This window comes from Blastococcus sp. SYSU D00820, from assembly GCF_054050695.1.
This window is the reverse complement of sequence record NZ_JBJGZW010000001.1, coordinates 341,981-454,135: the sequence shown is the minus strand read 5'-3', so window position 1 is coordinate 454,135 and position 112,155 is coordinate 341,981. Positions and strand designations below refer to the sequence as shown.

Genomic DNA, 112,155 nt, shown 5'->3' with positions numbered 1-112,155 from the left:
GGCGCAGCACACGCTGGCCGGCCAGGCCATGCTCGCCGCCCGCGCCCGGGGACTGGCCGTGCTCGCGGTGACCAACAACCCGCGGTACGCCCACCTCATCGGCGACCGGTTCCTGCTGCTGGCCCACGGCCAGGTGGCCGGGGACCTGACGCGTGAGGACGTCGACGCCGACGTCCTCACGCGCCTGATGGCCGGCGGCGAGGAGCTGACCGCCCTCACCGAGACCCTGCGTCAACTGCACCCGGAGCTCGAGGACCGCTGAGCCCCGGGCCCGGTCAGGTGAAGACGCTCACCCCGCCGGGGCCGACGAGCAGGCCGACGACGATCAGCACGATGCCCCACAGGAGCTGGCGGCGGACGATCGCGACGATCCCGGCGATCACGAGGACGACGGCGAGGATCCAGAGCAGTGTTGCCATGACCCACCTCCGATCTGGGCGCCCGTTCCGGGCGCTGGTATACGGAGTGTGAGCGCGGACCAGGGAGTCCGCACGTCGACGTCACAGGCAGTGACCGACGGTGGGGGCACCGTCGGCCGCCGGTGACCAGTCGGCCACGGTGTCGGTGGACCGGTGCCGGCCGGTGGGCCGACCGATCAGGCAGCCAGGCTGGGGTCGCAGTCCCGCAGCAGCTGGGTGCACCGCTCGTGCTCCCCGGTCTCGCCGATCGTCTCCGCGGCGCGGGCCAGGAGGGTCAGGCAGCGCAGGAAACCGCGGTTGGGCTCGTGCGACCACGGCACCGGGCCGTAGCCCTTCCAGCCGTTGCGGCGCAGCGCGTCCAGCCCGCGGTGGTAGCCCACGCGGGCGTAGGCGTAGCCGGCCACGGTCGCGGCGAGGTCGCCCTCGGCCCCCTCCAGCGCCCGCTCGGCCAGCGCGGCCCAGGCGGCGCTGACCGTCGGGTGGTCGGCGGCCACCTGCACCGGGTCGGTGCCGGCGGCCAGCGCCGCGTCGGCCTCGGGGGCCGCCGGCAGCAGCGTGGCCGGCGGCTCCCCCAGCAGGTTGTGCGAGTGCGTCATCACGCGGCCTGGGACTGGCCGGCGGACAGCAGGTCCTCGCACGCGGTGACCACGCGGGCGGCCATGTTGGTCTCCGCGAGCTTCATGTACGGCCGCGGGTCGTAGGCCTTCTTGTTGCCCACCTCGCCGTCGACCTTCAGGACGCCGTCGTAGTTGGTGAACATGTGCCCGGCGATCGGCCGGGTGAAGGCGTACTGGGTGTCGGTGTCGACGTTCATCTTCACGACGCCGTAGGACAGCGCCTCGCGGATCTCCTCCTGCGCCGAGCCCGAGCCGCCGTGGAAGACGAAGTTGAACGGCTTGGCGCCCTCGCCGAGGCCGAGCTCGCGGGCCACGACCTCCTGGCCCTCCTTGAGGATCTCCGGCCGCAGCTTCACGTTGCCCGGCTTGTAGACGCCGTGCACGTTGCCGAAGGTGGCGGCGAGCAGGTAGATGCCCTTCTCCCCCAGGCCGAGCGCCTTGGCGGTGGCGATGAAGTCACCGGGGGCGGTGTAGAGCTTGTCGTTGATGTCGTGGCTGACGCCGTCCTCCTCGCCGCCGACGACGCCGATCTCCAGCTCCAGCACGATCTTGGCCGCGGCGCACTTCTCGATGAGCTCCTCGGCGATCTGCAGGTTCTCGTCGAGGTCGATGGCCGAGCCGTCCCACATGTGCGACTGGAACAGCGGCTCCTGGCCGGCGTCGACGCGGTCCTTCGACAGGGCGATCAGCGGGCGCACGTAGGCGTCCAGCTTGTCCTTGGGGCAGTGGTCGGTGTGCAGCGCGACGTTGACCGGGTACTTCTCGGCCACGACGTGCGCGAACTCGGCCAGCGCGACCGCGCCGGTGACCATGTCCTTCACCCGCGTGCCCGAGCCGAACTCCGCGCCACCGGTGGAGAACTGGATGATCCCGTCGCTGCCGGCGTCGGCGAAGCCGCGCAGGGCCGCGTTGATCGTCTCGGACGACGTGCAGTTGATCGCCGGGTAGGCGAAGCCGCCCTCCTTCGCCCGGCTGATCATGTCGGCGTAGACCTCGGGGGTCGCGATGGGCACGGGGCACTCCTGTCGTCGGCGACTTGTGCGCAAGCTCCGGGTCAGTATCGCGCCTGGCCCCGGTGCGGCTGCAGCCCGTTCCCCCCTCCGGGACCGCTCAGCCCTGCTCGACCCGGCTGACCACCCGCGCGGCGACGAGCACCGGGTCGTAGGTGGGCGAGAACGGCGGTGCGTAGGAGAGGTCGGAACCGGCCAGCTCCTCGGCGGTCATCCCGGCCCAGATCGCGGTGGCCAGGACGTCGATCCGCTTGCCGCTGCCCGGCCCGCCGACGATCTGCGCGCCCAGCAGCAGCCCCGAGCCGCGCTCGCTGAGCAGCTTGACCGTCATCTGCTCCGCCCCCGGGTAGTAGCCGGCCCGCGTGGTGCCCTCGATCGTCTCGCTGCGGTAGTCGTAGCCGGCCCGCTCGGCCTGGGTGGTGCACAGCCCGGTGCGGGCGACCTCGGTGTCGCCCACCTTGGTCAGCGCCGTCCCGAGGACGCCGGCGAACCGGGCCGGGCGCCCGCCGATGACCGACCCGGCGACCCGGCCCTGCTTGTTGGCGTGCGTGCCGAGGGCGACGTGCATCGGCTCGCCGGTGATGCGGGAGAAGGTCTGCGAGCAGTCGCCGGCGGCGTAGACCTCCGGGTGCGACCGGCTGCGCTGGGTGCGGTCCACCTCGATGGCGCCGGTCTCGCCCAGCCGCAGCCCGGCCGCCCGGGCCAGCGCGACCTCCGGCCCCATGCCGAGCCCGAGCACGACCAGATCGCACTCGTAGCTCCCGGCGTCGGTGCGGACGGCGCGCGCGACGCCGTCCGCGTCGGTCTCCACCTCGCGCACGAACTGGCCGGTCTGCACCTCGATGCCCATGTCGCCCATCGCCTTGCAGACCCGCTCGCCCATGTCGGCGTCGAGCTGGCTCATGACCACCGGATCGGCGAGGACGACGGTCACCGAAAGCCCGCGGGCGTGCAGCACCTCGGCCATCTCCAGGCCGATGTAGCCGCCGCCGAGCACCACCGCGCGGCGGGCGCCGGCCGCCACCTCGGCGCGGATGTCGGCGCCGTCGGCGAGCCGGTGGACGCCGTGCACGCCCTGGGCGTCCAGCCCCGGCACCGGCGGGCGCAGCGGCCGGCCGCCGGTGGCGACCACCAGCCGGTCGTAGCCCAGCGAGCCGCCGTCGGAGGTGCGCACGGTGCCGGCGTCGAGGTCGATCTCCTCGGCGCGGGTGCCGGTGCGCACGTCGATCTGCTGGGCGGCGAACTCGGGCGGGGTGCGGGCGATCAGCCGGTCGCGGTCGGGGACGACGTCACCGACCCAGTAGGGGATGCCGCAGGCGGAGTAGGAGACGTCGGGCCCCTGCTCCAGGACGGTGATCTCCAGGTCGTCGGCCGGTCGCAGCCGGCGGGCCTGGGCGGCGGCGGACATGCCGGCGGCGTCCCCGCCGATGACGAGCAACCGGTCTCGGCTCATGGGTTCAGCGTGTCAGGCGGCGCAGCACCTTGCCCGGGTTGAGCAGGCCCTGCGGATCCAGCGCGTCCTTGATCCGGCGGTGCACGTCCAGCGAGACCGGTCCGATCTCCCGTTCCAGCCACTCCACCTTGAGCGCCCCGACGCCGTGCTCGCCGGTGATCGTGCCGCCGAGGGACAGGCCCAGTTCCAGGATGTCGTCGAACGCGGCGAACGCCCGGTCGCGCTGGTCGCCGTCCGCGGGGTCGAAGCAGATCGTGGGGTGCATGTTGCCGTCGCCGGCGTGCCCGACGACGCCGATGGTCAGCGCCCGCTGCGCGGCGATCGCGTCGCACCCGTCGAGGAACGCGGCGATCGAGGAGCGCGGCACCCCGACGTCGTCGATGAGGGTGGTGCCCAGCTGCTCCAGCGCCGGCAGCGCCATCCGGCGGGCGGCGAGCAGCAGGTCGCCCTCGGCCGGGTCGTCGGTGGTGTGCACCAGCTGCGCGCCGGCCTCCCGGCACAGCTGGGCCAGCGCCTCAATCTCGCGCACCGCGGCCTCCCCGCCGGTGTCGGACTGGGCCACCAGCAGGGCGTGCGCGGTGCGGTCCAGGTCGGCGCGCAGCAGGTCGTCGACGGCGCGGATGCAGGTGTTGTCCATGACCTCCAGCAGGCTGGGCACCAGCCCGGTGGTGACCACCCGCTCGACCACCTGTCCGGTCTGCGCGGTGGTGGCGAAGGTGGCGGCCAGCGTGACCGGCCGCTGCGGCGCGGGCCGCAGCGCCAGCGTGGCCTCGGTGATGACGCCGAGCGTGCCCTCCGAGCCGACGAACAGCCGGGCCAGGTCGTAGCCCGCGACGCCCTTGACGGTGCGCCGGCCGGTGCGCAGCACCCGCCCGTCGGCGAGGACGACCTCCAGGCCGAGCACGTAGTCGGTGGTGACGCCGTACTTGACGCAGCACAGGCCGCCGGAGTTCGTGGAGAGGTTGCCGCCGATCGTGCACCAGTCGTAGCTGGAGGGGTCCGGTGGGTAGAACAGCCCCGCACCGGCCACGGCGTCGCGCAGCTGCTTGTTGACCACGCCGGGCTGCACGACGGCCAGCCGGTCGGCCGGGGACACCTCGAGGACGGCGTCCATGCGGGTCATGACCAGCGTGATCGCGCCGTCGACGGCGTTGCTCGCCCCGGCCAGGCCGGAACCCGCGCCACGCGGCACCACGGGGACGCCGTGCCGGGAGGCCACCTGCATCACCGCGACGACGTCGGCGGTGGTGCGCGGCAGCACGACGGCCGCGGGCGTGCCGGCCTCGGCCAGCATCGCCTGGTCGCGGGCGTAGGAGGCGGTGACGTCGGGATCGGTGAGGACGCTGTCACTGCCCAGCGCGGCGGTGAGGTCGTCGAGCCAGGCGGTGGTCAGTGTGGTCACGCTCACACGGTAGTGCCCGCGCGCACATGATCAGGGTCCCTGATCGTGCAGCGTCCTCCCCGGGCGTGCACCGTCGGGGAGGACCCCAGATGACCAGGGACCCTGATCATCTGGGCAGGCCGCTCACTCCAGGCCGAGGTCGGCCAGCGTGTACGCGGCGCGGTACTCCAGCCCCGCGGCCTCGACCGCGGCGCGGCCGCCCCGGTCGACGATGACGGCGACGGCGATCACCTCGGCCCCGGCTTCCTGCAGCGCCTCGACCGCGGTGAGCGGGCTGCCGCCGGTGGTGGACACGTCCTCGACGACCAGCACCGTCCGGCCGGCGACGTCGGGGCCCTCGATCCGCCGCTGGAGCCCGTGCGCCTTGCCGGCCTTGCGCACCACGCAGGCGTCGAGGAAGCCCTCGCCGGCCGCGGCGGCGTGCAGCATCGCCGTCGCCACGGGGTCGGCGCCGAGCGTCAGCCCGCCGACGACGTCGTAGCGCAGGTCGCCGGTCAGCTGGCGCATGACCCGGCCGACCAGCGGTGCGCCCTCGTGGTGCAGCGTCAGGCGGCGCATGTCGATGTACCAGTCGGCCTCGCGGCCGGAGGAGAGCGTCACCTTCCCGTGCACCACGGCGAGCTCGACGATGAGCTCGAGCAGCCGGTCACGGTCGGGGATGGCAGCGGGCGACGTCACGGGGCGACCCTACGCAGCGGACCGGCCCGGCTCCCGAGGGGAGCCGGGCCGAGACCCTGCGCTCAGCCCTGGGCCGGCGCCAGGACCTGGTCGATGATGTAGACCGTCGCGTTGGCCGTCTGCACGTTGCCGCAGATGACCGAGGCCTCGGTGGTGCCGAGGACGGTCTGATCGGCCGAGAGGGTGAAGTCCTCACCCGAGCCCTCGATGGTCACCTGGTCGCCGAGCAGCGTGTCGTGCGTGCCCGCCAGCTCGTCGGGCGCCAGGCGGCCGTCGATGACGTGGTGGGTGAGCACCGCGGTCAGCTGCGCGGTGTCGGCGACCAGCGCGTTCAGCGCGTCGGCCGGCACCGCCTGGAAGGCCGGGTCGGCCGGGGCGAGGACGGTGATGTCCTGGGCGTTGTTCAGCGTGTCGCCGAGGTTGGCGGCACCGACCGCGCCCACGAGCATCGACAGGGCCGGGTTGTTGCTGGCGGCGGTGGCGACCGGGTCGTCGCTCATGCCGGTGAAGCTGCCCTCGCCGTCGGCCGGGACCGCGGAGCAGCCCTCGCCGAACGGCTCGTCCGAGGCCATCTCGGTGCTCGGGCTGCTGCTCTCCATGCCCTCGTCCGACGACGAGCTGCTCGAGGAGCCGCTGTCGCTCGCGCCGGTGTCGGCGGAGGAGTCGTCGGAGCCGCAGGCGCTCAGCGAGATCGCGAGGGTGGAGGCGGCGGCCAGCAGGACGCCGCGGGTCAGGGTGTTCTTCACGGTGGTTCTCCCTCTGTCGGTCCGGACGGCGCCGGGGTCACGGGCGCCGCGGGGCTGGTGCTGGTCTCCCCGGCCCGTTCCCGGGCATGGGGAGTACGCCTGCGGCCGAGGGCCGAGACGGGACTGTGGGGGATGTGCGGGGTGCCCCGGGGACGGGGCGCAGGTCAGCCCGCTATCACCCGGATCGAGTGCCACCCGGTGGCACCGGACGGGAACGGGGCGGCCCGCTCGTCGGTCTGGACCTCGCCGTCGGCCGCGGTGGCCCGGACGGTGAGCTGGTAGGAGCCGGCCTCGAAGTCGTAGGGCAGCATCCACTGCCGCCAGACGTCGGCGTCGACCTCCGGGGCGAGCTGGGCGGGCATCCACTCGCCGTCGTCCACGCGGACCTCCACCGCCGAGATGCCGCGGGTCTGCGCCCAGGCGACGCCGGCGATCGCCCGCCGCCCGGGCCGGAAGGAGCGCAGCGGCGCCGGGGTGTCGATGCGCGAGGCCACCTTGATCGGGCCCTGCGCCGCCCATCCGCGCTCCACCCAGTAGGCGTCGTAGGCGTCGAAGGTGGTCGCCTCGATGCCGGTGAGCCACTTGCAGGCCGAGACGTAGCCGTAGAGGCCCGGGATGATCATGCGGACCGGGAAGCCGTGCTCGATCGGCAGCGGCTCGCCGTTCATCGCGAAGGCGAGCATCGCGTCCTCGACCTGCAGGGCCGAGCGGGTGGGCGCGCCGATGGTCATGCCGTCGCTGGACCGGCAGACCAGCTGGTCGGAGTCCGGCGAGACGCCGTTCTCGCGCAGGAAGGCACCGAGCGGGACGCCGATCCACCGCGCCGTCCCCGCGAGGCCGCCACCGACCTCGTTGGAGACGCAGGTCAGGGTGATGTCGCGCTCGATGAGGTCGTCGCGGCCGAACAGGTCGGCCAGCGAGTAGGTGCGTGGCGAGTCGAACATGCCGGTCAGCTCGAGCCGGTAGCCGTCGGGCCGGATCTGCGGCACGGAGATCGCGGTGTCGACCCGGTAGAAGTCGCGGGCCGGGGTGATCAGCGGCGTGACGCCGTCGACGGTCTCGGCGAGGTCGGCGCCGGCGGGCAGCGCCGGGGCGGGCGAGGCCGGCGCCGGGATCATGAGGTCCTCACGGGCGCCGCTGACGTCGAAGCGCCGCTGGAGGAGCAGCCCGCCCCCGCCGGTGAGCGCCGCGGCGCCGACGGCGACGCCGCTGGTCAGAAAGAACCGGCGGCGGTCCATGGCGGTGCGGTCGCCGGAGCCCAGCGCCGTCCGGACGCGGTCCACCAGGCGCTCGTCGGCGTGCCGGGCGATCGCACCGGTGGCGTCCGCCGGCGGCCGCTCGGGCACGACGTCGCGGCCGTCGGCCGGGAGAGTGAGCGGGCGCAGCAGCGCCCGCAGGGCGACGACGCCCGCGACCGCGCCCACCACGGACGGCAGGAAGGCCAGCTGCCCGGCCGCCGGGCGGGTGGCCGCGGCCCAGGCGCCGAGGACGCCGAACAGGGCGACCCCGGCCACGCCGATCCAGCGCCGGCGCAGCGCGACCGCCCCGAGCAGGGCGGCGTAGAGGGCGACGACGGCCAGGACGCCGACGACGAGCGCGATCTTGTCGTTCTCGCCGAAGGTCCGGATCGCGAACTCCTTGACCGGCTCCGGGACCATCGTGATGACGGCGTCGCCGACGGCCACGACCGGCGAGGAGGACCGGCCGGTCAGCGCGGCGACCAGCTCGCCGACGCCGAGCGCGACCGCCGCGGCGATCAGCCCGGCGAGGGCACCGAGCGCGCGGCGCCCCCGCCGGCCGGGCGCCGGGGTGGGGGCGCCGGGGCCGGCGGCGGGAGCCGGGGCCTGCTCGGTGGTGGTCACGTCTGGTCTTCGCCCCGAGGGTGCCGATCGGTTCATAACAGTTGGATCACGGCGGGTCCGGGGCCCCTGGACGGCGCCCCGGACCCGGCGTCACCGCTGGCCGGTCGCCCGGCGCCAGCCCATGTAGCGGTACCACTCCGAGGCCGGCTTGAGGGCCAGGAAGACGATGCCCGCGATCGTGAGCAGCAGCTGGAAGACGTTCAGCACGCTGAGGAAGCCCAGCGTGGGCGCGGCCAGGCCGGCCAGGCCGCTGACGACGCCCAGCCCGCCGAGGACCCAGAGCACGATCCGTGCCCAGTTGCGCCCGTTCCAGGCGAACCAGATGAACAGGAAGTACAGCGCCGTGAAGAGCAGCGCGAAGACCGCGCCGACGGTGATCGCGGTGGTGCTGATGACCTCCTCGGCGTCCCCGTACAGCGCGGGGTCGTAGCCGGCGTCGATCAGCGCCTGGTCGACGATCTCGTCGAAGTTGAGGAACGTGACCACGCCGGCGACCAGGCTGAGGATCGTCGTGGCCAGCCACGCGCCGATGCCGATCCGCACCGCCGCCGGCCGCTCCATGTGCGCCGGCGCCCCGAACCCGCTGGGCGCCGCGGGTGCCGGGGCGTAGCCGTAGGGGGAGCCGGGCGGCTGCTGGCCGTACCCGGGCTGCTGCCCGTAGCCCGGCTGCTGCCCGTAGCCCGGCTGCTGGCCGTACCCGGGCTGCTGACCGGGGCCGGGCTGCTGGCCGTAGCCGGGCTGCTGCCCCTGGCCCGGCTGCTGACCGGAGCCGGGCTGCCCGTACGCCGGCGGCTGCTGACCGGACCCGGGCTGCCACCCCGGCTGCTCGGGCCCACTCGGTCCTGCCGTCATGACCACTCCCCTGCTGTGCGGATGTCCCGCCGATCATGGTCGACGGGACCGCCGGAGGGCAGGCTGACGCGCGCGCCGGCTCCGGGACACGACGAGCCCGCCGGGTCGCGGGGACCCGGCGGGCTCGTGCGTCGGTGCGGCTCACTCGGCCCGGCGGACCACCAGACCGGAGGTGTCCTCGGCGTCGAGCGCGGCCGGCCAGTCGACGACCACCTGGTCGCCGTCGCGGATGTCGCCGGCCAGCAGGGCCCGGGCGAGCTGGTCGCCGATGGCCGACTGCACCAGCCGGCGCAGCGGCCGGGCGCCGTAGACGGGGTCGAAGCCGTTGAGCGCCAGCCACTCGCGGGCCGCGTCGGTGACCGTGAGGGTCAGCCGGCGGGCGGCCAGCCGGCGGGCCAGCACCCCGACCTGGATGTCGACGATCCCGGTCAGCTCCTCGCTGCCCAGCGCGCGGAACACCACGACGTCGTCCAGCCGGTTGAGGAACTCGGGCTTGAAGTGCCCGCGCACCACCTCCAGCACGGCCGCACGGCGCCGCTCCTCGGGCACCGACTGGTCGGCGATCAGCTGGGAGCCCAGGTTCGAGGTGAGGATCAGCAGCGTGTTGCGGAAGTCCACCGTGCGCCCCTGGCCGTCGGTGAGCCGGCCGTCGTCGAGCACCTGGAGCAGGACGTCGAAGACGTCGGGGTGCGCCTTCTCGACCTCGTCGAGCAGCACGACGGTGTAGGGCCGCCGCCGCACCGCCTCGGTCAGCTGACCGCCGGCCTCGTAGCCCACGTAGCCGGGCGGGGCACCGACCAGGCGGGCCACCGAGTGCTTCTCGGAGTACTCGCTCATGTCGATGCGGACCATCGCCCGCTCGTCGTCGAACAGGAACTCCGCCAGCGCCTTGGCCAGCTCGGTCTTGCCCACGCCGGTCGGGCCGAGGAACAGGAACGAGCCGGTGGGCCGGTCGGGGTCGGCCACGCCGGAGCGCGCCCGGCGGACGGCGTCGGAGACCGCGCGCACCGCGTCGGGCTGGCCGACGACCCGCGCGGCGAGCTCGTCCTCCATCCGCAGCAGCTTCTGCGTCTCCCCCTCGAGCAGCCGGCCGGCGGGGATGCCGGTCCAGGCCTGGACGACCTCGGCGATGTCGTCGGGGCCGACCTCCTCCTTGAGCATCGAGTCGCTGCTGCCGACCGACTCCTCCGCCTCGCGCAGCGCCTTCTCCAGCTGCGGGATGCGGCCGTAGCGGAGCTCGGCGACGTGCGCGAGGTCGCCGTCGCGCTCGCCGCGCTCGGCCTCCTGGCGCACCCGCTCCAGCTCCTCCTTGATCTGCTGGATGCGGACGATCGCGCTCTTGTCCTGCTGCCAGCGGGCGGTCAGCTCGTCCAGCTGCTGGCGCCGGTCGGCCAGGTCCGCCCGCAGCGCGGCCAGCCGCTCCACCGAGGAGGGGTCGTCCTCCTTGGCCAGCGCCATCTCCTCGATCTCCAGCCGGCGGACGGCCCGCTCGACCTCGTCGACCTCGACCGGCCGGCTGTCGATCTCCATGCGCAGCCGGGAGGCCGCCTCGTCGACCAGGTCGATCGCCTTGTCGGGCAGGAAGCGGGCGGTCACGTACCGGTCGGACAGCGTCGCGGCGGCCACGATCGCGGTGTCGGTGATCCGCACACCGTGGTGCACCTCGTAGCGCTCCTTGAGCCCGCGGAGGATGCCGATGGTGTCCTCGACCGAGGGCTCGCCCACCAGCACCTGCTGGAAGCGGCGCTCCAGCGCCGGGTCCTTCTCGATGTGCTCGCGGTACTCGTCGAGCGTGGTGGCGCCGACCATCCGCAGCTCACCGCGGGCGAGCATCGGCTTGATCATGTTGCCGGCGTCCATGGCGGACTCGCCGGTGGCCCCCGCGCCGACGATGGTGTGCAACTCGTCGATGAAGGTGATGACCTGGCCCTCGGCCTCGGTGATCTCCTGCAGGACGGCCTTGAGCCGCTCCTCGAACTCGCCGCGGTACTTCGCCCCGGCGACCATCGAGCCGAGGTCCAGCGCCATCAGCCGCTTGCCCTTGAGGCTCTCCGGCACGTCGCCGGCGACGATCCGCTGGGCCAGGCCCTCCACGATCGCCGTCTTGCCGACGCCGGGCTCGCCGATGAGGACGGGGTTGTTCTTCGTGCGCCGGGAGAGCACCTGGACGACCCGGCGGATCTCGGTGTCCCGGCCGATGACCGGGTCGATCTTGCCCTCGCGGGCCCGCTCGGTGAGGTCGACGGCGAACTTCTCCAGCGCCTGGAAGGTGCCCTCGGGGTCGGGGGTGGTCACCTTGCGGTTGCCCCGGACCGTGCGGAACGCGGCCAGCAGCGACTCGCGGGTGGCACCGGCGCTGGCCAGCACCGTGCCGGCCTCACCGTCGACCCCGGCCAGGCCCACGAGCAGGTGCTCGGTGGAGATGAACTCGTCCCCCAGGGCGCTGGCCTGCTCCCCGGCGGCGTTGAGCACGCGGAGGAGCTCGCGCGAGGGCGAGGGGGCCGGCACGGTGGCGCCGCTGACGCTGGGCATGCGGCGGACGGCCGCCTCGGCCTTGGCACGCACGTCGGCCACGTCGGCGCCGACGGCCTTGAGCAGCGGGCCGGCGATGCCGTCGGTCTGCTCCAGGAGGGCGACGAGCAGGTGCAGGGGCTCCAGCGCGGCCTGGCCACGGTCGACCGCCAGCCGCTGGGCGGCTGCGATCGCCTCCTGCGAACGGGTGGTGAGCTTGCTCTGCATGGTGGGGGAGGTCGTTCCTCTCGCGCGGGGCCGGGCGGCCCGGCCGGGTCTGTCGGGAGTTGCAACGAACTCAGGGTTGAGTCTGTTCCACTCAACCTCACTGCGTCCAGTGTCCGCAGGTTCCCGGCCGGAACCGGTCGTGCACCGCCGATGGTGACGTACGCCTCATCGGCCTCGCCCCCGGGTGACCCCCCGGCAACGGGGTGTTGCGGCGCGGCGGTCCTAGACTCGGGCCATGACGCGCCTGCCGGCCCCGAGCGTCCTCCTCGAGGACCAGCTGTGCTTCGCGCTGTACGCCGCATCCCGCGCCCTGACCGCGCGCTACCGGCCGCAGCTCGACGAGATCGGGCTCACCTATCCCCAGTACCTCGTGATGATGCTGCTCTGGGAAGAGGACAACCAGACCGTGGGCCAGCTGGGCTCGCGGCTCAACCTCGACAGCGGCACCCTCTCCCCGCTGCTCAAGCGGCTGACGGCCGCCGGCCTGGTCACCCGGCACCGCCGGGTGGAGGACGAGCGCTCGGTCTCCATCGCCCTCACCGAGGCCGGCCGGAGCCTGCGCGACCGCGGTCTGAAGATCTCCGAGGACATGATCTGCGCCCTGCAGCTCGACGTCGCCGACTTCGCGACGCTGAAGAGCCAGCTGGAGACGCTCATCGCCCGGGTCGGCGCAGCCGGCCGGACCGACGCCTGAGAATGGACCCCCTGCACCCCGCCACTCGCAGGCTCGTGGCGGGACCCTGCAGGGAGCCGTAACCCGTCGACCCCGCGGAGGAGATCCATGCCCACCCGTACCGCACGCACCGCCTGGAACGGCACCCTGCAGGACGGTTCCGGCCAGGTCGAGCTCTCCAGCTCGAAGGTCGGCACCTACGAGGTCAGCTTCCCCAAGCGCGCCGCCGACGAGGCCGGGGGCACCACCAGCCCCGAGGAGCTCATCGCCGCGGCGCACTCCTCGTGCTTCGCCATGGCGCTGTCCAGCGAGATCGGCAAGGCCGGCGGAACGCCGCAGTCGCTGGAGGTCACCGCCGAGGTGACCCTCGGCCAGAAGGACGGCGCCCCGACCATCACGGCGATCGCGCTCACCGTGCGCGGCGAGGTCGACGGTCTCGACGCCGCCGGCTTCGAGCAGGCCGCGCAGGCGGCCAAGGCCGGCTGCCCGGTGAGCAAGGCCCTCGCCGGCGTCGACCAGATCACCCTGGACGCCGCGCTGGAGTAGACCTCCCGGACGACGACGGCGGCCCGCACTCCCGGTCAGGGGGTGCGGGCCGCCGTCGTCGGGGCCGGTGCTCAGCGCCGGGCGGGGGCCTCCACGACGGGGGCGACCGCCGCGGCGACGCCGCCGGCCGGGGTGGCGTCGGGCGCCGGGACGCCGTCGCCCGCCTCGCCGCGCAGCCGCTCCTCGCCGCTCTCCGTGCGCAGCGCGATCTCGCGGATGGCGAGGATCGCCAGGAGGGCGACCACCGCCACCACGGCCGAGACCAGGAAGATGCGGCCGGTCGCGTCGCCGTAGGAGACCTCGATCAGCTCCCGCACCGGCGCCGGGGCGTCGGCCAGGTCGGCGAGGCCCACGCTGCCCGAGCCGGAGGAGGCCGCGCCCGCCGGCAACCCCGCGGTGATCAGCGTGGACACCCGGGCGGTCAGCACCGCGCCGAGCACCGAGACGCCGATCGTGCCGCCCAGGCTGCGGAAGAAGGCGACCGCGGAACTGGCCGCACCGAGGTCCCGCGCGGCCACGGTGTTCTGCACGGCGAGGACCAGGTTCTGCATGGTCATGCCGATGCCGGTGCCGAGGACGAAGAGGAAGACGCCGAGCAGCACCATCGACGTCTCGTGGTCGATGGTCCCCAGGAGCCCGAAGCCGAGGACGACGAGCAGCGACCCGCCCACGAGGAACCGCTTCCAGCGGCCGGTCCGGGTGATCAGGATGCCGGAGACCGTCGAGGAGACCAGCATCCCGCCGACCATCGGGATGGTCAGCAGCCCGGCCGCCGTCGGCGAGTAGCCGCGGGAGATCTGCAGGTACTGACCGAGGAAGACCGTCGAGCCGAACATCGCCACACCGATGGCCACGCTGGCGAGCACGGCGAGGGTCGTGGTGCGGTCGCGGAACAGCCGCAGCGGGACGATCGGCTCCCGGGCCCGGAGCTCGGTGACGATGAAGGCGGCGACCGCGAGCACCCCGCCGCCGACGAACAGCGCCGTCTCGACCGACGCCCAGGCGAAGCTGTCACCGGCCAGGGTGACCCAGATGAGCAGCGCGGAGACGCCGGCGGTCAGGAAGGCCGCGCCCAGGTAGTCGATGTGCACGTCGCGCTTGGTCACCGGCAGGTGCAGCGTGCGCTGCAGCAGGACCAGGGCGACCGCGGCGAAGGGGACGCCGACGTAGAAGCACCAGCGCCAGCCCAGCCAGCTGGTGTCGACCAGCAGGCCGCCGAGCAGCGGGCCGCCGACGGTGGCGACGGCCATCACGCTGCCGAGCAGGCCGGAGTACCGGCCACGCTCGCGCGGGCTGATCATCGCCGCCATCGCGATCTGCACGAGCGCCTGCAGGCCGCCCAGGCCCAGGCCCTGCAGCACCCGCCAGGCGATCAGCGTCTCGACCGACTGGGCCAGGCCGGCCAGCATCGAGCCGACGATGAAGATCACGATCGACAGCTGGATCAGCAGCTTCTTGCTGAACAGGTCGGCGAGCTTGCCCCAGATCGGGGTGGAGGCGGTCGAGGACAGCAGGGTCGCCGTCACGACCCAGGTGTACTGGCCCTGGGTGCCGCGCAGCTCGGTGATGATCGTGGGCAGGGCGTTGGAGACGACGGTCGAGGACAGGAACGCCACGAACATCGCCAGCAACATGCCGGAGAGGGCCTCGAGGATCTGCCGGTGCGTCATCCGGCCCTGTTGCTCCACCGGGGCGGTGGAGGCGACGGAGGTGGTCACGGTGCTCCTGGGATCGGTGCGGCGGACGGCGGTCACGACGCCATCCGGGGGGACGAGGTGGGCAGCAGGCGGTCCATGTCGTCGGCGAGCCGCTCGACGAGGGCGCTGAGCGTCAGGGCGTCCTGCTCCGACCAGTCGGCGAGCGCGCCGGCGGCCCAGTCGGAGCGCACCGCGCGGGTGCCGGCCATGGCCGTCCGACCCGCCTCGGTGAGGGCGAGGAGGCTGGCCCGGCCGTCCCGCGGATCGGGCCGGCGGGACACGTACCCGGCCCGCTCGAGGACGGCGACCTGGCGGCTGGCCACCGAGACGTCGATGCCGGCCCGGGTGGCGAGGGCGCTGCAGCGCTGCTCCCCCTCCTGCTCGAGCGGCAGCAGCAGCGCCCACCCGAACGACGGGAGGTCGCCGTAGACGGAGTCGGCGGCCCGGACCGACAGGTGCCGCCCGCTGCGCAGCAGCCGGGCGACACCGGCGGTGAGCCGGTCCCGCGTCTGGCTGGTGATGGCCATCGTGCCCCTTGCTCGTACCACTTGCTTGTAGACCACAACCATACATCTGGATGGTTGTGGTTTACAACTGACTGTGGGCACGAACACGCCGCGCCCGGTCCCTCGTGGAGGGCCGGGCGCGGCGGGGGGCGGTCTCAGGTGGTCAGGGCGCGGACGCAGCGGCGGGCTCGCCGGCGTCCTCGGCGAAGCGCGCCTCACCGAGCCGGTTGAAGGCGCTGAGCAGCTCCCCGAGACGGACGACGTCCTCGGTCGGCCAGTGCGCCATGTCCGACTCCCAGCGGGCGCGCCGGGCCTCGCGGATCCGGGCCAGCCGGGCCGCGCCCTCGGGCGAGGGCCGCAGCACCTGGGCGCGGCCGTCGGTCGGATCGGCCTCGCGGGTGACCAGGCCGAGGTCGACCAGCGAGGACACCTGCCGGCTCACCGTGCTCTTGTCCAGACCCAGGCGGGCCACCAGGTCGCTGTTGCGCAGCGGACCGAGGTCCTGGAGCAGGGCGAGCAGGCCGTAGGCGGCGCCGTCGAGATCGGGGTGCAGCTCCCTCGCCAGCCGGGCGGAGATGGCCCGCGACCGGCGCAGCAGCAGCCCGACCTCGCGCTCGACGCGGATGAACGCCTCGTGCGCGAGCGGGTCGGGCGCCGCGGGGTCGGTCACCGCTGCTCCCTCGGCCGCCAGACGACGAGCGCCGACGTCGCCGGGCGCAGGGGCACCAGGTCACCGCCGTAGCCCGCGCGGGCGGCCGTCTCCGCGGCGATCCGCCGGTTCTCCGACACCTGCAGCTCCTCGATCAGCTCGGTGACGCGCTGCTGCAGCGCCTCCACCTGGGACTCCAGGTCGATGATGCGCTTGATGCCGGCGAGGTTGACGCCGTCCTCCTGCGAGAGGCGCTGGACCTCCCGCAGCAGGGCGACGTCGCGCGGGCTGTACCGCCGCCCGCCGCCGGCGGTGCGGCCCGGCCGCACCAGGCCCAGCCGGTCGTACTGGCGCAGGGTCTGCGCGTGCATCCCGGCCAGCTCGGCGGCCACCGAGATGACGAAGACCGGGGCGTCGTCGGCCAGCGAGCGGCCGGCGTCTCGCCGCTCGCGCGAGCCGTCGGTGGGTGCGGTCACCGCGACCCCCCGTCGGCCACCGCCGCGGTGATCCGCGGCCGCGGGTCACCGAGCTCGGCCTCGAGGTCCTTGAGCGCCTGCTCGCCCGCCGGCGACAGCCGCTTGGGGACGGCGACCTCCACGGTGACCAGCAGGTCACCGGACCGGCCCTTGCCCGGGACGCCGCGGCCGCGGACCCGCAGGGTCTGGCCGCTGGCCGTCCCGGCCGGCACCCGCAGCGACACGTTGCCGTTGAGGGTCGGCACGGTGAGCGTCGTCCCGAGGGTGGCCTCGCCGAACGTGATCGGCACGGTGAGCGTGAGGTCGTCGCCCTTGCGGCCGAACAGCTCGTGCTCGTTGACGTGCACGACCACGAACAGGTCGCCGGCCGGGCCGCCGCGGCGGCCGGGGGCGCCCTTGCCGGCCAGCCGGATCCGCTGGCCGTCCCGGACGCCGGCCGGGATCCGCACGGTGATGGTGCGCGTCTGCGTGGTCACGCCGCTGCCGGTGCAGGTCGGGCAGGGGTCGTCGACCACCTGGCCGCTGCCGCGGCAGTTGCGGCACGGCTCGCTGAACGCGAACGCGCCCTGGCTCCGGCTGGTGACGCCGGCGCCCTGGCACACCGGGCAGGTGTGCGGCGAGGTGCCGGGCCGGGCCCCGCTGCCGGCGCAGGTCGGGCAGGTGCCCGGGCTCTGCATGCGCAGCGGAACGGTCACGCCGAGCACCGCCTCCTCGAAGGAGAGGGTGGCCTCGGTCTCGACGTCCTGGCCGCGGGCCGGGCCGGACGCCGCCTGGCTGCGCGCGCGGGCCGAGCCGGGGCCGGCCCCGCCGCCGAACAGGCCGCCGAGGATGTCGCCCAGACCGCCGCCGGCCGTGCGGCTGCCGGCCCCGCCGGCCGCGCCGAACAGGTCCCCGAGGTCGAACGGCTGCCCGCCCCCGGCTCCGCCGGGGAAGCCCCCGGGGAAGCCGGCGCGGGCGCCGGCGCCACCGGCGCCGAACAGCCGCCGGGCCTCGTCGTACTCCGCCCGACGCTTGGGATCGGAGAGCACGTCGTAGGCCTCGGAGACCTCCTTGAACTTGGCCTCCGCGTCCGTGTTGCCCGGGTTCTTGTCCGGATGCAGGTCACGGGCGAGCTTGCGGTAGGCCTTCTTGATCGCCGCCGCGTCGGCGTCCTGGGCGACGCCCAGCGCGGCGTAGTAGTCCTTCTCGATGAAGTCCCGGGTGCTCATCGGACGCCCCCTCTCGAGCTCAGTCGGACGCCGGTGAGCCCGCTGCCGGGGCCTCGCCGGTCGGCTCCGCCGCGGCCGCGCCGTCGCCGGCGGGAGCCGGCTGCTCCGGGTCGGTCACGGCGACCATGGCGGTGCGCAGCACGCGGTCACCGCGGCGGAAGCCCTGCCGCAGCACCGTCGTGGCGGTCGGCACCTGCACGTCGGCGGAGGTGTCGTGCATGACCGCCTCGTGCAGCGACGGGTCGAACGGGTCACCGCTCTTGCCGAACGCCTCGACGCCCAGGCCGTCGAGCAGCCCCAGGACGCGGTCGGCGACCACCTTGAAGGCACCGGTCAGGTCGCCGTGGTCGCGCGCCCGCTCGATGTCGTCGACGATCGGGAACAGCTGGGCGGCGAACCGCTCGGCGGCCTGGTCGACCACCAGCGTGCGGTCGCGGTCGACCCGGCGGCGGTAGTTGGCGAACTCGGCCGTGACCCGCTGGAGGTCCTCGGTCCGCTCGGCCAGCTGCCGTGACAGCTCGTCGTCGCCGGCCGGACCGGCGGGCGGCTGCTGCTCGGCCGCCGTCTCGTTCTCGCTCATCTGCTCCCCTGGCGCTGCACTGGCTGCGGTCGATGGGCCCGGCGGGGCGCCGGCCGGCTGCTCGCCGGCCGGCGCCCGCACCTCGCCACTGGTCGGGTCGATGCGCCGCTTGTCACGGATCACGACCCGCGGCTGATCGTCCCCGGAACTCATCGGCGGTCGTCGTCCTCGTCGACGATCTCGGCGTCGACGACGTCGTCGTCACCGGTCGCCGCGCCCGACTGCGCGCCGGCACCGGCGCCGGGCGCCTCGCCGCCGGCCGCCGCGCTCGCCTCGGCCTGCTGGGCGTACAGCGCCCCGCCGACCTCCTGCGAGACCCGCGCGACCTTCTCCTGCGCGGCCTTGATCGCGGCGATGTCCGAGCCGCCGAGGGCGGAGCGCAGCTCGGTCAGGGCCTCGCCGAGCTCCTCCTTCTTGTCGGCCGGGATCTTGTCGCCGTTCTCGGCCAGGAACTTCTCGGTCTGGTACTGCAGCGACTCCGCCAGGTTGCGGGTCTCGGCCTCCTCGCGGCGGCGCTTGTCCTCCTCGGCGTGGGCCTCGGCGTCGCGCATCATCCGCTCGATGTCCTCCTTGGGGAGGGCCGAGCCGCCGGTGATGGTCATCGACTGCTCCTTGCCCGTGCCGAGGTCCTTGGCGGACACGTGCACGATGCCGTTGGCGTCGATGTCGAAGGCGACCTCGATCTGCGGGACGCCGCGGGGCGCCGGCGGCAGACCGGTCAGCTCGAACATGCCGAGCTTCTTGTTGTACATCGCCATCTCGCGCTCGCCCTGGAAGACCTGGATCTGCACCGAGGGCTGGTTGTCGTCGGCCGTCGTGAAGATCTCCGAGCGCTTCGTCGGGATCGTGGTGTTGCGCTCGATGAGCTTGGTCATGATGCCGCCCTTGGTCTCGATGCCCAGGGACAGCGGGGTGACGTCGAGCAGCAGGACGTCCTTGACCTCGCCCTTGAGCACGCCGGCCTGCAGCGCGGCGCCGATGGCGACGACCTCGTCGGGGTTGACGCCCTTGTTGGGCTCCTTGCCCCCGGTCAGCTCGCGGACCAGGTCGGTGACCGCCGGCATGCGGGTCGAGCCACCGACGAGGACGACGTGGTCGATCTCGCCGACGGAGATGCCGGCGTCCCGGACCGCCTGGTTGAACGGCGCGCGGGCGCGGTCGAGGAGGTCCTGGGTGAGCCGCTGGAACTCCGCCCGGGTGATCGTGACGTCGAGGTGCAGCGGGCCCTCGGCCCCGGCGGTGATGTAGGGCAGGTTGACGTTGGTCGACTGGGCGCCCGACAGCTCGATCTTGGCCTTCTCGGCGGCCTCGCGGAGCCGCTGCATGGCCAGCTTGTCCTTGGACAGGTCGATGCCGTTGGAGGCGTTGAAGGTCTGCACCAGGTGCTTGACGACCCGCTCGTCCCAGTCGTCACCACCGAGGTGGTTGTCACCGGCGGTGGCCTTCACCTCGATGACGCCCTCGCCGATCTCCAGCAGGGAGACGTCGAAGGTGCCGCCGCCGAGGTCGAAGACGAGGATGGTCTGCTCGGTCTCGCCCTTGTCCAGGCCGTAGGCCAGCGCGGCCGCGGTCGGCTCGTTGACGATCCGCAGGACGTTGAGGCCCGCGATCTCACCGGCCTCCTTGGTGGCCTGGCGCTGGGCGTCCTCGAAGTAGGCAGGGACGGTGATGACGGCGTCGGTGACCGGCTCGCCCAGGTAGGTCTCGGCGTCCCGCTTGAGCTTCTGCAGGATGCGCGCGCTGATCTCCTGCGGCGTGTACCGCTTGCCGTCGATCTCCTCGGTCTTCCAGTCGGTGCCCATGTGCCGCTTCACCGAGCGGATGGTGCGGTCGACGTTGGTGACCGCCTGGTTCTTGGCCGACTGGCCGACGAGGACCTCGCCGTTCTTGGCGAAGGCCACCACGGAGGGGGTGGTGCGCGAACCCTCGGAGTTCGCGATGACCGTCGGCTCGCCGCCCTCCAGGACGGTGACGACGGAGTTGGTGGTGCCGAGGTCGATACCGACCGCTCGAGCCATGGAGATGGCCTCTCTTCCGTGTGTACGAGGGTGGTGCTGGTCTGCTCAGGAGCCGAGGGACGCCGGCTGCTCCTGGCTCCGCAGGGCCTTGCGTCGGGTCCGCTCAACTTTCCTGCCCAGCCTAACGGCACGGTGCACGCTCGTGTTCCCGGGTCCGGGGTGGGCGCGAAGATGATCAGGGTCCCTGATCCCGTGGCGACCTCCCGGACGGTGGGACGCCGGGGAGGACGCCGGGCGGTGCGGGAGGACGACGTCAGGCGACGACGTCGGCCGCGCCCGCACCCCACTCGACGGTCGGCACGATGACGAAGTCCCGCGGCCTCGCGTAGGGGACGGCGAGCAGCTCCCGCAGGCGGCGCACGAGGGTGGCGTGACCGCCGACGACGTCCTCGAACGCGACGCGGAGGAAGCGGATCCCCAGCGCGCGGACGGCGTCCTCCCGCCGCTTCTCGTCCCAGAGCGCGTCGTCGTCGGTGTACTTGACCCGGCCGTCGAACTCGACGGCGACCGCCGCCTCCTCGTACCAGCCGTCGAGGCGGGCCAGCCGCCGCCCGCCCACGTACACCTCGGGCTGCACCTCCGGCAGGGGCAGCCCGGCCGCCAGGATCGCCAGCCGCCCGCGCGTCTCCAGCGGCGACTCCGCCCTGCCGTCGGCCAGCGAGAGGGCCCGCGCGGCCCCGCCGATGGCCGGCCAGTGGGTCTGCCGGAGCACCGCGGCCCGGACCTCCGCGCGGGTGACCAACCGGTTCTGCACCGCGGAGTCGAGGGCGATGACCGAGTCCGTCAGGGACCACTCGCGTCCGCAGTCGACGAGGGTCCGCGCGACCGAGGTGACGCGGAGCGGGCCGTACCGGGCGACCTCCCCGGCCTCGAGCGCCGCCTCGGCCACCCGGTAGCCCCGGCCGCGGCGCCATCCGGCGGCCTCGGTCAGTCGCACGTCCGCATCGAGTCCGCGCGGCAGCTCGAGGCGGTGGAAGCGCGCGGCCGAGCCGTGGCTCAGCGCCGGCCGGCCACCGAGCACGGCGAGCACCGCGACGGACCTGACGAGGTGCTCGCTCCGGGGATCGGCGACGGCGCGCTCCCACTTTGCCGTCTCGATGTAGACGCCGCGGCGCAGCCGGTGCCAGACGCGGGTCCGCAGCGCCGTCCTGATCTCGTCGTCGTCGTAGCCGGCGCGGTGGAGGTCCGTCGCGGTGAAGACACCGAGGCGACGGCGGGCAGCAGCGGCGAGCAGCGGGTGCACCGCGCCAGTCTCGGCAGCTGCGCCCGGTCCCGGCCGGGACGTCGCGGATCTGTGGACAACGGGCGTCCACCCCCACCCGACGGGGTCCTCTCCGGCCGCGCACCGCCGGGGAGGACCCCACACGATCAGGGACCCTGATCATGTCCACCGCCCACCCGCGCACGGGCGGGAGCCTCGAGCTCCCGGTCATCGGGACGACGGCGCCACAGTGACCAGCGCCACGCCGGACGCCGGCCCGGGACGCGTTCCCGCGGCTCCGGCGAGGCCGGCCCGCCGGCGCCCGGCACCGACGCGGCGCACCGCCTCCCGGGGACGCCCGGCGACCGGGGTTACTGGCGAGTAGCCTGAGCGGGCGCCAGCTATCGTGCGAGCGTTCGGGCAGTGGTGCCCGCAGCGGTCCGCCGCGGCCCGGGGGCCGGTCCGGCGGCGAGGACCTCTCCCCGCCGCCCGGCAGACACAGAGCTACCGGCGCCTACGGCGTCGTGGGAGGAACTCGATGGGCCCGTTGCAGGTCGTCCTCGGGACGATCAGCGTCATCTTCCTGGTCGTCGCGGTCGTCTTCGCCTACCGGGCGGTGCGGGCGATGATCCGGATCATCAGGACCGGTCAGCCGGACGACTCCCGCTTCGGGCCGGTCGGCCCGCGGCTGAAGACCCTCGTGGTCGAGTCGCTCGGCCACACCCGGATGCTCAAGTGGTCGGCCATCGGCGCGGCCCACTGGTTCGTCTTCCTCGGCTTCTACGGCCTGTTCCTCACGCTGGTCGAGGCCTTCGGGGAGGTCTGGAACCCCGCCTTCCACCTGCCGCTGATCGGCGAGTGGTCGCTGTGGAACCTGTTCGCCGACGTCATCGGCACCGGCACGATCCTCGGGATCCTCTACCTGATCTACCGGCGCCAGAAGGACCACCCGCGCCGGCAGGGCCGCAAGAGCCGCTTCGCCGGGTCGAACGAGGGCCGCGGCTACTTCGTGGAGGCCGTCGTCCTCACCGTCGGCGTCTGCATCCTGCTGATCCGCGCGCTGAAGATCTCCTCGGACCTCACCGAGGCGCCGGCCTGGTCGCACCCGGTCTCCGGCCTGCTGGCCACCGTGCTGCCCGACAGCCCCGACCTGCTGTCGGTGGTCGCCTTCGTCAAGATCGTGGTGTCGCTGACCTGGCTCGTGGTCATCAGCCGGATCCTGAACATGGGCGTGGCCTGGCACCGGTTCAGCGCCTTCTTCAACATCTACTTCAAGCGGAACGACGACGGCTCCGTCGCCCTCGGCCCGCTGCTGCCGATGACCTCGAACGGCAAGCCCATCGACTTCGAGGACCCCGACGAGGACGACGTCTTCGGCCGCGGCAAGATCGAGGACTTCACCTGGAAGGGGATGCTGGACTTCACCACCTGCACCGAGTGCGGGCGGTGCCAGAGCCAGTGCCCGGCCTGGAACACCGGCAAGCCCCTGTCGCCCAAGATGGTGATCATGGACCTGCGGGACCACCTGTACGCCAAGGCCCCGTACCTGCTCGGTGAGAAGACGGCGAGCGAGACCGCGCCGGACTACGACATCCTCAAGCCCAGCGACGAGCAGGTCTGGGCCTCGGGCTACGCCCGCATCGAGGGCACCAACGACGCCCAGGCGCACCGCCCGCTGGTGGGCACCCTCGAGGAGGGCGGGGTCATCGACCCCGACGTCCTGTGGAGCTGCACCAACTGCGGCGCCTGCGTCGAGCAGTGCCCGGTCGACATCGAGCACGTCGACCACATCAACGACATGCGCCGCTACCAGGTGCTGATCGAGTCCAGCTTCCCGTCCGAGGCCGGCGTCATGCTGCGCAACCTCGAGAACCGCGGCAACCCGTGGGGTGTCAGCCCCAACACCCGCGAGGACTGGATGAAGGAGCTCGACTTCGAGGTCCGGCAGGCCGACGGCCCGCTCCCCTACGAGGTCGAGTACCTGTTCTGGGTCGGCTGCGCCGGCGCGATCGACGACCGCGCCAAGCGGGTCACCAAGGCCGTGGCCGAGCTGCTGCACACCGCCGGCGTGGAGTTCGCCGTCCTCGGCTCGGGCGAGACCTGCTCGGGCGACCCGGCCCGCCGCATGGGCAACGAGTTCGTCTTCCAGATGCTGGCCGCGGAGAACGTCGAGACCCTCAACGGCGTCTTCGAGGGCCGCGTCCCCGGCATGCGGAAGATCGTCACGACCTGCCCGCACTGCTTCAACTCGCTGGGCCGGGAGTACCCGCAGCTCGGCGGCGAGTACGAGGTCGTCCACCACACCCAGCTGCTCAGCCAGCTGGTGGAGGAGGGCCGGCTCACCCCGGTGACGCCGGTCGACCGCAAGGTCACCTACCACGACCCGTGCTTCCTCGGCCGGCACAACAAGGTCTACACGCCGCCGCGGGAGATCCTCGACAGCGTGCAGGGCCTCTCCACCCAGGAGATGCACCGCTGCAAGGACCGCGGCTTCTGCTGCGGCGCCGGCGGCGCGCGCATGTGGATGGAGGAGAAGATCGGCAAGCGGATCAACGTGGAGCGCACCGAGGAGGCCCTCGGCCTCGACCCGGACGTCATCTCCACCGCGTGCCCGTTCTGCATCACGATGCTCTCCGACGCCCTCAACACCAAGAAGCAGAACGGCGAGGCCGCCGAGCACGTCGAGGTGCTCGACGTCAGCCAGATCCTGCTGCGCTCGATGGCCCCGGTCGGCGCCCCCGGCACCGAGTCCGGTGCCGAGGTCGGCGACAAGGGCGACGACGTCGCCGGGCTCGGCTCGGCGGCGACGGAGCACGGGCCGCAGGCCTGACCCCAGCGCACCCGCGACGGCGCGTGCCCACCCCGGTGGGCACGCGCCGTCGGCGTTCCCGGCCCGGTGCCCCGCGGAGGCGGCGCGGACCGGAGAGCACCATGGCGCGGTGACCCGCACCGCCGCCGCGCTCCCGACGTCCTCCCGCCGCGCGCCGGTGCTCATCGGGATCGCGATCGTCCTCACCGGCCTGAACCTCCGGACGGCGGTGACCAGCGTCGGCCCGGTGCTCGAGGAGCTGGAGCGGGGGCTGGGCATCTCCAGCGGGCTGGCCGGCCTGGTCACCTCGATGCCGGTGCTGTGCTTCGCGCTCATCGGCTTCACCGGCCCGTGGCTGTCGGCGCGCTTCCGCGACTCGCACGTGCTCAGCGCGGCGCTGGTCGCGATGGCGGCCGGGCTGGTCGTCCGCGCCACCGCTCCCGCGTTCTGGCTGTTCCTGATCGGCACCGTGCTCGCGATGGTCGGCGGCGCGCTGGGCAACGTGCTGCTGCCGAGCCTGGTCAAGCGGCACTTCCCCGGGCGGACCGGGCTGCTGGTGAGCGCCTACAGCACCGCCATGGCGGTCGGCGCCACCGTGGCGGCGGTGTCCACCGCGCCGATCGCCGCCGCGGCCGGCGCCGAGGGCTGGCGCTGGGCGGTCGGCGTCTGGGCCGTCGCCGCGCTGGTCGCCGCCGTGCCCTGGCTGCTGGTGCCGGCCCGCAGGGGAGCCGGCCCGGGCACCCACCGCAGCGTGCGGCTGCGCGACCTGCGGCACAGCCGGATGGCGCTGGCGCTGCTGGTCTTCTTCGCCGTCCAGAGCCTGGAGGCCTACGTCCTCGTCGGCTGGGTGCCCCAGTACCTGCGCGACGCCGGCCTGTCGGCGGCGACCGCCGGGCTGCTGCTCGGGCTCAACCAGGTGATCGGCATCCCGCTGAGCGCCGTGGTGCCCGCGCTGGTCGTGCGCCGGCGGGTGCAGCGTCCCCTGCTGGTCGGGCTCATGGCCTGCTACGCCGCCGGCTGGGCCGGGCTGTGGTTCGCGCCGCGCACCCTCACCTGGCTGTCGATGACCGCGGTGGCGATCGGGCTGGCGAGCTTCCCGATGGTGCTCACGCTGATCGGCCTGCGTGCCCGCACCCCGGAGACCACCGCCGCGCTCTCCACGCACGTCCAGAGCTGGGGATACGTCCTGGCCGGTGCCGGCCCGCTGCTGGTGGGCGTCCTCCGCGGGGCGACGGGGAGCTACGCCCCCATGTTCGTCCTGCTGCTGGCCGGGGTCGTCGTCCTGCTCTGGTCCGGCTGGCTGATGACGCGCGACCGGTTCGTCGACGACGAGGTCGACCGCGTGCGGCCGGGCTGGTCGTCGGCGGAGCGGTGCACCGACGTCCTGGAGGTGGCCGGGGTCGAGCCGCCGGCCACCGCGCACGTCAGTCGGCCCGGCGGGTCTCCGCGCGGGTGAAGTTGCGGTAGGAGCGGGACGGCGTGGGCCCCCGCTGGTCCTGGTACCGGGAGCCGTAGACCGCCGAGCCGTACGGGTGCTCCGAGGGGCTGGTCAGCCGGAACAGGCACAGCTGACCGATCTTCATCCCCGGCCACAGGGTGATCGGCAGGTTCGCCACGTTGGACAGCTCCAGCGTGATGTGCCCGGAGAAGCCGGGGTCGACGAACCCGGCCGTCGAGTGGGTGAGCAGGCCCAGCCGCCCGAGCGAGGACTTCCCCTCCAGCCGCGCGGCCAGGTCGTCGGGGATGGTCACCACCTCGAGGGTGGAGCCGAGCACGAACTCCCCGGGGTGCAGCACGAACGGCTCGTCGCCGTCGGGCTCCACCAGCGTGGTGAGGTCGTCCTGCTGCTGCGCCGGGTCGATGTGGGTGTACCGGGCGTTGTTGAACACCCGGAAGAACCGGTCGAGCCGGACGTCGATGCTCGACGGTTGCACCAGCCCCGGGTCGTGGGGCTCGATGCCCAGGCGTCCCTCGGCGATCGCGGCCGTGATGTCGCGGTCGGACAGCAGCATGGCGCGGAGTCTAGGGACGCCGTCCGCGGCCTCCTCCCGGATGCCGGGCCTCCCCCGTCCGGGTCGACTTCCCGCGGCCGCCCTCAAGCCGCCGCACCCGCGCGCCGATCTCGTCCCGCCGGCTCCTCAGGAGTGCCGGTGCATCGTCCGGGGACCGACTCCGGGCCGGGAGGAGTGGTGGCGTGCCGAGCATGACCAAGCGCGCGCAGGTGGTGGTCCTCGCGGCCGCGGCCGTCGCGGGCTACGCCGGTGCCGCGGCGGTGACCGCGCTGGCGGATCCGGCGGTGGAGATCGCCACCGACTACGGCCCCGGCGACGGCCTCACGCGGTACGTGGTGACCGCGGCCGGCGGCGACGCCGCGCCGCTGCTGACCGGGCTGGCCGCCGTCCCCGGCGTGGTGAACGCGCAGGCGCTCAGCGACGGCAGCGCCCTGGTGGCCACCGACGGGCTGACCCCGGGCGTGCTGCGCGCGGTGCCGGGCGTGGCCGAGGTGGCCCCCTCGCCGACGGTGCCGGTCATGGGCACCGTCACCGACCCGTACTGGAGCGGCTACGGCTGGAACCTGGAGAACACCGGGTCCAACGCCTACCAGCAGAACGCCACCGCCGACGCCGACGTGGACGCCTCGGCCGGCTGGGACACCGGGGACGGCGGCGGCGTGCTCGTCGCGGTCGTCGACACCGGCTACGACTCCGACCACGAGGACCTCGCCGGCGCGCTGTGGACCAACCCGGCCGAGCCCTGCGGCTCGGTCGACACCGACGGCAACGGCAAGGCCGGCGACTGCCACGGCTGGAACTTCACGACCAACTCGCCCGACGTGGACAACGGGGCCCACGGCACGCACGGCGCCAACGTCGCCGGTGCGGTCGGCGCCCGGGCCGGCAACGGCCGCGGCTCCGCCGGGATCGCCCCCGGCGTCACGATCATGCCGCTGGTCATCGGCAGCGGCAGCGGCGTGGACGTGATGCTCGGCGCCGAGGCGATCCGCTACGCCGCCGACCACGGCGCCGACGTGGTCAACGCCTCCTGGGGCGGCACGGTCTCCGGCGCGGCCCTGACGGCGCTGCGCTCGGCGGTCACCTACGCGGCGGGGAAGGGGACGATCGTCGTCGTGGCCGCCGGCAACGACAGCGGCAACCGCGACACCGCGCCCCTCTACCCGGCGAGCCTGACCGAGGACAACGTCATCACGGTCGGCGCGACCACGGCCGCGGACACCATCAGCGACTTCTCCGCCTACGGCGCCACCTCGGTCGACGTCTTCGCACCCGGGACCCTGGTGTTCGGCGTCTGGAACGACGGCGGCTACCGGCTGGTCAGCGGCACCTCGATCGCCGCGCCGCAGGTGGCCGGCGCGGTCGCCCTGTACCGGGCGGCCATGCCGTCGGCGACCTACCAGCAGGTGCGCCAGGCCGTGCTCGACGACGCCGACCGGCTGCCCGCGCTGGCCGGCCGCTCCGTGACCGGCGCCCGGCTCTCGCTCGCCGGCCTGGCCGACGCGGGCCTCGGTGCCGTCCGCTACACCTTCTCCGCCATGACGGCCCCCGCCGCGGGCGTCGTCACCCCGTCGGTCGCCGTGGAGGGCACCGCGCCGGCCGGCTCGTTCTCGGTCGACGTCGGCCTGGGCATGGCGCACGACGGGCAGGTGTGGGCGGTCGCCGACGAGCCGATCGAGCTGGCCGGCGCCACCGTGCGCACCGACGACACCGGCACGGCCCGGTTCACCCTCGGCAGCCGGACCTCGCTCAGCGGGCTGACCCTGGCGCCGTCGCTGGACCTCGGCGTCGGCCGCTACGTGCTGACCGTCCGGCTGCACCGGGACGGCGCGGCCCTGGGCCGCACCAGCGCGGCGCCGCTGCTGGTGGGCACCGCGCCCCTCCCCCTCCCGGACGGGGACGGCGCCCCAGGCGGCTCCGGTGGCGGTCCGACGCCGGGCAGCGACCCGGGCACCGGTCCCGGCACCGGCTCGGGCAGCACGCCGGGCGGCTCCGGCACCACCCCGGGCGGCCCGGGCGGCCCGGCCCCGACGCCGGGGACCGACCCCGGCACCGGCGGTGGAACCGACCCCGGCACCGGTGGCGGCAGCGACCCCGGCACGGATCCCGGCACCGACCCCGGCACGGACCCGGTCAGCGACCCCGGCGCCGGAGGCGGCGACCCGGGCACCGGCGGCGGCAGCGACCCGGGCACGGACCCGGGCACGGACCCGGGCGGCGACCCCGGCACCGGCGGGGGCAGCACCCCCGGCGGGTCCGGTCCCGATCCCGGCACCGGCTCCGGGAGCACCCCCGGCGGCTCGGGCCCGACCCCGGGCACCGACCCGGGCAGCACGCCCGGCGGCTCCGGCGGCGGGGACGGCGGCATGACCACCTACCCGGGCACCGGCACCTTCGGCATCACCTCGATCAGCCCCGTGCGGGTCGGCGTCGCCGGCGGGACGACCGTCACCGTCACCGGCCGGGCGCTGCCCGGCAGTCCGCGGGTGCTCGTCGGCACCTCGGCCCCGGCGACCGTGCTGAGCTCCTCGCCCACCCAGCTGGTGTTCCGGACGCCGGCCCGGGTGGCGGGCAGCTACGACGTCACGGTGTTCGCCCTCGACGGCACCTCCGAGGTGCTGACCGCGGCCCTGGAGTACGTGGAGGGGACGCCGACGGCCCCGACCACGCCCACCACCCCGACGACCCCCACGACGCCGGCCACGCCGGCGCCCGGCGGATCGGGCGGGTCCGGCGGCTCGGGCAGCACGCCCGGCGGCGGGTCCGGGGGCTCCGGCGACTCGGGCGACTCGGGCGGCTCCGGCGGCTCCGGGGGCCCCGCCGAGGCGACCGGCCCCGGCGGCGAGCGCCTGGTGGCGACGACCCGGTTCGCGACGCTGCCGGCGTCGTTCTGGTCGACCGACTGCTCGACGTCCTGCGCGGGCGTCTGGCTCTGACCCCCGCGTGACGACGGCGTTCCCGGTCCCATCCGACCGGGCGACTGCCGATGACCTCCGGTGCACCGTCCCCGAGCAGTGGAGGCCCCGTGACCACCGTCGCGCGCCCGCGACCACCCCGCGTGCCGCGGTCACCCGTCGTCCCGACCGGGCAGGAACGCACCTTCGGCGCCGACGAGCTGATCGTCTCCAAGACCGACCGCCGGGGCGTGATCACCTACGCCAACGACGTGTTCCTCCGGGTGAGCGGCTACTCCCTGGACGAGGTGGTCGGCCAGCCGCACAACCTCATCCGGCACCCCGACATGCCGCGCGCGGTGTTCGCCCTGCTGTGGGAGACCCTGGCGGCCGGTCAGGAGCTGTTCGCCTACATCGACAACCTCGCCGCCGACGGCGCGCACTACTGGGTGCTCGCGCACGTGACGCCGTCATACGGCCCCGGGGGGACGGTCCTCGGCTACCACTCCAACCGCCGGCGTCCCTCGCCGCGGGCGGTCGAGCGGATCCGGCCGCTGTACGCCCAGCTGCTGGCCGAGGAGCGGCGCCACCCCACCGCGCGGACCGCCGTCCAGGCCTCCTCCCAGCTGCTGACCGAGCTGCTCGCCCGCTCCGGCCAGACCTACGAGGACCACGTCTGGTCGATCATCACCAGCGAGGAGAACTGACCGTGGGACGCCGGTCCGACGCCCGCCTCCGGGCCGCCGACGAGCTGGCGGTGTACCGCGCGACGGTGGCGCAGGTGGTGCAGACGTGCGAGGCCGCAGCCCGCGGCGACCTCGAGGCCCGGGCGATGCCGGTGGCCGGATCCGCGGAGATCCCCGAGCTGGTCGCCCTGCAGCACGCGGTGAACCGCTCCCTCGACGTCGGCGACGCGTTCGTGCGGGAGTCACGCGCCGCGCTCGCCTCGGCCGCCGAGGGCCGCTTCCACCGGCGGCTGCTGGGCACCGGCCTGTCCGGCGCCTACCGCCAGGCCGCCGACGACATCAACGCCGCCCGCGACGCCATGCGCGACACCTCCGGGCGGGTCACCGAGGCCCGCGCCGCGCGGCTGCGGCTGGCCGACGAGTTCGAGTCCGTCGTCCTCGCGATGTCGGAGCAGGTCGCCGCCGCGGCCACCGAGCTGTCGGCCACCGCGGCCGGGCTCACCTCCGCCGGGACCGCCACGACGGCGGAGGTGGAGGGCGCCCAGCGCACCATCGGCTCCCTGACCCGCTCGTCCCAGGAGATCCGCGAGATCATCGCGCTGATCGACGCGATCGCCGCCCAGACCCGCCTGCTGGCGCTCAACGCCACCATCGAGGCCGCGCGCGCCGGTGAGGCCGGCAAGGGCTTCGCCGTCGTGGCCTCCGAGGTCAAGGACCTCGCCGACCAGACCGGGCGGGCCACCGAGCGGGTGACCGCGCAGGTCGAGCAGATCGGCAGCGCCTGCGAGGACGTCGCGGCCGGGATGAGCAGCGTCGGCGGGACGGTGTCGGAGATGAACGGCCTGGTCGACGGCATCGCCGCCGCCGTCGACGGCACGTCGGCGGCCGAGCTGGGCGGTGGGTCGGCGGGCCTGTCGCAGATGGCCGAGCGGCTGCGCTCGGAGGCGATCGGCTTCCTCGGGGAGATGCGCAGCTGACCGGCGGGGCGGACCGGCCCCCCGGAGGGAGGAGGCGCCGGTTCGGCCCCGCGCACCCGCCCAGGCGGCAGAGGTACCGTGCACAGGACACGGAGCGGCCTCCGGGCTGACGCCGGCCGGTGCACGACGTACCGCACCGCCGGAGCGTGACGTCCGGGTGGTGCAGCGGGAGGTGTGCGTGGACTCTGCGGGTCCTGGCACACCTGTGCCTGCCGACGACCACGCGCCCGCGGGCGCCGAGCTGTTCGCCGACGGCGGCGAGAACGGCCGGCTCATGGCCGCCTTCGACTGGTCGGCCACGCCGATCGGGCCGGTGTCCGGCTGGCCGGCCAGCCTGCGCTTCGCCGTCCGCACCGTCCTGGCCTCGCGCTTCCCCATGATCCTGACGTGGGGGCCGCAGTACACCCAGATCTACAACGACGCCTACGCCGAGCTGATCGGGGCCAAGCACCCGGGCGCCATCGGCGACGACCTGCGGGAGACCCTCGCCGAGGGGTGGGCGGCCCTGCAGGGCCCGGTCGAGCACGCCATGGCCACCCGCGAGCCGAGCTGGATCCCGCAGCTGCTGCTCCTGCTCGAGCGGGCCGGCTACCGCGAGGAGACGTACTTCACCGTCTCGCACGCCCCCGCCTTCGGGGACGACGGCGAGGTCGCGGGCATGCACGCGGTCTGCACCGAGGTGACCCGGCAGGTGCTCGCCGAGCGGCGCCAGGAGCTGCTGCACGAGGTGGCCAGCACCGGCGGGGTGCTCGGCGACGAGCTGTCGGTGGTGGGCGCGGCCTGCCAGGCGCTGGCCACCGACCCCCTCGACGTCCCGTTCGCCGCCGTCTACCTCTGCCCCCCGGAGGGCGGCCCGCTCGCCCGCGCCGGCGCGGTCGGCTGCCCGGCCGACCGGCTGCCGGAGCACGTCGCCGGGACGGCGGAGCTCGAGCAGCTGCCGCTGGCCGCGCTCGGGATCGCCGGCGGCCCGTTCGGCGACGCGGTGACCGACGCCGTCGTGCTGCCCCTGGCCAGCGCCTCGGGTACCGAGCCGGTGGGCGCACTGGTGCTCGGGGTGAACCCCAACCGGGCGCTGGACGCCGAGTACCGCACCTTCCACGAGCTGCTCGCCCGGCAGGTGACCGGAGCCGTGGTCAACTCCCGCGCCTACGCCGCCCAGCGGGCCCGCGCCGAGGAGCTCGCGGCCCTGGACAAGGCCAAGACGGCGTTCTTCTCCGACGTCAGCCACGAGCTGCGCACGCCGCTCACGCTGCTGCTGGCCCCCATCGGCGACGTCCTCGCCGACGCCGGGGCCGCGCTGCCCGACGACGTCCGCGCGTCCCTCGCGCTCGCGCAGCGCAACGGGCAGCGGCTGCAGCGACTGGTCAACGACCTGCTCGACTTCGCCCGGATCGAGGCCGGCCGGGCCGCGCCGGTGCGGGTCCGGGTCGATCTCCCGGCCTTCACCGCCGAGCTGGCCGGCGTGCTCCGCGCCGCCGCCGAGCGCGCCGGGCTGGAGTACACCGTGGACTGCCCGCCGCTGCCCCGGGCGGCGGCCGTCGATCCGCGGATGTGGGAGAAGGTCGTCCTCAACCTGGTCACCAACGCGGTGAAGTACACCTTCGTCGGCGGCATCTCGGTGGCCCTCACCGGCGACGACGAGCAGGTGGTGCTGCGGGTCGCCGACACCGGTGTCGGCATCCCCGAGGCCGACCTGCCGCACCTGTTCGAGCGCTTCCACCGCGGATCCGACAGCCGGGCGCGCAGCCGCGAGGGCACCGGCCTGGGCCTGGCGCTGGTGCGCGAGCTGGTCGGCCTGCACGGCGGGGAGGTGACGGCCGAGAGCTCCCCCGGCTCGGGCAGCACGTTCACCGTGTCGCTCCCCTACGGCGAGCCCGACGCCGATCCCGCCGGCCCGGCGGTGCCGTCGGAGACCGCGCGCGGCGCCGCCGTCACCCCCTGGGACGACGACCTCGACCTCCCGGCCGCACCCGCCGCGCCGGCCGCCGGCCCGCGCCGGTCGGTGCTGGTGGTCGACGACAACGCCGACATGCGCGCCTACCTCACCCGGCTGCTGTCGCCGCACCACACCGTCCGGACGGCGACCGACGGCGAGGACGCGCTGGCCCGGATCGCCGAGGACCGCCCCGACCTGGTGCTGACCGACGTGATGATGCCGCGGCTGGACGGCTTCGAGCTGCTGCACGCGCTGCGGGCCGACCCGGCCACCCGGACAATCCCGGTGCTGATGCTCACCGCGCGGGCCGGGCAGGAGGCGGCGGTCGAGGGGTTCGACGCCGGGGTCGACGACTACCTGGCCAAGCCCTTCCAGTCCGCGGAACTCGTCGCCCGCGTGCGCGCGGTGCTGGAGCGGGCGGCCGGGGCGCCGTCCGGGCCGTCGCCGCGACCGCTGGCCCCGGCCGGCGGGGCCGCCGCGGCACCGGTGAGCCCGCCGCGCCCCCGCCGGCCGGTGGGCTCGGAGCCTTCCGAGCCGGAGCCGGAGCCGGAGCCGGCGCCGCAGCCCGACCAGGCCGTGCACTCCGGGCACTGGCGGTTCCCGTCGGCCGCGTCGGCGATCCCGCCGCTACGGCGCCGGCTGCGCGCGCTGTTCACCGAGGCCGGCCTCGACGAGGACCTCGCCTACGACCTCACCCTGGCCACCTGCGAGGCGGCGACCAACGCCGTCGAGCACGCCCAGGACCCCTCCGAGCCGGTGGTCGAGGTCGGTGTCGAGATCACCGCCGAGGAGATCGTGGTGACCGTCCGCGACCACGGCCGCTGGCGGGAGCGGGTGCCGAGCATGGACCGCGGCCGCGGCTCCATGCTCATGAGCGCCTTCGCCGACGTCACGGCGACGCCCAGCGCCGAGGGCACCACCGTCGTCATCCGCGCCCGCCGCTGACCGGTCACCGCCGCCCGGCGTTGAGCCGCGCGGCCTGCCGGGTCAGGTGGTCGCGCTCGGCCAGGTCGGTCGCCGACCGCGCCGCCTCGGCGTAGAGCCGCGCGGCGGTGCCCGGGTCGCCGGCCCGCTCGGTGAGGTACGCCGCGGCGGCGGTGTGGCGGGGCAGCGCGGGGTCCAGTTCCGCGAGCGCCGCCAGGCCGGCGCGGGGCCCGTCGGCCTCCCCGACCGCGACCGCCCGGTTGAGCCGGGCCACCGGGCTGCCGGTGAGCCGCACGAGCTCGTCGTACCACTCGACGATCTGCACCCAGTCGGTCTCCTCCGCGGTGCGGGCGTCGGCGTGCAGGGCGGCCACGGCCGCCTGGGCCTGGTACTCGCCCAGCCGGTCGCGGGCCAGGGCGGCCTGCAGCACGGCGACGCCCTCGGCGATCAGGCCGGTGTCCCACCGGCTGCGGTCCTGCTCGGCGAGGGGCACGAGGCTGCCGTCGGCGCGGGTGCGCGCCGGGCGACGCGCGTGGTGCAGCAGCATGAGGGCGAGCAGGCCAGCGACCTCCTCGTCGTCGGTGCCGGCCGCCAGCCGGCGGGTGAGCCGGATGGCCTCGGCGGCGAGGTCGACGTCGCCGGAGTAGCCCTCGTTGAACACCAGGTACAGCACGCGCAGCACCGTGCCGAGGTCGCCGGGCCGGTCCAGCCGCACGCCGGACACCGTCCGCTTGGCCCGGCTGATCCGCTGCGCCATGGTCGTCTCCGGCACCAGGTAGGCCCGCGCGATCTGCCGCGTGGTCAGGCCGCCGACGGCCCGCAGGGTGAGCGCCACGGCCGAGGCCGGCGACAGCGCGGGATGGGCGCACAGGAAGTACAGCTGCAGGCTGTCGTCGACCTCGCCGCCCGGCGGGGGCGCCGGCTCCTCCTCCACGACCAGCTCCCGCCGCCGCCGCGCGGTGTCGGCGCGGACGGCGTCGAGGTACCGGCGCCAGGCGACGGTGACCAGCCAGGCCTGCGGATCCCGCGGCGGATCGTCCGGCCAGACGCGCAGCGCCTCGACCAGGGCGTCCTGGACGGCGTCCTCGGCCGCCGCGAAGTCGGCTCCGCGACGGCCGAGGACCCCGATCACGCGGGGGACGAGCGCCCGCAGCAGGGCCTCCTCCACCGCGTCACTCCCGGATGGTGGGCGGCGCGCCCAGGAACGGGCGCAGCTCGAGCCACTCGTGGATCGGCCGGCCGCCCGCGCCCGGTGCCGCGGACAGCTCCCCGGCCAGCTCGACCGCCCGCTCCTGGCTGTCGACGTCGATGATCATCCAGCCGGCGATCAGGTCCTTGGTCTCGGCGAACGGACCGTCGGTGACCGGCGGCCGCCCCTCGCCGTCCGACCGCACCCACAGGCCGTCGGGGGCCAGCGCCTGCCCGTCGACGAACTCGCCGGTGGCCTCGAGGCGGGCCGCGAAGTCCTGCATGTACTGCACGTGCGCGGTCACCTCCTCCGGCGTCCACCGGTCCATCGGCACGTCGTTGACCGCCGCCGGCGCGCCGCGGTAGTGCTTGAGCAGCAGGTACTTGGCCATCGTTGTCTCCTCGCTCGACGTCCGGCCCCCATGGCCGGGTCTACAGCAGGGACGCAGCCGGCGGCGGGTTCTCGACATCGCGTCGCGAGGAGGTGCGGACGGCGGTCCGGCGACGGGGCCGCGCGCCGTGCGGCCGGGCCCACCGTGTACTCTTCCCGGGACCGCTCGATCGGCCTCCAGGCCGGGGTCTGTGAGGGAAAACCGCAGGTCAGAGCGTTCGCGGGTGTAGTTCAATGGTAGAACATCAGCTTCCCAAGCTGACAGTGCGGGTTCGATTCCCGTCACCCGCTCTCCTCCACCCCCCGCCGGGAGGCCGTGCTGAGCCCCGGTGAGCTCGTCGCCACCCTCCGCGCCGCCGGCTGCGTGTTCGCCGAGGAGGAGGCCGACGCGCTGCTGGCCAGCGCGACCGGACCGGCGGAGCTCGCCGTGATGGTCGCCCGCCGCACCGCCGGCGAGCCCCTGGAGCAGGTCGTGGGCTGGACGGAGTTCTGCGGGCTGCGGATCCCCGTGGAGCCCGGGGTGTTCGTCCCCCGCCGGCGCACCGAGCTGGTCGTCGAGGCTGCGCTCGCCGCCGCCCCCGCCGGCCGACGGGTCACCGTGGTCGACCTGTGCTGCGGCTCGGGCGCCGTGGGCGCCGCCGTGGCCGCCGGCCTGCCCGACGTCGACCTGCACGCCGCCGACGTCGACCCCGCCGCCGTCCGCTGCGCCCGGCGGACCGTGGGGCCCGTCGGCGGCCGGGTGCACGAGGGCGACCTCTACGCGCCGCTGCCCGCGGACCTGCGCGGCCGGGTGGACCTGCTGCTGGCCAACGCCCCCTACGTGCCGACCGGTGCGATCGCCCTCATGCCACCCGAGGCCCGGCTGCACGAGCCGCGCACCGCGCTGGACGGCGGTCCGGACGGCACCGCGCTGCAACGGCGCGTCGCCGCCGGCGCACCCGGCTGGCTGGCCCCGGACGGCGTGCTGGTCGTGGAGACCAGCGAGGCGCAGGCGCCCCTCACGGCGGCCGCGGTCACGGCCGCCGGGCTCCGGGCGAGGGTGCAGCGGGACGAGGATCGGGACGCCACCGTGGTCGTCGGCTGCCGGACCGGTCCGTAACGGAATCGACACACTGGGTGGCGGCATGCACACCCCGGTCAAACGAAACGCTCCTGGCACGTTTCGAGGCCGCCCGGCGGGCCCTTGTGCCCTGCCGCGCCTGTGATCGCGCGGACACGATCGCCGTATGAGTGACGCCCCCGCTCCCGTGCCCGGGGCCGAGGACCGCCCACCACCCACACCCGTTCCGACGGACGCCGGCACCGACCGCGCCGTCGAGCCCCTCCGACTGGCCCCCCTGCTCCCCCGCCGCGCCCCGTGGCTGCTCGTGGAGGTCGACGGCTCTCCCGAGTCCCAGCGCTCCCTCGTGTGGGCCCTGCGCGAGGCCGCCCGCCGCGAGGCGACCGTCGTCGCCGTCACCGTCCTCGACGAGGACCGGCCGGTCGCCCCCGACCTCGTCGACGCCCAGGTGCTGCGCGCCATCGCCGAGACCGGCGTGCACGGCCGCATCCGGACGGCGGTGCTGGACCGCGCCGTCCACGAGGCGCTGACCGGCGCGGCCCGCGGCGCCGACCTCGTCGTCGTCGGCCCGTCGTCGAAGGCCCTGCTCCGCCCCGCCGTCCCCCGCACCCCGGTCCGGCGCCTCGCCCGGCCCGCGTGACGGGAGGCCGCCCCCTGTCCGTGCCCTCCTCCTCCGCCGAGTCCCCCGCCTCCCGGGCCCTGACCCCGCCCGGCCGGGGTGAGCCCCCACCCGGCCCGCCGGACCTGGCCGCCGCCCTCCGCGCGGTCGGCACCGGCGGGCCGCTCGAGGGCACCCTGCACGACATCGTCCGCGCCGCCGTCGAGCACGTCGACGCCCGCTACGGCGCCCTCGGGGTGCTGTGCCCGGACGGCCGGACCCTGGACCGCTTCGTCGTCGTCGGGATGGACGACACCGACGCCGGGCGGATCGGCCGGCTCCCCGCGGGCCTCGGGGTCCTCGGGTTGCTGGTCGACCACCCCGAGCCGCTGCGCCTGGACGACCTGGGCCGGCACCCGGCCTCGGTCGGCTTCCCGCCCGGCCATCCGGACATGCGCTCGTTCCTCGGCGTGCCCGTCCGCGCCGGGGACGCGGTGTTCGGCATCCTCTACCTCACCGAGAAGCGCGGCGGCGGCCCGTTCACCGCAGCCGACGAGGAGGCGGTGCTCGCCCTGGCCGCGGCGGCCGGGCTGGCGATCGAGAACGCCCGCCTGCTGGAGCGCGCCGACCGGCGCCGCGCCTGGAGCCAGGCCGCGACCGAGCTCGCCACCTCCCTGCTGCGCGGCACGCCGCCCGACGAGGTGCTCGAGGCGATCGCCGCACGGATCACCGACCTCACCTCCGCCGACACCGCCGGCGTGCTGGTGCCGCTGGACGGCGACGACGAGGTGCTCACGGTCGTGACCGCGATCGGCGGCGGCAACGCCGACGCCGGCGGGGTGCGCGTGCCCCTGGCCGGCACCCGGCTGGGGGAGGCGCACCGCTCCGGGGTCCCGCACGTCATCGATGACGCCACGGCCGTCGCGGAGAGCACCGACTACCCGGACGTCGTCGAGGACCTCGTCGGGGGGCGGTACGGCCCGTGCCTCGTGCTGCCCCTCGGCGGCCGGCCGCCGGTGGGCACGGTCGTGGCGCTGCGCCGGCACGGCCGCCCGCCCTTCCCGGACGACGTCCTGGAGCTCGCCGCCGCGTTCGCCTCCCAGCTCACCGTCGCGCTGGAGCTGGCCCGCAGCCAGCGCCGGGAGCGCCAGCTGCAGGTGCAGGCCGACCGGGAGCGGATCGCCCGCGACCTGCACGACCACGTGGTGCAGCGGATCTACGCGACGGGGCTGGCGCTGGACCGGATCAGCCGCTCGCTGGAGGGGTCCGCGCCCGAGGCGGCGGCCCGGATCGCCGAGCGGGTCGACGAGCTCGACGGCACCATCGAGCGCATCAGGACGGCGATCTTCGAGCTCAACCAGCCGCAGGACGCCTCGCCCGCCGCGGTCCGCCGCCGGCTGGCCGACGTGGTGCGCTCGATCACCGACGGGCACGGGCTGCGCACCGACCTCCGGCTGCGGCCGGGGCTGGACGACCTGCCCGCGCAGCTGGTGCCCGACGTGGTGGCCGTGGTCCGGGAGCTGGTGACCAACGTGGTCCGGCACGCCGCCGCCAGCCGGGTCACCGTCACCGTGGCGAGCGGCGAGGAGGTCTGCGTCGTCGTCACCGACGACGGCCGCGGGCTGCCCCCGGTGATCGCCCGCAACGGCCTGGCCAACCTCGCCGACCGGGCCGAGCGGCACGGCGGCCGGATGACCGCCTCGGCGGGCCCACCCGGCACCGAAGTGCGCTGGGTGGTGCCCCGGCCCGGCTGCCCGTGAGGGCGGTCAGCTCCCGTTCCGGTCGCGCAGCTCGGTGGCCAGGATCGCCGCCTGCGTGCGCCGCTCCAGGCCCAGCTTGGCCAGCAGGTGGCTGGTGTAGTTCTTCACCGTCTTCTCCGCCAGCCCCATCCGGACGCCGATCTGCCGGTTGGTCAGACCCTCGCCGATCAGCCGCAGCACCGTGCGCTCCTGCTCGGTGAGCGCGGCCAGCCGGCGCTCGCGGTCGGGGTCCCGGCGGCGCTCGGCGGGGGGCGGGCCGCCGACCGAGGTGGGGAACAGCCGCCCGCCGCCGGCCACCGTGCGCACGGCGTTGACCAGCGCGGCGCCCCGCACCTGCTTGAGCACGTAGCCCGAGGCCCCGGCGGCGGCCGCGGCGGCCACCGCGGACTCGTCGGCGTAGCTGGTCAGCACCAGGCAGCGCAGGCCCGGGTCGCGCTCGCGCAGCCGGCGGCACACCTCGGCGCCGTCGCCGTCCGGGAGCCGCATGTCGACGACCGTGAGGTCGGGCCGGACCGCGGGCACCCGCGCCATCGCCTCGGCGACCGAGCCGGCCTCGCCGACGACGACGATCCCGGGATCGTCCTCCAGCACCTCGGCCACCCCGCGCCGCACGACCTCGTGGTCATCGACCAGGAACACCCGGATCGGCGCACTGGGATTCGCCATGAGGCACCACTCCCTGCGGACAGTGACCAATGTCACACAGGGTAGTGGTCGCAGGTCGCCGCGCCAGTCGATCGTGCGCGACGGTCCTCAGGCGGGCAGCAGCAGCGCCGCGTAGAGCGTGAGCCCCGGCCCGAACGCCATGGCGACGACGGGCCCGTCGACGTCGGCCAGCTCGTCGAGCACGAGCAGGACGGTCGCCGACGAGCAGTTGCCGTGCTCGCGCAGCACCCGCCGCGAGGCGGCCATCTGCTCCTCGGTCAGCCCCAGCTCGTCCCGGACGACGTCGAGGATCCGCGGGCCACCGGGGTGCACCGCCCAGCCGGCGACGTCCTCGGTGCGCAGCCCCGCGCCGGCCAGCAGCTCGTCGACCACCCCGCCGACGTGCCGGGAGAGCACGTCGGGCACCCGGGGCGACAGCCCCATGCGGAAGCCGAGGTCGGTGACGTCCCAGGTCATGTGGTCGGCGGTGGAGGCGTCCGTGCGCGCGACCACGCCGGCCAGCCGCCGGCCGCGCCGCGCGCCGGGCTCGACGACGACGGCCGTCGCGGCGTCGGAGAACAGCGCGTGCGCCACCACCTGGTCGAGGTCCCGCTGCGCGGGCTGCACGTGCAGGCTGGTCAGCTCGCAGCACAGCAGCACCGCCGGACGGGAGCGGGCCGTCACGAAGTCGCCCACCGCGGCCAGCCCCGGCAGCGCCGCGTAGCAGCCCATGTGGCCGACGAGCAGCCGCTGCAGGTCCGTCGGCATGCCCAGGTCGCTGGCCAGCCGGATGTCCAGCCCCGGGGTGGCGTACCCGGTGCAGGTGGCGACGGCGAAGAGGCCGACGTCCCCGGGAGCGAGGCCGGCGGCGTCGAGCGCGCCGGCGACCGCCTGCTTGCCCAGGGGCAGCGCCTCCTGGACGTAGCGCGCCATCCGCGCGCCGGTGCCCCAGCCGCTGAGGTCCTCGTCGACGGGGTTGGCCACCGCGTGCCGGGTGCGCACGCCGGCGCCGGTGAAGATCCGGTGGGCGGCCCGCACGTCGGCGTAGTGCCGGGCGAAGAAGCCGTCCCAGGCGGCGTCCTGGTCGAGGGCGGCCGGCAGCGCGGCCCCCGAGCCGGTGAGCACGGGGGTGCTCACGGCCGCTCCGCGCGGGGGAACGGGCTGGTGACGCGGGCGCTCATGCCTCGACGGTAAGCGCGTCGGAGGAAAGGCGCCGCCTCACCGGATCGTGCCCGTCCGACCGGGGTCCGTCGTGCCGCCGCACGCCGTAGCCGGCGAAGACGACCGCGGTCGAGCGGATCGGCTTCATCCGCACCGTCTGCCGACGGCCGAGCGCCCAGCCGACCGCCTCCCGCATCGACGGCCGGAGCCCGACCAGGCGCAGGTGCAGCCCCAGCCGGTCGGCGGCGGCCAGCAGCCGCCGGCGGTCGACGAACAGCGCGGGGTCGTGGATGCCCGGCGGCGGTCCGCCCGGGAGCCGCTCGGCCACCCGCACCATGAGGAACGCCGACAGCCGGGTGTCGGCCAGCGCGTCGACGACCAGCGTGCCGCCCGGCCGCAGCAGCCGGGCGCACTCGGCCAGCACGGCGACGTCGTCCTCGACGTGCTCGAGCACCTCCCCGGCGACGACGACGTCGGCGCAGCCGTCGGCCAGGGGGACGGCGAGCACCGAGCCGCGCACCGGGAGGACGCCGTGGGCGCGGGCGATCTGCAGCCCCCGCAGGCCCAGGTCGACCCCGACGTGCCGGTAGCCCAGCCGGGCGGCGTGCGGCGCCATGAGCCCGCCGCCGCAGGCGAGGTCGACCAGCAGCGCGTCGGGCGTGCGCGCCCGCGGCACGTGCTCGGCGCGGGAGGCGGCCAGCCAGTGCAGCGCGGCGAACCCGCCCGAGGGCTGCCACCACTGGTCGGCCAGCTCGTCGTACTGGGCGGGGTCGTTGCGCCGCACCGGCGGCCTACCCCTCGTCCTTCAGCGGGTCGTGGCCCCAGTTCATCAAGGAGTACCGCCAGCGCGAGGTCTCGACGTCCTCGCCGGTCGGGCGCTGGGCCAGGTGTCGCTGCACGTAGCCGTGCACCTTGCGCATGTGCGCGAGGTCGTCGTCGGTGAGGTCGGCCTTCTTGGTGCGCAGCAGCTCGACGATCCGCCGTCCGGACGCGTGCCCGGTGGACTCCGCCGAGTCGTCGCTCTTCTGCCCGACCGACCGCGATTCCTCGGTGTCCAGCCACTTCTCCAGCTCGCCGGCGGTCATGTTCACCGCCTCGCCGAAGTCGCGGCGGACCGCGTCGTCGTCCTCACCGGCCATGTGCCCTCCCGGGTTCGCCTCCGGGTCCGGCACTACCGCGCGGACGCCGGTCGGAAACCGTGCGGGCCGGGTAGGGCCCCGGCGTGACGGAGAGGATGCGGGGCCGGTTCGACGCGACGGCGGCCGAGCGCAGCGCCCGGGCGCGCGGCGAGACCCTCGACCAGCTGCTGGACCGCAACCTCGCCGAGCTGCTCCAGGAGCTGCGGGTGGCGATCACCGGCGTGCAGATCCTGTTCGCGTTCCTGCTCGGGCTGGCCTTCACCGCCCGCTTCCGCGAGCTCGACGGCGTCCAGCTCACCGTCTACACCTGCGCCCTGCTCGGCACCGCGCTGGCCACGGTGCTGCTCATCGCGCCGGTGTCGTTCCACCGCCTGGTGTTCCGGCGGCGGCAGAAGGGCGAGCTGATCGTCGTGGGCGACCGGCTGCTGCAGCTGGGCCTGGCAGTGCTCGTCCTGGCGATCAGCGCCGCCGTGCTGCTGATCCTCGACGTCGTCCTCGGGCGGACGGCGGGGGTGCTCGGCGGCGGCGCGGTCCTGCTGGTGGGTGCGCTCACCTGGTACGTCCTGCCGATCTGGTTCCGGCAGGCCGGCGTGCCGCCCGAGGACGAGGGGGAGCCGGACGGCGGCCGTTTCCGCCGCCCGCCTGCGGATACACGCCCGGTGACCACCCGGACCGAGGAGGAGCCATGAGCGAGCCGCAGCCCCGCGCCAGCGACGTCGACCAGCCCGACGGCGGCGCACCGTCCCGTGGCGAGGAGGGCACCGGCCGCACGCCGCATCCCGACCAGCCCGCCGAGGGCGCGCCGGAGGCGGGCGACGAGGGCGCCGACACGCCCTCCTGACGCCGGTCTCGCACTCCGACGGCGGCGGGCGCCTGGACCGGCGCCGCCGCCGTCTGCTGTGCTCGGCGGGCCCCGTCCCCCTCCCCCGGAGGTGCCCCGCGTGCCCGTGACCGTCGTCGGCAGCCTCAACGAGGACGTCCTCGTCCCGGTCGAGCGGCTGCCCGGCCGCGGCGAGACCGTCGTCGGCGGGGACGCCACGACCGCGCCGGGCGGGAAGGGCGCCAACCAGGCCGCTGCGGCCGGCCGGCTCGGCAGCGGGGTCGCCATGGTCGGGCGGGTCGGCGACGACCCCGCCGGCCGGCGGATGCGGGCGGCGCTGGCCGACGCCGGCGTCGACGTCGGCTCCGTGCTCGCGACCGCCGGCGTGCCCACCGGCAGCGCGACCATCCCGGTCGAGGAGGGCACCGGCGAGAACCTGATCGTCGTCGTCCCGGGGGCGAACGCGGCGCTCGCGCCCGGGGACGTCGACGTCGAGGCGGTGCGCGCGGCCGGCGTGCTCCTGCTCCAGCTCGAGGTCCCCTTGGCCACCGTCGCCGCCGCCGCCGCCGGCACGCGGGGCACCGTGGTGCTCAACCCCGCGCCGCCGCAGCCGCTGCCCCCGGAGCTGCTCGACCGGGTCGACGTCCTGGTGCCCAACGAGCACGAGCTGGCGGCCCTGGCCGGCGCGCCGGACACCCACCGCGACCCGGCCGAGGTGGCCGCACTGGCCCGCCGGCTGGCCCGGCCCGGCACCGCCGTCGTGGTGACCCTGGGCGCGCGCGGCGCCGTCGTCGTCCCGGCCGGCGGGGCGCCGGCCCTGCACCAGGCCGCGCCGGCGGTGACCCCGGTCGACACCACCGGCGCCGGCGACTGCTTCTGCGGAGCGCTGTGCCAGGCGCTGGCCCGTGGCGAGGAGCTGCCGGCCGCGGTGCGGTACGCGGTCACCGCCGCGGCGCTGTCGACCACCGGGCCCGGTGCGCGCGGGGCGCTGCCCGACGACGCGGCGGTGCGGGCGGCGCTGCCCGGCGTCCCGGAGGCGGTGGCGATCTCCCCGGCATAGGAGGCTATGCGCACGTATCCGGTCCCGGAACGTGCGCATAGCCTCCTATGCCTCACGGTCGCAGCGGAACGGGCGGTGGCCTCCCGACCCGCGGTCGGGCAGGCTCGCGCACCGTGCTGCTCGACGCGATGCTGCCCTCCGCCGGCTTCGACGGGCTCGAGGCGACCGCGCGCGACCTCGAGGCCCGCGGCTTCACCGGAGCGTGGTCGGCCGAGGTCGACGCCGATCCGTTCCTGCCGCTGCTGGTCGCCGGCCGGGCCACCACCCGCCTGCAGGTCGGGACGTCGATCGCGGTGGCCTTCGCCCGCTCGCCCATGACCGTGGCCAGCACCGCGTGGGACCTCCAGCGCGCCACCGGCGGCCGGTTCGTCCTCGGCCTCGGCACCCAGGTGCGGGCACACGTCGAGCGCCGCTTCTCCATGCCGTGGACCCCGCCGGTGCCGCGGATGCGCGAGTACGTCGCCGCCCTGCGCGCGATCTGGACCGCCTGGGCCGGCGGCGATCCGCTGCGGTTCACCGGCGAGCACTACCGGCACACCCTCATGACGCCGACGTTCACCCCGCCGCCGCACCGGTGGGGCGCGCCGCCGGTGTACCTGGCCGCGGTGGGGCCGGCGATGACCCGGCTCGCCGGCGAGGTGGCCGACGGCCTGCTCGCGCACGCCTTCACCACCGCGCGCTACCTGCGCGAGCGGACCCTGCCGGCGCTGGAGGAGGGGCTGGCCGCCGCCGGGCGGGACCGCTCGCAGGTGGCGGTGAGCCTGCCCGGGTTCGTGGTCACCGGCCGCACCCCGGAGGAGCGCGCGCAGTCGGCCACGCGCACCCGCGAGCGGATCGCCTTCTACGGCAGCACCCCCGCCTACCGGCCGGTCCTGGAGCTGCACGGCTGGGGAGCGCTCGCCGACGAGCTGCACGCGCTGTCGGTGAGCCGCCGCGACGACCGGTGGACGGCGATGCGCGACCTGGTGGACGACGCGGTGCTGGACGCGTTCGCCGTGGTGGGCGAGCCGGAGGACGTGGGACCCGCGCTGCTGGAGCGCTTCGGCGGCCTGGTCGACCGGTTCAGCGTGCCGGCCGGCGGCGGCGACCTGTGGGACCCGGTGCTGGCGGCGGTCGGGCGCGGCTGACCCCGGCCGGAGGCGATCCAGCTTGCTCCGTCATACTGCAACTGGGAATCATTCTCGACCCGGAGGTCCCGTGTCCCGCTCCACCGCGGTCGTCCTGGCCGCCGTCACCACCGTGGTGCTCGGCGCCTGCTCCAGCGGCGACGGCGCGTCCGGCCCCTCGACGTCGGAGGCGGATCCGGCCAACTGCCCCGGCGACGTCGTGGACGTCGTCGTCTCGGTGGGTCAGTGGAGCGGCATCATCACCGAGCTCGGCGGCGCCTGCACATCGGTGACCACGGTGCTCGCCTCCTCGGCCGCCGATCCGCACGACCACGAGGCCACCGCCGGCGACATCGCCGCGTTCCGGGACGCCGACCTCGTCGTCTACAACGGGCTGGGCTACGACGCCTGGGCCGCCGACGCGATCGAGGGCCTCGACCGCGCGCCGGCCGTCGTCGTCGCCGCGGAGGTCGCCGGCGCCCGGGACGGCGACGACCCGCACCTCTGGTACGAGCCCGACCTCGTCCCGCGGGTCGCCGAGCAGATCACCGCCGAGCTCGCCGAGCTCTCCCCCGACGCCGCGCCCTACCTCCAGCAGCAGTACCAGCTGTGGACCACCGGCCTGCAGCCCTACGTGGACGCGCTCGCCACGGTGCGCCAGCTCGCACCCGGCCGCGCCTACGCGGCGACCGAGCCGGTCTTCGACCGCACCGCCCGCGCCGTGGGCCTGGCCGACGGCACCCCGGAGGGCTACCGCCGGGCGGTGGGCAACGAGGGCGAGCCCTCCCCCGGCGACATCGCCGACTTCGAGCGCGCGCTCGCTGACGGCAGCATCGACGTCCTCGTCTACAACACCCAGACCGAGGGCAGCGTGCCCGAGCAGCTGCGCGCGGCCGCCGAGGACGCCGGGGTGCCCGTGGTCGAGGTGACGGAATCGGCGCCGGACGACGACGGTTCCTTCGTCATGTGGCAGGTCGAGCAGCTCCAGGCACTCTCCGACGCGCTGGCGGAGACGGCGTGACCCGGCCGGCCGGCCTGCCGATCGCCGCCCACACCCCGCCGGTGCCGGCCCCGGCGCTCCGCCTCCAGGACGTCAGCGTCGTCCGCGGGGGGCGCACCGTCTGGTCCGAGGGCACCCTGGCGGTGCCCTCGGGCGCCGTCGTGGGGGTCATCGGCCCCAACGGCGCCGGCAAGACGACGCTGTTCCAGGTCGCCCTGGGGCTGCTCCCCATCGCCTCGGGCCGGGTGGAGGTGCTCGGGGCGCCGCCCCGCCGCGGCGACCGCCGGATCGGCTACGTGCCGCAGAACTACACCGCCGCCCTGGGCGAGGCGATTCGCTGCCGCGACCTGGTCACCCTCGGGCTCACCGGTCACCGGTTCGGGCTGCGGCGCACCTCGGCGGCCGACCGCGCGAAGGTCGACGAGGCGCTGCGGCGAGTCGGGGCGCTGGAGTACGCCGACCGGCGCATGTCCGAGCTCTCCGGCGGCCAGCAGCAGCGGGTGGCCATCGCCCAGGCCATCGTGGACGACGCCGCGCTGCTCCTGCTCGACGAGCCGCTGGCCAACCTCGACCTGCGCAACCAGCAGGAGATCGTCCAGCTGCTCGGCGACCTGCGCCGCACGCGGGACGTCACGATCATGGTGGTCGCGCACGACCTGAACCCGCTGCTGCCGGTGCTCACCGACGCCGTCTACCTGCTCGACGGCCATCCGCACCACGACCCGATCGGCGACGTGGTGCAGGAGGACCTGCTTACCCACCTCTACGGCACCACCGTGCGGGTGGTCCGCACCGCCCAGGGCGACCTGTTCACCCGGGCCACCGCCGCCGGGGGCCCCCGGTGAGCGGCGTGCTGGCCGACGTCGGCTTCCGCGCCGACTGGTTCGACGTCCTGCAGACCGACTTCATGCGCAACGCGCTGATCGGCGGCTCCCTGGTCGCGCTGGCCGCCGGGCTGCTCGGGTACTTCGTGATCACCCGGAGCAACGCCTTCGCCGCGCACGCCCTGGCCCACATCGGCTTCCCCGGTGCCACCGGGGCCCTGCTGGTCGGGGCACCCGTCACCCTGGGGCTCGCGGTCTTCTGCGTCGGCGGCGGCCTGCTGATCGGCCTGCTCGGCCGGCGGGTCGCCGAACGGGAGATCGCCACCGGCACGGTGCTCGCCGCCGCGACCGGCCTCGGCGTCCTCTTCGGCTCGCTGGCCAGCGCCAACGCCAGCACCACGACGTCGGTGCTGTTCGGCAACCTGCTGGCCATCTCCGACGACGAGCTGGTGGTCTTCGCCGCCTTCACCCTGTTCGTCGTCGTCGTCCTCGCACTGGTCGCCCGGCCGCTGCTGTTCGCGTCGGTCGATCCGGCGGTGGCCGAGGCGCGCGGGCTGCCGGTCCGGGCGCTCGGGGTGGCCTTCGTCGTCCTCCTGGCGCTGACCATCACGATGGCGGTGCAGGTCGTCGGCACCCTGCTGCTGTTCGCCCTCGTGGTCACCCCGGCGGCCACCGCGCTGCGGATCACCGCACGCCCCGGCCGGGTCGCGGCGATCGCCGTCGGCATCGCGCTGGTGTCGGTCTGGCTGGGCCTGGTGCTGGCGGCGATGGTCGACCTGCCGCCGAGCTTCTTCGTGGTCACCGTCGCCGTCGTCGTCTGGGCCGCCGTCATGGTGGGCACCCGCCGCTCGGCCGCCGGGCTGCCCGTCGGGTCTGGTCACGAGCCCCACCCGCACCGGGTGCCGACCGCCGCCTGAGGCCGTTCCGGCCGCAGGACGTGACGCACATCTCAGCCGCTGAGGTGCGAGTCACCCCGCGGGGGCTGTTTCTCGATCGCCCTCCGGGGGGACGCTGGGTGGCATGGAGGACACTCAGCGCGACGCCCGCATGACCGACGAGAGCACCGCCGACCGTTCTGCCGACGACTCGTCGAACCAGCAGACCTCCGCGGTACCCGTGGCCCGCCTGCTGGCCAACCCGCGGCGCGTGCGCCGGGCCTGAGCCCGCGCACCGGGGACACGACCCGGTTGCACACCGTCACACTCGTCCCACGCAACACCACCGCCCCGGGTCACCCGGGCGCCTCTCGTCACCCAGAGCGACCACCCCGGCGTGCCGCGAACTGCTCCGTCACGGTGCTGTTGCACCATCGCTGACGTGACCGCAGCCGCCCTCTCCCTCGCCGCCGACGACGCCACGGCCCCCGTCCGCCGCAGTCGCGCGGAACGGCAGGCCATCGTCCTGGACACCGCCGAGCGGCTCTTCGCCGCTCGCAGCTCCCGCAGCGTGGGCATGGACGAACTGGTCCGCGAGACCGGCCTGGGCAAGATGACGGTGTACCGGCTCTTCAAGAGCAAGGACGACCTCGTCGGCGCCTACCTGGCCCGCAAGGCCGCGACCGTCCTGGCCGCGATCGACGCCGAGCTGGCCCGCCTCGACGGCGACCCGCGCGCCGCCCTGCTGGCCGTGGTGGACATCGTCGAGCGCGACGTCACCCGCGCCGGCTTCCGCGGCTGCCCGTTCACCAACGTCAGCAGCGAGTACGACGACCCGACGCACCCGGCCCGCAGTGCCGCGGCCGACTACAAGTTCGAGCTGCACGCCCGGCTCGAGCGGCTGGCCGACGAGCTGGTGCCCGGCCGCGGCGAGGACCTCGCCGCCCAGGTGCACCTGATCATCGACGGCATGTACCTCTCCGGCGGCCTCCTGGGCCCCGACGGCCCGGCGGCGCACGGCCGCAAGCTGGCCGAGCGGCTGGTCGACGCCGCGCTCGTCGCCGCCTGATCGCCGGTCCTGCGGTCCGCGCGCGCCCCGGCGTCCCGGACCGCAGGATGGGGCGGTGACTCCCCCCGACCGCAGCCGCCCGGACCTCGACGACACCACCGTGGAGGGGCTGGGCAAGCTCTCCGAGGCCCTCGAGACGATCGAGCAGGCCCGCGGCCAGCTCTACGGCTTCCACCAGCACTCCGGCAAGGCCGACCTGCTCCTGCAGGACGCCGTCGCGCTGTTCCGCGAGGCCGGGCACACCCAGCTGGCCGACGACCTCGACCGCGACCTCGTCGGCCGCAACGTCGTCGCCGACCGGTGGACCTTCCAGATCGTCGAGGACTACGACGCCACCTACTGGTCGGTGTTCCGCGACTTCGACGAGCGGGCGCGCAACGAGCTGGCCGGCGGCGACCGGCACGTCTACGAGGCCCGGATGAAGCAGCGCGAGCGCACCGGCGGCCACCCGCACCACGAGGCCGGTCCCGCGCTCTCCGACTGACCGCCCGGTTTCCCACCCGGAGACGCCGGGCAGACCGTCGCCATGACGATGCCGGACGAGGACGACGCCGGAGCCGACCGCGAGGCGCGGCCCCTGGGCGCGGACAAGGCCCCGGGCGAGGACCGCGAGTCCCTGGGCGCGACCGAGGGACCCGCCGACGGCATCGCGGGGCCGGCCTGGCCACCGGCCGGCACGGAGCCCGACGCGCACTGAGCGCACCGGGACGGCGGGCGGTTGGACGCCCGCCGTCCCGGGCAGATCCGTGCGCGTGACCGCCCCCGGATCCCCCCTCGACCCCCGCACCCCCGCGACGCCCGGCACCGGCCTCGGCACCGGTGCCGGCGGCCTCGGGGCCCCACTGTCCGGCACGACCCCCGGGACGACGCCCGGCACGCCCGGGAGGGCGCCGGGCACCCCGTCCGGCACGGGCCGGCCTTCCCGCGAACGGCACACCGGCCGGACGATCGGCCGCGGCCTCGCGCTCGCGCTGCTGCTCTTCGTGACCGTGGTGCTGGTGCTGTTCGTCGTCTTCAACACCCAGACCGTCGACATCAGCCTGGTCTTCGGCAACGTCCGCGCCCCGCTGGTGCTCGCGCTGCTCATCGCCGCGGTGCTCGGCGCGCTGATCTCCGCGCTCGCCGGCGCGGTGCTGCGCGCCCGCCGCCGCAGTCGCTGACTCCCCCTCCGGAGGCGGCTCCGGCGGGCCCCCTTGCTCCGGTTACCGACGGGTAATAGCGTTTGTTACTGGCGAGTAGACCACTCGCCGGCAGACCTGCCGGAGCAACGGAGCCACACGCATGAGCCACTACACCGCGAACCTGCGGGACCTCGAGTTCAACCTCTTCGAGTTCCTGGACACCAAGGACCGGTTCGGCACCGGGCCGTTCGCGCAGATGGACGCCGAGACGGCCCGCGGAGTGCTCGCCGAGATCCGGCGGCTCGCCGAGGGCCCGATCGCCGCGTCGTTCACCGACGCCGACCGCAACCCGCCGGTCTTCGACCCGGCCACCCACTCCGTGGCGCTGCCGGAGTCGTTCAAGAAGTCGGTCCAGGCCCTCGCCGAGGGCGAGTGGTTCCGCCTCGACCTGCCCGAGGAGCTCGGCGGCTTCGGCGCTCCCGTGGCACTGCGCTGGGCGGCCTACGAGATGATCCTGGGCGCCAACCCCGCCGTCTTCATGTACGGCTCGGGGCCCACCTTCGGCACCGTCCTGTGGGAGCTCGGCACCCCGGAGCAGAAGAAGCTCGCCGAGATGATGATCGAGCGCAACTGGGGCGCCACCATGGTGCTCACCGAGCCCGACGCGGGCTCCGACGTCGGCGCCGGGCGCACCAAGGCCGTGCAGCAGCCCGACGGCTCCTGGCACATCTCCGGCGTGAAGCGGTTCATCACCTCCGCCGAGCACGACCTCTCGGACAACATCGTCCACCTGGTGCTGGCCCGCCCCGAGGGCGCGAGGGCCGGCACCAAGGGCCTGTCGCTGTTCGTCGTCCCCAAGTTCCACGTGGACCTGGAGACCGGTGAGCTCGGCGAGCGCAACGGCGTCTACGTCACCAACGTCGAGAAGAAGATGGGCCTCAAGGTCTCCACGACCTGCGAGGTCACCTTCGGCGACGGGCCGGTGCCGGCGCAGGGCTGGCTGGTCGGCGAGGTGCACGACGGCATCGCGCAGATGTTCAGGATCATCGAGTACGCCCGGATGTTCGTCGGCACCAAGGCGATCGCGACGCTGTCGGCCGGCTACCAGGTGGCGCTGGACTACGCGAAGAACCGCGTCCAGGGCGCCGACCTCACCGCCACCAGCAAGGACGCCCCGCGGGTGACGATCACCCACCACCCCGACGTCCGCCGCTCGCTGATGCTGCAGAAGTCCTACGTCGAGGGCATGCGCGCGCTCTACCTGTACGCGGCCGGCTTCCGCGACCAGGTGCTCGAGGCCGAGGCCGCCGGCACCGCCGACAGCGAGGAGGCCCGCCTCGCCGCCCGCCTCAACGACCTGCTGCTGCCCATCGTCAAGGGCTTCGGCTCCGAGCGGGCCACCCAGCTGCTCACCCAGGAGTCGCTGCAGACCCTCGGCGGCTCGGGCTACCTGCAGGACTACCCGATCGAGCAGTACATCCGCGACTCCAAGATCGACACCCTGTACGAGGGCACCACGGCGATCCAGGGCCAGGACTTCTTCTTCCGGAAGATCGTCAAGGACGGCGGGGTGGCGCTGACCTGGCTGGCCTCCCAGATCCAGGCCACGATCGACGCCGAGGCCGGGAACGGCCGGCTCAAGGAGGAGCGCGCCGCGCTGGCGGCCGGGCTCGCCGACGTCCAGGGCATGCTGACGGCGATGTTCGGCCACCTGACCGCCGCGCAGGAGGACATGACCAACCTGTACAAGGTCGGCCAGAACACCTCCCGCTTCCTGCTCGCCACCGGTGACCTGATCACCGCCTGGCTGCTGGTCCGCCAGGCGGAGGTGGCGCTCGCCGCGCTCTCCGGCGAGGTCGGCGAGAAGGACCGGCACTTCTACGAGGGCAAGCTCGCCGCCGCCCGCTTCTTCACCACCCAGGTGCTGCCGCTCCTGGCCGGGGAGCGGGCCATCGTCGAGAACACCGACAACTCGCTGATGCAGGTCGACGAGGCGGCGTTCTAGGAGGACCCCCTCCTCCAGGCCCGCACGCCGACGGCCGTCCCTCCCCAGGGGCGGCCGTCGGCCGTTTCCCGGGGCGGTCGCGCTGGGCATGCCCGGAGGACGACGACGACGGGAGCACGGCGATGACCGATCCGCAGGGCAGCGACCGCATCCAGCAGGACATCCCCACCAGTTCCGGCACCGGCGACAACAGCGACAGCGGGTCCTCCTTCGAGGACGTGCCGCTGACCCGCGAGGACGCCCTGGCGCGGGACGCCGAGCAGGGTGACGACCTGCCCGCCCGCGGCGTCAGTGGTCCCGCTCTCTCCGAGCGTGCCGACCCGCCCGGCGGGGCATGAGCCCCCGCAGCCACCGAGCGAGAGGACCGACATGAGCGAGACCGACAGCAGCGGCTACGGGGAGTCCCCCGACACGGCCGACAGCGACGCCAACCTCATCGACGGCCGGACCGGCGACAACGCCGGCGACCGCGGCGAGCTCGACACCACGCTGACCACCGACGACGAGGCCCAGCGCGACGACTCCGTCGTGCGCGGCGGCAACGACGCGTCCTAGATCCAGCCGTGCCGGCGCGCGGCCTCCACGGCCGCGTGCCGGTTCGCCGCACCCAGCTTGGCCGCGGCCGCGGACAGGTGGTTGCGGACCGTGCCCGGTGACAGGTGGATGCGCGTGGCGATCTCCTCCACGGGCGCGCCGGTGGAGGCCAGTTCCAGGACGTCGGCCTCGCGGGGCGTCAGCGGGCTGTCGCCCGCGCTGATCGCCTCGGCGGCGAGCTCCGGGTCGACGTAGCGCCCGCCCCCGTGCACGGTGCGGACGACCTCGCCGAGCACCGCCGCCTGCACCGTCTTGGGCAGGAACCCGCGCACGCCCGCCGCCAGCGCCCGCTTGAGATGTCCCGGACGGCCGTGCCCGGTGACGATGACGCACGCGCAGCCGGGCAGGAGGGCGGCCAGCTCGGCGGCGACCGAGATCCCGTCCCGGTCGGGCATCTGCAGGTCGAGGACGGCGACGTCGGGCGTGTGGGCCCGTGCCATGGCCAGCGCCTCGGCGCCGGAGGCCGCCTGCGCGACGACCTCGATGTCGTCCTCGAGGCCGATCAGCGCCGCGAGGGCCGAGCGGATCAGGTTCTCGTCGTCGGCGAGCAGCACCCGGATCACGCGGCCTCCTCCAGGGGCAGGCGGGCGACCAGGACGAAGCGGTCGCCGTCGTCGGCCGTCGCCGCCAGCCGTCCGGACAGGGAGGCCAGGCGCTCGGCCAGCCCCGTCAGCCCGTTTCCCCACGGCACGTCGGCCGGCCCGGCTCCGTCGTTGACGACGCGGAGCTCGGCTGCCCCGTCCGCGACGGTCAGCGTGATCGCGCACTCCTCCGCCCGGCTGTGCCGCAGCACGTTGGTCACCGCCTCGCGGACCACCCAGCCGAACGCCGTCTGCACCTCGCCCGGGAGGGCCGGGCCGCGCTCGTCGCCCTCGACCGTGCAGCGCACGCCGGCGGCGCGCAGCACCGAGCGCGCCCCGGCGAGCTCGCCGCCCAGGTCGGCGTTGCGGTAGCCGCGGACGACCTCGCGGACCGCCCGCAGCGACTGCTCGGCGATCCGGCTGATGTCGGCGACCTCGTCGGCGGCCTCCGGCCGCTGCCGCCGCACCAGCTCGCCGGCGAGCTGGCTCTTCACCGCGATGGTCGACAGGTCGCGACCCATGACGTCGTGCAGGTCGCGGGCGAAGCGCAGCCGCTCCTCGGCCACCGCGAGCTGCAGCTGCACGCCGCGGGTGCGCTCCATCTCCACGACGACGTCCAGCACCCACACCGTGAAGCGGAAGGCCAGCGCGAGGAAGGCGACCGTCGCCCCGACGGCGATGCCCAGCACCGCGGCAGCCGCGGGCGGCGCGCCGGCCACCGCTGCCGTGACCCCGACGGCGACGCCGACGACCGCCGCGGCGCGGACCAGCAGCCCGGTCGGCCAGGCCGTCGAGACCGCCACCAGCGCCATCGCCGGGCCCAGCGCGGTGCCCCAGGCCAGTGCGGGGGTGTCCGGGCCCTCGGGTCCGAACGCGGCGACCGCGACCGCCGAGGTGCCGACCGCGGCGACGGCGGTCGCCGCGAGCGGGGCGCCGGGCAGCGGCCGCTCCTCCCGGCGCGCGAGCAGGCCGGCCCGCGCCAGCACGATGCCGGCGACACCGACGGCCGCCGACCCGACGAGGAACGCCGCCACGGCCGCACCGACCGGGCGCTGCGACGACCCGTACACCCCCACGGCCAGCAGCGGCGTCATCGCCAGCCAGATGTAGAACGACCAGCGGGTGTAGAGGTCGATGCGCTGCGGGTCGGTGCGGCTTTCCCACCAGCGCGAGACGATCGGCACGGCCCGCATGCTGCCGTACCGACCGCCCACCGCGCGGATCACCGCCGGGGTGCCCACCGGAACACCCGCGGCGCGACCACGGCCGCGGCGACCAGCCACGCGCCGAGCACGGCCAGCGGCAGGGGCGCGGCCGCCCAGGCTCCGGCGGCGTCCACCGCCGTGCCGTCTTCCGTGCGGCCGGCCAGGCCCAGCTGTGCCAGCTCCACCACCGGGGTGAGCGGCAGCAGGCGGGCGACCTGGGCCAGCTGCTCGGGCAGCGCCGACAGCGGGAAGAGCAGGCCGGAGAGCGCGGTCGTCGCCATCACGACGGGCAGGGTGGTGATCTGGGCGCTCTCCGGGGTCCGGGTGAAGCTGGTGCTGGCGATCGCGAGCAGCAGCATGAGCGCTCCGCCGCCGAGCAGCGCGAGCAGCGGCAGGACGACGTCGACCGGGGCGATCCACTCACCGATGACGGCGACGCCTGCTGCCACCAGCGAGACCTGGACGACGGTCACCAGGAGCGTGGGCGCGGCCGTGCCCAGCAGCACCTCGGCCTCGGTCAGCTCGCCGGTGCGCATGCGCTGGAGCACGAGTTCCTCGCGCCGGGCGACGAAGGTCGTCACCAGGTTGTAGTAGGTCAGGAAGACGAGCGTGATGCCGACGGCGGCCACGAGCAGCTGCGGTCCGGCCGCGCCGCCCCGGTCGAGGCCGAACGCCGGCACGGCGGCCACCAGCAGCAGCGGCAGGAGCACCGAGTTCACCAGCGCGGTGCGGTTGCGCACCAGCAGGCGGGTCTCGGCGCCGGCCAGGACGGAGGTGCGGCGCACCCGGGAGCGCCCGGGGGGCGGCACCGGAGCGGGCGGGGTCGGCGTCGGCTGGTCCACGGCGGTCATGGGGGTCCTCCTCGGGGATCGGACGATCAGGCGGCGGGGCGGGCGAGGTGCGGGACGTCGTCGGCCTCGTCGGCCTCGTCGGCGACGGCGAGGAAGGCCTGCTCGAGCGTCGCCGAGCGGGCCTGCAGCCCGGTCAGGACCGCGCCCTCGCGGTCGGCCCAGACCAGCAGCCGGGTCAGCACCGGCTGCAGCGCCCGGGTGCGCAGCTCGACGCGGGAGCCGGAGGAGACCAGCTGCGCCCCGGGGATGACCGGCAGCTCCGGTGCGTCCGGCGCGAGCTCGAAGCGGATGGTCGCCGGCTGGGTGGCGGCGATCTCCCCCGCGGTGCCGGACAGGACGATGCGCCCGGCGCGCATCACCGCGATCCGGTCGGCCAGCTCCTCGGCCTCCTCCAGGTGGTGGGTGGTGAGCACGACGGCGGCCCCCTCGCGGACCCGTCGGCGGACCAGCTGCCAGACGGTGCGGCGGCTCTCGGGGTCCAGGCCGGTGGTCGGCTCGTCGAGCACGAGGACCCGCGGCCGGCCGAGCAGCGCGAGGGTGAGGTCCAGCCGCCGGCGCTCGCCGCCGGACAGGCTGCGGACGCGGACGTCGGCCCGGTCGGTCAGGCCGACCTGGGCCAGGGCCTCGTCCACCGGCTGGGGCGCGGTGAGCGTGCCCGCCCAGGTGCGCACCGTCTCGGCGACGGTGAGGTCGCCGGGCAGCCCGCTGGACTGCAGCAGCACGCCGAGCCCGGGCCGCACCGCCGCCCGCTCGGCGACCGGGTCGCGGCCGAACACGCGGACCGTGCCCGCCGCGGGGCGGGCCAGCCCCTCGACGACCTCCAGGGCGGAGGTCTTGCCGGCGCCGTTGACGCCCAGCAGGGCGAACACCTCGCCGGGGGCGACCTCGAACGAGATCCCGCGGACGGCCGCGAAGCCGCCGTACCGGCGCTCGAGGTCCACGACCTCGACGGCCGGCCCGATCGGTGCGGCCACCGGCGAGAGCCGGGAGGGGGCGGGGTTCGGGTGCACGGGGACCTCCTCGGTGCGCCCGTCGGCCGGGGTTCGGCCGGTGCTCCCGGGCGCACCTCCGAGGCTGCCGCCGCGCCCCGTCCGGCACAGGTGCCGTCCCTCACGGCCTGGAGGGCCGCGGGCACGGCCGGCCCATGACACGTGTCACGGGTCGGTCGTGCGGCGGCTAGACCGACGAGGGGCGGCGGTCCTTGACGACGACGGCCTTGTCCTCGGAGAGGTCGCGCTCGCCCGTCTCGCCGTACGTGGCGACCGCGACGAGCGTGATGACGGCGCAGGCGACGATGTACAGGGCGACGGCGAACACGTTGGGGTCAGCGAAGCTGCCCAGCAGCGCCAGTGCGATCAGCGGCGCCGGCGCACCGGCCACCAGGGAGGCGAGCTGGGCGCCGACCGAGACGCCGGTGTAGCGCGCCTTGGTGCCGAACAGCTCGGAGAAGAACGCCGCCTGGGGGCCGTACATCGCGCCGTGGAACAGCAGCCCGACGGTGATGGCGACGACGGCGAGGAAGAAGTCCCCGGTGCCGAGCAGGCCGAAGAAGGCGAACGCCCACGCGCCGACGCCGAGGGCGCCGAACAGGTAGACCGGCTTGCGGCCGATGCGGTCCGACAGCGCACCCCACAGCGGGATGGTGACCAGGTGCACGGCCGAGGCGATGAGCACGGCGTTGAGGGCGAAGGAGGAGTCCAGCCCCTCGACGTCGGTCAGGTAGGTGAGGCTGAAGGCGGTGAGCAGGTAGAAGGAGACGTTCTCGGCGATCCGTGCCCCCATCGCGGTGAGCACCTCACGCTTGTACCGGGTGAGCACGGTGACGATCGGCGCCTTCTCGACCGCCCCGCTCGCCGCGGCCTTGGCCTCGGCCTCCCGCTGGGCCTCCAGGAAGACCGGCGACTCGGTCACCGTCAGCCGCACGTACAGACCGACCAGGATGAGCACCGCCGACAGCAGGAACGGGATGCGCCACCCCCAGGCCTCGAACGCCTCGTCGGACTGGACGGTGGCCAGCAGGGCGAGGACCCCGGTGGCCAGGAGGTTGCCCGCCGGTGCGCCGGCCTGCGGCCAGGACGCCCAGAAACCACGGTGCTCCGGCTTGCCGTGCTCGGAGACGATCAGGACCGCGCCGCCCCACTCGCCACCGAGCGCGAAGCCCTGCACCAGCCGCAGCGCGATGAGCAGGATCGGCGCGAGCACGCCGACGGAGTCGTACGTGGGCAGCAGGCCGATGCAGAAGGTGGCGCCGCCCATCATCAGCAGCGAGATGACCAGGAGCCGCTTGCGGCCGAGCCGGTCGCCGTAGTGGCCGAAGACCAGCGCGCCGACCGGGCGGGCGAAGAAGCCGACGGCGTAGGTGGCGAAGGCGGCCAGGACGCCGACGAAGTCGTCCTGCTCGGGGAAGAACAGCGGGCCGAAGACGAGCGCGGCCGCCGAGCCGTAGAGGAAGAAGTCGTACCACTCCACGGTCGTGCCGATGATGCTCGCGCCGACCACGCGGGCGAAGTTCGATCCTGCGGGTGCGCCGGACCGCCCGGCAGCGGACATGGGGTCTCCTCGAGGGTCCTCGTGTCACCGGTGCAGGTCGACGCTAGAGCGAGGTGACGTGGTCCACCATCCGAGGCTGTGCCACGGTGGCGCCATGGAGGCGACGGGCACGCTGGCGGGACGACGGGCTCTGGTCACGGGAGGCGCCTCGGGCATCGGCCGCGCCTGCGTGGAGCGGCTCGCGGCGGCGGGCGCGTCCGTCGTCGTGCTCGACCGGGACGGCGCCGCGGCCGCGGAGGTGGCGACGGCGGTGGGCGGCACCGCGCTGGCCGCGGACCTCACCGATCTCGACGGCATCGACGCCCTCGACCTGGACGTCGACGTCCTGGTCAACAACGCCGGCCTGCAGCACGTCGCCCCGCTGCACGAGTTCCCCGTCGACCGCTTCTCGCTGATCATCCGGCTGATGCTGGAGGCCCCCTTCCGGCTGGTGCGCGGCGCGCTGCCGCACATGTACCGCCAGGGCTGGGGCCGGATCGTGAACGTGAGCTCCGTCCACGGACTCCGGGCCTCGGCGTACAAGAGCGCGTACGTCACCGCCAAGCACGGCCTGGAGGGGCTGTCGAAGGTGATCGCGCTGGAGGGCGCCCCGTACGGCGTCACCTCCAACTGCGTGAACCCGGCGTACGTGCGGACGCCGCTGGTGGAGGGGCAGATCGCCGACCAGGCGGCGGCGCACGGGCTCTCCGAGGACGAGGTGGTCGAGCAGGTGATGCTGGCGCCGGCCGCGGTGAAGCGCCTGATCGAGCCAGAGGAGGTGGCCGAGGCCGTCGCGTACCTGTGCTCCCCTGCCGCGGTCTCGATCACCGGCAGCTCGCTGGTCATGGACGGCGGGTGGAGCGCCCACTGAGGCCGGACGTCGCCACCCCCGCCGCGGGGCCGCTTACGCTCGGTGCGTGCGCGCGGAGGTCTGGCAGGAGCGGGCCCGCGTGCACGCCGACCGCGCCGACGCGCTCACGGCGGGGCACCGGGCCCGGCGGGCGCGGGGGGAGAGGCACGCCGTCGAGGACTTCCTCTTCACCTACTACGACACCCGCCCGGCCCTGCTGCGCCGCTGGCATCCCGGGGTCGGCACCGCGCTCGAGCCCGCCCCGGACGGTCCCCCGCCGCACGCGGCCTGGCGGTGGTACCGCACCGGCGCCGACGGCACGGTCGCCCTGGACGCCGCCGCGTTCACCGCCGACCGGGGGGACGGCGTCCGTGCCATCGCCCGGCTGCTGGCCGCCACCGCGGCGCGGCCGATGGCCACCGGCTGCTTCGGCCTGCACGAGTGGGCCATGGTCTACCGCGCCGACGAGCGCCGGCACCCGCTGCCGCTGCGCCTGGGGCGGGCCGGCACCGACGCCGTCGTGGAGGGGGCCACCATCCGGTGCACCCACTACGACGCCTTCCGCTTCTTCACGCCGGAGGCCGCGCCGCTCAACCGGCTGCAGCCGACCCGGGCCACCCAGGCCGACCTGGAGCAGCCGGGCTGCCTGCACGCCTCGATGGACTGCCACAAGTGGGCGCTGAAGCTGGGCCCCGCCGTCCCCGGCGAGCTGGCGCTCGACTGCTTCGCCCTCGCCGCGGACGTCCGGCGGCTGGACATGCAGGCCTCGCCCTACGACCTCACCGCCTACGGCGAGCCGGCCGTGGCCATCGAGACCCCGGAGGGCAAGGCCGAGTACGTCACCCGGCAGCGGGCGCTGGGCGAGCGGGCGCAGGCCCTGCGCGCGCGGCTGCTGGCCGTCTGCGACGCCCTGCTGGCCGCCTGAGCGGGCCGGCCGCGGCGGGCCGTACGGTCGGGGAGTGACCTCCACGCGCACCGGCCGCTGGCTGCACCTCGACGGCACCACGAACACCCGCGACCTGGGCGGGCTGCCCACGACCGACGGCGGCACGACGGCCTCCGGCCGGATCCTGCGCAGCGACAACCTGCAGACGCTCAGCGAGGCCGACGTCCGGCTGCTGGTGGAGGAGCTCGGGCTGCGCGAGGTCATCGACCTGCGCACCACCGCCGAGGTGCTCCTGGAGGGGCGCGGCCCGCTGCGGGCGCAGCCGGTCACCCACCGCCACTTCTCCCTGCTCCCGGAGCGCGGGCACCACACCGACGTCTTCGCCGCCGAGGAGGAGGACGCCCCGCCGGTCGAGCTGCCGGCCGACTGGGGCGAGTCGCTGCTGCCGCGCCAGGTCGCCGAGAGCGACCAGGGGGAGCCGCCCGCGGTGCGCTCGTACCTGGGCTACCTGGCGCACCGGCCGGAGAACGTGCTCGGGGCGCTGCGCGCCCTCGCGACGCCCGAGGCGGGCGCCTCGGTGGTGCACTGCGCCGCCGGCAAGGACCGCACCGGGGTGATCGCGATGTTCGCCCTCGCCGCGGCCGGGGTGCCGCACGAGGAGATCGTCGCCGACTACGCGATGACCGCCGACGTCATCGAGGCCCTGGTGGCCAAGCTGGCGACGTCCCCGACCTACGCCGACGACATGACCAGCCGGGACATCGCCACGCACACCCCGCGCGCGGACACCATGGACCGGCTGCTCACCCTGCTCGACGAGCGGTACGGCGGCCCCCTCGGCTGGCTGACCGAGCACGGCTTCGGGCCCGCGGAGCAGGCGGCGCTGCGGGCGCGGCTGCGCGACTGAGCCGGGCGGTCAGCCGGCGGGGGCGTCCTCGCTGCGGGGGCTGCCGTCGCGGCGACGGTGCTTGTGCCGGTACATGGCCGCGTCGGCCGCCCCGAGCAGCTCGTCGGCGGAACCGGCGCCGCCGGTGTGCACCGCGACCCCGACGCTGGTCGTGACCGGCACCTCCCGGCGGTCGAGCACGAACGGGTCGGCGAAGCAGCCCTGCACCCGGGTCACGACCGCCCCCGCGTCGGCCGGCGCGGCCAGCGCCGGCAGCAGCACCGCGAACTCGTCCCCGCTGAGCCGGCCGACGGTGTCGCCCGGCCGGATCGCCGCGCGCAGCCGCGCCGCCACCCGGCGGAGCAGCTCGTCGCCGGCCGCGTGGCCCATCGAGTCGTTGACCGCCTTGAACCCGTCGAGGTCGCAGAACAGCACGCCGACCGACCGGCCCGGGCCGGCGGCGGCCAGGGCCGTCTCCAGGCGGTCGCGGAACAGCACCCGGTTGGGCAGCCCGGTCAGCGCGTCGTGCGTCGCCTGGTGGCGCACCGTCTCCAGCAGCCGCGCCTTCTGCAGCGCCGTCGCCGCCTGGTCGGCCACGCCGAGCAGCCGCACCAGCACCTCGCCCTCGAGGTCGGGCGGCGTGCGGCCGGCCGGCCAGCTGACCACCGCGATGCCGAGGAACTGCTCCTCGGCCACGAGCGGGACGACGATCGCGTCGGTGACGCCCGCGGCCTCCAGCCGGGCGCGCACCTCGGGGGCGACCGACCCCACGTGCAGGACCTGTGGCTGCCGGTCGGTCATCAGCCGCACCAGGTCGGGCAGGTCGGAGGCCCGCAGCGGCGGCTCGTCGTCCGCCGCCGGCCCGGACGCGTCCGCCGACCGCAGCGCGCCGGCCGCCGGGTCCCACAGCAGCACCCGGGCGCGGTCGCAGCCGACGATCGCCGGGAGGGCGCCGGCCACGAGGGCGCAGACGGTGCCGGCGTCGGCGGCCGCGGCCAGTTCGTGCGCCAGCCCCAGCAGCTCGCCGGCGCGGCGGGCCTGACGGCGGGCCTCGGAGAGCGCGACCAGCAGGTCGAGGGCGGCCGCGGCGTGCCCGGCGTAGGCCGCCAGCATCGCCGGCTCGTCGGCCAGGTCGCCGCCGGTCGCGTTGAGCGCCGCCAGCCGGCCGTGCCGGCGGCGGGCCGAGGCGATCTCGACGACGACGGCCGAGGAACCGAGGTCCTCGCCGCGCAGCAGCGCCGTCCCCAGCCGCTGGATCTCCTCCGGGCGCAGCCCGTTGCCGCGCAGCAGCGGCGGGCCGCCCTCGGGATCGGCGACGGCGAGCAGGTGGGCCGGGGCGAAGACCGCCTCGGAGGCCCGCACCACGACGCGCTGCAGGACCTCGTCGAGGTCCTCCCCGGCCACCAGGTCACCGGCCGCGGACTGCAGCGTGCGCAGCTGGCCGCGCAGCGCGGTGAGCTCCGCCTCGGCCGCACCGGTGGCGTTCCGGTGCCGGCGACCGCGCCGGCGCCGCTGCCAGGTGACCCGGTAGACGCAGGTGGGGCCGTCGCCGGTGCCGCAGGTGGCCTCCGCGAACCGCCCCGCGGGGAGGCCGAAGATCTCGGGCACCGTCGTGGCCAGCCCGTGCGCGTAGCGGCAGTCGAGCTCGCTGTGCCGGTGGCCCGGGGCGAGGGTCATGGCGAGGGTGGCCGAGGTCGGCCGCAGCTCCAGCACCTCGACCGTCTGCACGGTCGTGAACTTGGAGATGGCGCGCGGGAAGTGCCGGTACACCGACCGGGGCGAGCCCAGCGCGCGCAGCACGAGCACCAGCGAGTGACCCATGCCGCTGCGCATGGCGGTGGCGCCCAGCGTGTACATCGTGTCGGGGTCGCCGAGCACCTCGGTGGCCGCCTCGTACATCCGGATCCGGGAGGCGTAGGACCACCAGGCCGACCGGTCGGCCAGCTCGGCACCGCGCCCGCTCAGCCCGGCCCGGGCGAGCACCGCGTCCACCGCCGCCTCCCCGCCGCGGACGCGCACGTGCTCGAGCAGGGCGGCCAGGACCGCGCCCGACGTCTCGCGGGGCTCGGCCGCCGCGGGGCGGACGGCGGACGGGTCGGTCTCCACACCCCCACATCGGCACCGGGCGGTCCGCTGTTGAGCGGGTCTCCCCCGGACGAGGCGGTCAGCCGGCGGGGGCGTCCTCGGCCCGGGTGCTGCCCCCGCGGCGGCCGTGCTTGTGCCGGTACATCGCCGCGTCGGCGGCGCGCAGCAGCTCGTCGGCGCGGCCCCACTCCCCTGCGTGCACGGCGACCCCCACGCTGGTGCTCACCGGCACCTCCCGGCGGTCCAGCAGGAACGGATCGGCGAAGCAGCCCTGCACCCGGGTCACGACCGCGTCGGCGTCGGCCGGCGATCCCAGGCCGGGGAGCAGCACCGCGAACTCGTCCCCGCTGAGCCGGCCGACGGTGTCGCCGGGGCGCACCGCCGCGCGCAGCCGCGCGGCGACCCGCTTCAGCAGCTCGTCGCCGGCCGCGTGGCCCATCGAGTCGTTGACGGCCTTGAAGCCGTCCAGGTCGCAGAACAGCACGCCCACGTGCCCGTCGGCCCGCACCGAGGCCAGCGCCGCCCCCACCCGCTCCAGGAACAGCACCCGGTTGGGCAGCCCGGTGAGCGAGTCGTGCGTCGCCTGGTGGCGCACCGTCTCCAGCAGCCGGGCCTTCTGCAGCGCCGTCGCCGCCTGGTCGCCCACGCCGCGCAGGCGGACCAGCGCCTCGCCGTCCAACTGCGCCGGCGCCTGGCCGGCCCGCCAGCTGGCGGTGGCGACGCCCAGGAAGGTGCTGCCCGCCAGCAACGGGACGGCCAGCACGTCGGCGACGCCCAGCGCGCCGAGCAGCGACCGGAGCACCGGGCTGCATCCGGCCGCGGTCAGGCGGCGCGGCTCCCGGTCGGTCAGCATCCCCACCAGCTCGGGGACGTCCTCCGCGGACAGGCCCGTGGCCAGCAGGAGCTCGGCGGCACTCGGGGTCAGGCCGGTCGTGGCGACGGCGCGCAGGCTGCCGGAGGCGGGCTCCCACAACATCACCGAGGCGCTGCTGGAGCCGACCACCGCCGGCAGGGTCTCGGCGACACCCGTGCAGACGGCGGCCGCGTCGGCGGCGGTGGCCAGCCGGTGGGCCAGGCCGAGCAGGGTGCCGGCGCGGGCAGCCTCCTGCCGCGCCTGCTCGAGGGCGAAGACGAGGTCCAGCGCCGCGGCCGCGTGCCCGGCGTAGGCGGCGAGCATCTCCCGCTCGCCACCCAGCGCGCCCTCGCCGGGCCGGTAGAGGGCGGCGAGCCGGCCGTGCCGGCGCCGTGTCGAGACGACGTCCACCACGACGGCCGAGGGGCCGAGGTCCTCGCCGTCCAGCAGCCGGCGGGCGACGTCGCGCACCTGGTCGCCGGGCACCCCGGCTGCGTGCACCAGCGGCTCGCCACCCTCGGGCGAGTGGACGGCGAGCAGGTAGCCCGGGGCCAGCACCGCATTGGCGGCGCGGTCGACGACGCGGTGCAGGACCGAGTCGAGGTCGTCGCCGGCGACGAGGTCGGTGGCGGCCGACTGCAGGGCGCGCAGCTGGGCGCGCAGCGCGGTGAGCTCGGCGTCCACCGACGACGTGCGGGGGCGGCCGCGCCAGCGCGACCGCCGCGACCAGGTCAGGTGGTAGACGCAGGCCGGGTGGCCGTCGGACTCGCACTCCTCGTGCCGGACCTCGGCCGGGGGGAGCCCGAAGACGGCGGGGACCATGCCGATGAGCCCGCGCGCGTAGTCGCAGTCCAGCCGCGAGTGGGGGTACCCGTCGTGCAGCCGGTAGCGGATGGTCGCCCAGGTGCTGCCCGAGGCCAGCACCTCCATGGTGGAGGTGGTGCTGAAGTTCCCGACCGCCCGCGGGAGCCGGCGGTAGACCTGCCGCGGTGACCCCATGGCACGGACCACCAGGACCAGCGCGGGGTTCATCCCGTGGCGCAGCGACTCGGCGCCGACCCGGAACATCGTGGCCGGATCACCGAGCACCTCCGTGGCGGCCGCGAACAGGCGGATGCGGGTGGCGTAGCTGGTCCACCGCGCGGACTCCGACAGCTGCTCGGCCGTCCACGGCACGCCGGAACGGCGCAGCACCTCGTCGACGGCGGCGTCCCCGCCCGCGGTCCGCACGTAGCTGATCAGCAGCGCGGTCGTCGCACCCGACGTCTCGCGCGGCTCCTCGTCGGCCGGCGACACCGGGGCTGCGGGGTTCCGGTTCTCCACGGACTCCGCTTCGGCAGGTGGGCCCCCGAGGTTGAGCGGTCCGCCCCCTTGGGGGGAGCCGGCGGACCCTTGCGTCCGCTCGGTCCCAGGAGTACAACCGACGTATACCCCCCAGGGGTATTTGACGGAGAGGAGCCGGTCATGACCACCCACCTGCACACCCACTCCCACGACACGGGGCACGCCGGACCGGTCGGCTGGCCGGCCGCGGCCCGCGCCACGCTGCACTGCCTCACCGGCTGCGCCATCGGCGAGGTGCTGGGCATGGTCATCGGGACGGCGCTCGGATGGTCGGCCGGCGCCACCATCGCCCTCGCCGTCGCGCTGGCGTTCGTCTTCGGCTACGCGCTGACGGTGCGCGGCGTGCTTCGGGCCGGCCTGCCGCTGCGCCAGGCGGTGCGCGTGGCGCTGGCCGCCGACACGATCTCGATCGCCGTCATGGAGCTGGTCGACAACGGCGTGATGGTCACCGTGCCCGGCGCGATGGAGGCGGGCCTGGCCAGCGCCGTGTTCTGGCTGGCCCTGGCGGGCGCGCTCGCGGTGGCCTTCGTCGTCACCCTGCCGGTGAACCGCTGGCTGATGAGCCGCGGTCGCGGGCACGCCGTCGTCCACGGCCTGCACTGACGGCAGCGACACGGCCCCGGACGGCAAGCGACCCCGGTCTCCCAGAGGAGGCCGGGGTCGCGCACGTCGGCACCCGCGCGCGGCGGGTGCGGCCGGTCAGCGGAAGAGCGATCCGCCGTTGGCCATGGTCAGCAGCTCCTCGCGCAGGGCGGGGCTGGTGCTGCGGCTGAGGGCACGGTCGAGCGCCCGCTGGGTGCGCGCGACCTGCCGACGCCGACGCCAGTGGGACAGCACGGTGCTCATCGATGGACCTCTCTCAGTACGGGGGCGACACCCGTAGTAAAGCAGGCCCTGCTCGCTTTGTTCCTAAGGATCGAAGGCAGGTTCGTGTGATGTCCTCGACATGTTCACCCCTCGGGGTGAGCTGTCACCGTCCGGCCAGCACCGCACGGACCGCGGCGCGCCCCGCGGACGGGTCGGCGGCGGCCAGCGCCACCTCCGCCGCCCGCGTGCAGTCGGCGAGGTCGACGGTGGCCAGCCGGGCGCCCACGCCCGCTATCGAGGACGAGGCGCAGGACAGCGAGGTCACGCCGAGTCCGACCAGCACGCAGGCCAGGAGCGGGTCGGCGGCCGCCTCGCCGCACACGCCGACCGGCTTGCCCGCCCGGCGGCCGGCCGCCGCGGTGAGCTGCACGAGCGCCAGGAGCGCCGGCTGCCACGGATCGGTGAGGTCGGCCAGCTCGCCGGAGAGCCGGTCGGCGGCCAGCGCGTACTGCGACAGGTCGTTGGTGCCGATCGACAGGAAGTCGACCACCTCGAGGAACCGGTCGGCCAGCAGCGCCACCGACGGCACCTCCACCATCACCCCCGGCACCAGGCCCCGGTCGCGCACGCGCCCGGCGAAGTCGGCCGCCTCGGCGACGGTGGCGACCATCGGTGCCATCACCCACGGGGTGGTGCCGGTGCGGCCGGCGGCCGCGGCGATCGCGTCGAGCTGGCGGTCGAGCAGGCCGGGATCGCGGCGGGCCACGCGCAGCCCGCGGACGCCGAGCGCGGGGTTGGCCTCGGCCGGCGGCGTGGCGAACGCCAGCGGCTTGTCCGACCCCGCGTCCAGGGTGCGGACGACGACCCGCCGCCCCGCGCAGGCGGTGAGGACGTCGGCGTAGCCGGCCGCCTGCTCCTCCACCGACGGCTCCTCCGCGCGACCGAGGAAGGCCAGCTCGGTCCGCAGCAGGCCGATGCCCTCGGCGTGCGCGGCGACCGCGGCGCGGGCGCCGTCGCCGTCCTGCACGTTGGCCAGCAGCGACACCGCGACGCCGTCGCGGGTGCGGGCCGGACCGCGGTAGGCGGCCAGCGCGGCGGCCGCCTCCGCCGCCGCGGCGACCCGGGCGCGCGCCTCGGCGGGGTCCGGATCGACGGTGACCGTGCCCTGGTCGCCGTCGACGAGCACCAGCGCGCCGGCCGGGACGTCGCCCAGCCCGGCCACCGCGACGACGCAGGGCAGCCCCAGCTGGCGGGCGATGATCGCGGTGTGGCTGGTGGCGCCGCCCTCGCTGGTGGCCAGCGCGAGCACGCGCGCCGGGTCGAGCCCGGCGGTGTCGGCGGGAGCCAGGTCGGTGGCCAGCAGGACCGAGGGCACCTCGGGCGCCGGGATGCCCGGCTCCGGCTGCCCGGTCAGCTCGGCGACGATCCGGTCGCGGACGTCGCGGACGTCGGTCGCCCGCTCGGCCATCAGGCCCCCGAGCGAGGTGAACAGCTCGACGAACTGCTGGGCCGCCGCGACGGTCGCCTCCGCGGCACCCGCGCCGGCGTCGATCCGCTGCTCGACCGCCGACAGCAGCCCGCGGTCACGGGCCAGGCCGGCGGTCGCGGTGAGCACCTCCGCGCTCACGCCGGTGGCACCGGCCGCCCGCCGCTCCAGCCGCTCGGCCACGACCGAGGCGGCGGCGACGAACCGCGCCTTCTCCCCCGCCCGCGCGGCCGAGTCGAGCTCCGGCCCCTCCCCCTCGGGCAGCCGGACCGCGCCGGAGGGGCGGACCACCGGGCCGAGGACCACCCCCGGGACGACCGGCGTGCCGGTGAGGACGGTGGCCGGGGTGGCGGAGGAGACGGACATCGGTACCTCACTGTCAGGGACGCGGGGAGCGGTGACCAGAGTCACGACTTCCTGTTGACTTGTCAACGTAACCCACGTAGAACAACACCAACGCAGAAGCAAAGCAACACAACCGGGCACCACGGACGGCGGGAGGGCGGATGTACGCGGAGGAGCGCCAGCAGGCGATCGCCGGCGCGGTCGTCGACCGGGGCCGGGTCGCGGTCACCGCCCTCGCCGAGGAGTACGGCGTCACCACCGAGACCATCCGCCGCGACCTCGCGGTGCTGGAGCGCGCCGGCGTCCTGCGCCGGGTGCACGGCGGCGCGGTCCCCGCGGGAGCGCTGGCCCTGGCCGAGACGGCACTGGGCGAGCGCTCGGCCACCCGCGGCGAGGCCAAGCGGAAGATCGCCGCGGCCGCGGCCGACCTCCTGCCCGGCCCGGAGGGCAGCCTGCTGCTCGACGGCGGCAGCACGACCGCCGCGCTCGCCGAACTGCTCCCCGGGGACCGCCGGCTGTTCGTCGCCACCAACTCGGTCCCGATCGCCGCCCGCCTGGCGGCCGGCCCGGGTCTCACCCTCCACGTGCTCGGCGGCCGGGTGCGCGGCATCACCCAGTGCGCGGTCGGCGAGACGCCGGTGCGGGCCCTGGCCGACCTGCGGCTGGACGTCGTCTTCCTCGGCGCCAACGGGGTCACCGCCGGCCACGGCTGCACCACCCCCGACGAGGCGGAGGCCGCGGTGAAGAAGGCGATGGTGCGGGCCGGGCAGCGGGTGGTCGTCCTCGCCGACAGCAGCAAGCTGGGCCGCGAGCACCTCGTCCGCTTCGCCGCCCTCGACGACGTGGACGTGCTGGTCACCGACGCCGACGCGGACCCGGCCGAGGTCGCCCGCCTCGAGGACGCCGGTGTCGAGGTGCTGGTCGCGTGACGGCGTCCCGCGGCCGGGTCGTCACCCTCACCGCCAACCCCAGCCTCGACCGCACCCTCGCCCTGCCCGGCGCCCTCGAGCGCGGCAGCGTGGTGCGGCTGGCCCCGAGCAGCACCGAGCCCGGCGGCAAGGGCGTCAACGTGGCGCGGGCGCTGGCCGCCGCCGGTGCCGACGTCCTGACCGTGCTGCCGGCCGCCGACGGCGACCCGATCGTCGGGGCCCTGCGCGGGCTCGGCCTGCCTTTGGCCACCGTGCCGGTGACCGCCCCGGTGCGCACCAACTACAGCCTCACCGAGCCCGACGGCACGACCACCAAGCTCAACGAGCCGGGCACCCCGCTCGACGCCGGCACCCGGGCCGCCCTCTCCGACGTGCTCGTCCGCGCGGCCACCGGCGCGGCGTGGGTGGTGCTCTCCGGCTCGCTGCCCCCGGGCACGCCGGCCGACTGGTACGCCGAGCTGGTCACCGCCCTGCGGCCGACCGGCGCCCGGATCGCCGTCGACACCTCCGAGGCGCCGCTGCTGGCGCTGCTCGACGCCGGCCGCTCCGCCGCACCGGACCTGCTCAAGCCCAACGCCGAGGAGCTGGCACAGGTCGTCGGCGGCACCGAGCAGGCCCTGCTGGCCGATGCGGGGGCGCTGCTCGACGCGGTGGCCCAGCTGCACCGGCGCGGGGTCGCCGAGGTGCTGCTCACCCTCGGCGGCGACGGCGCGCTGCTGTCCACCGGAGAGGCCACCTGGACCGCCCGCGCGCCGCGGATCGCCGTCCGCAGCACCGTGGGCGCCGGCGACTCCAGCCTCGCCGGCCACCTGCTCGCCGACCTCGCCGGCGCGCCGCCGGCCGAGCGGCTGCGCCGCGCCGTCGCCTCCGGCTCGGCCGCCGCCGCGCTCCCCGGATCCGCCGTCCCCACCCCGGCCCAGGTGGACGTCGGCGCCGTGCTCGTCACCCCCGGGCCGCCCCCTCCCCCCGCCCCGACGTCCCGCACCGCCCCCGTCCCGGCCCCCGGCCGCGACGCCCGCTGAGCCTCCCGGAGAGGTCCCCATGTCACCCCTGATCACCCCCGAGCTGGTCGTCCTCGACGCCTCCCTCGGCACCGACAAGGACGCCGTCGTCCGCCGGCTCGCCGGACTGGTCGCCGCCGCCGGCCGCGCCACCGACGCCGACGCGCTGGCCGGCGACGTGCTGGCCCGCGAGGCCCAGGCGGCCACCGGCCTGCCCGGCGGCATCGCCATCCCGCACTGCCGCTCGGCGGCGGTCACCGAGGCCTCGCTGGCCTTCGCCCGGCTGGCCCCGGCGGTCGCCTTCGGCGCACCGGACGGCCCGGCCGACCTCGTCTTCCTCATCGCCGCGCCCGCCCACGGGGACGCCGACCACCTCACCCTGCTGACCGCGCTGGCCCGCGCGCTGGTGCGGCCGGAGTTCGTCGCCTCGCTGCGCGAGGCCGGCTCGGACGCCGAGGTGGTGGCCCTGGTGCAGGACGTCGTCGCGCCGGCGCCGGCGCCGGCCGAGGCGCCCGCCTCCGCGGCGGCGCCCGCCCCCGCACCTGCCGCGGCCGCCCCGGATGCCGCGGCCGCCCCGGCCGCGCGCCGCCGGCTGGTCGCGGTGACCGCGTGCCCGACGGGCATCGCGCACACCTACATGGCCGCCGACAAGCTCGCCGCCGCCGCCCGCGAGGCGGGCGTGGACCTGCAGGTGGAGACCCAGGGCTCGTCCGGGTCGACCCCGCTGGCCGCCGACGTGATCCGCGACGCCGAGGCGGTCGTCTTCGCCGTCGACGTCGGCGTCAAGGAGCGCGAACGGTTCGCCGGCAAGCCCGTGGTGCAGTCGGGCACCAAGCGGGCGATCAACGAGCCCGCCGTCATGATCCGCGAGGCGCTCGCCGCCGCCGACGACCCCGACGCCCGGCGCGTCCCCGGCACGGCGGGCGGTGCGGACGCCGCCGCATCCGCCGGCCCCCGGCCGGGCGCCGCCTCGGAGCTCCGCCGGTGGCTGCTGACCGGCGTCAGCTACATGATCCCGTTCGTGGCGGCCGGCGGTCTGCTGATCGCGCTGGGCTTCCTGTTCGGCGGATACCAGATCGTGAACCCCGACCCGGCCACCGACGGCAGCCTGAGCTACGCGCAGAACTGGGTGCTCAACAACTCGTTCTTCGACCTGCCCGACGTCTCCGGCGTGGAAGGGCTCAACGACGGGTTCCTCGGCTACCTCGGCGCCGTCTGCCGGGTGCTGGGCGCCGCGGCCTTCGGCTTCCTCGTCCCGGCGCTGGCCGGCTACATCGCCTACGCCATCGCCGACCGCCCCGGCATCGTGCCCGGCTTCGTCGTCGGCTCGGTCTCCGTCTTCGTGGGCGCCGGCTTCATCGGCGGCCTGATCGGCGGCATCATCGCCGGCATCGCCGCGCGCTGGATCGCCTCCTGGAAGCTGCCCGCCGGCGTCCGGGGGCTGCAGCCGGTCGTGATCATCCCGCTGCTGGCCACCCTGATCTCCAGCGGCATCATGGCCGTGCTGCTCGGCCGGCCGCTGGCCGCCGCGCTCGAGGGCCTGGGCAACTGGCTCAACGGGCTGTCCGGCACCTCCGCCGTGCTGCTCGGGATCATCCTCGGCCTGATGATGTGCTTCGACCTGGGCGGCCCGGTGAACAAGGCGGCCTACGTCTTCGCCACCACCGGACTGGCCGCCGGCAGCGGCGCCCCGCTGGTGATCATGGCGACGGTCATGGCCGCGGGCATGGTGCCGCCCCTGGCGATGGCGCTGAGCACGCTGGTGCGGCCGAAGCTCTACACCCCCGCCGAGCGGGACAACGGCAAGGCGGCCTGGCTGCTGGGCCTGTCGTTCATCTCCGAGGGCGCGATCCCCTTCGCCGCGGCCGACCCGCTGCGGGTCATCCCGTCGATGATGCTCGGCGGCGCCACCACCGGCGCGATCGTCGCGGCCAGCGGCGTGGAGCTCCGCGCCCCGCACGGCGGCATCTTCGTCTTCTTCGCGATGACCGGCGTGCTGATGTTCGTGGTCGCCCTGGTGGCGGGCACGATCGTCGGTGCCCTGGCGGTCACCGTGGCGAAGAGCATCGGGCGGCCCCGCGCCGACGCCGTCCCCGAGGACGCCGTCGACCTGGCGCACGCCCACACCACCGCCCCGGCCACCCAGCCGGCGCGGACCTGATCCGGCAGGCTTCACCCGACCGGCATCCTGAGCAGCGAGGAAGAGGACCCATGCCCAGTCAGACCGTCACCGTCGGCTCCCGCGTCGGGCTGCACGCCCGCCCGGCGGCCCTGATCGCCGAGGCCGTCGCGAAGTCCGGCGTCCCGGTCACCCTGGCCACCCCGGGGGGAGCGCCCGTGGACGGCGGCTCCGCACTCATGATCATGACGCTCGGCGCCAAGCAGGGCGCGGAGGTCGTGGTGACCAGCGACGACGAGGCGGTGCTCGCCCGGATCGCCGGCATGGTGGCCGAGGACCTCGACGCCTGAATCAGGGCCTGCCAGCCCTGGGCACGCAGCGGCGCCCGTCCCCTCGGGGGACGGGCGCCGCTGCGTCGGCCTCCTACTGGTCGGGGCGGGAGACGTCACCGCGCCAGGCACCGGTCTCGGTGCCGCGGCTCTCGATGAACTCCTTGAACCGCTTGGCGTCGGCCTTGACCTGGCGGTCGTCGAAGCCCAGCGCGGCGCCGGCCTTCTCGACCAGGCCCTCGGGCTGCCAGTCGATCTGGATCATGACCCGGGTCTTGGTGTCGTCCAGACGGTGGAAGGTCACCACACCGGCGTGCTTGGCCTCCCCGGTGGTGCTGGTCCAGGCGACCCGCTCCTCGGGGTGCTGCTCGGTGATCTCGGCGTCGAACTCACGCTTCACGCCGTCGATGTTGGTGACCCAGTGGGTGTGGGTGTCGTCGATCTGGGTGATGCGCTCGACGCCGCCCATGAACTGGGGGAAGGACTCGAACTGCGTCCACTGGTCGTAGGCGACGCGGATCGGGACGTCGACGTCGACGGACTCCTGCACGCTGGCCACGGTCTCAGCTCCTCGGATGTCGCTTGATCGGTCGCCCACGGCCTACCCCGCGTCTTCGCGGCCGACACCTCGGACCTGCAGGTCAGCGCAGCGCGGCGGCCACGCTGCCCCGGACCGGGGCGTTCTCCAGCAGCAGCATCTGGGCCAGGTGGTAGGCGTCGGGCTGTCCGGTCCAGGTACCGGTGCCGACCTCTCCGGACGGCGTCAGCTCGTGGCGCCAGTTCCCGGTGGCCGGATCGGCGAAGCGCTCCTCGCCGTGCGCCCGCCAGCGCCGCGCCAGGCCGGCGAACCGCTCCTCGCCGGTGACCCGCGCCAGCACCGCCGCGGCGGCGACGGCCTCGCAGAGCACCCAGTGCATCCGGGCACCGACGACCGGGCGGTCGTCCCAGTCGAGGGTGTAGGGGAACCCGGGCGCGCCGTCGGCGGCCCAGCCGCGGTCGGCGGCGGCGTCGAAGAGCGCCACCGCGTCGGGGAGCAGCCAGCCCGGCGGCCCTCCCCCCTCTCCGCCATTCGCGCGCGAATGGCCGTTCCCGTCGAGCGCCGCGCGCAGGTGCAGGCACAGCCGCGCCCACTCGAACTGGTGCCCCACCGTGACGCCGTAGGGCCGGAAGGGGTCGGCCGGCCGGTCGCGGTTGTGCTCGGGCAGCGGCACCCAGTCGGCGGTGAAGTGCTCGGGCAGCCGCCAGCCGCGCTCCCGCGCGAAGCCGTGCACGATCCGCTCGGTGCTGCGCAGCGCCTGGTCGCGGAGCCGGGCGGCGGTTTCCGGGTCGGTGGCGGCCAGCGCGTCGGCGGCGGCCAGCGAGGCCTCGACGCCGTGCATGTTGGCGTTGGCGCCGCGGTAGCCGTCGCAGGCCGACCAGTCCGGCGTCCACTCCTCGCGGGCCAGCCCCGCGGCGTCGTCCCAGAACCGGTCCTGCCAGACCGCCAGCGCCTCGTCCAGCAGCGCCCGGCCGCCCTCGACCCCGGCCGTGGTGGCGGTCGCGCCGGCGAGGACGACGAAGGCGTGCACGTAGGCGGCCTTGGTGCCGTCGTCCTCCGCCGCCCGCCAGCCGCCGTGCTCCCCGTCGTGCAGCGGACCCTCGGCGAGGGCCCGGAGACCGGACCGGACCAGCTCGCCCGCCTCCGGCCGGCCGAGCAGCTCGGCCAGGCCGAAGACGTGCGTCATCCGCGCGACGATCCAGGTCTCCTGCGGCCCCGGCAGCACCCGGACGTCGTCCCCGAGGGCGCCGAAGCCGCCCTCGGGGACGCGCGCGCGGGCGGCGAAGGCCAGCAGCCGGTCGAGGTCGGTCGTGGTCACAGCGCCGACCGCCGGTCCGCCGCGACGGCGACCGCCAGCCGGGCGGTGACCACGCCGATGACGACCAGGCAGAGCAGCCGCACGAACCCGCCTCCGATGTCCGCGCCCTGCCCGTCCGCCAGGAGGGTCATCCCGTCGATGAGCACCATCACCACGGTCGCGGCCATCACGACCCCGCCGACCGCCCGGCTCCCCTGCCCGCTCCCCGACAGCAGCAGGACCCCGCCCGCGACCGCGCACAGGTAGCCGATCGTCTGCAGCAGCCACGGCACGGTGCCCTCGCCGGTGGCCGGCCGGGAGCCGGCCACGGCGATCGCGGCACCGGTGAGCACGACGAACAGCAGCAGCGCGACGAGCGCGGGGCGGCGACGGTCCACGGCGGCATCCTCCACCCTGGGACCGGCGCCGGGCCGCCTCAGAACGCGAGCGCTGCCGCGGGGTCGTGCAGCACGGCGCCGACGTCGGCCAGGAACCGGCTGCCCAGCTCGCCGTCGATCACCCGGTGGTCGAAGGAGAGCGCCAGCGTGGTCACCTGCCGCGGCACGACCCGGCCCTTGTGCACCCACGGCATCGGCCGGACCGCGCCGAAGGCCAGGATCGCCGACTCACCGGGGTTGAGGATCGGCGTGCCGGTGTCGACGCCGAACACCCCGATGTTGGTGATCGTGATCGTGCCGCCGGCCATGTCGGCCGGGCTGGTGCGCCCGGCCCGCGCCGTCTCGGTCAGCTCGCCCAGCGCCCGTGCGAGCTCGGGCAGGGAGAGCCGGCCGGCGTCCTTGACGTTGGGCACGAGCAGCCCCCGGGGCGTCGCCGCGGCGATCCCGAGGTTGACCCGGTCCGGGACGACGATCTCCCGGGCCGCGTCGTCCCAGCGGCTGTTCACCATCGGGTGCCGGCCCACGGCGAGCAGCAGCGCCTTGGCCACGAACAGCAGCGGGCTGACCTTGACCCCGGCGAACTCCGGCCGCGCGGCCAGGCGCGAGCGCAGCTTCATGGTGCGGGTGACGTCGACGGTGAGGAACTCGGTGACGTGCGGCGCGGTGAACGCGCTGGCCACCATCGCCGCCGCGGTGTGCTTGCGCACGCCGGTCACCGGGATGCGCTGCTCCCCGCCGGCGGGCACCGCCGACAGCCGGGCGGCCGCGGTCGGTGGCGCGGCGGCCGCCGCCGCCTCGACGTCGGCCCGCGTGATCACCCCGCCCGCACCGCTGCCGGTCAGCGCGGTGAGGTCGACGCCGAGGTCGCGGGCGAGCTTGCGCACCGGCGGCTTGGCCAGCGGCCGCGGGCGGCCGGTGCCGGGCCGGGCCGGCGCGGTCGGCGGGGCCTCGGTCACCTCGGCGTGCGACTCCACCGCGCGGCCCATCTCCAGGCCGCCGTGGCGCACGGGCTTGGTGTCGACGTCCGGCGCGGTCGTGAGCACCGGCGCGACCGGTGCGGTCGCCCGCTCGGCGACCGCGGTGCCCGAGCGGCGCGGCCGCCGGCGCGGCTCGGTGGCCCGGGGCCCGTACCCCACCAGGACGGCGGTGCGCCCGGCCGCGGGCTCGCCGTCGGCCGGGGTGCGCCCGTCCGCTGCCGGACCGTCGGAGGCATCGCCCCCGACGTCGATGGTGATGATCGGCGCGCCGACGTCGACGGTGTCGCCCGCCGCGTGCAGCAGCTCGGTGACGGTGCCGGCGAACGGCGAGGGCAGCTCGACGGCGGCCTTGGCCGTCTCCACCTCGCACAGCGGCTGGTTGACCGTGACGGTGTCACCCACCGCCACCAGCCACTGCAGGATCTCGCCCTCGGTGAGGCCCTCGCCGACGTCGGGGAGCCGGAACTGACGCAGGGTCGGCATGGTCAGAACCCCATGAGCCGGTCGACGCCGTCGAGCACCCGGTCCAGGTCGGGCAGGTACTCCTCCTCCAGGCGGGCCGGCGGATAGGGCACGTCGTAGCCGGCCACCCGCAGCACCGGCGCCTCCAGCGAGTGGAAGCAGCGCTCGGTGACCCGGGCGGCGATCTCCGCGCCCATGCCGAGCGTGCCCGGCGCCTCGTGCACGACCAGGCAGCGGCCGGTGCGGCGCACCGAGTCGTAGACCGGCTCGAGGTCCAGCGGGGAGAGCGTGCGCAGGTCGACGACCTCCAGCGAGCGCCCCTCCTCGGCGGCGGCCTCCGCGGCCTGCAGCACGGTGCGCACCATCGGTCCGTAGGCCAGCACCGTCACGTCGTCGCCCCCGCGGACCACCCGGGAACCGAACAGCGGCTCGGGCGTGGCGTCGAGGTCGACCGGTGCCTTCTCCCAGTACCGGCGCTTGGGCTCCAGGAAGACGACGGGGTCGGGCGAGGCGATGGCCTGCTGGATGCCCCAGTAGGCGTCGACCGGGTTGCTCACCGCGACGACCTTCAGCCCCGGGGTGTGCGCGAAGTAGGCCTCCGGGCTCTCGCTGTGGTGCTCGACCGCACCGATGCCGCCGCCGAAGGGGATGCGGATGACCACGGGCATGGTCAGCCGGCCCTGCGAGCGGGCGTGGATCTTGGCCACCTGGGTGACGATCTGGTTGTAGGCGGGGAAGACGAAGCCGTCGAACTGGATCTCGCAGACCGGCCGGTAGCCGCGCATGGCCAGCCCGACCGCGGTGCCCACGATGCCGGCCTCGGCCAGCGGGGTGTCGACGACGCGGTCCTCGCCGAAGTCCTTCTGCAGGCCGTCGGTGATGCGGAAGACCCCGCCCAGCCGGCCGATGTCCTCGCCCATGAGCACGACCTTGGGGTCGTCCTCCATCGCGCGGCGCAGGCCGAGGTTGAGCGCCTTGCCCAGGGTCAGCGTCTCGGTGGCCATCAGCGGTGCGCCCCCTCGAACGAGGCCTGGTACGCCTCGAACTCCGCCTGCTGGGCCGCCAGGTGCGGCGTCTGCTCGGCGTACACGCCGTCGAACATCGACGACGGCGGCGGCGCGGGCATCCCGATCGTGCCCGCGCGCACCCGGGCGGCCAGCTCGTCGCCCTCGGCGTCGACCGCGTCGAAGAAGGCGGCGTCGGCGATGCCCTCGTGGGCCAGGTACACCTTCAGCCGGGCGATCGGGTCGCGCAGCTTCCACTCCTCCAGCTCGTCGGCCAGCCGGTAGCGGGTGGGGTCGTCGGAGGTCGTGTGCGCGCCCATCCGGTAGGTGAAGGCCTCGATGAACGTCGGGCCCTGGCCCTCGCGGGCGGCGGCCAGGGCGGCCCGGGTGACCGCCAGGACGGCGAGGACGTCGTTGCCGTCGACCCGCACGCCGGGGAAACCGAACCCCGACGCCCGCTGGTACAGCGGCACGCGCGACTGGCGCTCGATCGGCGCGCTGATGGCGTACTGGTTGTTCTGGCAGAAGAACACCACCGGCGCGGAGAACGCCGCGGCCCACACCAGCGACTCGTTGACCTCGCCCTGGCTGGTCGCGCCGTCGCCGAGGAAGGCGAGCACGGCCTGCTCGGCGCCGTCCCGCTGCACGCCCATGGCGTAGCCGGTGGCGTGCAGGGTCTGGGCCCCGATGACGATCGTGTACAGGTTGAAGCCGGTCGCGACCGGGTCCCACCCGCCGTTGTCGACGCCCCGGAACAGGCTCATGACGTGCAGCGGCTCGACGCCGCGCACCCAGGCCACGCCGTGCTCGCGGTAGGTGGGGAAGGCCATGTCGTCGGGGGCCAGGGCGTGCCCGGCGCCGACCTGGGCCGCCTCCTGGCCGAGCAGCGAGGCCCACAGGCCGAGCTCGCCCTGCCGCTGGAGGGCGGTGGCCTCGACGTCCCAGCGCCGCACGAGGACGAGGTCGCGGTACAGGCCGCGCAGCTCGTCGGGGGTCGGGTCGATCGAGTAGTCCGGGTGCTCGACCCGCTCGCCCTCGGGCGTGAGCAGCTGGACCAGCTCCGGCTGCGCCGGCAGGTGCGGGGCGGCCGCGCCGGGTACCGGGTCGACCGCCGCGGCGGGTGCGGACCGCGCGTTCGCGGGTCGGCTCATGGCAACTCCTCGTCGTCTCCCGCGCACCCGGGGTCGCCGGCGTGCTGCGGTCGGTGGACGTACGTGACGCCGGGGTGTGACGTCACTCACGACATCGTGACACGACCCGCCCCGTTCCGGAGCGAAACATCGACCGTGCGTACTGCGCAAGGACCGTCCCGTACACCGCGCACTCCGCGCAGTAGTTGGGCGTCCACGCATGTCAGACTGCGCGCCATGCCGCAGCTCGACGCCACCGACGCCCGGTTGCTCCAGGCGCTGACCGAGGACCCCCGCGCCTCGGTCATGGCCCTCTCCCAGCGGCTGGGGCTGGCGCGCAACACGGTGCAGGCGCGGCTGGCGCGGCTGGAGTCCGGCGGGGCGCTGGCCGGCTACGACACCCGGCTGCTGCCCGAGGCACTGGGCTACCGGCTCGGCGCGTACATGACCGTGCAGGTGGTGCAGCGCAGCCTCGCCGAGGTGGGCGAGGCCCTGGCCGGCATCCCGGAGGTGCTCGAGGTGACGGCCCTGTCCGGCGCCGCCGACCTGCTGGTCCGGGTGGTGGCGCGCGATGCCGACGACCTGTGGCGGCTGTCCGAGCAGGTGCTCGCCATCCCCGGCGTCGAGCGCACCGACACCGCCCTGGCGCTGCGCCGGCTGGTCGACCATCGGGTCGCCCCGCTGGTCGAGCGCGCGGCCGGGGAGGCCGCCCCCGAGTAGGGCTCACCGGGCGGGCGCCGAGCAGGCCGCGGGCATCCTCGTGGCCCGGCACCGCATCCCCGCCGCGGCGGTCGTCGACGGGAGCACCGACCCCCTGACGGGCCGGTTACCCGGCGTGAGGCGGGGGCACCGCAGGCCGAGGACCCCGGGGTTGCCGGCGACCGCGGGTGCCCAGGCTCGGCGGTCGAGACCACGGCCGCCGAGCCGCCTTCGCCGGCCCAGCGCCGTCCGTCCCCGAGGAGAGCCGTGCCCCGCCCGTCGTCCGAACTGCTCGACGAACTGCTGCGCACCTACGGGCCGGTCGGCCAGGAGGACGCCGTCCGGGACGTCGTGCGCCGGGAGCTCGAGCCGCTCGCGGACGAGACCTGGGTGGACGCCGCGGGCAATCTCGTCGCCCTCGTGCGCGGCGAGGGCCGCCCCGGCACCCCGGTCGTGCGGGTGGTGGCCCACCTCGACGAGCTCACGATGATGGTCAAGCGGGTGGAGCCCGACGGCACGCTCCGGGTCACCTCGCTGGGCGTCATGCACCCGGGCAACTTCGGGCTGGGCCCGGTCGCCGTCCTCGGCGACGAGGAGACGCTGACCGCCGTGCTGACGCTGGGCTCGGAGCACACGACCACCGACAGCCCACGGATCTGGCAGACCAAGCCGGACCAGGGCGACCAGGCGCTGGACTGGTCGCACGTGTACGTGTTCACCGGCCGCACCGCCGAGGAGCTCGCCGCCGCGGGGGTGCACCCGGGCACCCGCGTCTGCGTGCACGACAGCCGCCGGGGCCTGCTGCGCTTCGGCGACTTCCACGGCAGCTGGTTCCTCGACGACCGGGCCGCGCTGACCGCCCTCGTCCGGGCCGCGGAGCTGCTGCGCGCCGGCGGCCCGCCACCGGCCGACGTCTACCTCGTCGCGTCGACCAGCGAGGAGATGGGCGGCATCGGCGCCGGGTACGCCGCGCGGACGCTGCCCGGCGACGTCACCCTCGCCGTCGAGGTCGGCCCGGCGGAGGCCGAGTACCAGGTCTCGGTGGACGACGGCCCGGTGGTCGCCTACGCCGACGACTCGGTCGCCTACGACAAGCGCATCTGCGACCACCTGCTCGCGCTGGGCCGGGAGCTCGGCCTGGACCCGCGGGCCGCCGTCTGGCAGTCCTTCGACTCCGACGCCTCGCACGCGAAGGCGTCCGGGCAGACAGCGCAGGCGGCGCTGCTGTCGCTGCCGACGCTGTCCACGCACGGCTACGAGGTCATGCACACCGAGACCGTCGAGCGCTGCGCCCGCCTGCTCGCCGCCTACCTGCGCCGGCCCGTGCCGGGCAGCTGATCGTCAGCGCGGGCGGCGGATCCGCACCGGCCCTCGGGCGGTGGCGACGTCGACCACCTCCCCGCCCTGGATGACCTCGACCGCGCCGGTCACCGCCAGCCGGCCGGCCGCGGCGCGGGCGTCGGGCATGAGCGCACGCCAGCCGTCCGCGTCGAGCGCCCGGGCGGCCTCGGACGGGCAGATCGAGGCGCCCGGACGGCGCTGGTCGAGCAGCACGCCGATCAGCCGCTCCAGCTCCGCCGCGACGCCCTCCACTCCCCCAGCGTCGGTGTCCCCGGAGCCGGCCGCCACCCGCGTGTCCCGGCCGGCGGGGCGGGTACCGCCCCCGACATGGCGAAACGGACCCCCCTGGGCACCATCGGCAAGGGACGGCGGGGCATCAGCCCGCTGAGCTGGGCACTGCGCGGCGCGGCCGCCGGCGCGGCGGGGAGCACCGCGCTCAACGCGGTCACCTACCTCGACATGGCCGTCCGCGGCCGGGGCAGCAGCTCGACCCCGGAGCGGACGGTGGAGGCGCTGGCCGGCAAGGCGCACGTGCCGATCCCCGGCGACGAGGAGACCCGGCAGAACCGGCTGCAGGGGCTCGGGCCCATGACCGGCCTGGTGGCCGGCGTGGGGGTCGGCGTCCTGACCGGGCTGGCGCGGGCGGCGGGCTTCCGCTCGCAGCCCCTGGTCGGCACCGCGCTCACCACGCTCGGCGTGCTGGTCGCCGCCAACGGCCCGATGACCGCGCTGGGGATCACCGACCCGCGCACCTGGTCGGCCACCGACTGGATCAGCGACCTGGTGCCGCACCTGGCCTATGGCGCGGTGGTCAAGACGACCATGGACGCCTTCGACCGGCTCTAGCGCCAGCCGCGCTCGTCCACCCCGCCGGGCACCGGCGCCTCGGGGTCGTACGGCGTCCGGGTGAAGACGAACGAGCCCAGGTCGAGGTGGTCGGGGGCGATTCGCAGGGTCTCGCCCGCGTGGTAGCCGTCCAGCCCCAGCCAGGTGCCGTCCGCGCGCGGGGCGAACCGGCTGGCCCGCCCGGCACGGCCGGGCAGCGGCCCCAGGTGCAGCAGGCCGCCGGGGACGGCGCGGAGCACGTAGGGCGCGGGCCCCCAGAACCAGACGCCGAGCAGGTCCAGCTCCAGCGGGGACGGCGAGGGCGTCCACGGCTCGACGATGCGGGGCTCGGCCTCGCGCAGGTCGGCCAGCAGCCCGGGCACCAGCACGTCCATCCCGCTGGTGGTGTTGGCCAGCGACACCGCGCCCGTCTGCTCCTCGCGGTCGACGAAGACCCCGGCCAGGAAGCCCGGCATCGAGCCGCCGTGACCGGTGAGCGTGCGGCCGTCGATGCGCAGCACCTGCAGGCCCAGCCCGTAGGCCGACCAGCCCGGCGCCGAGGAGTCGACCCCCGCCGGCACCCCCATCTCGTCGAGGGTCGCCGGCGCCAGCACGTCGCCGGTGTCACCGAGCAGGAAGGCGGCGAACCGGGCGAGGTCGGCCAGCGTGGCCCACAGCTGTCCGGCCGCGGCCATCACCCCGGCGTCGAACTCCGGCTCGGGCAGGACGACGTCGGCCCACGGGTGCACCGCGCGCCCCTCGGCCGCCGGCGCCTGCGGGCGGGTCGTCGTCCGCGACATGCCGAGCGGGGCGAGCACCTCGTCGCGGACGACGTCGGCCCACGGCCGCCCGCGGTGCCGCTCGACGAGCTCGCCGAGCAGGCCGAAGCCGAGGTTGGAGTAGTGGAACCGGCGGGCGGCACCCAGCACGACGGCGTCCGCGGTCAGGGCCAGCTCGTCCAGGGAGCCGCCGGGTACCCGCTCCCACCAGCCCCCGGGCGTCTCGGCCGAGGCGCCGGCCAGGTGCGCGAGCAGCTGGCCGACGGTCCGGTCGCCCAGCGGCGTGCCGGGCACGTGCCGCTCCAGCGGGTCGTCCAGGTGCAGCCGGCCTTCGTCGCGCAGCCGCATGACCACCACGGCGGTGACGGTCTTGCTGATCGAGCCCAGGCGGTACTGCACGTCGGTGTGCGGCTCCGGGACGTCGCCGCGGCCGGCCGACCACGCGAGCCCGCCGTCCCGCACCACGCCGGCCACGACGCCGGGCACGCGGCCGTCGCGCTGGACGCGCGCGACGCGGGCCAGCAGGGTCCGGGCGGTGGCGGGCAGCACGGGCTCGGGCATGACGGCGACCGTAGGGCACCGCGCCCGGCACGGCGTCAGGCGGCCGCGGGGGCGGCGTCCAGCCGCCCGGTGCGCAGCGCCCACCGCTCGAAGGCGACCGTGGCGAACGGCGGCACCGAGCAGGCGAGCGCGACCAGCGTGGTCCAGGCCGACCACCGCAGCGCCCGCGCCGTGACCAGCGTGACCAGGCAGTACAGGACGAACACCCCGCCGTGGATCGGCCCGAACACCTGGACGCCGACCTCGGAGGTGCCGGCGATCCACTTGACGTACATGCCGATCAGGAGGCCCAGCCAGGACAGCGCCTCGGCGACGGCGACGATGCGGAACAGCGGGACGGCGGTGCGCGGGCTCATCGGGTCCTCGGGGGTCGGGGGTCTCCCCGGTCCAACGGCGGGGCCGGGTGGGGCGTCCCCGCGTCGAGGTGTGACCTCCGTGGCAGGGTCGGGCCCGTGCGGGGGCTGGCGCGGCGGGAGTTCTGCCTCGTGCTGCTGCGCCGGATGGCCGACCTGCGCCCCGACCTGGTCGCCCAGGCGCTCCCCCGGCTCGGGGCCACCCGCGGCGAGGCGCACGCCGCGCACACCCGCTGGCAGGCCCTGCAGCACAGCCCGCGGGCGCCGCGCGGCCTGGCCCTGCGCACGGCTGTCCTCGGGCCGGCCGAGGTGGAGCCCCGCCGCTTCGGCGACCTGGACCTCGAGGTGCGCCGGTGGCCGGTGCCGCTGTGGCCGCACCTGCGGTGGCAGGTGCTGTCCGGGCCGGGCGGCGAGGTGCTGCACGGGCACCTGGTCCGCGCCCCCGGCTCGGCGGTGCCGCCGGCCCGCCCGGGCGCGCTGCGCGTCTGGGAGCACGTGCTGGACGACGTGACGGGGCTGCCCGGCGCGGTCGACGTCGACCCGGGGGTGGTCACCCGCTGGGAGGTCGCCCTCCCCGGCGGCCGGCGCGCGCGCTTCGTCTGGGGGCTGCTCCAGGCGGTCGAGGAGTCCGGGAGCTGAGACGCCGGAGCCCCGGCCGCCAGGTGGCGGCCGGGGCTCCGGGCGAGCGCGAGGGTCAGGCGGCGAGCCGCCGGGCGCCCGCGTAGCCGCCCATGACGTCGATGCTGGCCACCTTGACCACGTCACCGGAGGTCGGGGCGTGCACCATCTGGCCGTTGCCGATGTAGATGCCCACGTGGCTGACCGGGCTGTAGAAGAAGACCAGGTCGCCGGGCTGCAGGTCGGCGCGGGAGACGGCCTGGCCCATCGTCGACTGCATGCGGCTGGAGTGCGGCAGGCTGATGCCGGCGGCGCGGTAGGCGAACTGGGTCAGCCCGGAGCAGTCGAAGGAGCTCGGTCCACCGGCGGCCCACACGTAGGGCTTGCCCCGCTGGGCCATGGCGGTGTCGACGGCCATTTGGGCGGCGTTGCTGCTGGCCACCACCGGGGCCGACGGCGCGGCGGCCGGTCCGGCGGCCGGCTCCTCGCGCTCGTCGCGGCTGGCGCCGGCGACGGTGCCCCCGTGCGTGCTGGCGGCCTCGATCGCGGCACGCTGCTCCGCGGCGCTGAGCCGCTCGAAGTCGGCCCGGTAGTCGGCGATCTGGGCCTCGAGGTCGGCCTGCTGGGCGGCGACCGCGTCGAACGTCTGCTGCGCCTGGGCGGCGGCGGCGTCGGCGGCGGCCTGGGCGGCCGCGGCGGAGTCGAGCGCGCCGACGGCCTGGGCGAGCACCACGCCCTGGTGGTCGGCGACGGTCTCGAGCAGGCCGACCCGGTCGACGAACTCCTCGGCCGAGCCGCTGGTCAGCATGGCCTGCAGCGAGCCCATGCTGGGGCCGGTGTAGGCGGTGCGGGCGATGTCGCTGACCTGCTCGCGGGCGGCCTGCACGGCGGTCTGCGCGGCGGCGGCCTGGGCCGCGGCGGCCTGCGCGGCGGCCTGCTGGGCGGCCAGCTCGTCGCGGGCGACGTTGAACTCCTCGGTGATCACCTCGAGCTCGTGGCCCCGGGCGGCGAGGAGGGCGGCGGCCTCGGCGGAGCTGGTCGGCTCCTCGGCAGCGGCCGGCCCGGGCACGAGGGCCACCCCGATCGCCCCGGCGAGGACCAGTGCGGCGCGGCGCCAGCCGCGACCGGCGCGCACAGTGCTGTTCGCAGTCGCCATGGTTCGGCGGCTCTCCGTTCTCCCATGGCCGCCTACCGGGTTAGCTGACGGGTTCGGACGGGAAGTCGCCCGGTGCGCGTGCGCACTACACCCCAGTGCTGCGGTGGGTCCCCGGCCCGGCGTTCCCCGAGGGGTCGACCGGCTCGACGGCGTCCACGGGGTGTCACCCATCTCGGTGACGGAGCGCCCCGTCGGACGTACTCACCGTAGGGGGCGTTATCGCCCCGTGACAATCACCTGCGTGTAATTCGTTCGCTCACAGTGAGCGATCAGCAACACATTGCGGCGGGCCGACGCCGTCTGCTGCCCGCGGGCACCCCGGGGTTTCGGCCGGCGCTCTGCCGCGCAGGAGGTGGGCATGCGTCCCGTCCTGTATCTGAAGAAGGCCCTCGTCGTGGCCGCCGTCGCCGGCTCCCTGACCGGGATCGCCGCCTGCGGCGACAACAGCGACCTCGACCGCGGCACCACCGAGTGCGGCAGCGCCGAGGACAACGCCAACTGCGAGGACAGCGAGGACGCCCCGACCCAGGGCGGCTGAGCCCCGTCGCGCGCCCCTCCCGAGCTGCTGGCACGATCCGGTGAGCCAGGCCGCGTCCGATCCGTCCCCGCCGGCCGGGGCCTGGCGCGGCCTGCGTGCCGAGACCGGCACCCTGCTGCGCGGCGTCCGGCTGCGGCTGCGCGGCCGGGACCTCGCGCTGATCGCGGCCGGGCTGACCTTCTACGCCGGCATCGCCGTCGTCCCGCTGTTCGTGGTCGCCTTCCGGCTGACCGGCCTGCTGGCCGGCGCGGACCGGGTCCGGGAGCTCGGCGACCGGCTGGCGGGCCTGCTGCCGGACGCGCTCGGCGCACCGGCGGCCCTGCAGGGGCTGGTCGACGCCGCGCTGGGCACCGACCTGCTGGGGCTGCTGATCGCGCTGGTGCCGCTCTCGCTCTACGGCGAGGGCCTGCGCCGCGCGCTCCTGCGGTTCACCAGCCAGCGCGACACGCTCACCGGCTGGCGCGGCCGGCTGCTGGCGCTGCCGCTGGTGGTCCTCACCCCGCTGCTGCTCTACCCCCTGCTGCTGGCCGCCGACACGATGGCCGGCCTGGCGGAGGACGGCGGCGCCGGCGCCACCATCGGCCGGTTCGCGCTGGGCTACTACTCGGTGCTCTTCGTGCTCACCGTGCCGCTGCTGTGGGGCTACGGCGTCGTGGCCGCCGGCCGGGTGCGGCCGGCGGCCCTGGTCTGCGGCTCGCTGTTCATCGCCGCCTGCCTGTCCGGGTTCCTGCAGGGCTTCGTGCTGTTCCTGTCCCTGCCGCTGGACCTCGGTGCGCCCTTCGGCGGCCTCACCGGGGTGGGCGCGGCCGTGGCCATCGCGCTGTGGATGTTCCTGCTGCACCTGGTGGTACTGGTCGGCTGGTTGCTCACCCAGTCACTGGCCGACCGGCTGGACCGGCGTCAGCCGCCCGGCCGGGTGAACCCGGGCGGCGGGGGCGGCGGCACCCCGGGGGTGCCCGGCGCGGGCGGTTCGGGCGCCGGTTCGGGCTCCGGTGCCGGTGCCGGTTCCGGCTCGGGCGCCGGCGGCGGCTCGGGCGCCGGGGCGGGTGGCGGCGCCGGGGTGCCCGGGTCGGCCGGCGGCGGCTCGGGAGCGGGCTCGACGTAGTCGGCGCCGTTGCTGACCAGGATGGTGACCGTCTGGCCGGGGACGGCGCGGCCGCCGGCCGGCGGGCTGGTGCCCACCAGCGCGCCCGCGGGCCTGGCGCTGTCGACACGCGCCTGCGCGGGCACGAAGCCGGCGTTGGTCAGCGCCGTCTGGCAGGCGCGCACCGACGAGCAGGAGGGCACCGGGCGGGTGTTGCCCTCCACCACGGTCTGGTCGGCCGGCGGGAAGTCGGAGCTGCCGCGGGCCTCGAGGATCGGGGCCATGGCGTCGTGCCAGATCGTCGCGCCCTTGCCGCCACCGAACCCGCCGACGTCCTGGTTGCGCTTGGGGTTGAGCACCATGACGCTCGCGGTGATCTCCGGCGTGTAGCCGACGAAGGCGACCGAGTAGTTGTCCTGCGAGGTGCCGGTCTTGCCGGCGATCTGGTGGCCGGGCACGTAGGCGCGGCGGCCGGTCTGCCCGCTGAAGCCGGGCTCGACGTCCTTGCGCAGCATCTGGTTCAGCGTGGTGGCCACGCCCGGCGGGATCGCCTCGGGCGTGCACCGGTCGCCGAGCGCCAGCGGCTCGCCGTCGGGGGTGGTGGCCGGCTCGCCCCACGCGTCGGTCACGGCGGTCACCGGGACGACGTCGCACTGGGTGCCGCTGGCGGCGAGCGTGGAGTAGGCGCTGGCCAGGGCCAGCGGGCTGGTGGCCTCGGCGCCGAAGGTGAACGAGCCGCGGTTGTCGTCGATGATCTGCTGCGGCAGGGCCGGGTCGCTGAACTGGAACAGCCCCATCGCCTCGGCCATCCGCACCGGTTCCTCGACGCTGCCCAGCGCGTCCTCCAGCGCCAGGAAGTAGGTGTTGGAGGACTGGTACAGCGCCGTCGTCATGTCCAGCGTGCCGCGGTAGCTGCCGGCGTTCCGGACGTCGTAGGGGCCGGCACCGTCGCGGTAGACGCGGGAGACGTAGGGGTCCGACGTCGTCAGCGTGTAGGTCGAGGAGTAGCCGCGGGCCAGCGCCGCCGCGGCGACGAAGACCTTGTACGTGGAGCCCGAGCCTTGGCTGGGGGCCACGTTGAGGTTGTAGGACTCCTGCGCCGGGTCGTTGACGTCGTAGCCGAAGACCCGGTTGACGCTGAGCGCGAGCAGGTGCCCGGTGCCGGGCTCCACCGCGCTGAACATGCCGGCCAGCGAGTCGCCCAGCGGGAGGGTGTTCAGGACGGCGGCGTCGCCGGCGCGCTGCAGCTCGGGGTCCAGCGTGGTCTGGATGACGTAGCCGCCGTTGTCCAGCTGCGTCTGGGTCATGCCCAGCTCCTGGATCAGGTACTTCTGCACGAAGTCGCAGACGAACGGGCCGACGCTGGCCTCGACGCAGCCGCGGCGCGGCGCCGGGGCCGGCGCCAGCCCCAGCGGGGCGGCCTGCGCCTGCTGCGCCTCGGTCTCGTCGATGTACCCCTGCTGGGCCATGCGGGAGAGCACCACGTTGCGCCGGTCGGTGGCCGCCTCGGGGTCGGTGAAGGGGTCGAACCGGGTGGGGCTCTGCGCCAGACCGGCCAGCAGCGCGGCCTGCGGCAGGTTCAGCGCGCTCGCGTCGACGCCGAAGAAGGCCCGGGCGGCCGGCTGGATGCCGTAGGCGTTCTGCCCGAAGTACACGATGTTGAGGTAGCGGGTGAGGATCTCGTCCTTGCTGTAGACCTCCTCGAGCGCCAGCGCCAGCCGCGCCTCGCGCAGCTTGCGGCCCACCGTCTGCTCGATGGCCGCCGCGCGCTCCTCCGCGGTGTCGGCGGTCTGCAGCAGGGTCTGCTTGACCAGCTGCTGGGTCAGCGTCGAGCCGCCCTCGCGGACGGTGTCGGCGGCGACGTTGATCACCAGCGCGCGCAGCGTGCCCTGGACGTCGAGGCCGTTGTGCTCGTAGAAGCGGGCGTCCTCGATCGCGACCATGGCCTCCTTCATCACCTGCGCGACCTGGTCGCCGGTGACGGGGGCCCGGTTCTCCTCGTAGAACCAGGTGATCGGCTCGCCGTTGGCCGCGAGCAGCACGGTGTTGCCCGGGGGCGTCTGGTCGGTCAGCTCGGCGGGGATGTCACCGAACAGGCTGGTGGAGGTCTGGGCGGCCAGGCCCGGGCCGCCGATCCACGGGAAGAGGAGAGCCGCGACGAGAGCCCCGGCCACCACGATGGAGGCGGCCAGCTTCAGCAGCGTGCTGACCCGGCCGGGTCGCCGGTCCATGGTCCTCCTCACGGTCGGGCACCCACGGAAACAGAGTGCCCACCCGTTCCACAACCTCCCGCGCCGCGGCGGGACGACAGAGGCGGCAGTGACGACGACCCGGCCATCAGCCGGCCAGCGGCGCGGGCAGGTCGCCGCGGTGCAGCACCACGAGGGAGCTGACCGCCCGGGTGAGCACGACGTAGAGCCGGTGCAGCCCGCGGGGCTCGGCGGCCACGATCGCGGCCGGGTCGGCGACGACCACCGCGTCGAACTCCAGGCCCTTGGCCAGCGTCGCCGGGACGACGGCGACCCGGCCGGCCGCCGAGCCGTCGTCGGCCAGCACGCCGGCCTCCGTGCCGGCGGCCCGGAGCGCGGCGGCCACCTCCGCGGCCGCGGTGTCGGCGCAGACCACCCCGACGGAGCCCTCGCCGGCGGCCAGGCCGGCCACCACCTCGGCCAGCGCGGGCAGGAGATCGGTCACCGGGCGCACCTGCAGCGCCCCCGGATCGCGGCGGACCGCGGTGGCCGGCGCCAGCCCCGGCGTGATGACCGGGAGCAGCCGGTTGGCGTAGTCCAGCACCTCTCCCGGCACCCGGTACCCGCGGGTGAGCGGCCGGACGGCGGCGTCCGGCCGGCCCAGCCCCGCCAGGGTCGGCGTCCAGTCCGGCGCCGCCCACGGGCTGGTCGCCTGGGCCAGGTCGCCGAGCACGGTGAGCGAGCCCGCGGCCAGCCGGCGGGCGATGGCACGGCACTGCATCGGGGAGAGGTCCTGCGCCTCGTCGACGACCACGTGGCCGTAGCCCCCGGTGCGCTCCAGCAGGCCGGCGACCTCGTCGACGAGCACCGCGTCGGCCGCCGTCCAGGGTGCGGTCCGCAGCGAGCGCGGCGCCGGCGACCACCGCAGCGCCGCCTGCTCCTCGTCGTCCAGCAGGCCGCGGGCGGCGCGGGCGAGCAGCGCGGGGTCGGTGTACAGCGCGGCGACCACCGCCGCGGCGTCCCGGGCCGGCCAGACGGCGTCGCAGAACGCCCGCACCTCGGGGCTGCGCGCCGCGCGCCGGGTCTCGGCGTCGGTCGGGCTGCCGCCGGCGGCCTCCTTCTGCCGGCGGGCGTCCTCGGCCAGGCCCAGCGCCAGCCGCTCGCGGCCGGCGGCGTAGTGCAGCACCTGCTGGTCGTCCCCGGCCCGGCCGCGGCGGCGCAGGTCGTCGACGTACCGCTTGAGCCGCTCGACCGGCACCCGGTACCGGCGGCCGGCCAGGGGCACCTGCACGTCGTCGGCCGGCTTGGCGATCGCGCCCCACAGCGCCCGGTGCAGCACGTCGGCCATCCGCGCGTCGCCCTTGAGGACGGCGACGGCTGCCGGGTCCTCCGCGCGCACCGGCACCCGGGCGGTGAGCTCGGCGACCGTCGTCTGGTCGACGTCCACCTCGCCCAGCGTGGGCAGCACCTGCTCGATGTAGCGGAGGAAGGCCCGGTTGGGCCCGACGACGAGGACGCCGCTGCGGGCCAGCTGCCCGGCGTGGGTGTAGAGCAGGTAGGCCGCGCGGTGCAGCCCGACGGCCGTCTTGCCGGTGCCCGGTGCGCCCTGCACGCACACCGACTCCGCCAGCGGCGCCCGCACGATGTCGTCCTGCTCGGGCTGGATGGTGGCGACGATGTCGCGCATGGGGCCGCTGCGCGGGCGCTCGATCTCCCGGCGCAGGAACTCGCCCCCGCCCTCGTCACCGGCCGCCAGCAGCTCGTCCTCGTAGCCGGTGAGCCGGTCACCGTCGAAGCCGAACCGGCGGCGGCGCACCAGCCCCTGCGGATCGGCGGCGCTGGCCCGGTAGAACGGCCGGCTCATCGGCGCCCGCCAGTCGATGACGACCGGCGTGCCGTCGGCGTCGCGGACGTGCCGGCGGCCGATGTGGAACGTCTCGGCACCCCCGTCGGCGGCGCCGTCGGTGCGGCCGAAGAAGGCGGGGACGCCGGGGTCGTCGGCGAGCGCGCGCAGCCGCTCGGCGCGGGCGGCGCCCAGCCGCTCGGAGGCCCAGGCGTCGACACCGGCGTCGACCACCGCGGCCGCGGCGGCGCGCATGCCGGTCAGGCACTCCGCGGCGCGGTCGAGGTGGGCGCGCTCGGCGGCGAGGACGGGATCGGGGGTCTCGGTCGTGTCGATGAGGGGAGCGGACACGGTCGGAGGACGTTACGCGCCCCGGCGTGCGCCGTCACCGCGGTTCCGCGGGGTCAGCCGCGGTCGCCGGGCTCCACCAGCAGCACGCCGACGGCCCGGAACTGCGCGGGGGTGCCCTCCAGGACCGCCCGCGTCGGGTCCCCGACCTCCAGCGCCGGGCCGCGGTGCACCGCCGCGAGCGCGCGCAGCCGCGGATCGGCCAGGACGTCGTCGACCAGGCCGCGGTCGCCCCCGGGGAACAACGCCTCGAGGGTGCCGGCGTGCGGCAGCAGCACGCGGACGGCGGTGTCGGCGGCCGCCGAGACGACGGCGTCGGTCTGGTTGGCCCGGCGGCGGGCGAACCGTTGCTGCGACCAGCCGCCCGCGGCGGTGCGGCCCTGCACCAGCCGGCTGTCCACCTTGCTGACCACCAGGTCGGTGCCGTCGAAGACGCCGACCGCCCAGCGGCCGCGGCGGACCAGCAGCACCCCCGCGCGGCGGGGGCGGCGGGCCGCGGCGGTGAAGGAGCTGAGCAGCGCGGGGCCCGGCTCCCAGGGGAACGGCGCGGTCAGGGTCAGCTCGGTGCCGTCGGCGCAGGTGACCGCCACCCGGCCGTCCTCGGTGCGCACGTCGGTGAACACCCCGTGCCGGTCGGCGACGCCGTCCAGCCAGCGGCCCAGCCGCTCCGGCGCGATGGCCAGCCGGCGGCCGCCGCCGGCCGCGGGGCGGGCGCGGCTGCTCACCGGCGGGCTCGGCGGACGGTCACCGGGGCAGCCTGTCAGAGCCGGGCGCCGAGCTCCGCTCCCCCGGCTGGCCGGCCCAGCGCCGGGGCGACCCCGTCGGGCAGCGGCACGGCCACCCGCGCCTGGAGCGCGGCCATCGGCGGGGTCAGCCGGTGGTCGGCGTCCACCGCCAGCCGCGCGGCGAGCTGGCCGCCGGTCTCCTCCTGGCCGGTGGCCGCCCGGAAGTCGGCGATCGAGCCGAACGCCCCGGCCCCGGGCCAGGTGACCAGCTCCGGCGGCGCCCCCGGCGCGGCCGCCAGGTAGAGGTTGCCGCGGGCGGTCACGCCGATCTCCTCGGCGGTGCGGCCGAGCGCACGGTCCTGCACGCAGAGCACGCAGGTGGCGCCGGTCGTGCCGCCGAGCACGTTGTCACCGAGCCGGACCGGGCCCAGCACCCACGTCACCGTGGGGTCCGGCAGCGGCTGGCGCGGATCGTGCCCGGGGACGTCGACGTCGGCGGCCAGCCGCTCGTCCTGCACCACCCACACCGTGCGCCCGGCGTTGTCGAGCACGGTGTTGTTCCAGACCTCGACGTCCGAGCTGTTGTTGATCTTCAGGCCGGTCAGCCCGCTGCCCGCGACGTGGTTGTCGGCGATGACCGCGCGGGCCGAAATCTCGAGGACCAGGCCGTTGCCGGTGTTGCGGAGCACGTCGTTGCCGGTGAGCGTCGCGTCGTACACCGACTCGTCCAGCCACAGGCCGGTGCCGAGGTTGTCGGCGAACACGCTGTCGCGCACGGTCACCCCGCGGGCCCGGGTGAGCTTGAGCCCGCCGGAGACCGGAGCGGTGTTGAACCGCTCGGTGTTGTTGCCGGTCGCCCGCACCGCCTCGACCAGCAGCCGGTCGGCGTAGGAGGACTCGATGCCGATCAGCCCGTTGCGCTCGGCGGTGAGCCGGCGCAGCGTGACGTCCTCGCCGCGGTACCGCCCGCCCACGTAGACGCCCTGGGTGGCGCTGTCCTGGACGACGACGTCGACCACCGTCGCCCCCCGCGCCAGCACCAGCAGCGCACCCTTGTCCGGCACCGACGGGGCGTACCGGCGGATGCCCAGGCCGCGCACGGTGCTGCCCGCGCCCTCGATGGTGAGCCCGATCGACAGGTCGCTGGCCCGCACCGACCGGCCGGCCGGGTCGGTGCCCAGCCACAGCCGGTCGGTCGCGTAGTCGACGGCGAAGGTGCCGGGCACGACGTCGGCGGGCCGGGCCACCTGCACCTGGGCGACGCCGTCGACGAACACCTGGTCGGGATGGGCGGCCAGCGGGTGCTCGGGGTCGAGGAAGGTGAACCCGGGCTCGGTGTTGTCCGGCGCGCCGCGGGTGTAGGTCGGGCTGCGGTCGAACTCGACGGTCCACCCGTCGGCCCGCCAGATCCCGCCGTCGGCGACCCAGCCGGCCACCTCGCGGCTGCCGTCGAGCCAGACCTCCTCGCCGGGCGCGGCCTGCAGGGTCAGCCGCTTGCCCTCGGGCAGCACCACGCCCTCGTGGTACGTGCCGCCCTGGAGCACGATCGTGGCCCCGTCGGGTGCCGCGGCCACCGCGTGCGCCACGGTGCGCCAGGGCGCGGCCGGGTCGCCGGCCGCGGCGTCGTCCCCGTCCGGGGCGACGGCGAACGCGCCGTCCGGCACGGCGTAGCGGGCGGTGCCCACCGGCACCGAACCGGCCGACAGCGCCGCCCGCCCCGGTGCCGGCTGCTCCTGCGGCGGCGTCCTCTCCGGCGGCGGGCCGGGCTCGGGCGCCGACGGGGCGCTGTCCGGCTGCGCCGCCGGCGCGGGCAGCCGCAGCTCGCCCGGGAGGCCGAGCAGGGCGGCGAGGGCGAGCAGCAGGACGGCCAGGGCCGCGGCACGGCGCCGGCCGGGGGCGCGGAGTTCCACGGACCGGGCCGCCCGCGCGGCGCTCAGTCGCCGCGGGTGGTGGGCAGCCCCGCGGCCGCCCACGCCTGGTACCCGCCGATCACGTCGGTCGCCCGGAACAGGCCCAGCGCCCGCAGGGAGTCCGCCGCCAGGCTGGAGGAGTAGCCCTCGTTGCAGAGGACGACGACCTCGACGTCGTATCCGGTCGCCTCGGGCAGCCGGGCGTCGCTGGCGGGGTCGAACCGCCACTCCAGGACGTTGCGCTCCACCACGAGCGCCCCGGGCACCTCGCCGTCGGCCGCGCGCTGCGCTATCGGCCGGGTGTCGACCAGCAGCGCCCCGGCGGCCATCCGCTCGGCGGCCTGCTCGGGGGTCAGCCGGTGCAGCCGGCCGCGGGCCTCGTCGAGGACCTCGTCGATCGTGCGCGCGCCCGGCGGGCGCTCGGCGGCGCCGCCCATCAGGCCATCACCGCCGCGGCCTCGGCGTTCTCGGCCGGCACCTCGAGCACGCGCTGGCACAGCGACACCACGATCGCGGCCAGCCCGGCTGCGACGACGGCCACGAGCAGCGAGGCGTTGGCGCCGGAGGAGTCCACGATCAGGCCGGCGACCGACGAGCCGACGGCGACGCCGAGGCCCAGGGCCGTGCCGATCCAGGTGAACGCCTCGGTGGTGGCCGACGGCGGCACCAGCAGCTCGGCGAGGGTGAACGAGCTGATCAGCGACGGCGAGACGGCGATGCCCGCGACGACCACGAACGGCAGCATCAGCCAGACGTTCTCGATCAGCAGGAGCGGGACGATCAGCACGGTCAGCGCGATCAGCACGACGGCCAGCCGGCGGCGCAACGGCGCCTGCCAGTTGATGGTCCCCCAGCCGATGCCGCTGGCCATCGAGCCGACGGCGAGCCCGGCGATGAGCACGCCGGACAGGCTCATCGCGTCGACCTCGTCGGCGAAGGCGACCAGCGCGATCTCCAGGGTGCCGAGGATGGCGCCGACCGCGGCGCCGACCACGAAGAGCACCCGGATGCCGGGGGTGCGGATCGCCGACGGGCCGCTGGCGCTGGCGTGCCCGTGCGGCGGCGGCTCGGTGCGGCCCTGGGCGGCGAACAGGAGGCTGCCGACCACCGCGAGCACGAAGGCGGTCACCACGCCGGAGGTGGCGTGCCCGGTCGTGGAGAGGAAGGTGACCAGGACCGGGCCGACGATGAAGACGAACTCGTCGACCACCGACTCCATGGCCAGCGCGGCGGGCAGCCGGTTGCTGCCGCGCAGCAGGTGGGTCCAGCGCACCCGGATCATGGAGGCGACCGGCGGGATGCACGCCCCGGCCAGGCCAGCGAAGAAGAACACCGTCCAGACCGGCCAGTCCTCCTTCACGGAGGCCAGGAAGCCCGCGCCGGAGGCGGCGAAGACGGCGACGACCGGGAGCAGCGTGCGCCGCTGGCCGAAGGTGTCGGCCAGCCGGCCGAGGACCGGCCCGGCCACCGCGGTGGTCACCGCGCCGGCGGCCGCGACCGCGCCACCGAAGCCGTACGAGCCGGTCTCCGAGGCGACGAGCAGCACGCAGCCGAGCCCCACCATCGACAGGGGCAGCCGGCCGATGAACGCGGCCAGCACCATGGGCACGGCGTGCGGGGTCCGCAGGACGTGGAGGTAGGGAGACACCAGCGTGCAGCCCGTCGTCGGAGAGGGGGAGGGGACTTCCGTCACGCTAACCCACCGTCGGCGCGTGAGCCGCCGATCGGCGCGGCACGCCGGGGAGGACACAGGCCCCGCACCGGGCATCGTCGACCGGTGCGGGGCCCGCGGTCCGTGGGGCCGGGGCCTCAGCCCAGGCGGTGCTCCAGGATGGCGAGCTCGTCCCAGAGGGTGCTGGGCAGCTTGTCGCCGAACTTCTGGAACCACTCGGTGATCTGCGGGATCTCGGCCCGCCACTCGTCCACGTCGACGGCGAGGGCCGCCGCCACCTGCTCGGGGGCGAGGTCCAGGCCGGAGACGTCGAGGGAGTCCGGCGTGGGCACGTGCCCGACCGGCGTCTCGACGGCGGCCGCGGTGCCCTCGAGGCGCTCGACGACCCACTTGAGCACCCGGCTGTTCTCGCCGAAGCCCGGCCACAGGAACCCGCCGTCCTCGTCGCGGCGGAACCAGTTCACGTAGAAGATCCGCGGGAGCTTGGCGGCGTCGTGCTGCTTGCCGGTCTCGACCCAGTGGGCGAAGTAGTCACCGGCGTTGTAGCCGATGAACGGCAGCATGGCGAAGGGGTCCCGGCGGACGACGCCGACCGCGCCGGTGGCCGCGGCGGTGGTCTCCGACGACAGCGTGGCGCCCATGAACACGCCGTGGTTCCAGTCCCGGGCCTCGGTGACCAGCGGGATCGTCGTCTTGCGCCGGCCGCCGAAGAGGATCGCCGAGATCGGCACGCCCTTCGGGTCGTCGTACTCCGGCGCGAGGATCGGGCACTGGGTGATCGGGGTGCAGAACCGGCTGTTGGGGTGGCTGGACAGCTCCCCGGAGTCCGGCGTCCAGTCCCGGCCCTTCCAGTCGGTGAGGTGCGCCGGCGGCTCGTCGGTCATGCCCTCCCACCAGACGTCGCCGTCGTCGGTGAGCGCGACGTTGGTGAACACCGAGTTGCCCTGCTCGATGGTGCGCATCGCGTTGGGGTTGGTGTCCCAGCCGGTGCCGGGGGCGACGCCGAACAGCCCGTACTCGGGGTTGAGCGCGTAGAGCCGGCCGTCCTCGCCGAACCGCATCCAGGCGATGTCGTCGCCGAGGGTCTCGACCGTCCAGCCCGGGATCGTCGGCTCGAGCATGGCCAGGTTGGTCTTGCCGCAGGCGCTGGGGAAGGCCGCGGCGACGTAGTACGTCTTCTGCTGCGGGCTGGTCAGCTTGAGGATCAGCATGTGCTCGGCGAGCCAGCCCTCGTCCCGGGCCATGACCGAGGCGATCCGCAGCGAGTAGCACTTCTTGCCCAGCAGGGCGTTGCCGCCGTAGCCGGAGCCGTAGGACCAGATGGTCCGCTCCTCGGGGAAGTGCACGATGTACTTGGTGTCGCTGCACGGCCACGGCACGTCCTGCTGGCCCTCCTCCAGCGGGGCACCCAGGGAGTGCATCGCCGGCACGAACGGCCGGTCGGCGCCCATCGCCTCGAGGATCGCGCTGCCGATGCGGGCCATCACGCGCATCGAGACGACGACGTACTCGGAGTCGGTGAGCTCGACGCCGAACATCGGGTTCTCGGCCTCGACCGGCCCCATGCAGAACGGGATGACGTACATCGTCCGCCCGCGCATGCATCCCCGGTACAGCTCGGTCATGACCGACTTCATCTCGGCCGGGTCCATCCAGTTGTTGGTGGGACCGGCGTCGGCCTCGTCGACCGAGCAGATGTAGGTGCGGTCCTCGACCCGGGCGACGTCGCGCGGGTCGGAGGCGCACCAGAAGGAGTCGGGCTTCTTGTGCAGGCGCCGGAAGGTGCCGGCGTCGACCAGCTGCTGGGTGAGCCGGGCCCACTCCTCGTCGCTGCCGTCGACCCACACGACCCGGTCGGGCGTGGCCAGCTCGGCCATCTCCTGCACCCAGGCCAGCAGCCGGGGGTGCGCCGTGGGCGCGTGGTCGAGACCGGGGATGGCCACAGAGGTCAAGGCGTCTCCATGCTCAGGCAGCCGGTCAGACACCGGCGGCGCGGGGTGCTGGTCGACCGGCGCAGACGCATCCGGGCAGGCCCAGGTTATCGGCACACACACGTGCTGTAACCGTGAGAGATGTTACGTCTAGGACGTCTGCATCGAGGACCGAAGTCCCTGGACCGGGGGCGTCGTCCCCCTCGCGGGCGACACCGCTGCCGCCCACCGCGCTCAGCGCCCCCAGTCCCGATGCCCACCACCCGGGCGTGGGCCACGGCGCGGCTGGGCGGCCAGGCGCCGCTCAGCCGGGGATGAGCCGGCGGCGGCGCATCTCGTCGAGCATCGCGAAGAGCGATACCTCGCTGTCGATGCAGTCGGCGAACCCGGCCTGACGGATCTTGATGGTGCTGGAGATCAGGTCGCGGTCGAGCGAGAGGATGGCGTTCGCGCGGTCCCACGACGCCATCTGCCCGTACGGGATGGGTTGCAACCGTGCCGGCGGGTCACCTCCTCCCACAGCGGTCCCCTGTCGGCCATGACGGCGGGGAGGTCGTAGGGGAACGGCTGGCCCAGTTCGAGGCCGAAGTACTCGGCCACCTTCGGCCACGTGTTGACCCAGCGGACGAGGTCGCCGTTGCTGATGTTGAACACCTCGTCCCGGGCCGACGAGGTGTTGGCAGCCCACGCCGACGCCTTCGCCAGCAGCCGGGCGTCGGTGAACTGGACGAGTGACCGGTAGCCCAGCTCGCTGCCCGGGAAGCGCAGCGGCTGACCCAGTTCCTTCGTGACGGTGGCGTAGAGGGCGATCACGTGGACGAGGTTCACGAACGGGCCGAAGGCCACGCCGCAGACGTGGTCGGGACGGAAGATCGTGAAGCCGACGCCCGCGCGGTCGGCCCACCGGCGCAGCAGGTCCTCCTGGTCGTGGTAGAAGAGCCGCCCCAGCAGGCGGGGATCGGACTCCTTCGCCGGCGTCGGGAACGGCCCGACGTGCGCCCCGTACGCCTTGCCACCGTGGTAGAGCGTGACGTGCCGGAGCGGCGCCCCCCGGTCCAGAAGCGCGCGGACGACGTCGTCGAGCATGGCGACGTTGACCCGTGCCTCCTCAGCCGGGTCGGCGACGATCGCGTAGGCCGCGAAGAAGAGGTGCGTGGTGTCGGTCGGCAGCTCGGCCGCGCCGAGCGCATCGGCGTCGGCGAGGTCGACCCGGACGTGGTCGACCCCCTCGACGGCGGGGCCCGGCCGGCGACTGCTGGTGACGACCCGCCAGGCCGGGTCGGCGTGGAGGTGGCGGGCCACGTAGCTGCCCACCAGGCCGTGCCCGCCGGTCACCAGACCGACGTCGGGCCCACCGCCCACGCCCGTTCAGACCCGCCCGTACGTCGGACCGGTCGCCGCCCAGAAGGTGTCCCAGTCGCCGGGGCCGGTCGCGCCGGTCAGCTCGGCGTCCAGCCGGTCGAGGTACCAGTGCCAGCCGCCGAGCAGGTCGGTGGCGTCCGCGCCGGCGTCCAGCTCCTGGGAGAAGCGCAGCGCCGTGCCGCCGTCCTGCTCGGCGAGGTCGAGGGCGACCTGCCAGCCGCCGCCGTCGTCCTGCTCCCACGCGACGACCAGCCGGGCCGGCGCCCGGCACTCGACGATGCGTGTCGGCGAGCCCTCGTGCTGCCCCTCGGCGGTCATCGTGAAGCTGCCGCGGCCGCCCTCGGCCCGCTCGCCGTCGTAGACGCCGATCCAGCGGGCCAGCCGGTCGGGCTCGGTCAGCGCCGCCCAGACCTCCGCCGCGGGCAGCGGCCAGGTGCGGACGAACTCCAGCAGCTGCCGCCCGCCGTCACCGGTGGTGACGGTGCCCCTGCCCACGCTCTCGCCCATGCCGGCCTCCTCGCCTCGGCCCCACCCAACCGGTCGAGCCCCTCGGACGCCAGACTCCTCCGCGTGCGCCCCCGACGCTGCCCCTGCGGCTCCGCCCTGCCCTACGCCGAGTGCTGCGGCCGGCTGCACGCCGGCGCGGCCGCCGCCGGCACCGCGGAGCAGCTGATGCGCTCGCGCTACAGCGCCTTCGCCGTCGGGGACGCCGGCTACCTGCTCGCCACCTGGCACCCGGCGACCCGCCCGCGCCGGCTGGAACTGGACCCGGACACCCGCTGGACGGGCCTGGAGGTGCTGGCCACGACCGGCGGCTCGCTGTTCGCGACCGAGGGCACCGTGGAGTTCCGGGCGTCGGCGGTGACCGGCGGGGTCCGGCACGTGCAGCACGAGCTCAGCCGGTTCGCCCGGGAGGACGGCCGCTGGCTCTACCGGGACGGCGTCTCGCTGGGCTGAGGATTGCGCGGGCGGCCCTCCGGGGAACCCGCCGGGCATGACCGTCACCGATCCCGACGTGCCCGATCCGCTCAACGACCCCCGCACCCTGCAGGCCGACCCCGGCGCCCAGGGCCAGGGCGACGACCTCGCCTCGGCCGGTGACGACCCGGCCACCGCGGGCGAGGACGAGCTGCCCACCAGCCGGACGCTCGCCGACGAGGCCGGCGGCGGCGACGTGACCGGCGGCGCGGCCGGCGACCAGCCGGTCGGCGGGCTCGGCTGAGACGGAGCGGTCCGTTTCACCGCCCGGTCCCCTGGGGAAGTGACCGGGCCCACATCCGTATCCGAGGAGGTAGCGATGGCCACCGGTGAGACCGGCTTCGAGGACGTCACCTACGACCTGATCTCGGTGCAGTACCACTCGCTGAAGGCCGGGCATGACTACGGCCAGTACGTCCGCGATGCGGAGAACGCCAGCCTCGACGACATCGCGGCGTTCTTCCGGGAGGTCATGGAGCAGGACTCGGCCCGGGCCAAGCGGTGCCACGAGTTCCTGCGGCAGATCTCCGGGACCGAGCAGGGCGGCCCGGCCACCAGCTGAGACCGCACCAGACGGCGGGGCCGCCGTCCCGGGCCCGGGACGGCGGCCTGCCGGATGTCCGCCGGAGGAGGGGCGGAGCATCGTGGACGACGAACTGACCCGGGAACTGCTGGAGCTCGAGCACCGCGGCTGGGAGGCCCTGCGCCAGGGCACCGGAGCCGACTTCTACGGGGCGCTGATGACCGCGGACGGGGTCATGGTGCTGGCCGACGGCACCGTGGCCGACCGCGCGGCCGTGGTGGCCGCCCTGGAGAACGCCCCACCGTGGACGCGGTTCGAGCTCGACAGCGCCCGTGCCGTGCCGGCGGGGGACGGCGCCGCCGTGCTGGTCTACACCGCACGCGCCTGGCGCGGCGACGACGACCCACCGTTCACCGCCGCCATGACCAGCACCTACGCGCGGGGGAACGACGGCTGGCAGCTGGCCGTCTACACCCAGACGCCGCTGCCGGCGGGCTAGACGGCGCAGGAGTCGTCGCTGCAGCCCTCCGCGGCCGGCACGGTCTGCAGCGGGTGGGCATCGGCCCAGGCCCGCTCCAGCAGCTGGAGCAGCAGGTCGGCCGGCTGCGCGCCCGCGGCGCCGTAGCGGCGGTCGACGACGAAGAACGGAACGCCGGTCGCGCCCAGCGACCGGGCCGTGGCGATGTCCTCCAGGACCGCGGCGCGGTGCCGGTGGTCGGCCAGGGCGGCCCGCACCTCGGCGTCGTCCAGTCCGACCTCGGCGGCCAGCGCGGCGAGGGAGTCGACGTCGAAGACCGAGCGGCCCTCCTGGAACTGGGCCGACAGCAGCCGCTCCTTGAGCTCGCCCTGCCGCCCGTGCTCGGCGGCCAGGTGCAGCAGTTCGTGGGCCGGCAGCGTGTTGCCGCTGATGCCGGACGCGAGGTCGTAGGTCAGCCCCTCGCCGGCGGCGGTCTCCTCGACGTGCCGCATCATCGCCCGCATGTCGGCCTCGCTGCGGCCGTACTTGGCGGCCAGCGCGGGCAGCGTCGGGTGGGTCTCCCCCTCCGGCACCGACGGGTCGAGCTGGAAGGAACGCCACACCACCTCGACCTGGTCACGGTGCGGGAACCGCGCGAGCGCGGCCTCCAGCCGGCGCTTGCCGATGAAGCACCACGGACACACGACGTCGGACCACACCTCGACCTGCACGGACGTGCGCAACCCGCCGCCCGCCGCGGTCATTCCCCGGCGTCCCCCGGTCGGTGGGCCTCCGCCCGCGCCCGGCCGTCACCGGGGGTCGGGTCGAGGAAGACGAAGCGGACGCCCTCGTGCCGGGCGACCAGCCGGCGCTCGGCCTCGTCGGAGGCCCGCTCGACGTCGGCCACGGTGACCTCGTCGGCGAAGTCGACCTTCGCCGAGACGATCAGCTGCCCCGGTCCGATCACCGAGGTCAGCAGCACCGGGACGTCGACGACCTGGTCGATGCCGAGGATCTCCTGGCGCAGCTGCTCCCCGATGGTGGGCGACACCGACTGGCCGATCAGCAGGGACACGTTGGCCCGCGCCAGGGACCCGGCGACCAGCAGCAGCAGGCAGCCGATGAGGATCGCCGCGACGCCGTCCCAGACCGGATCGCCGGTGACCTGCTCGAGGAACAGCCCCAGCGCGGCCAGGACCAGGCCGACCAGCGCGGCGCCGTCCTCGAAGGTGACCGCCTTGACGGTGGTGTCGGTGGTCTCGCGCAGGTAGCGGCGCGACGTCGTCCCCCACCGGCGGGCCGAGCCGCGCACCTGCCGCACCGCCTTGACGAACGAGGCGCCCTCGAGGACGAAGGAGACCGCCAGCACGATGTAGGCGACCAGCGGATCACCCTGCTCCTCGCCCTCCAGGATCGTCTCGACGCCCTGGTAGAAGGAGAAGCCGGCGCCGAGGGTGAAGGTGGCCAGGCAGGCCAGCAGCGCCCAGAAGTAGGTCTCCCGGCCGTAGCCGACCGGGTGCCGCTCGTCGGGGGCCCGGGTGCCGCGCTTGAGCGCGACGAACAGCAGCACCTCGGTGATCGTGTCGGCCACCGAGTGCGCGGCCTCGGACAGCATCGCCGAGGAGTGGCTGATCAGGCCGCCGACCAGCTTGGCGATCGCGATGCCGAGGTTGGCCAGGCCGGCGACGACGACCGTGCCGGTCGACTCGCTGCCCGAGTCGCTCTTCGCCTCGGTCTGGTCGAGCAGGGCGTGCCCGGTGGTCGGTGCCGGCTGGGTCATGGCCGCGACGGTGCCCCGCCGCGGTGCGGCTACACGTCGAGCACCACGTCGAAGCCGCCGGCGACCAGCCGCCGGCCCTCGAAGACGGCCGGCGCGCCCGGCACCGGCTGCACGCGGGGATCGGCGAGCACCGCCGCCAGGCCGCGGTCCCGGGTGGCCTTGTCCGGCCACTCGGTCCACGAGAGCACGACGACCTCGCCGTCCCCGGCGCCGGCGGCGGCGTGCAGGTCCCGCGCCGGCTGCTCCCCCAGCGAGTCCCGCGCGCCCTCGGCGTGGAAGTCCGCCGGGTCCTGCGGGGTCTCGTCCTGCCAGCAGTCGACCACCCGCAGCGCCCCGTGCTCGCGGTACACCGCAGCCATCGCGCGGGACAGCTCGACGAAGGCCTCCCGCATCTCCCGGCGCACCGGGGTCAGGTAGCCGTCGACGTAGGTCATGGCGGGTGCTCCCGGAAGGTCGGGCGGGGCGCCGGGCCCGCCGGCGCCCCGCCGTCGGTCAGCGGACGCCGACGAGGTCGACGACGAAGACGAGCGTGGCGCCCGGCTTGATGACGCCGCCGGCACCGCGGTCGCCGTAGGCCTTGTGCGCCGGGATGGTCAGCCGGCGGCGGCCGCCCACCCGCATCCCGGTGATGCCCTCGTCCCAGCCCTGGATGACCATGCCGACGCCCAGCCGGAACTCCAGCGGGTCGCCGCGGTCCCAGGACGCGTCGAACTGCTCGCCGCCGTCGTGGGTGACCCCCACGTAGTGGGCGCTCACCAGACTGCCGGGGGTCGCCTCGGGGCCCTCGCCGACGACGAGGTCCTCGATGACGAGGTCGTCGGGAGCGGGGCCCGTGGGGGGCTCGACGTCCGGTCGGCTCAGCTCGGCCACGGTTCTCCCTCCTGCACCGGGGCTCTCCCGGCGCCGTCCCCCATCCAAGCAGCGACCGGCTGGTCCCTCTCGGGGACGGCGGTGTCCAGCGGGTGCGCCAGCTCGTCGGCCGGCAGCCGCCACACCACGATCGCCACCACCGCCAGCACCGGTGGCGCCAGGCCGGCGACGAGGAAGGTGCCGGTCAGGCCGAGCAGCGCGCTCGCCGGCCCGGCCAGCGCCATCGACAGCGGCATGAACGCCAGCGAGACGAAGAAGTCGAGGCTGGAGACCCGGCCGAGCAGCTCCGGCGGCACCCGGCGCTGCAGCAGGGTGCCCCAGATGACCGTCGCGGCCTGGAACGCCGCCCCGACCACCGCGCCGGCGGCCACCATCAGCCACAGCTGCGAGGTCAGCCCGAAGACGACCAGCGGAACGCAGCCGACGCCCCACATCAGGTTCATGACGGTGAGGTAGCGCCGGGGCAGCCGCAGCGACGCCACCACGAGCGAGCCGAGGGCGCCGCCCACGCCGAAGGCGACCAGCACGAGCGCGTGCTCGGCCGGCCCGCCGCCGGCCTGGTCGCGGATCGCGAAGGGCACCAGCACCTCGAACGGGCCGATCATCGCCAGCACCATGAGGGAGGCGAACGCCAGCGTGGCCAGCAGCCACGGCGTCGCGACCATGTAGCGGACGCCCTCCCGCACGTCGTGCAGCAGGCCGCGCACCGGCGACCCGCCGCCGTCGAGGGCGCGGCGGACCGGCGTCGGCGGCACGGCGGCCACGCAGGCCGCGGCGGCCAGCGAGCACAGCGCCGTCGCCGCCACCGCCGCGCCCGGGTTGACCGCGGCGACCAGGAAGCCGGCCAGCGCCGGGCCGGCGGCCGCGGACAGCACCGGCCGGACGACGCCCTCCAGCCCGTTGGCCGCCAGCAGGTCCTCCTCCGGGACCAGCGCGGGCACCAGCGCGGAGAAGGCGGGGTAGTAGCAGCCGATCGCCAGGCCGATGACCAGCGAGGCGGCGGCCACGTGCACCAGGCCGAGGGCGCCGGTCAGCGAGAGGACGGCGACCGCTCCGATCGCCGTCACCTGCACCAGCTCAACGGCCAGCAGGATCGACCGCTGCGGCACCCGGTCGGCCAGGGCGCCGCCGAGCAGGGTGCTCACCAGCATGCCGGCCGCGGACAGCCCGGTGGCCAGCGACAACGCGCCCGGGCCACCGCCGAGGGCGACCACCTGCCAGACGAGGGCGATCGCCCAGACCCCGGCACCGGTGAGGGAGAGCGCCAGCGAGGCGGCCAGGAACCGGTAGGACCGGTGCCGCAGGGGCGACAGCGCGCGCGGCAGCGCGACCATGACTCCTCCTCCCGGTCCCGGCCATGGTCGCCGACGACCCCGGTGAGGAGCACGCGGGTTTTCCGTGGAGCGGAGGGTGGGAGCGCAGGGATCCTGCGCTCCCACCCTCCGGTCAGGCGGTGGCGACCAGCCCGCGGAACTCGGCCGCGGTCATCACGTGCGCCGTGGAGAAGGCGAGGATGGTGAGGGTCGCGCGGTGCACGTCGTCGGCCGACATCGCGCCGTAGCCGACGTCGGGGTAGTCGAAGGTGCCGGTGGCGTCGGACAGGAACGCGACCTTGTAGTTGAGGAACATCGCGTCCCGCGCCGTGGCGTGGCAGCAGTTCTCGGTCGTCGTCCCGGTGATGACGACCGAGTCCACGCCCCACTCCCGCAGGATGAGGTCGAGGTCGGTGGCGAAGAAGCCGCTGTACCGGTGCTTCTTGATCACGTGCTCGCCCGGGGCCGGGGCGAGGACCGGGAAGATGTCGGCGCCCGGGGTGCCGTCCACCAGCGCGGCGCGCTGGTCGATCGGCGGGTACAGGTCGTCGTACAGGCCCATGTCCGACCCGTCCTCGCGGTGGACGTGCGCGGTGTAGATGACCTTGACGCCGTTCTCCCGGCAGAAGGTGAGCGTCTCGGCCAGCTCGTCGGCGAGCGCGAGCGCCTGCTTGGACTGCAGGGCCGCCCCGTCGGCGACGAAGTCGTTCTGCATGTCCACGACGATCATCGCGGTCCGCGAGGGGTCGATGCGGTCGAAGGTGTAGGGCACGGGGTCCTCCTGGCGGGCGCGCGGGCGGTGGCGCCCACCGTAGGACCGCGCGTGCGACAGGTCCATGGACCTCCGTCACCGATGTGGCACACGTCAGCGGAGGGTGGGAGCGCAGGAATCCTGCGCTCCCACGCACGCCCCCGCGGGCCAAGGGGCCCTTGCCCCGCGACCGCGTTTGGGCCACCGGCCTCGGGGGGGGGGACCCCATGTACCCGGCCCCCCCCCCCCTCCGCTCAGGCGGCCTGGAAGACCACGCGGAAGCCGCCGTCCTGCGGGTCCACCTGCCAGATCACGTCACCGGAGGTGCCGGTGACCGCCTCGCCGAGCCCGCTGTCGATCCGCTCGGCGCCCGGGCCGTTGGCCTCGTAGTACGCCAGCACCTCCTCGCCGGAGAGGTCGGCCGCGTAGCTCACGTACTCCTGGCCGCCGCGGACCGTGCCGCCGGTCTCGCACAGCACCGCGCCGTCGGGTGGCTCGGGGAAGTCGGCCGGCACGCTCTCCACGTCGGCGATGTCGCCGCCCTGGGCGAGCGGGAAGGCCTCGGCACACTCCTCGGGCGCGCTGCCCGGGTTCTCGAAGGCCCCCGACGGATCGGCGATGGTGCCGTCGCCGGAACCCCCCTCGGCCGAGGACGGCGGATCCGCGGGCTCGTCGGAGCCGCAGGCGGTGAGCAGGAGGGTGGCGGCGAGGGCGACGGCGCTCAGCGCCGCGCCCGGACGTGCGGTGGACATCGATCTCCTCGTCGGACGGCGGCCCGCTCAGGGCCGCGCGGGACCGGAGCCGAGCGGCGGGCACCCGTCAGCGGGTCCGCGCGCGGTGTGCGCGCAGCCGCCGACCGTGCTGGGCTGGACCGGTGACGGTCGAGGACGACGCCCCCTGGTGGACGCGCGCGGTGGTGTACCAGGTCTAGCCGCGCTCGTTCATGGACTCCGACGGCGACGGGATCGGTGACCTCGGCGGGCTCCTGCAGCGGCTGGACCACCTGAGCGACCTGGGCGTCGACGTCGTCTGGCTCTCGCCGGTCTACCCCTCGCCCCAGGCCGACAACGGCTACGACATCAGCGACTACACCGACATCGACCCGCTGTTCGGCTCCCTCGAGGTGTTCGACGAGCTGGTCGCGGCGCTGCACGGGCGCGGCATCAAGCTGCTGATGGACCTCGTGGTCAACCACACCAGCGACATGCACCCCTGGTTCGTCGAGAGCCGGTCGGGGCCCGCGTCGCCGAAGCGCGACTGGTACTGGTGGCGCCCGCCGCGGCCCGGGATGGCCGCCGGCGCCCCGGGTGCCGAGCCGACCAACTGGCAGTCGTTCTTCTCCGGTCCGGTGTGGGAGCTCGACGAGTCCTCCGGCGAGTACTACCTGCACCTGTTCGACCGCCGCCAGCCCGACCTCAACTGGGAGAACCCGGAGGTCAGGCAGGCGGTGTACGCGATGATGCGGTGGTGGCTCGACCGCGGGGTCGACGGCTTCCGCATGGACGTCATCAACATGATCAGCAAGGACGTCGGGCCGGACGGCGCGCTGTCCGACGGGCCGCCGCTGCCGGGCTCGGCGTGGGGCGACGGCTCGGCGTCCTACCTCTGCGGGCCGCGCATCCACGAGTACCTGCAGGAGATGCACCGCGAGGTGTTCGCCGGGCGGGAGGGCGCGTTCCTCACCGTCGGCGAGATGCCGGGCGTGACCGTGGAGCAGGCCCGGCTGTTCACCGACCCGGCCCGCCGCGAGGTGGACATGGTGTTCCAGTTCGAGCACGTCGGGCTGGACCACGGGACGAGCAAGTGGGACGTGCACCCGCTGCGGCTGCGCGACCTCAAGGCCTCGTTCGGCCGCTGGCAGGCGGGGCTGGCCGACGTCGGCTGGAACTCCCTGTACTGGGACAACCACGACCAGCCGCGCGTGGTCAGCCGGTTCGGCAACGACTCGCCGCGGTTCCGCCGCGACTCGGCGACCTGCCTGGCCACGCTGCTGCACCTGCACCGCGGAACGCCGTACGTCTACCAGGGCGAGGAGCTCGGGATGGCCAACGCCCCGTTCGCCTCGCTCGCCGAGTTCCGCGACGTGGAGTCGCTCAACCACCACGTGCACGCCGTCTCCCGCGGCGACGACGCCGAGGCCGTGCTCGCCTCGCTGCGGGCGATGAGCCGGGACAACGCCCGGACGCCGGTGCAGTGGGACGCCTCCCCGAACGCCGGCTTCACCAGCGGCACCCCGTGGATCGGCGTCAACCCCGACCACACCGAGTGGAACGCCGCGGCCCAGCGCGACGACCCGCGGTCGGTGCTGGCCCACCACCGGCGGCTGATCGCGCTGCGCCACGAGGATTCCGTGGTCGCGCTCGGCGACTTCACGATGCTGCTGCCCGACGACGAGCAGGTGTACGCCTTCACCCGCTCGCTGAGCGGGCGCACGCTGCTCGTCGTCTGCAACGTCGGCGGCACGCCGCAGCCGCTGGCCGAGCTGCTGCCCGAGGCGGTCGGCGCGGAACTCGTACTGGGCAACCTGGACGCCGGCGACCCGGCGGTGCTGCAGCCCTGGGAGGCCCGCGTCCTGCGAGTGGAGTGAGAGGGACGCGTTCTCCGCGCCCTCCCACTCCGCTCAGGCCAGGGGGGACCGCGGGAGCAGCCGGTCGCTGATGATCCGCTTCTGGATCTCGCTGGTGCCCTCGAAGATCGTGGTCAGCCGGGCGTCGCGCCAGTGCCGCTCGACCTGCCGCTCGGTGGTGTAGCCGTTGCCGCCGTGCAGCTGCATGGCCTGGTTGGTCACCCGGACCGCCATCTCGGTGGCCTCGAGCTTGACCATCGACGCCTCCTTCTCGCAGCGCACGCCCAGGTCGATCAGGTGGGCGACCTGCCGGTAGAAGGCACGGGCCTGCTCGATCTGGGCCGCCATCTCGGCCACGGTGAAGCGCAGCGCCTGGAAGTCGCCGATCGGGTGGCCGAACTGCTCGCGCTCCTGCAGGTAGACGATCGAGTCCTCGAGCGCGGCGCGGGCCAGGCCGACGGCGCGGGCGGCGGTGTGCACCCGCGCGGTGTTCAGGAACTTCTGCGCCTCGGCGAAGCCCGCCCGCTTGGCCGCCTCGCCCTCCTCGGCGCTGTCCTCGGCCGCCGCGCGGGCCTGGTCGATGACGTTGCCCGCCGGGATCCGGACGCCGTCGAAGACGAGATCCCAGGTCAGGAAGCCGTGGTAGCCGATCTTGTCGATCGGGGTGCCCGTGAGCCCCTCCGGGAACGACCCCCGCTCCTTCTCCAGCAGCAGGTTGACCAGCCCGGCCGAGCGGGACTCCCCCTCCTCAGGATCGCGCTCGCGCACCAGCACCTGGATGAAGTCGGCGGCCTCGGCGTTGCCGCACCAGCGCTTGTGCCCGGTGACCACCCACTCGTCGCCGTCGCGCACCGCGCGGGTGGAGACGCCGGCGAGGTCGGAGCCGGCGTCGGGCTCGGACAGCGCGATCGCCCCGATCCACTCGCCCCGGGCGCTGCGCCGCTGCAGCTCCTCCCGCCGCGCGGGGTCGGCCACCGCGGTGCCCAGCCCCTGCGAGCGGGCCAGGATGCTCGCCGTCGACATCCACGCGCGGGCCAGCTCCTCGCTGACCATGCAGTACTCGAAGACCCCGAGCCCCAGCCCGCCGCACTCGGCCGGGACGGTGATGCCGAAGTAGCCGAGCTCGGCCAGCCGGGCCAGCAGCGACGCCGGGATCAGCCCCTTCTGCGGGTCCAGCTCGTCGGCGACCGGGAGGACCTCCTCCATGGCGAACCGGCGGGCCTGCTCCTGCAGCGCCTCGCGCTCGGGGGTGTGCCACGGGGGCAGCAGGGCCGGCGGCTGCGGCTGCAGGACGGCGTCCTCGGCGGGGCTGGCGCTCGACGTCATCGTCGGTCGGCCTCCTCGGTCAGCGGATGATCACGTACACCTTGGCGGCAGGTCGTTCCCCCTGCACCTCGCGCTCATCCGCGGTCGTGAGCAGCCTCACGCCATATCTCACAACCACTTCACAGAACTAACAGCTAGGTGGTAGGAAGTCGGTCGTGGCCGTCCCCGACCGACTCGACGTGACCCTCCGGCTGGTGCGCAACGCCGGCCGGGTCACCCTCGCCGACCTCGCCGCCCGGCTGGGCGTCTCGGAGATGACGGTGCGCCGTGACCTCGACGCGCTGCAGCAGCGCGGGCTGGTCGAGCGGGTGCGCGGCGGCGCGGTGGCGGTCGCGGAGCCGGAGTCCGCCGCGGGCTTCGCCGCCCGCGCGGACTGGCAGGCCGGCCTCAAGGACCGCATCGGCCGGGCGGCCGCCGACCTGGTCGAGCCGGGCTCGACGGTGCTGCTCGACGCCGGGACGACGACCGTGCACGTCGCCCGCCACCTGGCCGGCCGCGCGCCGCTCACCGTCGCCGCGCTCAGCCTGCCCGGCGCGGCCGCCCTGGCCGACGTGCCGGGCATCCGGCTGCTCGTCGTCGGCGGTGAGTCGCGACCGGGCGAGCAGAGCCTGTCCGGCCCGCTGACCGCCGCGGTGCTCTCGCAGCTGAGCTTCGACGTCTTCGTCATGTCGATCGGCGCGGTCGACGCGGCGGCCGGCTGGTCGGAGTTCACCCTCGAGGACGCCGCCGTCAAGCAGGCCGGCCTCGCGCGGGCGCGGTCCACCCTCGTCGTCGCCGACGCCTCGAAGCTCGGCGTCCGCGCCTTCGCCTCGGTTGCGCCGCTGCCCGCCGTCGGCCGGCTGGTCACCGACGTCAGCGCCCGCGACCCCCAGCTCTCCCCCGCGGCCCAGGAGACCCTGGCCGCCCTCGACGACGCCGCTGTGGAGGTGGTGTGCGCGTGACCCTGTCCGAGCCCCTGATGATCCTGGTCGCCGGGCCCTACCGCGGAGGCACCGGCGACGACCCGGCGCTGATCGCGGCCAACCACCGGGCCATCCAGGAGGCCTGCCTGGCGCTGTTCCGGGCCGGCCACCTCGCGGTCAACGGCGAGGACCTCGCCCTGCCGCTGGCGGAGCTGGCCGGCTCCACCCGGGTCGGCGACGCCGCCTTCGACGAGGTGTTCCACCCGATGGGCCGGCGGCTGGTGGCCCGCTGCGACGCCGTGCTGCGGCTGCCGGGCGCCTCGGCCGGCAGCGACGAGATGGTGGAGCTGGCCCGCGCCCGCGGCGCGGCGGTCTACACCGCCCTCGACGAGGTGCCGGCGGTGGCCCGGTGACCGCCGTGGGGGTGCCGGGGGTCGACGTCCCCGACGCGCGCGGGCGGACCGGCCTGGACCGGGCCGGTCGCGACCTCACCGGCAACCCCGACGTCGTCGTCCGGGACGTGGAGCTGCTGGCCGCCGGCTGGCACGTGCTGCGCCGCACCACCTTCGACCAGCGGCACCGCGACGGCCGGTGGACCACCGAGCAGCGCGAGACCTACGACCGGGGCAACGGCGCCACGGTGCTGCTGTACGACACCACCCGGCGCACGGTGCTGCTCACCCGCCAGTTCCGCTTCCCCGTGTACGTCAACGGCCATCCCGACGGGCTGCTCGTGGAGACCGCCGCCGGGCTGCTCGACGACCAGGACGCCGAGTCGGCCATGCGCCGCGAGGCCGAGGAGGAGCTGGGCGTCGCCGTCGGCACCCTGGAGCCGGTCTTCGAGCTGTTCATGAGCCCGGGCTCGGTCACCGAGCGGCTGCACTTCTTCGCCGCCCCGTACACGCCGGCCGACCGCGTGTCCGCCGGCGGCGGACTGGCCGAGGAGGGCGAGGACATCGAGGTGCTGGAGCTGTCGTTCGACGAGGCGCTGGCGATGACCGGCGACGGCCGGATCGCCGACGCCAAGACCGTGCTGCTGCTGCAGTGGGCGGCGCTGTCGGGGCCGTTCCGCCGCTGAGGTCAGCGCGCGGCGCGCTCGCGGGCCAGCGCGACGAAGTGCTCCAGCGCCGCGGCGTCGTCCACCGCGCCGGCGTTGGCCGCCTTCTCCGGCGCCATGCCCTGGAACAGCCGCTTGAGCGGCACCTCCAGCCGCTTGCCGGTGCGGGTGTGCGGCACGGCGGGGACGACGAGCACCTCGTCGGGCACGTGCCGCGGGCTGGCCTGGGTGCGGATCGCCGCGCGGATCCGGTCGGTCAGCTCGCCGGTCAGCTGGGTGCCGGGGGTCAGCTGGACGAACAGCGGCATCCAGTAGCCACCGTCGCGCTGCTCGACGCCGAGGACGACGCAGTCGACCACCTCGGGCACCGACTCCACCGCCGCGTAGATGTCGGCGGTGCCCATCCGCACGCCGCCGCGGTTGAGCGTGGAGTCCGAGCGCCCGGTGATCAGGCAGGTGCCCCGCTCGGTGACCTCCATCCAGTCGCCGTGCCGCCAGACGCCCGGCCACGGCTCGAAGTAGGCCTCGCGGTACCGGGTGCCGTCGGGGTCGTTCCAGAAGTACAGCGGCATCGACGGCATCGGCTCGGTGACCACCAGCTCGCCGAGCTCGCCGACGACCGGGCGGCCGTCGGCGTCCCAGGCGGCCGCCGCCACACCCAGCATCGGCCGCTGCAGCTCGCCGGCGGTCACCGGCAGCAGCGTGGTCGAGCCGACGAAGCCCGTGGCCACGTCGGTGCCGCCGGACAGCGAGCCGAGGAAGACGTCGGGCTTCACCGCGTCGTAGACCCAGCGGAACGACGACGCCGGCAGCGGCGAGCCGGTGGCCCCCACGTACCGCAGCGAGGACAGGTCGTGGGTCTCCCCCGGCCGCACGCCGGCCTTCTCGCAGGCCAGGAGGTAGCCGGGGCTGGTGCCCAGGTAGGTCAGGCGGGTGCGGGCGGCGAGCGCGAACTGCGCGTCGACCGTCGGGTACGCCGGCGCGCCGTCGTACACGACCACCGTGGCGCCGCACAGCAGCGCCGACGTGGCGATGTTCCACATGATCCAGGCGGTCGAGGCGTACCAGAGGAGGCGGTCGCCGGGGCCCAGGTCGCCGTGCAGCGCCAGCTGCTTGAGCTCCTCGAGGACGACGCCGCCGTGCCCGTGCACGATCCCCTTGGGCAGCCCGGTCGTGCCCGAGGAGTAGACGATCCACAGCGGGGCGTCGAACGGCAGCGGCTCGAACTCCGGCTCCTGCACCTCGGCGACCGCGTCGGCCCAGGCCAGCACGCCGTCGGGCAGCCCGCCCCCGGACAGCCGGGGGACGACGATCGTCGTCCGGACGCTGGGGAGCGCCGCCCGGAGCTCGGCGAGCACCTCCCGCCGGTCGTGCTCCCGGCCGTTGAACCGGTAGCCGTCGACCGCGACCAGCACCACCGGCTCCACCTGGGCGAACCGGTCGAGCACGCTGCGGGTGCCGAAGTCGGGGGCGCACGAGGTCCACACCGCACCGATCGCGGCCGCGCCGAGGAAGGCCACGACCGCCTCGGGCACGTTGGGCAGGTAGCCGGCGACCCGGTCGCCGCGCCGCACGCCCAGCCGGCGCAGCGTCGCGGCGAAGGCGCCGACCTGCCCGCGCAGCTGCGCCCACGACACCTCGGTGGGCACGGTGTCCTCGGCGACCACGACCAGCGCCGGGGCGTCGTCCGTCGCGTGCCGCAGCGCCTGCTCGGCGTAGTTGACCGTCGCCCCCGGGAACCACTCGACGCCCGGCATGGTGCGGGCGGTCAGCACCCGGTCGTCGGGGACGCCGGGCAGCACGCCGGTCCAGTCGGCGACGTCGGCCCAGAACTGCTCGAGGTGCTCGACCGACCAGCGCCAGAGGCGGTCGTAGTCGACCGGGTCGCCGAGGTCCACGCCGCGGCGCCGGGTGACCCAGCGGGCGAAGTCCGCGGCGCGGCAGGCCCGCATCGACTCCGGCGTCGGGCGCCACAGGACCTCGGGGGTGACGGTGTCGTCGGTCACGTCCGCACCCTGCCACGGGCGGCGGGCGCCGGTCGCCGTCCGGGGTTACGTTCGGCTCCGTGGCGGATGCCGACCTGCACTTCTACTTCGACCCGGTCTGCCCCTTCGCCTGGCTGACCAGCCGATGGGTGCGCATGGTCGCCGCCCGGCGCACCTACCGCGTCGAGTGGCGGTTCATCTCCCTGCGGCTGCTCAACGAGCACGTCGACTACGCCGCGCAGTTCCCGCCGGACTACGAGGCCGGGCACACCGCCGGGCTGCGGCTGCTGCGCCTGGCCGCCGCCGTGCGCGCCGGGCACGGGCAGCCGGCGCTCGACCGCCTCTACCCGGCCCTGGGCACGCGCGTGTTCGAGACCGCACCGGAGGACGGCGGCCGCACCGACCCGGCGGCACCGGGCACCGCCGCCTTCGTCGCGCCGGTGCTCGACGAGCTCGGTCTGCCCGCGGACCTGGCCGCAGCCCTCGACGACGACTCCTGGGACGCGGTGGTGCGCGCCGAGACCCAGGAGGCGCTCGCGCTCACCGGCCGGGACGTCGGCACGCCGATCCTGCACTTCCGGCCGCCGCAGGGCACGGCGTTCTTCGGCCCGGTGATCAGCCGGCTGCCGGCCGAGGACCAGGCCGAGGAGCTCTGGGACCACGTGGTCGGCCTCGCGTCGTTCCCGGGCTTCGCCGAGCTCAAGCGCAGCCTCCGGGAGGCGCCGCAGGTCCGCACCGAGGGGCTGCGGCCCGGCGAGGTCGGCCGCGAGGAGGACTGGCACGGCGGCAGTCGCAGGCTGCACCGGTGACGACCGTGGCAGGGTGGGGGTCATGA

General features: G+C 75.3%; 113 protein-coding genes, 1 tRNA gene, 1 pseudogene and 1 riboswitch (2 of these 116 only partly in view). Of the genes and pseudogenes, 52 read left to right on the top strand and 63 right to left on the bottom strand.

The features are described from left to right. On the top strand, positions 1–262 hold the end of the coding sequence (locus ACI79R_RS02150) for an ATP-binding cassette domain-containing protein (RefSeq protein WP_456571930.1). Its footprint begins 584 nt before the window's first position; the window shows 262 of its 846 coding nt (coding positions 585–846); the start codon falls outside the window, past its left edge; it ends in the stop codon at positions 260–262. A 13-nt stretch (positions 263–275) separates the two neighbouring features. Here ACI79R_RS02150 and ACI79R_RS02145 read toward each other — a convergent pair whose 3' ends face one another. The 10 genes from ACI79R_RS02145 to clpB form a co-directional block, all read right to left on the bottom strand. Further along, the gene (locus ACI79R_RS02145; protein ID WP_456571929.1) at positions 276–419 is read right to left on the bottom strand and encodes a GPGG-motif small membrane protein; all 144 of its coding nucleotides are present in this window, start codon (positions 417–419) and stop codon (positions 276–278) included. A gap of 176 nt (positions 420–595) precedes the next feature. Beyond that, positions 596–1,015 (bottom strand): DUF3151 domain-containing protein, encoded by a 420-nt coding sequence (locus tag ACI79R_RS02140; protein WP_456571928.1) that lies wholly within the window; start codon positions 1,013–1,015, stop codon positions 596–598. Next, entirely contained in the window at positions 1,015–2,049 is a 1,035-nt protein-coding gene (gene fbaA, locus ACI79R_RS02135) for a class II fructose-bisphosphate aldolase (RefSeq protein WP_456571927.1), read from the bottom strand. Before fbaA ends, ACI79R_RS02140 begins: the two co-directional genes overlap by 1 nt. A 97-nt stretch (positions 2,050–2,146) precedes the next feature. After that, positions 2,147–3,499 (bottom strand): FAD-dependent oxidoreductase, encoded by a 1,353-nt coding sequence (locus ACI79R_RS02130; protein ID WP_456571926.1) that lies wholly within the window; start codon positions 3,497–3,499, stop codon positions 2,147–2,149. Positions 3,500–3,503: 4 nt separating this feature from the next. Further along, positions 3,504–4,901, bottom strand: a complete 1,398-nt coding sequence (locus tag ACI79R_RS02125) for an FAD-binding oxidoreductase (RefSeq protein ID WP_456571925.1) — start codon at positions 4,899–4,901, stop codon at positions 3,504–3,506. A 123-nt stretch (positions 4,902–5,024) separates the two neighbouring features. Next, positions 5,025–5,579, bottom strand: a complete 555-nt coding sequence (gene pyrE / locus ACI79R_RS02120; RefSeq protein ID WP_456571924.1) for an orotate phosphoribosyltransferase — start codon at positions 5,577–5,579, stop codon at positions 5,025–5,027. A gap of 62 nt (positions 5,580–5,641) precedes the next feature. Further along, positions 5,642–6,325: a fasciclin domain-containing protein gene (locus tag ACI79R_RS02115; RefSeq protein ID WP_456571923.1), complete on the bottom strand. Its 684-nt coding sequence runs from the start codon at positions 6,323–6,325 to the stop codon at positions 5,642–5,644. A 164-nt stretch (positions 6,326–6,489) separates the two neighbouring features. Next, on the bottom strand, positions 6,490–8,187 hold the full coding sequence (locus tag ACI79R_RS02110) for a molybdopterin-dependent oxidoreductase (RefSeq protein ID WP_456571922.1): 1,698 nt from the start codon (positions 8,185–8,187) through the stop codon (positions 6,490–6,492). 90 nt (positions 8,188–8,277) lie between these two features. Beyond that, on the bottom strand, positions 8,278–9,039 hold the full coding sequence (locus tag ACI79R_RS02105; RefSeq protein ID WP_456571921.1) for a hypothetical protein: 762 nt from the start codon (positions 9,037–9,039) through the stop codon (positions 8,278–8,280). A 141-nt stretch (positions 9,040–9,180) separates the two neighbouring features. After that, positions 9,181–11,778 (bottom strand): ATP-dependent chaperone ClpB, encoded by a 2,598-nt coding sequence (gene clpB, locus ACI79R_RS02100; protein WP_456571920.1) that lies wholly within the window; start codon positions 11,776–11,778, stop codon positions 9,181–9,183. Positions 11,779–12,013: 235 nt separating this feature from the next. Here clpB and ACI79R_RS02095 point away from each other — a divergent pair, with 235 nt between their 5' ends. Both ACI79R_RS02095 and ACI79R_RS02090 read left to right on the top strand, forming a co-directional pair. Further along, entirely contained in the window at positions 12,014–12,472 is a 459-nt protein-coding gene (locus ACI79R_RS02095) for a MarR family winged helix-turn-helix transcriptional regulator (protein ID WP_456571919.1), read from the top strand. An 87-nt stretch (positions 12,473–12,559) separates the two neighbouring features. Then, a complete protein-coding gene (locus ACI79R_RS02090; protein ID WP_456571918.1) occupies positions 12,560–12,997 on the top strand; it encodes an OsmC family peroxiredoxin in 438 nt (145 codons plus the stop codon). A 71-nt stretch (positions 12,998–13,068) separates the two neighbouring features. On the opposite strand, the gene ACI79R_RS02085 is transcribed toward ACI79R_RS02090, so the two are convergent. The 8 genes from ACI79R_RS02085 to ACI79R_RS02050 all read right to left on the bottom strand — a co-directional run bounded on the left by ACI79R_RS02085 (position 13,069) and on the right by ACI79R_RS02050 (position 21,374). Beyond that, entirely contained in the window at positions 13,069–14,715 is a 1,647-nt protein-coding gene (locus ACI79R_RS02085) for an MFS transporter (protein ID WP_456571917.1), read from the bottom strand. 32 nt (positions 14,716–14,747) lie between these two features. Next, the gene (locus tag ACI79R_RS02080; protein ID WP_456571916.1) at positions 14,748–15,221 is read right to left on the bottom strand and encodes a MarR family winged helix-turn-helix transcriptional regulator; all 474 of its coding nucleotides are present in this window, start codon (positions 15,219–15,221) and stop codon (positions 14,748–14,750) included. Positions 15,222–15,363: 142 nt separating this feature from the next. Next, on the bottom strand, positions 15,364–15,870 hold the full coding sequence (locus tag ACI79R_RS02075) for a MarR family winged helix-turn-helix transcriptional regulator (RefSeq protein WP_456571915.1): 507 nt from the start codon (positions 15,868–15,870) through the stop codon (positions 15,364–15,366). Continuing rightward, complete coding sequence (locus ACI79R_RS02070; RefSeq protein ID WP_456571914.1) at positions 15,867–16,325, bottom strand: heat shock protein transcriptional repressor HspR; 459 nt, start codon at positions 16,323–16,325, stop codon at positions 15,867–15,869. The genes ACI79R_RS02075 and ACI79R_RS02070 overlap by 4 nt, the downstream gene beginning before the upstream one ends. Next, positions 16,322–17,533: a molecular chaperone DnaJ gene (dnaJ, locus tag ACI79R_RS02065; protein ID WP_456571913.1), complete on the bottom strand. Its 1,212-nt coding sequence runs from the start codon at positions 17,531–17,533 to the stop codon at positions 16,322–16,324. Before dnaJ ends, ACI79R_RS02070 begins: the two co-directional genes overlap by 4 nt. A 19-nt stretch (positions 17,534–17,552) precedes the next feature. Continuing rightward, positions 17,553–18,266 (bottom strand): nucleotide exchange factor GrpE, encoded by a 714-nt coding sequence (grpE, locus tag ACI79R_RS02060; RefSeq protein ID WP_456571912.1) that lies wholly within the window; start codon positions 18,264–18,266, stop codon positions 17,553–17,555. Beyond that, positions 18,263–20,131, bottom strand: coding sequence for a molecular chaperone DnaK (dnaK, locus tag ACI79R_RS02055; RefSeq protein WP_456571911.1), 1,869 nt, complete (start codon positions 20,129–20,131; stop codon positions 18,263–18,265). Before dnaK ends, grpE begins: the two co-directional genes overlap by 4 nt. 253 nt (positions 20,132–20,384) lie before the next feature. Further along, the gene (locus tag ACI79R_RS02050; RefSeq protein WP_456571910.1) at positions 20,385–21,374 is read right to left on the bottom strand and encodes a hypothetical protein; all 990 of its coding nucleotides are present in this window, start codon (positions 21,372–21,374) and stop codon (positions 20,385–20,387) included. 496 nt (positions 21,375–21,870) lie between these two features. On the opposite strand from ACI79R_RS02050, the gene ACI79R_RS02045 reads away from it, so the two are divergent. Together ACI79R_RS02045 and ACI79R_RS02040 are read left to right on the top strand one after the other, a co-directional pair. Next, complete coding sequence (locus tag ACI79R_RS02045; protein WP_456571909.1) at positions 21,871–24,162, top strand: (Fe-S)-binding protein; 2,292 nt, start codon at positions 21,871–21,873, stop codon at positions 24,160–24,162. Positions 24,163–24,271: 109 nt separating this feature from the next. Beyond that, positions 24,272–25,597 (top strand): MFS transporter, encoded by a 1,326-nt coding sequence (locus ACI79R_RS02040; protein WP_456571908.1) that lies wholly within the window; start codon positions 24,272–24,274, stop codon positions 25,595–25,597. Here ACI79R_RS02040 and dcd read toward each other — a convergent pair. After that, positions 25,566–26,153: a dCTP deaminase gene (gene dcd, locus ACI79R_RS02035; RefSeq protein WP_456571907.1), complete on the bottom strand. Its 588-nt coding sequence runs from the start codon at positions 26,151–26,153 to the stop codon at positions 25,566–25,568. The two genes, ACI79R_RS02040 and dcd, sit on opposite strands and share 32 nt — an antisense overlap. 191 nt (positions 26,154–26,344) lie before the next feature. Here dcd and ACI79R_RS02030 point away from each other — a divergent pair, with 191 nt between their 5' ends. From ACI79R_RS02030 to ACI79R_RS02015, 4 genes are all read left to right on the top strand, one after another. Further along, positions 26,345–29,089, top strand: coding sequence for a S8 family serine peptidase (locus ACI79R_RS02030; protein WP_456572272.1), 2,745 nt, complete (start codon positions 26,345–26,347; stop codon positions 29,087–29,089). 89 nt (positions 29,090–29,178) lie between these two features. After that, positions 29,179–29,754: a PAS domain-containing protein gene (locus ACI79R_RS02025; protein ID WP_456571906.1), complete on the top strand. Its 576-nt coding sequence runs from the start codon at positions 29,179–29,181 to the stop codon at positions 29,752–29,754. Between the two features lie 2 nt (positions 29,755–29,756). Then, entirely contained in the window at positions 29,757–30,710 is a 954-nt protein-coding gene (locus ACI79R_RS02020; RefSeq protein WP_456571905.1) for a methyl-accepting chemotaxis protein, read from the top strand. 205 nt (positions 30,711–30,915) lie between these two features. Beyond that, entirely contained in the window at positions 30,916–33,591 is a 2,676-nt protein-coding gene (locus ACI79R_RS02015) for an ATP-binding protein (RefSeq protein WP_456571904.1), read from the top strand. 4 nt (positions 33,592–33,595) lie between these two features. Here the strand turns inward: ACI79R_RS02015 and ACI79R_RS02010 are convergent, their stop codons facing one another. Together ACI79R_RS02010 and ACI79R_RS02005 are read right to left on the bottom strand one after the other, a co-directional pair. After that, positions 33,596–34,738 (bottom strand): RNA polymerase sigma factor, encoded by a 1,143-nt coding sequence (locus tag ACI79R_RS02010; protein WP_456571903.1) that lies wholly within the window; start codon positions 34,736–34,738, stop codon positions 33,596–33,598. Between the two features lie 4 nt (positions 34,739–34,742). After that, complete coding sequence (locus ACI79R_RS02005; protein WP_456571902.1) at positions 34,743–35,150, bottom strand: YciI family protein; 408 nt, start codon at positions 35,148–35,150, stop codon at positions 34,743–34,745. A 219-nt stretch (positions 35,151–35,369) separates the two neighbouring features. Here ACI79R_RS02005 and ACI79R_RS02000 point away from each other — a divergent pair. From ACI79R_RS02000 to ACI79R_RS01985, 4 genes are all read left to right on the top strand, one after another. Next, positions 35,370–35,440, top strand: a tRNA-Gly gene (locus ACI79R_RS02000). A gap of 25 nt (positions 35,441–35,465) precedes the next feature. Next, positions 35,466–36,248 carry a putative protein N(5)-glutamine methyltransferase gene (locus ACI79R_RS01995; RefSeq protein WP_456571901.1) on the top strand — a complete coding sequence of 261 codons (783 nt, stop codon included), beginning with the start codon at positions 35,466–35,468 and terminating at the stop codon, positions 36,246–36,248. Positions 36,249–36,375: 127 nt separating this feature from the next. Further along, entirely contained in the window at positions 36,376–36,849 is a 474-nt protein-coding gene (locus ACI79R_RS01990) for a universal stress protein (RefSeq protein ID WP_456571900.1), read from the top strand. A gap of 20 nt (positions 36,850–36,869) precedes the next feature. Then, the gene (locus ACI79R_RS01985) at positions 36,870–38,567 is read left to right on the top strand and encodes a GAF domain-containing protein (protein WP_456571899.1); all 1,698 of its coding nucleotides are present in this window, start codon (positions 36,870–36,872) and stop codon (positions 38,565–38,567) included. Between the two features lie 6 nt (positions 38,568–38,573). Here ACI79R_RS01985 and ACI79R_RS01980 read toward each other — a convergent pair whose 3' ends face one another. The 4 genes from ACI79R_RS01980 to ACI79R_RS01965 form a co-directional block, all read right to left on the bottom strand. After that, positions 38,574–39,233, bottom strand: coding sequence for a response regulator transcription factor (locus ACI79R_RS01980; protein ID WP_456571898.1), 660 nt, complete (start codon positions 39,231–39,233; stop codon positions 38,574–38,576). An 87-nt stretch (positions 39,234–39,320) separates the two neighbouring features. Beyond that, positions 39,321–40,349, bottom strand: coding sequence for a type III polyketide synthase (locus ACI79R_RS01975; RefSeq protein ID WP_456571897.1), 1,029 nt, complete (start codon positions 40,347–40,349; stop codon positions 39,321–39,323). A gap of 40 nt (positions 40,350–40,389) precedes the next feature. Then, positions 40,390–41,157, bottom strand: a complete 768-nt coding sequence (locus ACI79R_RS01970; RefSeq protein WP_456571896.1) for a methyltransferase domain-containing protein — start codon at positions 41,155–41,157, stop codon at positions 40,390–40,392. A gap of 7 nt (positions 41,158–41,164) precedes the next feature. Then, entirely contained in the window at positions 41,165–41,512 is a 348-nt protein-coding gene (locus ACI79R_RS01965; protein WP_456571895.1) for a DUF3140 domain-containing protein, read from the bottom strand. Positions 41,513–41,595: 83 nt separating this feature from the next. Here ACI79R_RS01965 and ACI79R_RS01960 point away from each other — a divergent pair, with 83 nt between their 5' ends. From ACI79R_RS01960 to ACI79R_RS01890, 15 genes are all read left to right on the top strand, one after another. After that, positions 41,596–42,201 (top strand): DUF6328 family protein, encoded by a 606-nt coding sequence (locus ACI79R_RS01960; protein ID WP_456571894.1) that lies wholly within the window; start codon positions 41,596–41,598, stop codon positions 42,199–42,201. Beyond that, positions 42,198–42,353 carry a hypothetical protein gene (locus tag ACI79R_RS01955; protein ID WP_456571893.1) on the top strand — a complete coding sequence of 52 codons (156 nt, stop codon included), beginning with the start codon at positions 42,198–42,200 and terminating at the stop codon, positions 42,351–42,353. Before ACI79R_RS01960 ends, ACI79R_RS01955 begins: the two co-directional genes overlap by 4 nt. A gap of 100 nt (positions 42,354–42,453) precedes the next feature. After that, entirely contained in the window at positions 42,454–43,392 is a 939-nt protein-coding gene (locus ACI79R_RS01950; RefSeq protein WP_456571892.1) for a ribokinase, read from the top strand. Positions 43,393–43,505: 113 nt separating this feature from the next. Then, positions 43,506–44,519, top strand: a complete 1,014-nt coding sequence (locus ACI79R_RS01945) for a TIGR03617 family F420-dependent LLM class oxidoreductase (RefSeq protein ID WP_456571891.1) — start codon at positions 43,506–43,508, stop codon at positions 44,517–44,519. A 70-nt stretch (positions 44,520–44,589) separates the two neighbouring features. Continuing rightward, positions 44,590–45,519: a metal ABC transporter solute-binding protein, Zn/Mn family gene (locus ACI79R_RS01940; RefSeq protein ID WP_456571890.1), complete on the top strand. Its 930-nt coding sequence runs from the start codon at positions 44,590–44,592 to the stop codon at positions 45,517–45,519. Continuing rightward, positions 45,516–46,343 carry a metal ABC transporter ATP-binding protein gene (locus ACI79R_RS01935; protein WP_456571889.1) on the top strand — a complete coding sequence of 276 codons (828 nt, stop codon included), beginning with the start codon at positions 45,516–45,518 and terminating at the stop codon, positions 46,341–46,343. Before ACI79R_RS01940 ends, ACI79R_RS01935 begins: the two co-directional genes overlap by 4 nt. Further along, on the top strand, positions 46,340–47,239 hold the full coding sequence (locus tag ACI79R_RS01930) for a metal ABC transporter permease (protein ID WP_456571888.1): 900 nt from the start codon (positions 46,340–46,342) through the stop codon (positions 47,237–47,239). The genes ACI79R_RS01935 and ACI79R_RS01930 overlap by 4 nt, the downstream gene beginning before the upstream one ends. Before the next feature lie 103 nt (positions 47,240–47,342). After that, the gene (locus tag ACI79R_RS01925; protein WP_456571887.1) at positions 47,343–47,483 is read left to right on the top strand and encodes a hypothetical protein; all 141 of its coding nucleotides are present in this window, start codon (positions 47,343–47,345) and stop codon (positions 47,481–47,483) included. A gap of 156 nt (positions 47,484–47,639) precedes the next feature. Further along, the gene (locus ACI79R_RS01920; protein ID WP_456571886.1) at positions 47,640–48,266 is read left to right on the top strand and encodes a TetR/AcrR family transcriptional regulator; all 627 of its coding nucleotides are present in this window, start codon (positions 47,640–47,642) and stop codon (positions 48,264–48,266) included. Positions 48,267–48,321: 55 nt separating this feature from the next. Further along, a complete protein-coding gene (locus tag ACI79R_RS01915) occupies positions 48,322–48,750 on the top strand; it encodes a hypothetical protein (RefSeq protein ID WP_456571885.1) in 429 nt (142 codons plus the stop codon). A gap of 42 nt (positions 48,751–48,792) precedes the next feature. Next, positions 48,793–48,963, top strand: coding sequence for a hypothetical protein (locus ACI79R_RS01910; protein WP_456571884.1), 171 nt, complete (start codon positions 48,793–48,795; stop codon positions 48,961–48,963). Positions 48,964–49,018: 55 nt separating this feature from the next. Next, on the top strand, positions 49,019–49,426 hold the full coding sequence (locus tag ACI79R_RS01905) for a LapA family protein (RefSeq protein ID WP_456571883.1): 408 nt from the start codon (positions 49,019–49,021) through the stop codon (positions 49,424–49,426). A 121-nt stretch (positions 49,427–49,547) separates the two neighbouring features. Next, on the top strand, positions 49,548–51,392 hold the full coding sequence (locus tag ACI79R_RS01900) for an acyl-CoA dehydrogenase (protein ID WP_456571882.1): 1,845 nt from the start codon (positions 49,548–49,550) through the stop codon (positions 51,390–51,392). A gap of 122 nt (positions 51,393–51,514) precedes the next feature. Continuing rightward, positions 51,515–51,730, top strand: a complete 216-nt coding sequence (locus tag ACI79R_RS01895) for a hypothetical protein (protein ID WP_456571881.1) — start codon at positions 51,515–51,517, stop codon at positions 51,728–51,730. A 31-nt stretch (positions 51,731–51,761) separates the two neighbouring features. Next, positions 51,762–51,947, top strand: a complete 186-nt coding sequence (locus ACI79R_RS01890; protein ID WP_456571880.1) for a hypothetical protein — start codon at positions 51,762–51,764, stop codon at positions 51,945–51,947. On the opposite strand, the gene ACI79R_RS01885 is transcribed toward ACI79R_RS01890, so the two are convergent. The 5 genes from ACI79R_RS01885 to ACI79R_RS01865 all read right to left on the bottom strand — a co-directional run bounded on the left by ACI79R_RS01885 (position 51,944) and on the right by ACI79R_RS01865 (position 57,173). Next, complete coding sequence (locus tag ACI79R_RS01885; RefSeq protein ID WP_456571879.1) at positions 51,944–52,549, bottom strand: response regulator; 606 nt, start codon at positions 52,547–52,549, stop codon at positions 51,944–51,946. The genes ACI79R_RS01890 and ACI79R_RS01885 overlap by 4 nt on opposite strands. Next, positions 52,546–53,751, bottom strand: coding sequence for a sensor histidine kinase (locus ACI79R_RS01880; RefSeq protein WP_456571878.1), 1,206 nt, complete (start codon positions 53,749–53,751; stop codon positions 52,546–52,548). Before ACI79R_RS01880 ends, ACI79R_RS01885 begins: the two co-directional genes overlap by 4 nt. Before the next feature lie 38 nt (positions 53,752–53,789). Continuing rightward, positions 53,790–54,623 carry an ABC transporter permease gene (locus ACI79R_RS01875; protein WP_456571877.1) on the bottom strand — a complete coding sequence of 278 codons (834 nt, stop codon included), beginning with the start codon at positions 54,621–54,623 and terminating at the stop codon, positions 53,790–53,792. A gap of 26 nt (positions 54,624–54,649) precedes the next feature. Next, positions 54,650–55,633: an ABC transporter ATP-binding protein gene (locus ACI79R_RS01870; RefSeq protein ID WP_456571876.1), complete on the bottom strand. Its 984-nt coding sequence runs from the start codon at positions 55,631–55,633 to the stop codon at positions 54,650–54,652. A gap of 166 nt (positions 55,634–55,799) precedes the next feature. Further along, on the bottom strand, positions 55,800–57,173 hold the full coding sequence (locus tag ACI79R_RS01865; RefSeq protein ID WP_456571875.1) for an MFS transporter: 1,374 nt from the start codon (positions 57,171–57,173) through the stop codon (positions 55,800–55,802). 94 nt (positions 57,174–57,267) lie between these two features. Here ACI79R_RS01865 and ACI79R_RS01860 point away from each other — a divergent pair, with 94 nt between their 5' ends. From ACI79R_RS01860 to ACI79R_RS01850, 3 genes are read left to right on the top strand one after another with little or no spacing between them, the layout of a single operon-like run. Next, positions 57,268–58,023 carry a 3-hydroxybutyrate dehydrogenase gene (locus ACI79R_RS01860; protein ID WP_456571874.1) on the top strand — a complete coding sequence of 252 codons (756 nt, stop codon included), beginning with the start codon at positions 57,268–57,270 and terminating at the stop codon, positions 58,021–58,023. Between the two features lie 46 nt (positions 58,024–58,069). Further along, positions 58,070–58,927: a 3-methyladenine DNA glycosylase gene (locus ACI79R_RS01855; protein ID WP_456571873.1), complete on the top strand. Its 858-nt coding sequence runs from the start codon at positions 58,070–58,072 to the stop codon at positions 58,925–58,927. A 34-nt stretch (positions 58,928–58,961) separates the two neighbouring features. Further along, positions 58,962–59,795: a tyrosine-protein phosphatase gene (locus ACI79R_RS01850; protein ID WP_456571872.1), complete on the top strand. Its 834-nt coding sequence runs from the start codon at positions 58,962–58,964 to the stop codon at positions 59,793–59,795. 9 nt (positions 59,796–59,804) lie between these two features. On the opposite strand, the gene ACI79R_RS01845 is transcribed toward ACI79R_RS01850, so the two are convergent. Together ACI79R_RS01845 and ACI79R_RS01840 are read right to left on the bottom strand one after the other, a co-directional pair. Beyond that, a complete protein-coding gene (locus tag ACI79R_RS01845) occupies positions 59,805–61,880 on the bottom strand; it encodes a diguanylate cyclase domain-containing protein (protein WP_456571871.1) in 2,076 nt (691 codons plus the stop codon). A 58-nt stretch (positions 61,881–61,938) separates the two neighbouring features. After that, positions 61,939–64,035, bottom strand: a complete 2,097-nt coding sequence (locus tag ACI79R_RS01840; RefSeq protein ID WP_456571870.1) for a diguanylate cyclase domain-containing protein — start codon at positions 64,033–64,035, stop codon at positions 61,939–61,941. Between the two features lie 141 nt (positions 64,036–64,176). Here ACI79R_RS01840 and ACI79R_RS01835 point away from each other — a divergent pair, with 141 nt between their 5' ends. Further along, complete coding sequence (locus tag ACI79R_RS01835) at positions 64,177–64,659, top strand: DUF4396 domain-containing protein (RefSeq protein WP_456571869.1); 483 nt, start codon at positions 64,177–64,179, stop codon at positions 64,657–64,659. A 96-nt stretch (positions 64,660–64,755) separates the two neighbouring features. On the opposite strand, the gene ACI79R_RS01830 is transcribed toward ACI79R_RS01835, so the two are convergent. Both ACI79R_RS01830 and ACI79R_RS01825 read right to left on the bottom strand, forming a co-directional pair. After that, a complete protein-coding gene (locus ACI79R_RS01830) occupies positions 64,756–64,902 on the bottom strand; it encodes a hypothetical protein (protein ID WP_456571868.1) in 147 nt (48 codons plus the stop codon). 124 nt (positions 64,903–65,026) lie between these two features. Beyond that, on the bottom strand, positions 65,027–66,715 hold the full coding sequence (locus tag ACI79R_RS01825) for a phosphoenolpyruvate--protein phosphotransferase (RefSeq protein ID WP_456571867.1): 1,689 nt from the start codon (positions 66,713–66,715) through the stop codon (positions 65,027–65,029). A 140-nt stretch (positions 66,716–66,855) separates the two neighbouring features. Between ACI79R_RS01825 and ACI79R_RS01820 the strand changes: the two genes are divergently transcribed. The 4 genes from ACI79R_RS01820 to ACI79R_RS01805 are packed head-to-tail and all read left to right on the top strand — an operon-like array spanning position 66,856 to position 71,093. Then, entirely contained in the window at positions 66,856–67,623 is a 768-nt protein-coding gene (locus ACI79R_RS01820) for a DeoR/GlpR family DNA-binding transcription regulator (protein ID WP_456571866.1), read from the top strand. Continuing rightward, complete coding sequence (locus ACI79R_RS01815) at positions 67,620–68,645, top strand: 1-phosphofructokinase family hexose kinase (protein WP_456571865.1); 1,026 nt, start codon at positions 67,620–67,622, stop codon at positions 68,643–68,645. Before ACI79R_RS01820 ends, ACI79R_RS01815 begins: the two co-directional genes overlap by 4 nt. Before the next feature lie 19 nt (positions 68,646–68,664). Beyond that, entirely contained in the window at positions 68,665–70,785 is a 2,121-nt protein-coding gene (locus ACI79R_RS01810; RefSeq protein WP_456571864.1) for a PTS fructose transporter subunit IIABC, read from the top strand. 50 nt (positions 70,786–70,835) lie between these two features. Next, positions 70,836–71,093, top strand: coding sequence for an HPr family phosphocarrier protein (locus tag ACI79R_RS01805; protein WP_456571863.1), 258 nt, complete (start codon positions 70,836–70,838; stop codon positions 71,091–71,093). 73 nt (positions 71,094–71,166) lie between these two features. Here the strand turns inward: ACI79R_RS01805 and ACI79R_RS01800 are convergent, their stop codons facing one another. From ACI79R_RS01800 to pdhA, 6 genes are all read right to left on the bottom strand, one after another. Continuing rightward, on the bottom strand, positions 71,167–71,631 hold the full coding sequence (locus ACI79R_RS01800; protein ID WP_456571862.1) for an SRPBCC family protein: 465 nt from the start codon (positions 71,629–71,631) through the stop codon (positions 71,167–71,169). A gap of 82 nt (positions 71,632–71,713) precedes the next feature. Further along, positions 71,714–72,928, bottom strand: a complete 1,215-nt coding sequence (locus ACI79R_RS01795) for an AGE family epimerase/isomerase (protein ID WP_456571861.1) — start codon at positions 72,926–72,928, stop codon at positions 71,714–71,716. After that, entirely contained in the window at positions 72,925–73,305 is a 381-nt protein-coding gene (locus ACI79R_RS01790) for a hypothetical protein (protein ID WP_456571860.1), read from the bottom strand. The genes ACI79R_RS01795 and ACI79R_RS01790 overlap by 4 nt, the downstream gene beginning before the upstream one ends. Before the next feature lie 38 nt (positions 73,306–73,343). Further along, positions 73,344–74,765, bottom strand: a complete 1,422-nt coding sequence (locus tag ACI79R_RS01785) for a dihydrolipoamide acetyltransferase family protein (RefSeq protein ID WP_456571859.1) — start codon at positions 74,763–74,765, stop codon at positions 73,344–73,346. Between the two features lie 2 nt (positions 74,766–74,767). Next, on the bottom strand, positions 74,768–75,748 hold the full coding sequence (locus ACI79R_RS01780; RefSeq protein WP_456571858.1) for an alpha-ketoacid dehydrogenase subunit beta: 981 nt from the start codon (positions 75,746–75,748) through the stop codon (positions 74,768–74,770). After that, entirely contained in the window at positions 75,748–76,899 is a 1,152-nt protein-coding gene (gene pdhA / locus ACI79R_RS01775; RefSeq protein WP_456571857.1) for a pyruvate dehydrogenase (acetyl-transferring) E1 component subunit alpha, read from the bottom strand. Before pdhA ends, ACI79R_RS01780 begins: the two co-directional genes overlap by 1 nt. A gap of 216 nt (positions 76,900–77,115) precedes the next feature. Here pdhA and ACI79R_RS01770 point away from each other — a divergent pair, with 216 nt between their 5' ends. Together ACI79R_RS01770 and ACI79R_RS01765 are read left to right on the top strand one after the other, a co-directional pair. Then, complete coding sequence (locus tag ACI79R_RS01770) at positions 77,116–77,598, top strand: Lrp/AsnC family transcriptional regulator (protein ID WP_456571856.1); 483 nt, start codon at positions 77,116–77,118, stop codon at positions 77,596–77,598. A gap of 246 nt (positions 77,599–77,844) precedes the next feature. Beyond that, complete coding sequence (locus ACI79R_RS01765; RefSeq protein ID WP_456571855.1) at positions 77,845–78,915, top strand: M42 family metallopeptidase; 1,071 nt, start codon at positions 77,845–77,847, stop codon at positions 78,913–78,915. Positions 78,916–78,918: 3 nt separating this feature from the next. Here the strand turns inward: ACI79R_RS01765 and ACI79R_RS01760 are convergent, their stop codons facing one another. Beyond that, on the bottom strand, positions 78,919–79,170 hold the full coding sequence (locus ACI79R_RS01760) for a DUF3253 domain-containing protein (RefSeq protein WP_456571854.1): 252 nt from the start codon (positions 79,168–79,170) through the stop codon (positions 78,919–78,921). Between the two features lie 75 nt (positions 79,171–79,245). On the opposite strand from ACI79R_RS01760, the gene ACI79R_RS01755 reads away from it, so the two are divergent. Next, positions 79,246–79,764, top strand: coding sequence for a hypothetical protein (locus ACI79R_RS01755; RefSeq protein ID WP_456571853.1), 519 nt, complete (start codon positions 79,246–79,248; stop codon positions 79,762–79,764). Here ACI79R_RS01755 and ACI79R_RS01750 read toward each other — a convergent pair. Both ACI79R_RS01750 and ACI79R_RS01745 read right to left on the bottom strand, forming a co-directional pair. Beyond that, on the bottom strand, positions 79,761–81,083 hold the full coding sequence (locus tag ACI79R_RS01750) for a serine hydrolase domain-containing protein (RefSeq protein ID WP_456571852.1): 1,323 nt from the start codon (positions 81,081–81,083) through the stop codon (positions 79,761–79,763). The two genes, ACI79R_RS01755 and ACI79R_RS01750, sit on opposite strands and share 4 nt — an antisense overlap. Positions 81,084–81,118: 35 nt before the next feature. Next, positions 81,119–81,439 carry a DUF3817 domain-containing protein gene (locus ACI79R_RS01745; RefSeq protein ID WP_456571851.1) on the bottom strand — a complete coding sequence of 107 codons (321 nt, stop codon included), beginning with the start codon at positions 81,437–81,439 and terminating at the stop codon, positions 81,119–81,121. Between the two features lie 96 nt (positions 81,440–81,535). Here ACI79R_RS01745 and ACI79R_RS01740 point away from each other — a divergent pair, with 96 nt between their 5' ends. Beyond that, positions 81,536–82,075, top strand: a complete 540-nt coding sequence (locus tag ACI79R_RS01740) for a hypothetical protein (RefSeq protein WP_456571850.1) — start codon at positions 81,536–81,538, stop codon at positions 82,073–82,075. A 55-nt stretch (positions 82,076–82,130) separates the two neighbouring features. Here ACI79R_RS01740 and ACI79R_RS01735 read toward each other — a convergent pair whose 3' ends face one another. Next, the gene (locus ACI79R_RS01735; protein ID WP_456571849.1) at positions 82,131–83,210 is read right to left on the bottom strand and encodes a C40 family peptidase; all 1,080 of its coding nucleotides are present in this window, start codon (positions 83,208–83,210) and stop codon (positions 82,131–82,133) included. A 14-nt stretch (positions 83,211–83,224) separates the two neighbouring features. Beyond that, positions 83,225–83,342, bottom strand: a riboswitch (cyclic di-AMP (ydaO/yuaA leader). A 226-nt stretch (positions 83,343–83,568) separates the two neighbouring features. On the opposite strand from ACI79R_RS01735, the gene ACI79R_RS01730 reads away from it, so the two are divergent. Beyond that, positions 83,569–83,748 (top strand): hypothetical protein, encoded by a 180-nt coding sequence (locus ACI79R_RS01730; protein WP_456571848.1) that lies wholly within the window; start codon positions 83,569–83,571, stop codon positions 83,746–83,748. Positions 83,749–83,788: 40 nt separating this feature from the next. Then, positions 83,789–84,622: pseudogene (locus ACI79R_RS01725) on the top strand (YhjD/YihY/BrkB family envelope integrity protein); the annotation flags it as partial. A gap of 26 nt (positions 84,623–84,648) precedes the next feature. Here the strand turns inward: ACI79R_RS01725 and ACI79R_RS01720 are convergent. The 10 genes from ACI79R_RS01720 to ACI79R_RS01675 form a co-directional block, all read right to left on the bottom strand. Continuing rightward, a complete protein-coding gene (locus ACI79R_RS01720) occupies positions 84,649–87,063 on the bottom strand; it encodes a transglycosylase domain-containing protein (protein WP_456571847.1) in 2,415 nt (804 codons plus the stop codon). Between the two features lie 106 nt (positions 87,064–87,169). Then, positions 87,170–89,215, bottom strand: a complete 2,046-nt coding sequence (locus tag ACI79R_RS01715; RefSeq protein ID WP_456571846.1) for a HelD family protein — start codon at positions 89,213–89,215, stop codon at positions 87,170–87,172. A 53-nt stretch (positions 89,216–89,268) separates the two neighbouring features. Then, positions 89,269–89,937 carry an acVLRF1 family peptidyl-tRNA hydrolase gene (locus ACI79R_RS01710; protein WP_456571845.1) on the bottom strand — a complete coding sequence of 223 codons (669 nt, stop codon included), beginning with the start codon at positions 89,935–89,937 and terminating at the stop codon, positions 89,269–89,271. Positions 89,938–89,972: 35 nt separating this feature from the next. Continuing rightward, positions 89,973–91,847 (bottom strand): right-handed parallel beta-helix repeat-containing protein, encoded by a 1,875-nt coding sequence (locus ACI79R_RS01705; protein ID WP_456571844.1) that lies wholly within the window; start codon positions 91,845–91,847, stop codon positions 89,973–89,975. Between the two features lie 23 nt (positions 91,848–91,870). Further along, complete coding sequence (locus ACI79R_RS01700; protein WP_456571843.1) at positions 91,871–92,284, bottom strand: rhodanese-like domain-containing protein; 414 nt, start codon at positions 92,282–92,284, stop codon at positions 91,871–91,873. Continuing rightward, complete coding sequence (locus ACI79R_RS01695) at positions 92,284–93,495, bottom strand: MFS transporter (RefSeq protein WP_456571842.1); 1,212 nt, start codon at positions 93,493–93,495, stop codon at positions 92,284–92,286. The genes ACI79R_RS01700 and ACI79R_RS01695 overlap by 1 nt, the downstream gene beginning before the upstream one ends. A gap of 161 nt (positions 93,496–93,656) precedes the next feature. Then, the gene (locus ACI79R_RS01690; RefSeq protein WP_456572271.1) at positions 93,657–95,462 is read right to left on the bottom strand and encodes a phosphoenolpyruvate carboxykinase (GTP); all 1,806 of its coding nucleotides are present in this window, start codon (positions 95,460–95,462) and stop codon (positions 93,657–93,659) included. 292 nt (positions 95,463–95,754) lie between these two features. Then, the gene (locus ACI79R_RS01685; protein ID WP_456571841.1) at positions 95,755–95,919 is read right to left on the bottom strand and encodes a hypothetical protein; all 165 of its coding nucleotides are present in this window, start codon (positions 95,917–95,919) and stop codon (positions 95,755–95,757) included. Next, entirely contained in the window at positions 95,868–96,812 is a 945-nt protein-coding gene (locus ACI79R_RS01680; protein WP_456571840.1) for an SDR family oxidoreductase, read from the bottom strand. The genes ACI79R_RS01685 and ACI79R_RS01680 overlap by 52 nt, the downstream gene beginning before the upstream one ends. 6 nt (positions 96,813–96,818) lie before the next feature. After that, positions 96,819–97,319 carry an SRPBCC domain-containing protein gene (locus ACI79R_RS01675; RefSeq protein ID WP_456571839.1) on the bottom strand — a complete coding sequence of 167 codons (501 nt, stop codon included), beginning with the start codon at positions 97,317–97,319 and terminating at the stop codon, positions 96,819–96,821. 63 nt (positions 97,320–97,382) lie between these two features. Here ACI79R_RS01675 and ACI79R_RS01670 point away from each other — a divergent pair, with 63 nt between their 5' ends. The 4 genes from ACI79R_RS01670 (at position 97,383) to ACI79R_RS01655 (ending at position 98,812) form a co-directional block, all read left to right on the top strand. Then, entirely contained in the window at positions 97,383–97,769 is a 387-nt protein-coding gene (locus ACI79R_RS01670) for a YchJ family protein (RefSeq protein WP_456571838.1), read from the top strand. A gap of 37 nt (positions 97,770–97,806) precedes the next feature. Further along, complete coding sequence (locus ACI79R_RS01665) at positions 97,807–98,034, top strand: hypothetical protein (protein WP_456571837.1); 228 nt, start codon at positions 97,807–97,809, stop codon at positions 98,032–98,034. Positions 98,035–98,109: 75 nt separating this feature from the next. Then, positions 98,110–98,352 carry an acyl carrier protein gene (locus tag ACI79R_RS01660; RefSeq protein WP_456571836.1) on the top strand — a complete coding sequence of 81 codons (243 nt, stop codon included), beginning with the start codon at positions 98,110–98,112 and terminating at the stop codon, positions 98,350–98,352. A gap of 82 nt (positions 98,353–98,434) precedes the next feature. Then, positions 98,435–98,812 carry a nuclear transport factor 2 family protein gene (locus ACI79R_RS01655; protein WP_456571835.1) on the top strand — a complete coding sequence of 126 codons (378 nt, stop codon included), beginning with the start codon at positions 98,435–98,437 and terminating at the stop codon, positions 98,810–98,812. Here the strand turns inward: ACI79R_RS01655 and ACI79R_RS01650 are convergent. From ACI79R_RS01650 to ACI79R_RS01620, 7 genes are all read right to left on the bottom strand, one after another. After that, complete coding sequence (locus ACI79R_RS01650) at positions 98,809–99,534, bottom strand: DsbA family oxidoreductase (protein ID WP_456571834.1); 726 nt, start codon at positions 99,532–99,534, stop codon at positions 98,809–98,811. The two genes, ACI79R_RS01655 and ACI79R_RS01650, sit on opposite strands and share 4 nt — an antisense overlap. Next, positions 99,531–100,550, bottom strand: coding sequence for a cation diffusion facilitator family transporter (locus ACI79R_RS01645; RefSeq protein ID WP_456571833.1), 1,020 nt, complete (start codon positions 100,548–100,550; stop codon positions 99,531–99,533). Before ACI79R_RS01645 ends, ACI79R_RS01650 begins: the two co-directional genes overlap by 4 nt. Before the next feature lie 29 nt (positions 100,551–100,579). Continuing rightward, complete coding sequence (locus tag ACI79R_RS01640; RefSeq protein ID WP_456571832.1) at positions 100,580–100,984, bottom strand: DUF1428 domain-containing protein; 405 nt, start codon at positions 100,982–100,984, stop codon at positions 100,580–100,582. A 58-nt stretch (positions 100,985–101,042) separates the two neighbouring features. Continuing rightward, positions 101,043–101,420, bottom strand: coding sequence for an FKBP-type peptidyl-prolyl cis-trans isomerase (locus ACI79R_RS01635; protein WP_456571831.1), 378 nt, complete (start codon positions 101,418–101,420; stop codon positions 101,043–101,045). Beyond that, positions 101,408–102,754, bottom strand: a complete 1,347-nt coding sequence (locus ACI79R_RS01630) for an MFS transporter (RefSeq protein WP_456571830.1) — start codon at positions 102,752–102,754, stop codon at positions 101,408–101,410. Before ACI79R_RS01630 ends, ACI79R_RS01635 begins: the two co-directional genes overlap by 13 nt. Positions 102,755–102,866: 112 nt before the next feature. Beyond that, complete coding sequence (locus tag ACI79R_RS01625; RefSeq protein ID WP_456571829.1) at positions 102,867–103,505, bottom strand: cysteine hydrolase family protein; 639 nt, start codon at positions 103,503–103,505, stop codon at positions 102,867–102,869. Positions 103,506–103,738: 233 nt separating this feature from the next. Then, positions 103,739–104,236 carry a hypothetical protein gene (locus ACI79R_RS01620; protein WP_456571828.1) on the bottom strand — a complete coding sequence of 166 codons (498 nt, stop codon included), beginning with the start codon at positions 104,234–104,236 and terminating at the stop codon, positions 103,739–103,741. A gap of 191 nt (positions 104,237–104,427) precedes the next feature. On the opposite strand from ACI79R_RS01620, the gene ACI79R_RS01615 reads away from it, so the two are divergent. Further along, positions 104,428–106,071 carry an alpha-glucosidase gene (locus ACI79R_RS01615; protein ID WP_456571827.1) on the top strand — a complete coding sequence of 548 codons (1,644 nt, stop codon included), beginning with the start codon at positions 104,428–104,430 and terminating at the stop codon, positions 106,069–106,071. A 33-nt stretch (positions 106,072–106,104) separates the two neighbouring features. Here ACI79R_RS01615 and ACI79R_RS01610 read toward each other — a convergent pair whose 3' ends face one another. Further along, entirely contained in the window at positions 106,105–107,376 is a 1,272-nt protein-coding gene (locus ACI79R_RS01610; RefSeq protein ID WP_456571826.1) for an acyl-CoA dehydrogenase family protein, read from the bottom strand. A gap of 155 nt (positions 107,377–107,531) precedes the next feature. Here ACI79R_RS01610 and ACI79R_RS01605 point away from each other — a divergent pair, with 155 nt between their 5' ends. Genes ACI79R_RS01605 through ACI79R_RS01595 form a run of 3 tightly spaced genes read left to right on the top strand, consistent with a single transcriptional unit; the run spans position 107,532 to position 109,356 of the window. Next, complete coding sequence (locus ACI79R_RS01605) at positions 107,532–108,317, top strand: DeoR/GlpR family DNA-binding transcription regulator (RefSeq protein WP_456571825.1); 786 nt, start codon at positions 107,532–107,534, stop codon at positions 108,315–108,317. Continuing rightward, positions 108,314–108,691, top strand: coding sequence for a DUF4406 domain-containing protein (locus ACI79R_RS01600; protein ID WP_456571824.1), 378 nt, complete (start codon positions 108,314–108,316; stop codon positions 108,689–108,691). The genes ACI79R_RS01605 and ACI79R_RS01600 overlap by 4 nt, the downstream gene beginning before the upstream one ends. Further along, a complete protein-coding gene (locus tag ACI79R_RS01595; RefSeq protein WP_456571823.1) occupies positions 108,688–109,356 on the top strand; it encodes an NUDIX domain-containing protein in 669 nt (222 codons plus the stop codon). Before ACI79R_RS01600 ends, ACI79R_RS01595 begins: the two co-directional genes overlap by 4 nt. A 2-nt stretch (positions 109,357–109,358) precedes the next feature. Here the strand turns inward: ACI79R_RS01595 and ACI79R_RS01590 are convergent, their stop codons facing one another. Then, entirely contained in the window at positions 109,359–111,341 is a 1,983-nt protein-coding gene (locus ACI79R_RS01590; protein ID WP_456571822.1) for an acetoacetate--CoA ligase, read from the bottom strand. 59 nt (positions 111,342–111,400) lie between these two features. Between ACI79R_RS01590 and ACI79R_RS01585 the strand changes: the two genes are divergently transcribed. Together ACI79R_RS01585 and ACI79R_RS01580 are read left to right on the top strand one after the other, a co-directional pair. Beyond that, positions 111,401–112,129 carry a DsbA family protein gene (locus tag ACI79R_RS01585; RefSeq protein WP_456571821.1) on the top strand — a complete coding sequence of 243 codons (729 nt, stop codon included), beginning with the start codon at positions 111,401–111,403 and terminating at the stop codon, positions 112,127–112,129. Between the two features lie 22 nt (positions 112,130–112,151). Then, positions 112,152–112,155, top strand: the 5' end (the start) of a protein-coding gene (locus tag ACI79R_RS01580; protein ID WP_456571820.1) for a DUF2237 family protein. Its footprint extends 428 nt past the window's final position; only the first 4 of its 432 coding nucleotides appear in the window; it begins with the start codon at positions 112,152–112,154; the stop codon falls past the right edge of the window.

Excerpts from the sequence above, each read along its gene's own strand:
- ACI79R_RS02145 (WP_456571929.1), bottom strand. The coding sequence starts at position 419 with ATGGCAACACTGCTCTGGATCCTCGCCGTCGTCCTCGTGATCGCCGGG.
- ACI79R_RS02140 (WP_456571928.1), bottom strand. The coding sequence starts at position 1,015 with ATGACGCACTCGCACAACCTGCTGGGGGAGCCGCCGGCCACGCTGCTG.
- ACI79R_RS02130 (WP_456571926.1), bottom strand. The coding sequence starts at position 3,499 with ATGAGCCGAGACCGGTTGCTCGTCATCGGCGGGGACGCCGCCGGCATG.
- ACI79R_RS02105 (WP_456571921.1), bottom strand. The coding sequence starts at position 9,039 with ATGACGGCAGGACCGAGTGGGCCCGAGCAGCCGGGGTGGCAGCCCGGG.
- clpB (WP_456571920.1), bottom strand. The coding sequence starts at position 11,778 with ATGCAGAGCAAGCTCACCACCCGTTCGCAGGAGGCGATCGCAGCCGCC.
- ACI79R_RS02095 (WP_456571919.1), top strand. The coding sequence starts at position 12,014 with ATGACGCGCCTGCCGGCCCCGAGCGTCCTCCTCGAGGACCAGCTGTGC.
- ACI79R_RS02090 (WP_456571918.1), top strand. The coding sequence starts at position 12,560 with ATGCCCACCCGTACCGCACGCACCGCCTGGAACGGCACCCTGCAGGAC.
- ACI79R_RS02080 (WP_456571916.1), bottom strand. The coding sequence starts at position 15,221 with ATGGCCATCACCAGCCAGACGCGGGACCGGCTCACCGCCGGTGTCGCC.
- dnaJ (WP_456571913.1), bottom strand. The coding sequence starts at position 17,533 with ATGAGCACCCGGGACTTCATCGAGAAGGACTACTACGCCGCGCTGGGC.
- grpE (WP_456571912.1), bottom strand. The coding sequence starts at position 18,266 with ATGAGTTCCGGGGACGATCAGCCGCGGGTCGTGATCCGTGACAAGCGG.
- dnaK (WP_456571911.1), bottom strand. The coding sequence starts at position 20,131 with ATGGCTCGAGCGGTCGGTATCGACCTCGGCACCACCAACTCCGTCGTC.
- ACI79R_RS02045 (WP_456571909.1), top strand. The coding sequence starts at position 21,871 with ATGGGCCCGTTGCAGGTCGTCCTCGGGACGATCAGCGTCATCTTCCTG.
- dcd (WP_456571907.1), bottom strand. The coding sequence starts at position 26,153 with ATGCTGCTGTCCGACCGCGACATCACGGCCGCGATCGCCGAGGGACGC.
- ACI79R_RS02030 (WP_456572272.1), top strand. The coding sequence starts at position 26,345 with ATGACCAAGCGCGCGCAGGTGGTGGTCCTCGCGGCCGCGGCCGTCGCG.
- ACI79R_RS02005 (WP_456571902.1), bottom strand. The coding sequence starts at position 35,150 with ATGGCCAAGTACCTGCTGCTCAAGCACTACCGCGGCGCGCCGGCGGCG.
- ACI79R_RS01990 (WP_456571900.1), top strand. The coding sequence starts at position 36,376 with ATGAGTGACGCCCCCGCTCCCGTGCCCGGGGCCGAGGACCGCCCACCA.
- ACI79R_RS01980 (WP_456571898.1), bottom strand. The coding sequence starts at position 39,233 with ATGGCGAATCCCAGTGCGCCGATCCGGGTGTTCCTGGTCGATGACCAC.
- ACI79R_RS01965 (WP_456571895.1), bottom strand. The coding sequence starts at position 41,512 with ATGGCCGGTGAGGACGACGACGCGGTCCGCCGCGACTTCGGCGAGGCG.
- ACI79R_RS01955 (WP_456571893.1), top strand. The coding sequence starts at position 42,198 with ATGAGCGAGCCGCAGCCCCGCGCCAGCGACGTCGACCAGCCCGACGGC.
- ACI79R_RS01925 (WP_456571887.1), top strand. The coding sequence starts at position 47,343 with ATGGAGGACACTCAGCGCGACGCCCGCATGACCGACGAGAGCACCGCC.
- ACI79R_RS01910 (WP_456571884.1), top strand. The coding sequence starts at position 48,793 with ATGACGATGCCGGACGAGGACGACGCCGGAGCCGACCGCGAGGCGCGG.
- ACI79R_RS01900 (WP_456571882.1), top strand. The coding sequence starts at position 49,548 with ATGAGCCACTACACCGCGAACCTGCGGGACCTCGAGTTCAACCTCTTC.
- ACI79R_RS01895 (WP_456571881.1), top strand. The coding sequence starts at position 51,515 with ATGACCGATCCGCAGGGCAGCGACCGCATCCAGCAGGACATCCCCACC.
- ACI79R_RS01890 (WP_456571880.1), top strand. The coding sequence starts at position 51,762 with ATGAGCGAGACCGACAGCAGCGGCTACGGGGAGTCCCCCGACACGGCC.
- ACI79R_RS01875 (WP_456571877.1), bottom strand. The coding sequence starts at position 54,623 with ATGACCGCCGTGGACCAGCCGACGCCGACCCCGCCCGCTCCGGTGCCG.
- ACI79R_RS01865 (WP_456571875.1), bottom strand. The coding sequence starts at position 57,173 with ATGTCCGCTGCCGGGCGGTCCGGCGCACCCGCAGGATCGAACTTCGCC.
- ACI79R_RS01860 (WP_456571874.1), top strand. The coding sequence starts at position 57,268 with ATGGAGGCGACGGGCACGCTGGCGGGACGACGGGCTCTGGTCACGGGA.
- ACI79R_RS01835 (WP_456571869.1), top strand. The coding sequence starts at position 64,177 with ATGACCACCCACCTGCACACCCACTCCCACGACACGGGGCACGCCGGA.
- ACI79R_RS01830 (WP_456571868.1), bottom strand. The coding sequence starts at position 64,902 with ATGAGCACCGTGCTGTCCCACTGGCGTCGGCGTCGGCAGGTCGCGCGC.
- ACI79R_RS01825 (WP_456571867.1), bottom strand. The coding sequence starts at position 66,715 with ATGTCCGTCTCCTCCGCCACCCCGGCCACCGTCCTCACCGGCACGCCG.
- ACI79R_RS01820 (WP_456571866.1), top strand. The coding sequence starts at position 66,856 with ATGTACGCGGAGGAGCGCCAGCAGGCGATCGCCGGCGCGGTCGTCGAC.
- ACI79R_RS01810 (WP_456571864.1), top strand. The coding sequence starts at position 68,665 with ATGTCACCCCTGATCACCCCCGAGCTGGTCGTCCTCGACGCCTCCCTC.
- ACI79R_RS01805 (WP_456571863.1), top strand. The coding sequence starts at position 70,836 with ATGCCCAGTCAGACCGTCACCGTCGGCTCCCGCGTCGGGCTGCACGCC.
- ACI79R_RS01785 (WP_456571859.1), bottom strand. The coding sequence starts at position 74,765 with ATGCCGACCCTGCGTCAGTTCCGGCTCCCCGACGTCGGCGAGGGCCTC.
- ACI79R_RS01780 (WP_456571858.1), bottom strand. The coding sequence starts at position 75,748 with ATGGCCACCGAGACGCTGACCCTGGGCAAGGCGCTCAACCTCGGCCTG.
- pdhA (WP_456571857.1), bottom strand. The coding sequence starts at position 76,899 with ATGAGCCGACCCGCGAACGCGCGGTCCGCACCCGCCGCGGCGGTCGAC.
- ACI79R_RS01770 (WP_456571856.1), top strand. The coding sequence starts at position 77,116 with ATGCCGCAGCTCGACGCCACCGACGCCCGGTTGCTCCAGGCGCTGACC.
- ACI79R_RS01755 (WP_456571853.1), top strand. The coding sequence starts at position 79,246 with ATGGCGAAACGGACCCCCCTGGGCACCATCGGCAAGGGACGGCGGGGC.
- ACI79R_RS01750 (WP_456571852.1), bottom strand. The coding sequence starts at position 81,083 with ATGCCCGAGCCCGTGCTGCCCGCCACCGCCCGGACCCTGCTGGCCCGC.
- ACI79R_RS01745 (WP_456571851.1), bottom strand. The coding sequence starts at position 81,439 with ATGAGCCCGCGCACCGCCGTCCCGCTGTTCCGCATCGTCGCCGTCGCC.
- ACI79R_RS01735 (WP_456571849.1), bottom strand. The coding sequence starts at position 83,210 with ATGGCGACTGCGAACAGCACTGTGCGCGCCGGTCGCGGCTGGCGCCGC.
- ACI79R_RS01730 (WP_456571848.1), top strand. The coding sequence starts at position 83,569 with ATGCGTCCCGTCCTGTATCTGAAGAAGGCCCTCGTCGTGGCCGCCGTC.
- ACI79R_RS01720 (WP_456571847.1), bottom strand. The coding sequence starts at position 87,063 with ATGGACCGGCGACCCGGCCGGGTCAGCACGCTGCTGAAGCTGGCCGCC.
- ACI79R_RS01700 (WP_456571843.1), bottom strand. The coding sequence starts at position 92,284 with ATGGGCGGCGCCGCCGAGCGCCCGCCGGGCGCGCGCACGATCGACGAG.
- ACI79R_RS01685 (WP_456571841.1), bottom strand. The coding sequence starts at position 95,919 with ATGGCGTCGTGGGACCGCGCGAACGCCATCCTCTCGCTCGACCGCGAC.
- ACI79R_RS01675 (WP_456571839.1), bottom strand. The coding sequence starts at position 97,319 with ATGGGCGAGAGCGTGGGCAGGGGCACCGTCACCACCGGTGACGGCGGG.
- ACI79R_RS01665 (WP_456571837.1), top strand. The coding sequence starts at position 97,807 with ATGACCGTCACCGATCCCGACGTGCCCGATCCGCTCAACGACCCCCGC.
- ACI79R_RS01660 (WP_456571836.1), top strand. The coding sequence starts at position 98,110 with ATGGCCACCGGTGAGACCGGCTTCGAGGACGTCACCTACGACCTGATC.
- ACI79R_RS01650 (WP_456571834.1), bottom strand. The coding sequence starts at position 99,534 with ATGACCGCGGCGGGCGGCGGGTTGCGCACGTCCGTGCAGGTCGAGGTG.
- ACI79R_RS01645 (WP_456571833.1), bottom strand. The coding sequence starts at position 100,550 with ATGACCCAGCCGGCACCGACCACCGGGCACGCCCTGCTCGACCAGACC.
- ACI79R_RS01640 (WP_456571832.1), bottom strand. The coding sequence starts at position 100,984 with ATGACCTACGTCGACGGCTACCTGACCCCGGTGCGCCGGGAGATGCGG.
- ACI79R_RS01630 (WP_456571830.1), bottom strand. The coding sequence starts at position 102,754 with ATGGTCGCGCTGCCGCGCGCGCTGTCGCCCCTGCGGCACCGGTCCTAC.
- ACI79R_RS01620 (WP_456571828.1), bottom strand. The coding sequence starts at position 104,236 with ATGTCCACCGCACGTCCGGGCGCGGCGCTGAGCGCCGTCGCCCTCGCC.
- ACI79R_RS01615 (WP_456571827.1), top strand. The coding sequence starts at position 104,428 with ATGGACTCCGACGGCGACGGGATCGGTGACCTCGGCGGGCTCCTGCAG.
- ACI79R_RS01610 (WP_456571826.1), bottom strand. The coding sequence starts at position 107,376 with ATGACGTCGAGCGCCAGCCCCGCCGAGGACGCCGTCCTGCAGCCGCAG.